General features: G+C 71.7%; 105 protein-coding genes and 2 tRNA genes (1 of these 107 running past the window's edge). 43 read left to right on the forward strand and 64 right to left on the reverse strand.

All coding sequences use genetic code 11. From position 1 onward, the window contains the following. Positions 1–811 precede the first annotated feature (811 nt). Positions 812–1,207, forward strand: coding sequence for a hypothetical protein (locus tag FH610_RS33370; protein WP_240809346.1), 396 nt, complete (start codon positions 812–814; stop codon positions 1,205–1,207). A gap of 5 nt (positions 1,208–1,212) precedes the next feature. Here the strand turns inward: FH610_RS33370 and FH610_RS33375 are convergent, their stop codons facing one another. Then, positions 1,213–2,808 (reverse strand): ABC transporter substrate-binding protein, encoded by a 1,596-nt coding sequence (locus tag FH610_RS33375; protein ID WP_139579224.1) that lies wholly within the window; start codon positions 2,806–2,808, stop codon positions 1,213–1,215. A 175-nt stretch (positions 2,809–2,983) separates the two neighbouring features. Here FH610_RS33375 and FH610_RS33380 point away from each other — a divergent pair, with 175 nt between their 5' ends. After that, positions 2,984–4,993: a sensor histidine kinase gene (locus FH610_RS33380; RefSeq protein WP_139579225.1), complete on the forward strand. Its 2,010-nt coding sequence runs from the start codon at positions 2,984–2,986 to the stop codon at positions 4,991–4,993. Then, complete coding sequence (locus FH610_RS33385; protein WP_240809347.1) at positions 4,990–5,361, forward strand: DUF742 domain-containing protein; 372 nt, start codon at positions 4,990–4,992, stop codon at positions 5,359–5,361. Before FH610_RS33380 ends, FH610_RS33385 begins: the two co-directional genes overlap by 4 nt. A 24-nt stretch (positions 5,362–5,385) precedes the next feature. On the opposite strand, the gene FH610_RS33390 is transcribed toward FH610_RS33385, so the two are convergent. The 18 genes from FH610_RS33390 to FH610_RS33475 form a co-directional block, all read right to left on the reverse strand. Next, the gene (locus FH610_RS33390; RefSeq protein ID WP_139579226.1) at positions 5,386–7,095 is read right to left on the reverse strand and encodes a hydantoinase B/oxoprolinase family protein; all 1,710 of its coding nucleotides are present in this window, start codon (positions 7,093–7,095) and stop codon (positions 5,386–5,388) included. Further along, positions 7,092–9,104: a hydantoinase/oxoprolinase family protein gene (locus FH610_RS33395; RefSeq protein ID WP_139579227.1), complete on the reverse strand. Its 2,013-nt coding sequence runs from the start codon at positions 9,102–9,104 to the stop codon at positions 7,092–7,094. Before FH610_RS33395 ends, FH610_RS33390 begins: the two co-directional genes overlap by 4 nt. Positions 9,105–9,147: 43 nt before the next feature. After that, positions 9,148–10,644, reverse strand: a complete 1,497-nt coding sequence (locus tag FH610_RS33400; RefSeq protein ID WP_139579228.1) for a helix-turn-helix domain-containing protein — start codon at positions 10,642–10,644, stop codon at positions 9,148–9,150. Further along, complete coding sequence (locus FH610_RS33405; protein WP_139579229.1) at positions 10,628–11,611, reverse strand: ABC transporter ATP-binding protein; 984 nt, start codon at positions 11,609–11,611, stop codon at positions 10,628–10,630. The genes FH610_RS33400 and FH610_RS33405 overlap by 17 nt, the downstream gene beginning before the upstream one ends. Continuing rightward, a complete protein-coding gene (locus FH610_RS33410; RefSeq protein WP_139579230.1) occupies positions 11,608–12,399 on the reverse strand; it encodes an ATP-binding cassette domain-containing protein in 792 nt (263 codons plus the stop codon). Before FH610_RS33410 ends, FH610_RS33405 begins: the two co-directional genes overlap by 4 nt. Continuing rightward, positions 12,396–13,253 carry an ABC transporter permease gene (locus FH610_RS33415; RefSeq protein WP_139579231.1) on the reverse strand — a complete coding sequence of 286 codons (858 nt, stop codon included), beginning with the start codon at positions 13,251–13,253 and terminating at the stop codon, positions 12,396–12,398. The genes FH610_RS33410 and FH610_RS33415 overlap by 4 nt, the downstream gene beginning before the upstream one ends. Further along, positions 13,250–14,266 carry an ABC transporter permease gene (locus FH610_RS33420; RefSeq protein ID WP_139579232.1) on the reverse strand — a complete coding sequence of 339 codons (1,017 nt, stop codon included), beginning with the start codon at positions 14,264–14,266 and terminating at the stop codon, positions 13,250–13,252. Before FH610_RS33420 ends, FH610_RS33415 begins: the two co-directional genes overlap by 4 nt. Before the next feature lie 2 nt (positions 14,267–14,268). Beyond that, a complete protein-coding gene (locus FH610_RS33425) occupies positions 14,269–15,903 on the reverse strand; it encodes an ABC transporter substrate-binding protein (RefSeq protein ID WP_139579233.1) in 1,635 nt (544 codons plus the stop codon). Between the two features lie 17 nt (positions 15,904–15,920). Then, complete coding sequence (locus FH610_RS33430; RefSeq protein ID WP_139579234.1) at positions 15,921–17,468, reverse strand: hydantoinase/oxoprolinase N-terminal domain-containing protein; 1,548 nt, start codon at positions 17,466–17,468, stop codon at positions 15,921–15,923. A gap of 76 nt (positions 17,469–17,544) precedes the next feature. Next, positions 17,545–18,627 carry a DUF917 domain-containing protein gene (locus tag FH610_RS33435; RefSeq protein WP_240809348.1) on the reverse strand — a complete coding sequence of 361 codons (1,083 nt, stop codon included), beginning with the start codon at positions 18,625–18,627 and terminating at the stop codon, positions 17,545–17,547. A gap of 113 nt (positions 18,628–18,740) precedes the next feature. Beyond that, a complete protein-coding gene (locus tag FH610_RS33440; protein WP_139579235.1) occupies positions 18,741–19,994 on the reverse strand; it encodes an NAD(P)/FAD-dependent oxidoreductase in 1,254 nt (417 codons plus the stop codon). A 116-nt stretch (positions 19,995–20,110) separates the two neighbouring features. Continuing rightward, positions 20,111–21,652 (reverse strand): PucR family transcriptional regulator, encoded by a 1,542-nt coding sequence (locus tag FH610_RS33445; RefSeq protein ID WP_139579236.1) that lies wholly within the window; start codon positions 21,650–21,652, stop codon positions 20,111–20,113. Positions 21,653–21,735: 83 nt separating this feature from the next. Next, positions 21,736–21,812: transfer RNA gene (locus tag FH610_RS33450), tRNA-Met, on the reverse strand. A 252-nt stretch (positions 21,813–22,064) separates the two neighbouring features. Further along, positions 22,065–22,141: transfer RNA gene (locus FH610_RS33455), tRNA-Met, on the reverse strand. 83 nt (positions 22,142–22,224) lie between these two features. Further along, positions 22,225–25,197 (reverse strand): UPF0182 family membrane protein, encoded by a 2,973-nt coding sequence (locus FH610_RS33460; RefSeq protein WP_338104609.1) that lies wholly within the window; start codon positions 25,195–25,197, stop codon positions 22,225–22,227. Positions 25,198–25,403: 206 nt separating this feature from the next. Further along, positions 25,404–26,450 carry a YlbL family protein gene (locus FH610_RS33465; RefSeq protein WP_139579238.1) on the reverse strand — a complete coding sequence of 349 codons (1,047 nt, stop codon included), beginning with the start codon at positions 26,448–26,450 and terminating at the stop codon, positions 25,404–25,406. Between the two features lie 43 nt (positions 26,451–26,493). Beyond that, on the reverse strand, positions 26,494–26,919 hold the full coding sequence (locus tag FH610_RS33470; protein WP_139579239.1) for a molybdenum cofactor biosynthesis protein MoaE: 426 nt from the start codon (positions 26,917–26,919) through the stop codon (positions 26,494–26,496). Between the two features lie 27 nt (positions 26,920–26,946). Continuing rightward, on the reverse strand, positions 26,947–28,017 hold the full coding sequence (locus FH610_RS33475) for an NAD-dependent epimerase/dehydratase family protein (protein ID WP_240809349.1): 1,071 nt from the start codon (positions 28,015–28,017) through the stop codon (positions 26,947–26,949). An 82-nt stretch (positions 28,018–28,099) separates the two neighbouring features. On the opposite strand from FH610_RS33475, the gene FH610_RS33480 reads away from it, so the two are divergent. From FH610_RS33480 to FH610_RS33490, 3 genes are all read left to right on the forward strand, one after another. Further along, positions 28,100–29,365 (forward strand): zinc-dependent metalloprotease, encoded by a 1,266-nt coding sequence (locus FH610_RS33480; RefSeq protein WP_420813756.1) that lies wholly within the window; start codon positions 28,100–28,102, stop codon positions 29,363–29,365. Between the two features lie 41 nt (positions 29,366–29,406). Continuing rightward, positions 29,407–29,949 carry an NUDIX hydrolase gene (locus tag FH610_RS33485; RefSeq protein WP_139579241.1) on the forward strand — a complete coding sequence of 181 codons (543 nt, stop codon included), beginning with the start codon at positions 29,407–29,409 and terminating at the stop codon, positions 29,947–29,949. 91 nt (positions 29,950–30,040) lie between these two features. After that, positions 30,041–31,048, forward strand: a complete 1,008-nt coding sequence (locus FH610_RS33490) for an endonuclease/exonuclease/phosphatase family protein (protein ID WP_139579242.1) — start codon at positions 30,041–30,043, stop codon at positions 31,046–31,048. Between the two features lie 17 nt (positions 31,049–31,065). Here FH610_RS33490 and FH610_RS33495 read toward each other — a convergent pair whose 3' ends face one another. Both FH610_RS33495 and FH610_RS33500 read right to left on the reverse strand, forming a co-directional pair. Next, positions 31,066–31,641 (reverse strand): glycosyltransferase family protein, encoded by a 576-nt coding sequence (locus tag FH610_RS33495; RefSeq protein WP_139579243.1) that lies wholly within the window; start codon positions 31,639–31,641, stop codon positions 31,066–31,068. After that, positions 31,638–32,153 carry a M48 metallopeptidase family protein gene (locus tag FH610_RS33500; RefSeq protein WP_139579244.1) on the reverse strand — a complete coding sequence of 172 codons (516 nt, stop codon included), beginning with the start codon at positions 32,151–32,153 and terminating at the stop codon, positions 31,638–31,640. The genes FH610_RS33495 and FH610_RS33500 overlap by 4 nt, the downstream gene beginning before the upstream one ends. A gap of 200 nt (positions 32,154–32,353) precedes the next feature. On the opposite strand from FH610_RS33500, the gene FH610_RS33505 reads away from it, so the two are divergent. Then, positions 32,354–33,442 (forward strand): ThiF family adenylyltransferase, encoded by a 1,089-nt coding sequence (locus FH610_RS33505; RefSeq protein ID WP_139579245.1) that lies wholly within the window; start codon positions 32,354–32,356, stop codon positions 33,440–33,442. Between the two features lie 414 nt (positions 33,443–33,856). Beyond that, a complete protein-coding gene (locus FH610_RS33510; protein WP_476703419.1) occupies positions 33,857–35,209 on the forward strand; it encodes an ABC1 kinase family protein in 1,353 nt (450 codons plus the stop codon). A gap of 16 nt (positions 35,210–35,225) precedes the next feature. Here FH610_RS33510 and FH610_RS33515 read toward each other — a convergent pair whose 3' ends face one another. From FH610_RS33515 to FH610_RS33540, 6 genes are all read right to left on the reverse strand, one after another. Continuing rightward, complete coding sequence (locus tag FH610_RS33515; protein WP_139579247.1) at positions 35,226–35,663, reverse strand: hypothetical protein; 438 nt, start codon at positions 35,661–35,663, stop codon at positions 35,226–35,228. A gap of 241 nt (positions 35,664–35,904) precedes the next feature. After that, on the reverse strand, positions 35,905–36,087 hold the full coding sequence (locus tag FH610_RS33520) for a hypothetical protein (RefSeq protein WP_139579248.1): 183 nt from the start codon (positions 36,085–36,087) through the stop codon (positions 35,905–35,907). A gap of 37 nt (positions 36,088–36,124) precedes the next feature. Further along, the gene (locus FH610_RS33525) at positions 36,125–36,388 is read right to left on the reverse strand and encodes a WhiB family transcriptional regulator (RefSeq protein WP_030507395.1); all 264 of its coding nucleotides are present in this window, start codon (positions 36,386–36,388) and stop codon (positions 36,125–36,127) included. A gap of 121 nt (positions 36,389–36,509) precedes the next feature. Continuing rightward, positions 36,510–36,791 (reverse strand): hypothetical protein, encoded by a 282-nt coding sequence (locus FH610_RS33530; protein WP_139579249.1) that lies wholly within the window; start codon positions 36,789–36,791, stop codon positions 36,510–36,512. A gap of 121 nt (positions 36,792–36,912) precedes the next feature. Further along, a complete protein-coding gene (locus FH610_RS33535; RefSeq protein ID WP_139579250.1) occupies positions 36,913–37,809 on the reverse strand; it encodes an acyl-CoA thioesterase in 897 nt (298 codons plus the stop codon). A gap of 24 nt (positions 37,810–37,833) precedes the next feature. Beyond that, a complete protein-coding gene (locus FH610_RS33540) occupies positions 37,834–39,888 on the reverse strand; it encodes an ATP-dependent DNA helicase UvrD2 (protein WP_240809351.1) in 2,055 nt (684 codons plus the stop codon). 117 nt (positions 39,889–40,005) lie between these two features. Between FH610_RS33540 and FH610_RS33545 the strand changes: the two genes are divergently transcribed. Further along, positions 40,006–41,019 carry an alpha/beta hydrolase gene (locus FH610_RS33545; protein ID WP_240809352.1) on the forward strand — a complete coding sequence of 338 codons (1,014 nt, stop codon included), beginning with the start codon at positions 40,006–40,008 and terminating at the stop codon, positions 41,017–41,019. Positions 41,020–41,095: 76 nt separating this feature from the next. Beyond that, positions 41,096–41,335, forward strand: a complete 240-nt coding sequence (locus tag FH610_RS33550) for a mycoredoxin (protein ID WP_139579251.1) — start codon at positions 41,096–41,098, stop codon at positions 41,333–41,335. Position 41,336: 1 nt separating this feature from the next. On the opposite strand, the gene nudC is transcribed toward FH610_RS33550, so the two are convergent. After that, positions 41,337–42,251, reverse strand: coding sequence for an NAD(+) diphosphatase (gene nudC, locus FH610_RS33555; RefSeq protein ID WP_420813757.1), 915 nt, complete (start codon positions 42,249–42,251; stop codon positions 41,337–41,339). 129 nt (positions 42,252–42,380) lie between these two features. Here nudC and FH610_RS33560 point away from each other — a divergent pair, with 129 nt between their 5' ends. From FH610_RS33560 to FH610_RS33575, 4 genes are read left to right on the forward strand one after another with little or no spacing between them, the layout of a single operon-like run. Further along, positions 42,381–43,544 carry an ATP-grasp domain-containing protein gene (locus tag FH610_RS33560; protein ID WP_139579253.1) on the forward strand — a complete coding sequence of 388 codons (1,164 nt, stop codon included), beginning with the start codon at positions 42,381–42,383 and terminating at the stop codon, positions 43,542–43,544. Next, the gene (locus FH610_RS33565) at positions 43,529–45,148 is read left to right on the forward strand and encodes an IucA/IucC family protein (protein ID WP_240809353.1); all 1,620 of its coding nucleotides are present in this window, start codon (positions 43,529–43,531) and stop codon (positions 45,146–45,148) included. The genes FH610_RS33560 and FH610_RS33565 overlap by 16 nt, the downstream gene beginning before the upstream one ends. Before the next feature lie 3 nt (positions 45,149–45,151). Beyond that, positions 45,152–46,789 carry an IucA/IucC family protein gene (locus tag FH610_RS33570; protein ID WP_139579254.1) on the forward strand — a complete coding sequence of 546 codons (1,638 nt, stop codon included), beginning with the start codon at positions 45,152–45,154 and terminating at the stop codon, positions 46,787–46,789. Next, positions 46,786–47,880, forward strand: a complete 1,095-nt coding sequence (locus tag FH610_RS33575) for a type III PLP-dependent enzyme domain-containing protein (RefSeq protein WP_139579255.1) — start codon at positions 46,786–46,788, stop codon at positions 47,878–47,880. The genes FH610_RS33570 and FH610_RS33575 overlap by 4 nt, the downstream gene beginning before the upstream one ends. 3 nt (positions 47,881–47,883) lie before the next feature. Here FH610_RS33575 and FH610_RS33580 read toward each other — a convergent pair whose 3' ends face one another. Next, a complete protein-coding gene (locus tag FH610_RS33580; protein ID WP_139579256.1) occupies positions 47,884–48,789 on the reverse strand; it encodes a hypothetical protein in 906 nt (301 codons plus the stop codon). A 267-nt stretch (positions 48,790–49,056) separates the two neighbouring features. Between FH610_RS33580 and FH610_RS33585 the strand changes: the two genes are divergently transcribed. Continuing rightward, entirely contained in the window at positions 49,057–49,785 is a 729-nt protein-coding gene (locus tag FH610_RS33585; RefSeq protein ID WP_139579257.1) for a Uma2 family endonuclease, read from the forward strand. Here the strand turns inward: FH610_RS33585 and FH610_RS33590 are convergent. The 3 genes from FH610_RS33590 to FH610_RS33600 form a co-directional block, all read right to left on the reverse strand. Beyond that, positions 49,760–53,017: an ATP-dependent helicase gene (locus tag FH610_RS33590; protein WP_139579258.1), complete on the reverse strand. Its 3,258-nt coding sequence runs from the start codon at positions 53,015–53,017 to the stop codon at positions 49,760–49,762. The genes FH610_RS33585 and FH610_RS33590 overlap by 26 nt on opposite strands. Then, positions 53,011–56,256 (reverse strand): ATP-dependent helicase, encoded by a 3,246-nt coding sequence (locus FH610_RS33595; protein ID WP_139579259.1) that lies wholly within the window; start codon positions 56,254–56,256, stop codon positions 53,011–53,013. Before FH610_RS33595 ends, FH610_RS33590 begins: the two co-directional genes overlap by 7 nt. Positions 56,257–56,327: 71 nt before the next feature. Further along, positions 56,328–57,179, reverse strand: a complete 852-nt coding sequence (locus tag FH610_RS33600; RefSeq protein ID WP_139579260.1) for a helix-turn-helix transcriptional regulator — start codon at positions 57,177–57,179, stop codon at positions 56,328–56,330. A 38-nt stretch (positions 57,180–57,217) separates the two neighbouring features. Here FH610_RS33600 and FH610_RS33605 point away from each other — a divergent pair, with 38 nt between their 5' ends. Next, the gene (locus FH610_RS33605) at positions 57,218–58,048 is read left to right on the forward strand and encodes an SDR family oxidoreductase (RefSeq protein ID WP_205826257.1); all 831 of its coding nucleotides are present in this window, start codon (positions 57,218–57,220) and stop codon (positions 58,046–58,048) included. A gap of 25 nt (positions 58,049–58,073) precedes the next feature. Here FH610_RS33605 and FH610_RS33610 read toward each other — a convergent pair whose 3' ends face one another. The 10 genes from FH610_RS33610 to FH610_RS33655 all read right to left on the reverse strand — a co-directional run bounded on the left by FH610_RS33610 (position 58,074) and on the right by FH610_RS33655 (position 68,094). Further along, positions 58,074–58,679, reverse strand: a complete 606-nt coding sequence (locus tag FH610_RS33610) for a Uma2 family endonuclease (RefSeq protein WP_161628141.1) — start codon at positions 58,677–58,679, stop codon at positions 58,074–58,076. Positions 58,680–58,881: 202 nt separating this feature from the next. After that, entirely contained in the window at positions 58,882–59,292 is a 411-nt protein-coding gene (locus FH610_RS33615; protein ID WP_205826258.1) for a DUF6010 family protein, read from the reverse strand. 258 nt (positions 59,293–59,550) lie between these two features. Continuing rightward, positions 59,551–60,045 (reverse strand): signal peptidase II, encoded by a 495-nt coding sequence (locus tag FH610_RS33620; protein ID WP_139579263.1) that lies wholly within the window; start codon positions 60,043–60,045, stop codon positions 59,551–59,553. A 73-nt stretch (positions 60,046–60,118) separates the two neighbouring features. Continuing rightward, a complete protein-coding gene (locus FH610_RS33625) occupies positions 60,119–63,016 on the reverse strand; it encodes a CDP-glycerol glycerophosphotransferase family protein (RefSeq protein WP_139579264.1) in 2,898 nt (965 codons plus the stop codon). A 228-nt stretch (positions 63,017–63,244) separates the two neighbouring features. Next, positions 63,245–63,568, reverse strand: coding sequence for an MGMT family protein (locus tag FH610_RS33630; protein ID WP_139579265.1), 324 nt, complete (start codon positions 63,566–63,568; stop codon positions 63,245–63,247). Continuing rightward, entirely contained in the window at positions 63,565–63,933 is a 369-nt protein-coding gene (locus tag FH610_RS33635) for a hypothetical protein (protein WP_139579266.1), read from the reverse strand. Before FH610_RS33635 ends, FH610_RS33630 begins: the two co-directional genes overlap by 4 nt. Positions 63,934–64,034: 101 nt before the next feature. Further along, entirely contained in the window at positions 64,035–65,207 is a 1,173-nt protein-coding gene (locus FH610_RS33640) for a S8 family serine peptidase (RefSeq protein WP_139579267.1), read from the reverse strand. Then, positions 65,201–66,106 carry a hypothetical protein gene (locus FH610_RS33645; protein WP_240809355.1) on the reverse strand — a complete coding sequence of 302 codons (906 nt, stop codon included), beginning with the start codon at positions 66,104–66,106 and terminating at the stop codon, positions 65,201–65,203. The genes FH610_RS33640 and FH610_RS33645 overlap by 7 nt, the downstream gene beginning before the upstream one ends. A 9-nt stretch (positions 66,107–66,115) precedes the next feature. Further along, positions 66,116–67,381 (reverse strand): S8 family peptidase, encoded by a 1,266-nt coding sequence (locus tag FH610_RS33650; protein WP_139579268.1) that lies wholly within the window; start codon positions 67,379–67,381, stop codon positions 66,116–66,118. Beyond that, the gene (locus FH610_RS33655; RefSeq protein WP_240809356.1) at positions 67,375–68,094 is read right to left on the reverse strand and encodes a hypothetical protein; all 720 of its coding nucleotides are present in this window, start codon (positions 68,092–68,094) and stop codon (positions 67,375–67,377) included. Before FH610_RS33655 ends, FH610_RS33650 begins: the two co-directional genes overlap by 7 nt. Positions 68,095–68,244: 150 nt before the next feature. Between FH610_RS33655 and FH610_RS33660 the strand changes: the two genes are divergently transcribed. Further along, positions 68,245–68,712: a hypothetical protein gene (locus FH610_RS33660; RefSeq protein ID WP_139579269.1), complete on the forward strand. Its 468-nt coding sequence runs from the start codon at positions 68,245–68,247 to the stop codon at positions 68,710–68,712. Beyond that, the gene (locus FH610_RS33665; RefSeq protein WP_139579270.1) at positions 68,712–69,023 is read left to right on the forward strand and encodes a winged helix-turn-helix domain-containing protein; all 312 of its coding nucleotides are present in this window, start codon (positions 68,712–68,714) and stop codon (positions 69,021–69,023) included. The genes FH610_RS33660 and FH610_RS33665 overlap by 1 nt, the downstream gene beginning before the upstream one ends. Before the next feature lie 63 nt (positions 69,024–69,086). Here the strand turns inward: FH610_RS33665 and moeZ are convergent, their stop codons facing one another. Both moeZ and FH610_RS33675 read right to left on the reverse strand, forming a co-directional pair. Beyond that, complete coding sequence (gene moeZ, locus FH610_RS33670) at positions 69,087–70,265, reverse strand: adenylyltransferase/sulfurtransferase MoeZ (RefSeq protein ID WP_139579271.1); 1,179 nt, start codon at positions 70,263–70,265, stop codon at positions 69,087–69,089. Positions 70,266–70,378: 113 nt separating this feature from the next. Then, positions 70,379–71,293 (reverse strand): alpha/beta fold hydrolase, encoded by a 915-nt coding sequence (locus FH610_RS33675; RefSeq protein ID WP_139579272.1) that lies wholly within the window; start codon positions 71,291–71,293, stop codon positions 70,379–70,381. 393 nt (positions 71,294–71,686) lie between these two features. On the opposite strand from FH610_RS33675, the gene FH610_RS33680 reads away from it, so the two are divergent. From FH610_RS33680 to FH610_RS33705, 6 genes are all read left to right on the forward strand, one after another. Continuing rightward, the gene (locus FH610_RS33680; protein ID WP_139579273.1) at positions 71,687–72,271 is read left to right on the forward strand and encodes a hypothetical protein; all 585 of its coding nucleotides are present in this window, start codon (positions 71,687–71,689) and stop codon (positions 72,269–72,271) included. Positions 72,272–72,672: 401 nt separating this feature from the next. Next, positions 72,673–73,272 carry a hypothetical protein gene (locus FH610_RS33685; protein ID WP_139579274.1) on the forward strand — a complete coding sequence of 200 codons (600 nt, stop codon included), beginning with the start codon at positions 72,673–72,675 and terminating at the stop codon, positions 73,270–73,272. 728 nt (positions 73,273–74,000) lie between these two features. Continuing rightward, a complete protein-coding gene (locus FH610_RS33690) occupies positions 74,001–74,474 on the forward strand; it encodes a hypothetical protein (protein WP_139579275.1) in 474 nt (157 codons plus the stop codon). 697 nt (positions 74,475–75,171) lie between these two features. After that, positions 75,172–75,705 carry a hypothetical protein gene (locus FH610_RS33695; protein WP_139579276.1) on the forward strand — a complete coding sequence of 178 codons (534 nt, stop codon included), beginning with the start codon at positions 75,172–75,174 and terminating at the stop codon, positions 75,703–75,705. A gap of 691 nt (positions 75,706–76,396) precedes the next feature. Continuing rightward, a complete protein-coding gene (locus FH610_RS33700; RefSeq protein ID WP_139579277.1) occupies positions 76,397–76,945 on the forward strand; it encodes a hypothetical protein in 549 nt (182 codons plus the stop codon). A gap of 600 nt (positions 76,946–77,545) precedes the next feature. Beyond that, entirely contained in the window at positions 77,546–77,848 is a 303-nt protein-coding gene (locus FH610_RS33705) for a hypothetical protein (RefSeq protein WP_139579278.1), read from the forward strand. 207 nt (positions 77,849–78,055) lie between these two features. On the opposite strand, the gene ku is transcribed toward FH610_RS33705, so the two are convergent. Next, on the reverse strand, positions 78,056–78,976 hold the full coding sequence (gene ku, locus FH610_RS33710) for a non-homologous end joining protein Ku (protein ID WP_139579279.1): 921 nt from the start codon (positions 78,974–78,976) through the stop codon (positions 78,056–78,058). A 104-nt stretch (positions 78,977–79,080) separates the two neighbouring features. Between ku and ligD (FH610_RS33715) the strand changes: the two genes are divergently transcribed. From ligD (FH610_RS33715) to FH610_RS33735, 5 genes are all read left to right on the forward strand, one after another. Further along, a complete protein-coding gene (gene ligD, locus FH610_RS33715; RefSeq protein WP_240809357.1) occupies positions 79,081–80,025 on the forward strand; it encodes a non-homologous end-joining DNA ligase in 945 nt (314 codons plus the stop codon). Next, positions 80,022–80,903 (forward strand): non-homologous end-joining DNA ligase, encoded by an 882-nt coding sequence (ligD, locus tag FH610_RS33720; RefSeq protein ID WP_139579281.1) that lies wholly within the window; start codon positions 80,022–80,024, stop codon positions 80,901–80,903. The genes ligD (FH610_RS33715) and ligD (FH610_RS33720) overlap by 4 nt, the downstream gene beginning before the upstream one ends. Positions 80,904–80,925: 22 nt before the next feature. Then, the gene (locus FH610_RS33725) at positions 80,926–81,171 is read left to right on the forward strand and encodes a hypothetical protein (protein WP_240809358.1); all 246 of its coding nucleotides are present in this window, start codon (positions 80,926–80,928) and stop codon (positions 81,169–81,171) included. A 72-nt stretch (positions 81,172–81,243) separates the two neighbouring features. Next, complete coding sequence (locus FH610_RS33730) at positions 81,244–81,864, forward strand: TetR/AcrR family transcriptional regulator (protein WP_030507436.1); 621 nt, start codon at positions 81,244–81,246, stop codon at positions 81,862–81,864. A gap of 94 nt (positions 81,865–81,958) precedes the next feature. Continuing rightward, positions 81,959–82,189, forward strand: a complete 231-nt coding sequence (locus FH610_RS33735) for a DUF3107 domain-containing protein (protein ID WP_139579282.1) — start codon at positions 81,959–81,961, stop codon at positions 82,187–82,189. Between the two features lie 436 nt (positions 82,190–82,625). On the opposite strand, the gene FH610_RS33740 is transcribed toward FH610_RS33735, so the two are convergent. Beyond that, positions 82,626–83,285 (reverse strand): ferritin-like fold-containing protein, encoded by a 660-nt coding sequence (locus FH610_RS33740; RefSeq protein ID WP_139579283.1) that lies wholly within the window; start codon positions 83,283–83,285, stop codon positions 82,626–82,628. Positions 83,286–83,741: 456 nt separating this feature from the next. Between FH610_RS33740 and FH610_RS33745 the strand changes: the two genes are divergently transcribed. The 3 genes from FH610_RS33745 (at position 83,742) to FH610_RS33755 (ending at position 87,769) form a co-directional block, all read left to right on the forward strand. Then, on the forward strand, positions 83,742–85,661 hold the full coding sequence (locus FH610_RS33745) for a DEAD/DEAH box helicase (RefSeq protein ID WP_205826259.1): 1,920 nt from the start codon (positions 83,742–83,744) through the stop codon (positions 85,659–85,661). Between the two features lie 304 nt (positions 85,662–85,965). Further along, on the forward strand, positions 85,966–86,847 hold the full coding sequence (locus tag FH610_RS33750) for an alpha/beta fold hydrolase (protein WP_139579285.1): 882 nt from the start codon (positions 85,966–85,968) through the stop codon (positions 86,845–86,847). A 10-nt stretch (positions 86,848–86,857) separates the two neighbouring features. Then, on the forward strand, positions 86,858–87,769 hold the full coding sequence (locus tag FH610_RS33755; RefSeq protein WP_139579286.1) for an oxygenase MpaB family protein: 912 nt from the start codon (positions 86,858–86,860) through the stop codon (positions 87,767–87,769). Here the strand turns inward: FH610_RS33755 and FH610_RS33760 are convergent. The 3 genes from FH610_RS33760 to FH610_RS33770 are packed head-to-tail and all read right to left on the reverse strand — an operon-like array spanning position 87,720 to position 90,087. Next, positions 87,720–88,685 (reverse strand): RecB family exonuclease, encoded by a 966-nt coding sequence (locus FH610_RS33760; protein WP_139579287.1) that lies wholly within the window; start codon positions 88,683–88,685, stop codon positions 87,720–87,722. The genes FH610_RS33755 and FH610_RS33760 overlap by 50 nt on opposite strands. Before the next feature lie 4 nt (positions 88,686–88,689). Beyond that, positions 88,690–89,400 (reverse strand): MBL fold metallo-hydrolase, encoded by a 711-nt coding sequence (locus tag FH610_RS33765; RefSeq protein ID WP_139579288.1) that lies wholly within the window; start codon positions 89,398–89,400, stop codon positions 88,690–88,692. A 42-nt stretch (positions 89,401–89,442) separates the two neighbouring features. After that, a complete protein-coding gene (locus tag FH610_RS33770) occupies positions 89,443–90,087 on the reverse strand; it encodes a DUF6758 family protein (RefSeq protein ID WP_139579289.1) in 645 nt (214 codons plus the stop codon). 72 nt (positions 90,088–90,159) lie between these two features. Between FH610_RS33770 and FH610_RS33775 the strand changes: the two genes are divergently transcribed. Next, positions 90,160–90,567 carry an NUDIX hydrolase gene (locus tag FH610_RS33775; RefSeq protein ID WP_139579290.1) on the forward strand — a complete coding sequence of 136 codons (408 nt, stop codon included), beginning with the start codon at positions 90,160–90,162 and terminating at the stop codon, positions 90,565–90,567. Here FH610_RS33775 and FH610_RS33780 read toward each other — a convergent pair. The 3 genes from FH610_RS33780 to FH610_RS33790 all read right to left on the reverse strand — a co-directional run bounded on the left by FH610_RS33780 (position 90,554) and on the right by FH610_RS33790 (position 96,074). After that, positions 90,554–93,871, reverse strand: coding sequence for a hypothetical protein (locus FH610_RS33780; RefSeq protein WP_139579291.1), 3,318 nt, complete (start codon positions 93,869–93,871; stop codon positions 90,554–90,556). The genes FH610_RS33775 and FH610_RS33780 overlap by 14 nt on opposite strands. A gap of 135 nt (positions 93,872–94,006) precedes the next feature. Next, on the reverse strand, positions 94,007–95,107 hold the full coding sequence (locus tag FH610_RS33785) for a CPBP family intramembrane glutamic endopeptidase (RefSeq protein WP_139579292.1): 1,101 nt from the start codon (positions 95,105–95,107) through the stop codon (positions 94,007–94,009). Positions 95,108–95,135: 28 nt separating this feature from the next. Then, positions 95,136–96,074, reverse strand: a complete 939-nt coding sequence (locus FH610_RS33790) for an HpcH/HpaI aldolase/citrate lyase family protein (RefSeq protein WP_139579293.1) — start codon at positions 96,072–96,074, stop codon at positions 95,136–95,138. Positions 96,075–96,109: 35 nt separating this feature from the next. Here FH610_RS33790 and FH610_RS33795 point away from each other — a divergent pair, with 35 nt between their 5' ends. Then, positions 96,110–96,487, forward strand: coding sequence for a hypothetical protein (locus FH610_RS33795; protein ID WP_139579294.1), 378 nt, complete (start codon positions 96,110–96,112; stop codon positions 96,485–96,487). A 3-nt stretch (positions 96,488–96,490) separates the two neighbouring features. Here FH610_RS33795 and FH610_RS33800 read toward each other — a convergent pair whose 3' ends face one another. After that, positions 96,491–97,435: an EamA family transporter gene (locus FH610_RS33800; RefSeq protein ID WP_139579295.1), complete on the reverse strand. Its 945-nt coding sequence runs from the start codon at positions 97,433–97,435 to the stop codon at positions 96,491–96,493. A gap of 85 nt (positions 97,436–97,520) precedes the next feature. Between FH610_RS33800 and FH610_RS33805 the strand changes: the two genes are divergently transcribed. The 3 genes from FH610_RS33805 to FH610_RS33815 are packed head-to-tail and all read left to right on the forward strand — an operon-like array spanning position 97,521 to position 100,374. Beyond that, positions 97,521–98,726, forward strand: a complete 1,206-nt coding sequence (locus tag FH610_RS33805; RefSeq protein WP_139579296.1) for a magnesium transporter MgtE N-terminal domain-containing protein — start codon at positions 97,521–97,523, stop codon at positions 98,724–98,726. After that, a complete protein-coding gene (locus FH610_RS33810; protein ID WP_139579297.1) occupies positions 98,723–99,217 on the forward strand; it encodes a DUF1003 domain-containing protein in 495 nt (164 codons plus the stop codon). The genes FH610_RS33805 and FH610_RS33810 overlap by 4 nt, the downstream gene beginning before the upstream one ends. Positions 99,218–99,234: 17 nt before the next feature. Then, positions 99,235–100,374, forward strand: a complete 1,140-nt coding sequence (locus FH610_RS33815) for an Mrp/NBP35 family ATP-binding protein (protein WP_167538812.1) — start codon at positions 99,235–99,237, stop codon at positions 100,372–100,374. 7 nt (positions 100,375–100,381) lie between these two features. Here the strand turns inward: FH610_RS33815 and FH610_RS33820 are convergent, their stop codons facing one another. From FH610_RS33820 to sigE, 4 genes are all read right to left on the reverse strand, one after another. Next, the gene (locus FH610_RS33820; RefSeq protein WP_139579298.1) at positions 100,382–100,729 is read right to left on the reverse strand and encodes a sec-independent translocase; all 348 of its coding nucleotides are present in this window, start codon (positions 100,727–100,729) and stop codon (positions 100,382–100,384) included. Between the two features lie 79 nt (positions 100,730–100,808). Next, positions 100,809–102,098: a S1C family serine protease gene (locus FH610_RS33825; RefSeq protein WP_139579299.1), complete on the reverse strand. Its 1,290-nt coding sequence runs from the start codon at positions 102,096–102,098 to the stop codon at positions 100,809–100,811. A 106-nt stretch (positions 102,099–102,204) separates the two neighbouring features. After that, entirely contained in the window at positions 102,205–102,768 is a 564-nt protein-coding gene (locus FH610_RS33830) for an anti-sigma factor family protein (protein ID WP_139579300.1), read from the reverse strand. Beyond that, on the reverse strand, positions 102,765–103,373 hold the full coding sequence (gene sigE / locus FH610_RS33835; RefSeq protein ID WP_139579345.1) for an RNA polymerase sigma factor SigE: 609 nt from the start codon (positions 103,371–103,373) through the stop codon (positions 102,765–102,767). Before sigE ends, FH610_RS33830 begins: the two co-directional genes overlap by 4 nt. Positions 103,374–103,558: 185 nt before the next feature. Between sigE and FH610_RS33840 the strand changes: the two genes are divergently transcribed. After that, entirely contained in the window at positions 103,559–104,188 is a 630-nt protein-coding gene (locus FH610_RS33840; RefSeq protein WP_139579301.1) for an O-methyltransferase, read from the forward strand. Between the two features lie 37 nt (positions 104,189–104,225). Here the strand turns inward: FH610_RS33840 and FH610_RS33845 are convergent, their stop codons facing one another. From FH610_RS33845 to FH610_RS33855, 3 genes are all read right to left on the reverse strand, one after another. Further along, a complete protein-coding gene (locus tag FH610_RS33845) occupies positions 104,226–104,645 on the reverse strand; it encodes a hypothetical protein (RefSeq protein WP_139579302.1) in 420 nt (139 codons plus the stop codon). Positions 104,646–104,750: 105 nt separating this feature from the next. Further along, a complete protein-coding gene (locus FH610_RS33850) occupies positions 104,751–106,199 on the reverse strand; it encodes a leucyl aminopeptidase (protein ID WP_240809359.1) in 1,449 nt (482 codons plus the stop codon). Positions 106,200–106,276: 77 nt separating this feature from the next. Next, entirely contained in the window at positions 106,277–106,444 is a 168-nt protein-coding gene (locus FH610_RS33855) for a DUF3117 domain-containing protein (protein ID WP_076433904.1), read from the reverse strand. 126 nt (positions 106,445–106,570) lie between these two features. On the opposite strand from FH610_RS33855, the gene FH610_RS33860 reads away from it, so the two are divergent. Both FH610_RS33860 and FH610_RS33865 read left to right on the forward strand, forming a co-directional pair. Then, positions 106,571–107,395, forward strand: a complete 825-nt coding sequence (locus FH610_RS33860) for a PaaX family transcriptional regulator (RefSeq protein WP_240809360.1) — start codon at positions 106,571–106,573, stop codon at positions 107,393–107,395. Between the two features lie 26 nt (positions 107,396–107,421). Continuing rightward, entirely contained in the window at positions 107,422–108,201 is a 780-nt protein-coding gene (locus tag FH610_RS33865) for an enoyl-CoA hydratase-related protein (protein WP_240809361.1), read from the forward strand. Here the strand turns inward: FH610_RS33865 and FH610_RS33870 are convergent. Then, positions 108,182–108,754: a DNA-3-methyladenine glycosylase I gene (locus FH610_RS33870; protein WP_139579347.1), complete on the reverse strand. Its 573-nt coding sequence runs from the start codon at positions 108,752–108,754 to the stop codon at positions 108,182–108,184. The two genes, FH610_RS33865 and FH610_RS33870, sit on opposite strands and share 20 nt — an antisense overlap. Before the next feature lie 21 nt (positions 108,755–108,775). After that, a complete protein-coding gene (locus FH610_RS33875; protein WP_139579305.1) occupies positions 108,776–109,207 on the reverse strand; it encodes a hypothetical protein in 432 nt (143 codons plus the stop codon). A 43-nt stretch (positions 109,208–109,250) separates the two neighbouring features. Here FH610_RS33875 and FH610_RS43980 point away from each other — a divergent pair, with 43 nt between their 5' ends. Continuing rightward, positions 109,251–109,523, forward strand: coding sequence for a hypothetical protein (locus FH610_RS43980; protein ID WP_205826260.1), 273 nt, complete (start codon positions 109,251–109,253; stop codon positions 109,521–109,523). An 8-nt stretch (positions 109,524–109,531) separates the two neighbouring features. Here the strand turns inward: FH610_RS43980 and FH610_RS33885 are convergent, their stop codons facing one another. Both FH610_RS33885 and FH610_RS33890 read right to left on the reverse strand, forming a co-directional pair. Then, entirely contained in the window at positions 109,532–110,110 is a 579-nt protein-coding gene (locus FH610_RS33885) for an LOG family protein (RefSeq protein ID WP_139579306.1), read from the reverse strand. A gap of 9 nt (positions 110,111–110,119) precedes the next feature. Beyond that, on the reverse strand, positions 110,120–110,866 hold the full coding sequence (locus FH610_RS33890) for an LOG family protein (RefSeq protein WP_139579307.1): 747 nt from the start codon (positions 110,864–110,866) through the stop codon (positions 110,120–110,122). Between the two features lie 122 nt (positions 110,867–110,988). On the opposite strand from FH610_RS33890, the gene FH610_RS33895 reads away from it, so the two are divergent. Both FH610_RS33895 and FH610_RS33900 read left to right on the forward strand, forming a co-directional pair. Continuing rightward, a complete protein-coding gene (locus FH610_RS33895; protein WP_139579308.1) occupies positions 110,989–111,531 on the forward strand; it encodes a hypothetical protein in 543 nt (180 codons plus the stop codon). Between the two features lie 19 nt (positions 111,532–111,550). Further along, positions 111,551–113,417: the 5' portion of a bifunctional polysaccharide deacetylase/glycosyltransferase family 2 protein gene (locus FH610_RS33900; RefSeq protein ID WP_139579309.1), read on the forward strand. 332 nt of this gene lie beyond the right edge of the window; 1,867 of the gene's 2,199 nt are visible here — the first part of the coding sequence; the start codon lies at positions 111,551–111,553; the stop codon falls past the right edge of the window.

The following is a 113,417-nucleotide window of genomic DNA, read 5'->3' on the forward strand; positions in this document are numbered from 1 at the left end:
GCGACCACCATCACCCGAAACCCTTTGAAGAAGGTCCCGCACTCCGGGGCGTTTCACCGTTTGTTTTTCTTTTGTCTTGCTGGTCTTAATTCTTCCCGACCGGCTCTTCCGTGTCAAATCCGCCCCATCGGGACTTATTTGACCCGAAACCCGCCGACCGACAGGAATTCGACCACCCCGTTTCCGGGGCAACCCCTCTAACTTACCCGAACCCCCAGCCCGACGCAAAACCACCGGATCCAGAAGATCGAAAAGTGCGAGGAGTCGCCGACAATCAGCCCGCGCACACACAAGACAACCACCGAAGTGATCGAAGAGGAGTGCGCCGAACCGCGCCGACACCACAAGATTACCAGGGTCCGGCACCGCCATGACCCGGTTCGAGAACAACGCCCCCACGGCGCGGGCTATTCCCCGCCGGGGCCGGCCCGGCCCGGGCGTCCGGTCGTCCAACACACCAGCCCACGGCGGCTGTTCCCGCAGGTCGGGGCCGGGAGCGTGCCCCGGCTCCCGTACGCGGCAAAACGGGCGAGCAAGCGGGGACAACCAGATCCGTCTCTCAGGCATCTACTTAGCGCCGCGGCGATCAGCCGGCACGGCACGGACGATCGGGGAGGCACGACGTGAGGGACGACAGCCGCGCATGGCCGTCGGCCTCGCGTTCCGCGACGGCTCCAAGTGGCCGTCGTCGTCCCACGCAACCGAACGTCAAGCCGCTCGCAATCGCCCCGCGCTACGAAGACGATGCGGAAGTCCCCGTACGGCGCCAACCCGGCCGCCCGGACTTTCGTCGCTGGAGGTGGCCATCATCATGCGGTCGGAGTTCGATGACATCCGTGCCCACATCACCGCCGAGCCGCCGCGGCCGAGCGAGTTGCTCGAGCTCGCGCACTCACTGCTCGACGACCTGGAGCAGTTGCGAACGCGCGAGGCGATCCTGCGCTCGCACTACCTCGCTCTGCTGACCGCCGCTCGCGCCACCGTGGCGGCTGACGGCGCCGGGCACCCGGTGCCGCTCACCTTCCTCCAGCACGAACTGGCCGAGCACGGGCAGCTTCCCGACGGTGAGCAGGCGCAGCGGATCTTGTCGGACGCCGTGGCCGCGCAGTCCATGCTCGCTCACCTCGACGAGCCCGCGGGACCCCGGCGGTCCCGCGCCGCCCGCAGTCCCCTCTGCGGCGGAGTCAGCCGCAGCCTCCGGGGCTGAGCGGCTCAGCCGCCGGGGATGAGCTCGTGCACGAAGACGACGTTGGGGTAGGCCGGGTTGTCGGTGTACCCCTGGACGTTGCCCAGGTAGGCCCGCTGGTAGTTGGACACCCACGGCACCGCCACCACGGCCTCCTCCTCGATGAGCTTCCTCTGGAGTTCGGCGTACGCCCTCTCCGCGGCGGGACGGTCGTTCGTCAGCAGTGACGGCAGACGGTCGATCTTCGCGTCGACGTCCCTGTCCTTGAGGTAGGTGAGGTTGAAGGACACCGGCTCCGCACTGTGGAAGACGTTGAGGAACCACGAGTACGCGTCGGCGTAGTCGGGCCACCAGTACATGACGAGGATGTCCTGGCGCTTGGCCGGGTCGGCGGACTTGCCCTGGTCCCACTGCTGGGTCCACTGCATCGCCTTCGCATCGAGTTGGACGTTCAGCTCGGCGAGCGCGCTCCTGAGCTTGCGCACGAGCAGTTCCTCGTCGTCGTCCCCCTGCGCGTACGTCAGTGTCAGGCGCAGGGGCCTGCCGCCCGGGCCGTACCCCGCCTCGTTCAGCAGCGCGGCGGCCCCGGCCGGGTCCTGCTTCTGGGTGAGGCCGGGCGTGTGCCCGAGCAGGCCCTCGGGGACGAGACCGGAGGCGGGCGCCCCCGCCCCCTTGAGCGCGGCGATCAGGCCGTCGTAGTCGACGGCCTTCTGCACCGCCTTGCGCAGCCGTACGTCCGCCAGCGGGCCCGAGGCGGTGTTGAACAGCACGAGCATGTTCTGGAACGACGGCACCTGCAGCGTGCGCACCCCGGCGGTGGTGCGAGCCTTCTGGTACAGGGTCCGGTTCAACCGCCGTACGTAGCTCGCCTCGCCGCGCAGCAGCAGCCGGTAGGCCCTGTCGAGGTCGGGCGTCACGCGGAACTCGGCGTTCCGGTAGTGCGGGCCCTCCCAGCCGCCCCAGTAGCCGTCGAAGGCGCGCAGCAGCAGTTCCTTCTCCCGGCCCTTCTTCCAGCTCGCCACCGTGTAGGGCCCCGAGCCCGCGTCGCGGCCGGCCTGAAACCACTTCTTGAGGTCACCCGTGCCCGCCGCCTGGGTGTCGTAGATGTACGCGGCGTAGTCGGACGAGGCGATCAGGTCGAGCGGGGCGGCGTACTTGAGCCGGAACTCCACGGTGAGCGGGTCCTTGACCGTGATCTGCTGGACGGAGTCCCAGATATAGGCCGCGCCGGCCCCTATCCGCTTGGTGCGCTCGATGGACGCCTTGACCGCGGATCCGTCCACCGGCCGCCCGGTGTGGAAGGTCATGCCGGAACGCAGGGTGAACGTCCAGACCTTGCCGTCGGACGAGGCCTGCCAGCGCTCGGCCAGGCGTGGCGCGGCCCTGCGCGTGCGGGGGTTGTACGTCGTCAGCGAGTCGTAGATGTTCTGCATCGCCATGATCTCGTTGGAGTACGAGCTGGCGGGGTCCCAGTCGGTGACGATGTCGAGATTGGACAGGTAGACGAAGGTCGAGTCCTTCGTCGACGGAAGGTTCGCGGCCGAGATCTCCGGGACCTGACCTCCGCCGCATCCCGCGAGGGCCAGCACGGCCATCACTCCCAGCACGAGTAAACGGCGCATGCGTGCGGGTCCTTTCCGTGTCTACCATGATCGACGCTACTGCAAGATCACGATCAGACACGATATTTCCGGCTAATCGATCACAGGCCCCTCATCCGACCCACCCCGCTGCTAGTCTCTATCCCTGTCGCAAAAAGGTTTTATGTGAGGCTTGTCCCTCACTGGGCGAGGTGCCATGAGTCCGCGCAGGCGTGACCGGCCGATCAGGTCCCGGCTCATCGGCCTGCTGCTCGTACCGCTCTTCTCGCTGATCGTCCTGTGGGCGATCACCGCAGGCGTCACGATCGGCGAGAGCCTGAGTCTGCGCACATACAACACGCTGTGGTCCACGCTCCGGCGGCCCGCCGACTCCCTCATCGTCGACCTGCAGGCCGAACGCCTGACCACGGCCCGATACCTCGGTTCGCACCGGACGGCCGGCCGCGACGCCATGGTCCTGCAGCGCCAGCGGACGGACAGCGCCAGGGACAAGCTCCGCACGCTGGCCCTGTCCGACTCCTCCCGCTCGGCCACTACTCCGGCCATGCGTACGCAGGTCGACGAGATGCTTGCGGGACTCAGCCGGGTCGACGAGATCCGGGCGGAGGTCGACGAGGGGGTCTCCGAGCGGCTGCGTGCCATCGAGACCTACAACCTGGTCAGCGACTCCATCTACCGCATGCACTACAGCCTGGCGCTGATCGACGACATCCCGATCTACCAGCAGTCGCGCGTGGTGATCTCGCTCGGGTACGCCAAGGAGCTGCTGACCCGGGAGCAGGCGCTCGAGGCGGCCGCCGGCGCGTCCGGCCTCACCGACGAGGAACGCAAGCTGTTCACCCAGCTCGTGGGCAACCGCCGGTTCCTCATCGACCAGGCGCTGCCCGAGCTGGACGCCGGCCTGCGGCAGCTCCACGTCAACCTGATCACCACTCCGCTCTACCAGCGGCTGCGGCTGCAGGAAGAGCAGATCATCGAGGCCCCCAGGCTTTCGACGCGTACGCAGCGGGTGTGGCAGTCGACCTCCGACGACCTGGCCGAGTCCTTCCAGAAGGCGCAGACCGAGGCGGCGGCCCTGCTCGCCGAGCGCGCCGCGCCGATCGCCGACTCGATCCTGCGGCGGGCCGTGCTGGCCGGAGGCTTCGGCCTCCTCGCGGTCATCGCCTCGATCCTGATCTCGCTGCGGGTCGGCGGACGCCTCGCCCGTGAGCTGGCCGACCTGCGGCAGGCCGCGCTCGACCTCGCGAACAAGCGGCTGCCGGGCGTGCTGGTCAAGCTCAAGCGCGGCGACGACGTCGACCTGGCCACCGAGGCGCCCCCGCTGCAGACCGCGGGCGGGACCGCCGAGATCCAGGACGTGGGCCGGGCCTTCTCGACCGTGCAGGAGACCGCGGTGGAGGCCGCCATCGGGCAGGCCCGCCTGCAGCGGGGTGTCAGCCAGGTCTTCCTCAACCTGGCGCGACGCAGCCAGACGCTGCTGCACCGGCAGCGGACCCAGCTGCACGGCATGCAGCGCCACACGACCGACCCGGACATGCTGGAGGAGCTGTTCCGGCTCGACCACCTGACGACCCGCATGCGCCGTCACGCCGAGGGCCTGATCATCCTGTCGGGCAACGCCCCCGGCCGTGCCTGGCGCAAGCCCGTCCCGATGTACGACGTCGTACGCGGGGCCGCGGCCGAGGTGGAGGACTACGCCCGGGTGAACGTGCCGCCGATGGAGGACCACGGGCTCGACGGCGCCGCGGTGGCCGACGTCATCCACCTCATCGCCGAACTGATCGAGAACGCCACGATCTTCTCGCCGCCGCACACCACCGTGTCGGTGCGCGGCGAACTCGTCGGCATGGGCTTCGCGGTCGAGATCGAGGACCGCGGGCTCGGCATGACCAAGGAGCGGCTCGCCGAGCTGAACGAGCGTCTGGCCAACCCGCCGGAGTTCGACATCGCGGACACCGACCGCATGGGACTGTTCGTCGTCGCGCGCCTGGCCGCACGGCGGGACATCCGCGTGACCCTGCGGCCCTCGCCCTACGGAGGAACGACCGCCATCGTGCTGATCCCATCCGTGCTCATGGTCGGCCCCAACGATCCCGATCTCGCCCGTCTCGCCGCGGGAGAGGTCACCCCGGAGGACATCATCCTCACCTCGCTGCCACGGGGGCCGCAGGAAAACGAGAACACCGGCGAGGAGGACCGAAAGTGACGGAACGCATGCAGGACCAGTGGCTGGACGAGGAGGCCGGGCCGATCGTGCCGGCCTACGCCCTGACCCGCGGACGCGTGCGGCCCTCCAGCCAGGAGATCGACCTCGTCGCCATCGTCACCGCGACCGGCGGGCCCACGCCGGTGAGCCTCGGTCCCGAGCAGTGGATGATCCTCAGCCTGTGCGCCCGCGCGGCGTCGCTGGCGGACATCGCCGCGGCGATCGACCTGCCGCTCGGCGTCGTACGGGTGCTGGTGGGCGACCTCCACGAGCAGGGTCTCGTGCAGGTGCGCCCACCCGCCAACGTCGCGCGCTTCCCCACCCCCGGCATCCTGACCGAGGTGATCAGCGGCCTTCGCGCGCTGTGACCCTTCTCGGTCAGGAGCGCCGGATCAGAACGCGTGCGGGTAGTGCCGTGCGGCGTGCTCAGGGGTGATGTAGCCCTCCCGCAGGTCGGCGCGCACGGCCTCGGGGTCGCGCTCGGCGGGTGGGCCGTACCCGCCTCCCGAGCCGGTGCGCAGGTGCACGACAGCGCCCTTGGGCAGGAAGATCCGCGTCTTCAGCGAGAAGTCCTCGGCGTGCCCGTCGGGATACTCCACCGTGAGCCGGTTGGGCCGGCCGGGCAGGCCGCCCTCCAGCCCCCAGGGCGCCAGCGCGGTCCTGGCCAGGCCCGCGGTGAGGTACTGGTCCTCCAGGATGCGGAAGGACAGGTCGAGCCCCAGGCCGCCGCGGTGGCGACCGGGTCCGCCGGAGTCCTCGGCCAGGGCGAGCCGCTCGATCCGCCAGGGGTTGCGCGCCTCCCACACCTCGGCGGGGGTGAAGCGGGTGGCCGACTCCGAGATGTACATGAGCGCGCTCGCGCCGTCGGCCGACGGTGAGGCGCCCTGGCCCACCGGATGGGGCGCGCCGTCGGCCCACGGCTCGCCGGTCGCCTCGCGGTTGCCCCACCACACCAGGGCGTTGATGTCCCCGCCGCTGGCGGCCGGCACCGATTCGGGCACGGCCTCGGCCAGCGCCCTGATGATCAGCTCGATGGCGTGGTCGGAGGGGATGCCGTACATGAAGCAGGGCGCCGGCCGCACGGGGTGGAACAGCGAGCCGAGCCGGGTGACCAGCTCCAGCGGGCGGAAGTGGCCCTCGTTGGGCTGCTCGCCGGCCCCGGCGAGGAAGGCCACCGCGATCCGGACGGCCGCCACCGTGGACGGCAGCGGGCAGTTGACCGGCCCGCCGGCCTGGTCGGGGCAGTCGGTCAGGTCGACGGTCACCGACGAGCCGTCCACGACGACCCGGACGCCGAACGGGATCGGCGTGCCGTTCACGCCGTCGGAGTCGATGACGCTGGACGCCTGGTAGACGCCGTCGGGCAGGCGCTCGAACCAGCCGCGCACCAGCGCCTCGCCGTGGGCGTACATGCGGGCCACGCAGCGGCGGAAGGTGTCCAGCCCGTGCCGCCGCACCAGCGCGCCGAGGGCCTCCGCCCCGGTCCGCGCCCCGGCCACCATCGCGTTGATGTCCCCGATGACCATCTCCGGCATCCGGCTGTTGGCCAGGATCATCCGGTAGACGTCGCTGACCAGCCGCCCGGCGTCGTACAGCTTGACACCCGGGAAGATCGTGCCCTCCTGGTGGACGTCTACCGTGTCCGTGCAGTAGGGGTCCTTGCCGCCGATGTCGAGCCAGTGAGCCTTGATGACCGAGTACGCGACCAGCGTGTCGTCGTGGAAGATCGGCACCACCATCGCCGCGTCCTGAGGGTGGGAGCCGGTGCCGTACGGGTCGTTGTAGAGGATCACGTCGCCCGGGCTGAGCGCGGCGGGACCGCCCACTCCCTCGACGGCCTCCCGCACGCAGAAGCCGAGGGTGCCCATGAACGCCGGCAGCGTCGGGGCCTGCGCCAGCATGCACATGTCGGCGTCGTAGAAGGCGACGGCGAAGTCCAGCGCCTCGTAGATGATCGGCGAGAACGCGGTGCGGATCAGCGACTGCTTCATCTGGTCGGCGGCCGCGTTGAGGCCCTGCCGGATGATCTCGGTGGTGACGGGGTCGGCGCCGTCGCCCAGCCCGGGGTGGACCTCCGCGTACCGGGTGCGGACGATGGTCATGGGCGGTCCTTCCGTGTGATCATGAGACAGCCGCTCTCGTGCGCCTCCACCGCGAATCCGGCGTCCACGTAGGTCGTCGCGGTCGGCTCCACCACCAGCAGCGGGCCCTCGGCCACGCCGCCCAGGTCCTCCCGCCGTACGACCGGGGCCTCGGCCCAGGCACCCCGGCGGAACGACCACAGCCGCGTCGTCCCCCGCCCGCCCTCGCCGGACGGCGGGGCCGGCACCATCGGGCGGTCCGCGTCGAGGACCACCCTGCCGGTGGCCCGTACGGTGACGATCTCCAGCGGGTCGGGCAGGGTGTGGCCGAAGGACCGGTGATACGCCTCGGAGAAACGGGCGGACACCGCCGCCAGATCGTCCTCCCCGAGCCGTACCGGGATCGTCAGCGTGTGCTCCTGTCCCCGGTGGCGCAGGTCGAGGTCCACCTCGCGTACGGCTCCGGGCTGCGCGAGACGCTCGAACAGCGTCTCCGTCACCCGCTCGACCAGCGGCAGCGCCTCGTCGTCCAAAGGACGCACCATCGTGCGGGCGGCCGACCGCACGATGTCGGCCTGCACCAGGCCGACGGCGGAGAAGTTGCCCGCGTTGGGCGGCACGACCACGGTGTCCACGTCGAGCTCGTCGGCGAGCAGGCAGCCGAACACCGGCCCGGCGCCGCCGAAGGCGACGACGGCCGCGCCGCGCGGGTCCACGCCCCGCTCCACCGTCACGCCGCGCACGGCCTGGGCCATGTGCGCGGCGGCGATCCTGACCACGCCCACCGCGACCGCGTCCACGCCGTCGATGCCGGTCGGGCCCGCGAGCGGCGCCAGCGCGCGGGCCGCCGCGTCCTCGGACAGTTCGATGCCGCCGGAGATGTGCCCGCGGGGGATCATGCCGAGGTGCAGGGCGGCGTCGGTCACCGTGGGCTCGGTCCCGCCGCGCTGGTAGCAGGCGGGCCCGGGGTCGGCGCCCGCGCTGCGCGGGCCGACGCGCAGCAGGCCGCCCGCGTCGGCGTACGCCACGGAGCCGCCGCCGGCGCCCACCGACCGCACGTCCACCCAGGGGCTCTGCAGCGGCAGGCCGACGACCTCGCCCTGGTAGAGCAGCGGGAGCCGCCCGTCCTCGATGAGCGCGGTGTCGAAGCTGGTGCCGCCCACGTCGGCGGCGACGGCCGTGCCGATGCCGAGGGAGGGGCCGAGCGAGGCGGCCAGGCGGGCGGTGGCGGCGGCCCCGGCCACCGGGCCGGACAGGATCGTCTCGAACGGCCGGGCCGCGGCCTCGGCCAGCGCCAGTGCGCCGCCGCCGGACCGGGTCACGAGCAGCTCGCCCGCGAAACCCCTCGCCCGCAGCTCGCGGTCGAGGTTGTGCAGGTAGGGGCCCATGCGGTGGCGGACGAAGGCGTCCACGACCGTGGTGCAGGTGCGCTCGTACTCCCGGTATTCCCCCGAGACCTCGTGCGACAGCGAGACCGGCCCGGCGAACCCGGCCTGCCTGAGCAGCTCGGCCGCCCGCGCCTCGTGCGCGGGGTTGGCGTAGGAGTTGACGAGCACGATCGCGACGGCGTCCACGCCCTCGGCCGCGAACGCCTCGGCGGCCCGCCACACGTCCTCCGGCTCCAGGTCGCGTACGACCGAGCCGTCGGCGGCCACCCGCTCGGTCACCTCCAGGCGCAGCCGCCGCGGCACGAGCGGCGGCGGCGGAGTCCAGAACAGGTCGTAGGGATCGTCGCGGTCGCCCCTGCGGATCTCCAGCACGTCGCGGAACCCGGCCGTGGTGATGAGGCCGACGGTCGCGCCCCGCCTTTCGAGCAGCGCGTTCAGGCCCACGGTGGTGCCGTGCACGAAGTGGCGGCAGCGCGCGAGCAGGTCCGCCGGCACCGCCGCGTCGACCGCGGCGAGGACCCCGCGTTCCGGCGCGGACGGCGTGGTGGGCTGTTTGGCGACCCTGATCTCGCCGGTCGCGGCGTCGTGCAGGACGAGGTCGGTGAAGGTGCCGCCGACGTCCACTCCGATGACCGTTGTCATGCCTGGCAACGTAGATGCGGCCGCGCGCCGCGTCGATGTGTCCTCACGACGACGAGATCGGCGTTGTTGTCCCCGGGAGACAGTCGTGGTCGAGCACCACGTGGCAGGCGAGTTGGAGCGCGAAGCGGGTCTGCGGGTCGGACAGGTCGGCGTCGAGCGCCTCGGCGATGCGCCTGATCCGGTGGGCCACCGCGTTGGGATGCAGGCTGAGCAGCTCGGCTGCCCTGGTGCGGGAGCCCCAGCTGTCCAGGTATGCCTTGAGCGTGGGCACCGCGTGGGCGCTGAGCGCCCCGAGGCGTTCCAGCGGGGCGAGCATGTCGCGGGCGGCCACCAGCGCGCTCTCGCTGCCGCTCAACTCCGCGAGCAGCGCGTGGACCCCGAGCCGGTCGAACCTGACGACCTCCCCGGCCGCGGCGCGTGCGGCGGCCGCCCGCGCCTGCGACGCCGTACGGCGCAGCCCGTCCGGTCCCGGCTGGCAGGTGCCGACCCCTGCCCCCAAACCCCCTGCCCCCACGACCGGCGGGTGCGGCAGGCCGGCGCCGAGAGTCGTCCGCTCGTCGGCGGTGAGGAGCACGAGCACGCCGTCCTGCCACCGGGTGACCAGCGGCGGCGCGGACAGCTCGGCCGTCCCGCCGAGGCCCACATCGCCGCGGCTCCCATCGCGAAGCCCCCCGTCGCCGAGTCCCAGTGCGCCGGGCAGCGCGGCGGCGGTCCCGCGCGCCTCGCGGAGCACCGGATCCGCCGCCCCTGGGGCCGCCTCGCCGCCGGGGTCGCGCAGGAAGACCGCCACGTGCCAGCCGTCCACCGGCACGCCCTCGTGCCGGGCACGGCGGACGGCGGTCCGGGTGTCCTTGGCGCCGAGCAGGGCCAGCAGCGCCCGCTCGCGAGCCGCCTCCGCCTCCCGCGCGGCCGCCCGCACCCGGCCGAGCGTGGTCGCGACGACCTGCGCCACGATCGCCGCCGCCGGGTCCTCGCCCTCCCAGCACACGTAGCCGTCCGGCCGGCCGCCGACCCGGATGACGGTCGCGTTGGCCGCCGGGTCGGCCAGGTCGGCGACCATGTACGCGACCCCGACAGAGGCGGACGCCGCGCGCAGGATGTCGTCCTCGCCCGCGCCCTCCATCGCGCCGATGCCGTCGATCGCCTCGCGCGTACGGCGCAGCAGCAGCCCGGGGTCGGCGCGTACGGCCGCGCTGAGGCCGAGCACGGTGTCCGACAGCGAGTGGTCGGAGGCGCCGGCGAGCAGCGCGACCCGCTCCCGCCTGGCCAGCTCCACCGTCTCCGGTGTGGTGCCCGAGGGGCCGGGCAGCACGATCCCGGCCAGGCCGCCGCGTCCGGCCAGGCGCAGCGCGTCGAGCACGTCGCACGACCGCATGGCGTGACGGGACAGGATCGCCAGCGCGCCGGGGGCCGCCGCGGCCAGTTCGCGCATCTCGTCGACGAGGACGACGCTGCCGACCTCCCGGGCGTCCCAGGGCCCGGCGACGAGCGTCAGCCTGCGGCCCGCGGGCGTCCTGAGCAGGTCACTGACGCGGCGCATCGGGGGTCTCACCTCCGTGGGGGACGCGCGGAGCCGGGGAGCCCGGGGTGGTCAGCACCTCCTCCGCGCGGTGACATGCCACCTTACGCCCCTCGACCTCACGCGCCTGCGGCGTCTCCTCCCGGCAGCGGTCCACCGCGAGAGGGCAGCGCAGCCGGAACGGGCACCCCGTCGCCGCCGCGGCCGCCTCTGTCCGCCCGGCGGCGCGCGGCGGCTCGCCGCCCAGGCGCGGCACCGCGTCGCGCAGCGCCCGGGTGTACGGGTGGGCCGGCCGGGTGAGCAGTTCCCCGGTCGGGCCGGACTCGACGACCCGCCCGGCGAACAGCACCGACGACGTACGGCACAGCCGCCCCACGACGCCGAGGTTGTGCGTGATGAGCAGGTAGCCCAGCCCGTGTTCGGCGGCCAGCCTCTCCAGCAGGTCGAGGATCCTGGCCTGCACGGTGACGTCGAGCGCGCTGGTGGGCTCGTCGAGCACCAGCAGCCGCGGCTCCACGGCCAGGGCGCGGGCGATGGCCACCCGCTGCCGCTGGCCTCCGGACATCTCGTGCGGCCTGCGGGCGGCGAGCGCGGGGTCGAGCCCCACGTCGGCGAGGAGCGCGGCGACCCGGTCCCGCCGCTCGGCCCCGGACATGCGGTGGTGGGTGGTCAGGGCCTCGGTGATCGACGCCCCCGCCGTCATGCGGGGGTCGAGCGCCTCGCTGCCGTCCTGGAAGACCGGCTGCACGGCCCGGCGGAACTCGGCCCGGCCTGCCCTGCCGAGCCCGGCCAGGTCGCCGGTGCCGTACCGGACGACGCCTGAGCGGGGGCGCATGAGGCCGAGCAGGGCGCGGGCGAGCGTGGTCTTGCCCGAGCCGCTCTCCCCGATCAGGCCCACCCCGCCCTCGTCCACGGCGAGGCTCACGTCGTGGACCACCGCCGTCGCGCCGTACGCGAGGGTGACCCCCTCGGCGGCGAGCAGGGTCATGGGCCCTCCCCCTCGTCGAAGTCAGCGGGTTCTGGTAACGCGGGCACCGCGGCGATCAGCTCACGGGTGTAGGGGTCGCCCGGCCGGGCGAACACCTCGGCGGCGGACCCGCTCTCCACCACGGCGCCGTCACGCATCACCACGACCCGGTCGGCGATCGTGGAGACCAGCGCGAGGTCGTGGGAGACCAGCAGCACGGCGAGGCCGCGCTCGTCACGCAGCCGGCGCAGCACCGCGACCACCTCGGCCTGCACGGTCACGTCCAGCGCGCTGGTCGGCTCGTCGGCCAGCACGACCTGCGCGCCGAGCGCGAGGGCCAGCGCGATGGCGAACCGCTGGGCCTGGCCGCCGGACACCTGGTGGGGGTAGCGGCGCAGGATCTCCGGGTCGAGCAGCACCGCGCGGACGCCCTCCTCGGCCCGCTCCCGCGCGTCCGCGCCCTTGACGCCGTGCCGGGCGAGCGCGCGGCGCATGAGCGTGCCCAGGCGCATGGTGGGGTTGAGCGCGGCCTGCGGGCTCTGCATCACCAGGGCGGCCCGCGAGCCGCGGATCTCCCGCAGCCGCGCCGGGCTCGCCGTGAGCACGTCCACGTCGCCGACCGTGATCCGGCCGGAGACGTCCGCGCCGTGGACGAGGCCGAGCATGCTGAGCAGAGTGGTCGTCTTGCCCGATCCGCTCTCGCCGACGATCGCCACGCACTCCCCCGCGGCCACGTCGAGCTCGGGCACCGACGCGATCACCCGGTCGCCGATCCGCACGACGAGGTCCTGCACGCTGATCAAAGTCATCGCGACAGCCTCGCCCTCAGTCCCTCGCCGAGCACGTTGAACGAGAACGCGGTGACCAGGATGGCGAGGCCGGGGAAGGTCACCACCCACCAGTCGGTGGTGAACAGCGACTGGCCCTGCTGGACCATCAGCCCCCACTCCGAGGTCGGCTCGTGGGCGCCCAGCCCGAGGTACGACAGCGCGGCGGCGGTGAGGATGACCCCGCCGCCGTCCAGCGACAGCTGCACCAGCACCGGCGTGAGCGAGTTCGGCAGCACGTGCCGCAGCACGATGAGCGGGGCGGGCACGCCCAGGCAGCGCGCGGAGTCGACGAACCCCCGGGTGGCCACGGACGCGGCGACCGACGCCGTGAGCCGGGCGTACCACGGCCACCAGGTGACCGCGATCGCCACGATCACGGTGGTCACGCTCGGCTGGAGCACCACGGCGAGCGCCAGCGACAGCAGCAGCGCGGGGAAGGCGAGGAAGACGTCGGTCACCCGCATGATCACGTCGCGGGCCCAGCCGCCGGCGTACCCGGCGACCACTCCCAGGACGACGCCGGCGACGCCGCTGACGGCCAGCACCGCGACGGCGATCAGCAACGAGGTGCGGGCGCCGAACAGGACCCGGCTGAGCACGTCGCGGCCGACCTGGTCGGTGCCGAACCAGTGGGCGCCGCTCGGCGGCAGCAGCGCCTCCAGGGGATGCGTGGCCGAGCCGCCGTCCTCCGGGTAGGGGGCGATCCACGGCGCGAGCAGCGCCGCCAGCACGACGACGCCCAGCAGCACGGCCCCCGCCACCGCGAGGCGGTCCACCCCCGCCAGGCGCCGCAGCGGCGTACGGCGCAACGTGGTCAGGGCCGGAGCCGTCATCGCGCCCTCACCCTCGGGTCGACCACGCCCTGGAGGAGGTCCACGGCGAGGTTGGCGACGACGTACAGCACGGCGACCAGCAGCGTGACCCCGGCGATGGCGGGGGTGTCGAGCGAGCGGATCGAGTCGGCGGCGTACCGTCCGAGGCCCGGCCAGTTGAACACGGCCTCCACGAGGAAGCCGTTCACGATCGAGTACGCGAAGACGAGCGCGATCAGCGACAGCACCGGGTTCAGCGCGGGCCGCAGGGCGAACCGGGTGAGCACCGCGGTCTCGCCGAAGCCGAGCGCGCGCTCCAGCCGGGCGTGGTCGCGCGACGACTCCTCGATGAGGGCGGCCCTGGTCATCTGGGCCACCACCCCGGCCGGATACGCCGCGATCACCAGGGCGGGCAGCACCAGGTGCGACAGCGTGCTCGTGAGGATCGGCCAGTTGCCGGTGATCAGCGCGTCCACGGCGGTGATGTTGGTGTAGAGGTGCAGAGGGCTGGTCCGGTCGAGCGACGCGTCGTACTCCCCCGCGACGGGGAACCAGCCGAGCCCGCTGGCGAAGACCGTCTGCAGGGCCAGCGCCAGCCAGAACACCGGCACCGACACGGCCAGCATCGACGACAGCCGCACCGACAGGTCGGGCAGGCGGCCCTTGTAGCGGGCGGCGGCGATCCCCAGCGGGATTCCCACGACCAGCGCGATGATCAGCGCCGCGCCCACGAGTTCCAGGGAGGCGGGAAACGCCTGGAAGAGGTCGTCGCGCACGGGCTGCCGGGTGTGCAGGCTGGTCCCCCAGTCACCGCCCAGCAGGTCGCGCACGTAGTTCCACAACTGCACCGGCAGCGGGTCGTCCAGGCCGAACCGCCGCCGGGCCTCGGCGAGCTCGGCCGCCGTCGCCTTCGGCCCGGCGTACGCCACGGCCGGGTCGCCGGGCACCAGGCGCATGACGGCGAACGTGAGGACGATCACGCCGGCCACGACCAGGACGGCCTGGCCGAGCCGGCGGATCAGATACCTCGGCATGATTAGGCGCCGGGCTTCAGGTCGTAGACGAACACCACGTTGGGGTAGGCCGGGTTGTCAACGTACCCCTGGACCGACTTGGCGAAGGCCCGCTGGTAGTTCTGCACGTACGGCACGGCCACCGCCGCCTGCTCGCCGATGATCTTGTTCTGGAGGTCGGCGTACGCCTTCTCCGCGGCGGCCTTGTCGGTCGCGGTGAGGGCGGGCAGCTCGTCGATCTCCTTGTCGATCGCCGCGTCCTTCAGGTAGGAGAGGTTGAACTGCACGTCCTTCTCACCGTGGAAGACGTTGACGAACCACGAGTAGGCGTCGGCGTAGTCGGGGAACCAGTACATGACGAAGATGTCCTGGCGCTTCGACGGGTCCTTCGCCTTGCCCTGGTCCCACTGCGTGGTCCACTGCAGCGGCTTGGCCGACAGCTTCACGTTCAGCTTGTCGAGCGCCGAGGAGAGCAGCGTGACCAGCAGCTCCTGGTCGGCGTCGCCCTGGGCGTAGGTCAGCGTCAGGTCGAGCTGCTTGCCGCCGGGACCGTAGCCGGCCTCCTTGAGCAGCGCCTCGGCGCCCGCGAGGTCCTGCTTGGGCGTCATGCCGGGGACGTTGCCGAGCAGGCCATCGGGGACCAGGCCGCTGGCGGCCACGCCCGAGCCCTTCATCGCCGCCACGAGGCCGTCGTAGTCGATCGCCTTCTGCAGGGCCTGGCGGAGCTTCACGTCCTTGAGCGGGCCGTCGGCCGTGTTGAACAGCACGAGCAGGTTCTGGAACGACGGCGTCTGCGAGGTCTGCACCGTGTCCGTGCTCCCCGCCTGGGCGAACAGCTGCGAGTTGAGCCGCTGGACGAACGACACCTCGCCGCGCTGCAACAGCTGCCAGGCGGTGGTCAGCTCGGGCGTGACCCGGTAGGCGATCTTCTTGTAGTGCTGGCCGTCCCAGCCGCCCCAGTAGCCGTCGAACGCCTTGAGCGTGAGCTCGGTCTCCTTGCCCTTCTGCCAGCTCTCGATCGTGTACGGCCCGGAGCCCGCGTCGTGGCCCTCGCCGAACCACTTCTTCAGGTCGCCGGAGGCGGCCGCGGTGTCGTAGACGTACGACGCGTAGCCGGCCGAGGCGACCAGGTCGAGCGGCGTGGGGTACTTGAGCGTGAACTCGAGCGTCGTGGCGTCCTTGGCCTCGATCTTCTTGACCGCGCCCCAGATGTAGGCCGCGCCCTGCCCCTCCTTCATCGTGCGCTCGATCGCGGCCTTGGCCGCGGCGGCGTCCACCGGCTTGCCGGTGTGGAACTTCACGCCCTCACGCAGCGTGAACGTCCACTTCTTGCCGTCGGGCGAGGAGGTCCACGAGGCGGCCAGCCGCGGCTCGGCCTTCTTCGTCTGCGGGTTGTAGCGGGTCAGCGACTCGTAGATGTTCTCCATGGCGATGTTCTCGTTTGAATACGAGCTCGCGGGGTCCCAGTCGGTGACGACGTCCAGGTTGGGGACGTACACGAACGTGCTGTCGGCCGTGCCTCCGGCCGAGCCCGCCGAGGAGCCGGGCTGCGGGGTGGAGTCGGCGGCGCCGCGAACCTGCCCGCCCGAGCAGGCCGCGGCGGTGACGGTCACGGCGGCCACGGCCCCCGCGGCGAGAAGACGCTTGTGCCAGCGCATGTGAGGGAGTTCCTTTCCTATCCGGCCTGCCGGGCGAGGGGGCCGGCGGCCTTGACGTGCAGGCGCACCGCGGGCTCAGGAAGGTAGCTGAGAGGAATCTCGCTGAGCTCGACGATCTGAACGGTTGCGGGGTCGGCCCCGGCGGCGACGGCCCGCGCGGCCGCCTCCTCCTTGGCGTTGTCGATCAATCTAGCCCTGGAGCTCCCGCCTCCAGAAGCGGGCACGATCGTTTCGAGCCTGCCGCTGGCGAGGGCGATGGCCGCGCCCACGGCGTTGGCCACCTCCGCGTGTGCGGGGCGGATCACCTCGCGGGCCCCGGGTATCCGATCGGCCAGCAGGAACGCGCCGCCGCCGACCGCGACGAGCGGCCGGTCGGCGCGCCCGAGCGCCACCCGGTCCACCGCGTCCGCGACGGCCTCGTCGGCCGTCCGTACGGCCCGGGCCAGCCGCTCGCGCCACTCCTCGGGGACGGGACGGGTGCCCACCGTTCCCCGCCCGGCCGCCACCGCGGCGTCGGTCATGGTGGGGGTGGAGCCGCCGAAGACGAGCGCCTCCGTGCCGATCCGGTAGCCCACAGAACGCGGCTCCGCCCCGACGATCGTGCCGCCGCCGAGCGCGATGGACAGGATGTCGGGCATCCGGAAGTTGGTCGTGACCCCGCCGATCTCGACCGCCGCGGCCGACTCCCGGGGGAAGCCGCCCACGAGCACGCCGAGGTCGGTCGAGGTGCCGCCGACGTCGGCCACGATCGCGTCCGTCACGCCCGACAGGTAGGCCGCGCCGCGCAGCGAGTTGGCCGGGCCCGAGCCGATGGTCAGCACCGGGTAGCGGGCCGCGTAGTCGACGGCCATCAGCGTGCCGTCGTTCTGCGCGAAGTACGTCTCGACCTCCAGGCCCCTCGCGTCCAGGGCCTCGCGCAGCGCGGCGGTGACGTCGCGGGCCACGCCGTACAGGGCGGCGTTGAGCACGGTCGCGTTCTCGCGCTCCAGCAGGCCGAGCGAGCCGATCTCGTGGCTGAGGCTCACCGGCACGTCGCCGATCTCGGCGCGGATGATCTCGGCGACCCGGTTCTCCTGGTCGGCGCTCGCCGGGCTGAACACGCCGGCGACGGCGACCGCGTCGGCGGGCGTGGTGGCCACGAACTTCCTGACCGCGTCCACGTCGAGAGGCGCGATCTCGCGCCCGTCGACGAAGTGCCCGCCCCGCACGATCGCGGTTCCCGCCGCGACGGTGTCGCGCAGGTCGTCGGGCCACTCGCTGAGCGGCGGCACGGAGGTGGTCGCCGGGGCGCCGAGACGCAGCACGGCCACCCTGCCGAGCGCGCGCCGCTCGAGGATCGCGTTGGTCGCGTGGGTGGTGCCGAGCATCACCCGCTTCACACGCTTTTCCAGGCCCGGATCGGGCAGCTCGGCGAGGACCGCGTCGAGCGCGGCGCGCAGGCCCTCGGTCACGTCGGGGCTGGTGGGCCGCTTGGCGGTGGCGAGGACCCGGTCGTCGTCGTCCAGCACCACCGCGTCGGTGTTGGTGCCGCCCACGTCGATGCCGACCCGCAGCGTCGTACTCATGCCACCTCCTCGCCTTGCGGCTCGGAGTCGCATGAGCACAACACCCTGTGTCTACTGATTCGCTCGCTTCGCTCGCTCATGCGATCTTCTCCACCGGCAGGTAGTCCATGTCGTAGCCGAACGCCCGCGGCCCCGCCGTCTCCAGGCCCTTCTGCGTACGCCACAGGGGGTCGCAGGGCCAGGCGAGCACGGTCACCCGCTGGCCGTACCGCAGCCCCTCGGTCTGGATCGCCGTCGCCGTCTGGCTGTCGACCACCGTGATCAGGTCGGGCACCATGGCCCTGACCCGGCCGTCCTCGACGGCGACGAGGTTCTCGTTCTGGATCTCCAGGGTCAGCGTCCTGCCCCGGTCGTCGCCGGTGCCCTCGATCGTCGCCGTGCCCCGGGCGAACCCGCCGGTGGTCCTGCGCTCCAGGTCGCCCAGCTTGCCGGTGATCAGCCGTACGGCGCCGAGCTCCGCGGTCAGTGCGGCCAGCGGGTCTGCGGCGCCCTCGGTCGCCCGGCCGACCGCGATCGCCCGGCTCACCGTGCCCTCGATCACCGCGCCCGCGCACTCGCGCGCGGTCAGCACGTAGTCGGCCATCAGGGCGCTCGACCCCGCCGCCACGCAGACGGCCCGCGCGATCTGCTCCGACCACAGGCCGTCGACCGGCCGGATCGTCACGACGTTGCCGACGACGTCGGTCATGACCACGAGGTTGGCCGGGATCCCGGCCACGTACATCGAGACCATCTGGACCTCGGGGAAGGCCCGGCCCATCGCGTCGGCGTCGAGCAGCGGCAGCCCGAGCCTGGCCGCCCAGGCCACCGGGGCGACGCCGTTGCCGCCGCCGATCTCCGAGGACATGACCGCGGCGGGCGGACGGCCGAAGATCCGCTCGATCTCCTCGGCGATCCTGACCGGCTCGTCCGTGCCGTGGACCATCTCGTTGCTGACGGTCGGGGCGCCGATTCCCGACAGCGGCAGCACGAGGGCGTCATCGGGCAACTCGTCCAGGGTGACGAGCGGCACCTCGCCGTGCTCGCGTATCGCGCGCCGTGCGGCGATGGCGCCGGGGCGGACGTCCCCGCCGCCGCCGGTGCCGAGCACGGCGCAGCCGCGGGCCAGCGCGGCGACGTCCTCCAGTGTGATGCGGGCCTGCATGCGGGGAGCCTTCACCACCGGACGGTCCCGCCTCAATGTCACTGTGCGACACATATCGGGCGATTGTTGTCGCCCCGCGACAAGGCCCGCAAGGCGGCGCCCAACTGAACGGGCTCAGCTGAACGGGCTCAGCGCAGCGGGTCGAACTCCCGCAGGGCGGCGGGCTGCTTGCCGGTGCTGATCTGCTCGGCGAGGAGCCGTCCGGTGGCCGGACCGTGGGCCAGGCCCCACATGCCGTGCCCGCCTGCCACGTAGACGCCCGGGGCGTCGGTCGCGCCGATCAGGGGTCGCCCGTCCGGCGTGACCGGCCGGGGGCCGACCCAGACGTCGGTGCGTTCCTCCCAGCGCACGCCCCGCAGCAGGGGGCGGGCCGAGGCGATGATCGCCCGCAGCCGGGCCTCGACGGCCGGAGCGTCCGGGTCGCGGAACTCCATCGTGCCCGCGACGCGCAGCCCGCCCTGGTAGGGCGTGCACGCCACCCGCACATCGGGCAGGTAGATCGGGCCGGGGACGGGGTGGTCCACCGGCACGGTGAACGAGTAGCCGCGGCCGGCCCGCACGGGAACGCGTACGCCCCAGCGGCCCGCCAGCCGGGACAGCCAGGCACCGGTGGCCAGCACCACAGCGTCGGCGGACAGAACGGCGCCGTCCCGGGCCACCACGACGACCTTCCTTGCGTCGTTGCGCACGTCGGCGACCTCGTGCTTCTCGATCGTCGCGCCCCGCTCGACGACGGCCTCGCCCAGCGCGTGGACGAAGCGGCCGGGGTCGATGTAGCGCTGCCCGTCGATCCGCACGCCCGCGGTCAAGGCCTCCGAGGCGAGCGGCAGGGCCTCGGCCAGTCGCCGTGCGTCCAGCGCGGTGTGATCGACCGGCTGCCCGGCCTCGGCCATCCTGCGCAGCTCGTGAAGCAGGCCCTGGGCCTGGCGCGGCGTCCGGAAGCCGGCGGTGATCGGCGCGTCCTCGACAGGGGCGGCCACGCCGTTGGCGGCGAGCACCTCGTACGCCTCGATGCACTCGTCGTTGAGCGGCAGGTTGGCGCGCACGGCCCGGGTCCACGACGGCCATCGGCAGTTGGCGGCGAAACGGGTGAGGAACGCCCACAGTCCGGGATCGACGGTCGCCGGGACGTGCAGCGGCGCGGCCGGATTGAGCAGCGAGCGCAGGCCATACCGCAGCACGGAGGGCTCGTTCAGCGGGATGGCCAGGCCGGGCGCGATCCAGCCCGCGTTGCCCCAGGACGCGCCGGCGGCCACGCCCCGGCGGTCGACCACGGTGACCTCCACACCGCGTTCCTGCAGGAACCACGCGGTGGACAGGCCCACGATCCCCGCGCCCACCACGATGACCGACCGCGGCCAGTCGTCAACGCGCTCGGACATGCCCCACCTCCACACCAGGCGACTGCTTGCCCGGCCAGCATCGCCCGCGCGGCGCCGCCCACGGTTGTAGCGGCCCCACAATCGCAGCGCCCTTGTTGTGGGTTTCGGACAACCTCCTATTCGTCCTCGGCCGCCAGAGTGATGACCATGGCGAGGCGCTTGCGCGGGTCGTCCAGATTGAGCGGGGTCACCTCGCTCATCCTGCGCAGGCGGTTGCGGACCGTGTTGGCGTGCACGCCGAGCCGTTCGGCGGCGACCGTGAGATCGCCCTGGGCCTCCAGCCACGCCCGTAACGTCGCCACATAGTGGGTGTCGTGGAGCGCGTCGTGCCGGCGCAGCGCGCTCACCGGTCCACGTGCGGGCACGCGGCCCGCCCGCGCCGCGGCGCGCAACCGGTGCAGCAGGATGTCGTCCCAGGACTCGTCGTACGCGGGCGGCCCGCCGGCGGGCACGGCGTGGGAGGTGTCCCTCTCGTGCAGCGCCAGGCACTCCTCCGCCTCCCGTCGGCTCGCCGGCAGCTCCGCCGCCTGGGCCGCCGCGCCGATGCCGGCCGCGACGCGCACCCGCGGCGGCAGCCCCGCCCCCAGCGCGGCCACCCATTCCCGTGCCGCCGCCGCCCCCGCGTCCGGCAGGATCGTGTAGAGCGTGTCGCCGAGCAGCGTGCTCCTCCCGGGCCTGGACCAGCCGAAACCGGTGGTGGCCCGCTCGAAGGCCAGCAGGAGCATGGCGTGCGGCTCCTCGGAGGTGTGCGTGCGGACCGCGACGACCCGCGTCTCCCGCGCGGCCAGTCCCAGGCGGCTGACCACGGTCGCGGCGTCGGCGGTGCCCTCCAGCAGCCGGACGACCAGGTCGGACTCCACCTGCCGTTCCAGGTCGGCGCTCGCCCGGGAGCGCAGCAGGTGCAACGCCACGGCGCGCGCGCCGTTCGCCAGCGCGGTGTGCCGCGTCCCGGTCAGGGGACTGCCGCATGTCACCCACACCGACCCGAGCAGCTCCCGCCCGGCCCGCACCGCCACCACCATCCGCCCGGTCATGCCGTGCGACGGGTCCGGCTCGACGAAGATCGGCTCGTCCGTCGCCGCCAGGCGGGCGAACACCCCCCGGGCCCGGAACATCTCGCGCAGCCGCTCCGGAACCTGCCGCACCAGGATCGTCTCCAGGCGGGCCGGATCGCCCGCCTGCTGGGAGCGGGAGTACGCGAGCACCCGCGAGAGCGGGTCCTCGATGGTCACGGCGCCGCCGACGGCGTCCGCCAGGCTGTCGGCCAGCGCGAACAGGTCCGTGGGCCCCCGCCCCGACTCGGTCTCCCGCCCTTCCAGCACCAGTCCGTAGACCACTCCGACAAGGTGACTCCACGAGACGGCGGGGTCGACGAGCATCACGGCCACGTCGTTGCTCTCGCCGGCCACGGCCGCCTCGCGCGCGGTCTCGGCGCCCGCCCGCACCAGGACCACCGTGGCCTGGGCCGCGACCGCCCACCGCACCGCCTCGGTCACCGACCCGGCTCCCACAGCCACGAGCACGTCACCGGTGACCCGGCCGTCGGTGGCGTCCGGCATCGCCACGCTGCGCAGCCGCGCCGAGCGCCTCTCGGGCCGCCCGCACAGCCGTACGCCGTACGCGCCCAGCACGTTGACCAGGCGATCCAACGTGATCACGCGTTACTCCGCACCGGACTGGATCAGACCCGTGGAAGGCCGAAGGCCCGGTCTCCGTTTCCGGAGGCCGGGCCTTCGACTCTTGGTAGCGGGGACAGGATTTGAACCTGCGACCTCTGGGTTATGAGCCCAGCGAGCTACCGAACTGCTCCACCCCGCGTCGTTGTGTGTTTGAAGCTTACCGGGCGCCGGGGGCGAGTGCCAAATCATTTGTGGTGTCAGGCGAGTTCGTACCTCCAGCCGGAGGCGAGGGAGGAGGAGACCGCGACCTCGCCGCCGGAGCGGGTGACGGTGAACGTCGCGGGGGGTGCCATCCGCCGTCCGCGCCCGTGATCGTATTCGTCGACGACGGGGGGACCGGTGAACGACCAGAGGCCCGGCCTCCGTTTCCGGAGACCGGGCCTCTGACACTTGGTAGCGGGGACAGGATTTGAACCTGCGACCTCTGGGTTATGAGCCCAGCGAGCTACCGAGCTGCTCCACCCCGCGTCGGCTCTTCGAGACTATCCCGGTATCGCGCGGGAGGCAAACCGGAGCCCCGCGCCCGTGGGGACGCGGGGCTCCGGAAGGGCTCAGCCGCTCGGTGTGGGGCTGGGAGTCGCACCGGCCGGTGGACTCCCGCTCGGGCTCCCGCTCGGACTCGGGCTCCCGCTCGGGACCGGAGCCTGGGACGCCGCCGGGACGGGGGTCCCGCCCTTGAGCTTGGCCAGGTCGTCCAGCGCCTTCTTCAGCGCGGTCTGCGCGTCGCCGTACGCCTTCCAGTCGGGCGGGTTCGACGACAGCGCCTTCTGCGAATCGTCGTACGCCCGCTGGGCCCGGCCGAGCGCCGACGTCAGCGCCGAGGAGTTCTCCGGCGGAGTGACCTGACCGGGTGGCTGGTTCGCCGTCTGGTCGGGTGTCTGCTCCGGCGGCGTGGCCACGGTGCCGCCGAACACCTGCTCCAGCGCGTTGCCGAGCGTGGGGCCGAAGCCGACCTTCTCGCCGTACAGCACGAGCACCCGGCGGAGGGTCGGATACTTGCCCGAGGTCTCCGCGCGCGGCTGGATGTAGACCGGCTCGACGTACAGCAGGCCGCCGCCGAAGGGCAGCGTGAGCAGGTTGCCGTACAGCACGTCGGTGCCGCCGCCGCGCAGCAGGTTGAGCTCGGTCGACACCGTGGTGTTCGACTCGAACAGGTTCTGCGCCTGTGGCGGACCCTGGATCGCGGTCGTGCTCGGCAACTGGAGGATCTCCAATGGCGGGTTCGGCGCGGCGGCCGTCGCGTCGACCGCCATGAACGCCGCCATGTTCTGCCGCTGGTTGGGCACGAACGTGGTCGTGAGCGAGAAGCGCTCGGTGTCGCTGCCCGGCATCTTCATCGTCACGTAGTAGGGCGGCTGCTTGCTCTTGCCGGTCGCCGGGTCCTCGGGGACCTTCCAGAAGTCCTGGCCGCTGAAGAACGCGTTGGCGTCGGTGACGTGGTAGGAGGTGAGGATCTCCCGCTGCGCCTTGAACAGGTCGGCCGGGTAGCGCAGGTGGGCGCGCAACGCCTGGCTGATCTGCGAGGCCGGCTTGACGACCCCGCCGAAGGCCTTCTCCCAGGTCTTGAGCACCGGGTCGGACTCGTCCCAGGCGTACAGGGTCACCGTGCCGTCGTAGGCGTCCACGGTCGCCTTGACCGAGTTGCGGATGTAGTTGACCTCGTCCCTGGGCACCTGCGGCACGCCGAGACGGCTCGACTGCACGTCGGTGGTCAGCGACTCCAGGCTCTTGCGCTCGGAGTAGGGGTAGGAGTCGGAGGTCGTGTACGCGTCCACGATCCACACGATGCGCCCGTTCACCACCGCGGGGTACGGGTCGCGGTCCAGCGTGAGGAACGGCGCGACCTGCTGGATGCGCTCCACCGGCTCGCGGTTGTAGAGGATGCGGGACTCGGCGTTGATGTTCGAGTTCAGCAGCAGGTTGGTCTCGCCGTACTTCACCGCGTAGAGCAGGCGGCGGAAGAAGTTCCCGATCGAGACGCCGCCCTTGCCCTCATAGGTGTTGTTCACCTGGCCGGTGGTGTTCTGCTGGTCGGCGCCCGCCTGTCCCTGCTGGGGGTAGTCCAGCTCATTGGGCCTGGCCGACTGCGGCCCGCCGACGATGGAGTAGTCTGGCGAGTTCTCGCCGAAGTAGACGCGGGGCTCGTAGTCGCCGAGATCGCCGACCGGCGGGATGTCGCGCTCGCTGAACTCCGGCAGGCCGCTGCTGTCCACCTTGTTGCCGGGCGCGGCGACGAAGCCGAAGCCGTGCGTGTAGACCAGGTGGTCGTTGATCCAGTTGCGCTGCCCGTCCGGCGGGCGGCCGATCTCGCGGACCGCCACCACCGTGTCGCGCGGCTTGCCGTCGACGGGATACCTGTCGATGTCGAGCTGCTCGGGGAACTGGTAGTAGCCGCGGATCTGCTGCTTCTGCTGGAACGTCGGCGACAGCAGGCTCGGGTCGAGCAGGCGCATGCCGGGGATGGCCGACGCCTCGGTCTGCAGCACGGAGGCGTCGGTGTCGGTCTTGGCGCTGTACTCCGTGACCTTCGCCGTGTCGACTCCGTAGGCTTTTCGAGTCGCGTCGATGTTGCGCTGGATGTACGCCTGCTCCTTGCTCTGCTGGTTCGGCTTGACCTGGAACTGCTCGACCAGCGAGGGATACACGGTGCCGATCAGGACGGCCGACAGCACGAGCAGCCCGAACGCCACGCCCGGGAACATCCCGCCCGGCCTGATGACGCCGGCGAAGAAGATCAGCGCGCAGATGAGGGAGATGACCGCGAGGATCCCCTTGGCCGGCAGCACCGCGTGCACGTCGGTGTACGACGCGCCGAAGACCTTGCCGCGGTCGGAGAAGACCAGGCTGTACCTGTCGAGCCAGTAGGCCGCGGCCTTGAGCAGGACGAACACGCCGAGCAGCACCGACAGGTGCGCCCGGGCGGCCCGGGTGGCGTGCACCCCGCCGGGCGAGGAGATGCGGAACCCGCCGTACAGGTAGTGCACGACCGTGGCCGCGATGATCGACAGCACCACGGCCGTGAACAGGAAGTTCAGCAGCATCCGCAGGAACGGAATCGTGAACACGAAGAACGACAGGTCGAGGCCGAACTGCGCGTCCTTCTCGTTGAAGGGCGTGCGGTTCACGAACTGCAGCCAGGTCCGCCACAGCCCCGCCGTGGACGAGCCCGTGAACAGGGCGAGGACGCCCATGCCGACCAGGAAGACCAGCCGCCGGTGCGGGTCGAGCGCGACGCGGTAGCGGTCGGCGCCCTGCGGCGCCCCGAACATCCCCGGCCCGAACATCGGGCGGGTGCGGTGCGCGAGCACCATGTTGCCGCCCACGATGGCGATCATCAGGGCGGCGCCCACGATGAACAGCACCACCTGGGTGAGCAGCATCGTGGAGAACACCGAGGAGAAGTTCACCGAGTCGTACCAGAGGTAGTCGGTGTAGATCCCCGAGAAGACCAGCAGTAATACGACGATCGCCACGACGGCGATCAGCACGGGTATCAGAAGGCGCGGCCGTCGGGGCAAGCGCACCGCCCGTCCGGCTCCGGGGCTCCGGAAGCTCAACGCTCAACCCCTTGTCTCAGATTGGCAGGGCCATGATTGTCAGAGGGCAACGGTCCGTGCTTGGAAACCTACACTGCGACCGGCGTGGTCGTGGTAACAGATCTGATCGTTCTCATGACGCCTCCCGGCCTCGAAGACGGGCAGGTCACGGCCCCCGTGCCCCCGGCGTACGCTCAGCCGGCCGGGCAGGCGGGGACCTCGCCCGAGTGATCGCGCAGGGCGTCGATCGCCTTGATCGCGCCGTCCAGCGTCTCGACCCGCACCAGGCGCAGCCCGGCGGGCACGGCCTTGACGGCGTCGGCGCAGTTGCCTGCGGGCGTGAGGAAGACCGTCGCGCCCGCCCGGCGAGCGCCGACCATCTTCTGCTCGATGCCGCCGATCGGGCCGACCTGTCCGGCCGGGTCGATCGTCCCGGTGCCCGCGACCGACATGCCTCCGGTGAGCGCCCCCGGCGTCAGCTTGTCGTAGATGCCCAGCGAGAACATCAGGCCCGCGCTCGGCCCGCCGACCTCGCCGACGCTGATGTCGACCGTGAACGGGAACCGGTAGCCCGAACGCATCTGGACGCCGACCTTGGCCTTGCCGTCCTTGCCCGCCACGGTGCCGACCTGCACCTGCGTCGATGTGCCGGCGCGCCTGACCGTGAACGTCACCTGCTCGCCGGGCTTGCGGCTCTGCACGGACGCCGCGACGGACGCGAGCTCGCCCACCGTCGTGCCGTCCACCGCCGTGATCTCGTCGCCCGGCTTGAGCTTCCCGTCGGCCGGCGCCCCCTTGTCGGTCTCGGCGACCGTGACCACCTTCTCGATGGGGACCTTGAGGGCGTTCAGCGCGGCGGCGGTGGCCGACTGCTGCGAGTCGGTCATCTCCTGCGTGTTCTGCTCCTCGACCTGCTGGGCCGAGGTGGACTTCGGGAACAGCGTCTCCTCCGGCACCACGGCGACCGTCGGATCGAGCCAGCCGCGCAGCGCGGTGAGCAGGTCGAGACGGTTGTCGGGCCCGCCCTGATAGGCGACGGTGACCAGGCTCAGCCTGCCCTGTGTGGGATAGGTCTGATGGCCCGAGATCGTGATGACCGGTTTGCCCTTGACGTCCCCGATCGTGTTCTCGGTGGGGCCGGGGCTCAGCACGACGTACGGCACCGGCAGCATGGCGCCGATCACGGCCAACGCGAGCGCGAGGAAACCCGCGACCAGCAGGGTCAGAGCGCGTCGGGACATGGACGAACTCTATGCGTTCCGGGCTCCGGGCATTTCGCGGGCGCTAGTCGCAGGCGCCGACCCATTCGGCGTCTCCGTCGGCGAACACCTGGTGCTTCCAGATGGGCACCTCGTGCTTGAGGTCGTCGATGAGCCTGCGACAGGCCTCGAACGCCTCGCCGCGGTGGGGGCAGGCGGCCGCCACGACGACGGCGATCTCCCCCAGGCGCAGGTCGCCCACCCTGTGGACGGCCGCCAGCGCCGTCACCTGGTGGTCGGCCGCCACCTTCTCCGCGACCCTGCGCAGGTGCTCCTCGGCGGACGGGTGCGCCGAGTACGACAGGAGCGTCACCGGCCTGCCGCCGTCCTGCTCGCGTACGGTGCCGACGAAGACCGCCGTGCCGCCGGCGGCATGGTCCTCCACCGCGCCCAGCACCTCGTCCACGGACAACGGGGTGTCGCGGATGCCCAGCAATCGGATGACGTCCACGTCCCCGAGGTTAACGCCTGAGCCCGATCAGGTGCGGCGCTTGCGGCGGGCGGCGCGGACGATCGCGGCCGTGCCGATGACCGCGACGGTCGCGCCCGCGGCGGTGATCGTGGCCTCCTTGCCCGACAGGCGGCGGCCGACGACCGCGTGCCTGCCCTCGCACAGTTCGAGCAGTTCCCGCAGCGCGGCCTCGTTGGTCCAGGCCGGCTTCCAGCCCGCCTCCCGCAGCGCCACGCCGTCGACCACCCAGGGATAGACCACGTAGTGCAGGTCGGTCGCGGCGGTCGGCGTGATGCCGAGCCGGTGCAGCCGCTGCGCCGTGCCGAACGTCACGCCGGCCGGCAGCTCGAACCGCTTCAGGCCGGAGATCTCCTCCACCTGCTCCATCTCCAGCCAGCCCTCGGAGCCGACCGCCACGACTCCGCCGACCTTGCCCAGGGCGGCGGCCTCCAGCGCGGACACCAGGTCGTCGACGTGGCAGAACTGCCAGCGCGGCAGGCAGCCCTTCACCACCAGCAGCCGCGGCGCCTCGAAGTGGCGGGTGATGACGGTGTCGACGCCCGGACCGACCAGGGCGGCGGGCCGCAGCACGGTCACCTCCAGGCCGGGATGCGCCCGCAGCGACCGCCGCACCAGGGCCTCGATCTCCAGGTGATCGCCCACCAGGCCGGTGTCGGGCTCGGCCGCGACCGGGGCGTCCTCGGGCAGGGGCACCGGATTGTCGGCGGCGGCGCCGTACACCATCGCGCTCGTCACCAGCACGACCCGCCGCACCCGGGCCGCGGCGCAGGCCGTGAGCACGGTCTGGGCGGCGCGCAGGTTGTAGCGGCGGCGCTCGGCGTGATCGGTGTCGAGCGACTCGTCCGTGCCGAGATGCACCAGGACGTCCACATCGGAGATCCGGTTCGCCAAGAGCGGATCACGAATGTCGAGGACCCGCCAGGTGACGTCGGGGACGTCGCCGCGCTGCTCGTCGATGGCCACCACGCGGCGGAAATCCGCAGACGAGGCCACCTTCGCGAGGAACGCCCGGCCGAGACCGGAGGCGGCGCCGGTGACGGCGACGACGGGGGGACGCAGGCGTTTCGAGGTAGGCACGAGGTCCTCACTTTGCACTGATCCGCCCCACGGCGGATAACGTGGCGGATGTGGACTCCTCCATCCTGCACGAGGTGGCGCGGTGACTGACCTGCCAGGTCGCGAAAACGACCCCAACGACAATCCGTTCGCCATGTTCGGCAGCCCGGAGCAGATCGCCGCGGCCATGCGGCAGTTCGCCGACATGCTGTCCGCCTCACCGGAGGCCGGGCCCGTCAACTGGGACATGGCGAAGAACATCGCACGGCACGCCGTGGTCGCCGAGGGCGATCCGAGCGTCATGGAGGGCGAGCGACGTCAGATCGTCGAGGCCCTCAACCTGGCCGACCTGTGGCTCAACGAGGTGACCACGCTGCCGAGCGGCGTGACCACCCCGCAGGCCTGGAGCCGGTCGGAGTGGATCGAGAAGACGATCCCGGTCTGGAAGCAGCTGTGCGATCCCGTCGCCGCCCAGATGGTGGAGACGATGGGCGGCACGCTCGGCGGGGCGGGTCTGCCCCCCGAGGCGCAGGCCATGGCCGGGCCGCTCATGGGCATGCTCAGGCAGATGGGCAGCATGATGGTCGGCCAGCAGATCGGCCAGGCACTCGGCTCGCTCGCCCGTGAGGTGGTCGGCTCCTCCGACATCGGCCTGCCCCTGTCGGACACCGCCGCCCTGCTGCCCGGAGGCGTCGCCGCCTTCAGCAGCGGCCTGGAGACGCCCTCGGACGAGATCCGTCTCTACCTCGGGCTGCGCGAGGCGGCGCACCACCGGCTTTTCCAGCACGTGCCGTGGCTGCGGGCGCACCTGCTCGGCGCGGTCGAGGAGTACGCCCAGGGCATCACGGTGGACGTGTCCGCCCTGCAGGACAAGCTCCAGGGGCTCGACCTCAGCGACCCCGAGCGGATCCAGGAGGTCCTGGGCGGCGGCGAGCTGCTCAAGCCCGAGGAGACCGAGCGGCAGAAGGCCGCGCTCACCCGGCTGGAGACCGCGCTCGCGCTGGTCGAGGGCTGGGTGGCCACGGTGGTCGACGCGGCCGCCGAGGGCAAGCTCCCGTCCGCCGCGGCGCTGGCCGAGACCGTGCGGCGCCGCCGCGCCACGGGCGGCCCGGCCGAGCGGACCTTCGCCACGCTGGTGGGCCTTGAGCTGCGCCCGAGACGGCTGCGTGAGGCGGCCGCCCTGTGGAAGGTTCTGGGCGACGAGCGCGGGGTCGAGGGCAGGGACGCCGTCTGGGGTCACCCCGACCTGATGCCCACCGCGGACGACCTGGACAACCCCGAGTCGTTCGTGAAGGGCGAGGCCGAGTTCGACCTGTCGGCGCTGGAAGAGCCCAAGGAGCCCGGCTCCGACGGGGAGACCGGCGAGTAGCACCGGCCGCGAGGCTCGCCGGCTGTCGGTAGGCTGCGCCGGTGAGCCTGCATCGTGACGCGCAAGCCGTGCTGGGCGGATGGGTCGCGCCCACCCCCGAGGAGGAGCGGCTCCGCGAGGAGTTCCTGACGCACCTGCGCGGCCACGAGGACGCGATGTGGCGCGAGTGCGCTCCCGGTCACCTCACGGCGACGACGGCCGTCCTGTCGCACGACGGCGAACGGGTGCTGCTGACCCTGCACCCCAAGGCCGGGATGTGGCTGCCCATGGGCGGGCACTGCGAGGTGTCCGACACCACGCTCGCGCAGGTCGCCCTGCGCGAGGCCACCGAGGAGTCGGGCATCCCCGGGCTGACCCTGCTGGACGGGCCGCTCGCCCTCGACCGGCACAAGGTCTGGTGCCACCCGCCGCACAGCTGGCATCTCGACGTCGAGTACGGCGCGGTCGCGCCACCGGGGGCCGAGGCGGTGATCAGCGACGAGTCCCTCGACCTGCGCTGGTTCCCGGTGGAGGAGATCCCGGAGTTGAGCGACGAGGCCACGCGGCGGCTCGCCCGCCGCGCCCGGTCGCTGTGCCGCGCCTGACTTCTGCACGGTACTTCTGCATGGTACTTCTGCACGGTTCTCGCACGTCTCCCTTACAACGCGCTTCACATCCGGTGGTTAGTGTCGCCACATGACCAAGGTTGACGTGGGCGGTGAGATCGTCTCTCCCCCGCGCCGCAGGCTCCGGGTCTCCCCGCTCCTGGCGTGGATCGCGGTGGCGCCGTTCACGGTCTGGGCGGCGGCCCGGCTCGCCGGAGTCGACGGCGTCGCTCGCCTCTGGGGAGTAGGCGTCGCGCTGATGACGGGCACACCGTATGTCGCGGCCGCGTCGCTCCTGGCGGTGCTGATCGCACTGGCCGCCCGCCGCGCGGCCGTGATCACGGTGGCGGTGGCCGCGTCGGCCCTCCTGGCGGCCGTGGTGCTGCCCCGCGCGGCCGGCTCGGCCCCCACGGCCACCGGGCCGTCGCTGCGGATCCTGACGGTCAACCTCTTCTTCGGCGCGGGCGACGCCGCTACCGTGGTGGACCTCGTACGCAGGCTCGAACCGGACGTGCTCAACACCCAGGAACTCACCCCCGAGGCCGTCGAGGCGCTGGACGCGGCGGGCGTGGCGAGGCTGCTGCCGTACCGGCACCTGGAGGACGGGCCCGGGCCCTCGGGCAGCGGGATCTACGCCCGCCACCCCCTGACCGAGGCGCCCGACTTCGCGCCCGAGGGCGGCCACAACATGCCGAGGGCCCGGCTCGCCCTGCCGTCCGGACCGCCCGTGGAGATCGTCGACGTGCACACCCTCGCCCCGCTGAACGGTCATGACGTGGCCCAGTGGACCGCTGAGCTGGCGGCGCTCCCGGCCGCGTCCCCCGGTGTCGTACGCGTCCTGGCCGGCGACTTCAACGCGAGCCTCGATCACGCGGCCCTGCGCGCGGTGCTCGGGCGGGGCTACGCGGACGCGGCCGACGCGACCGGCGACGGCCTGACCACCACCTGGCCGGCCGACAGGCGGTACCCGCCGTTGATCACCATCGACCACGTGCTGTACGACCAGCGGGCGTCGGCGGTGGACACAAGCGTTCACCGGGTCCCGGGCAGCGACCACCGCGCGTTCTTCGCCGAGCTTCGCCTGCCCGGAAGCCTGTGACCCCCTACGACCAGGACTCAGGTCAGCAGAGCCCGGGTGTTGTCCCAGCCCTCGAGGCCGGGGTCGAGGCGGGCCACGTCCTGCGGTTTCCTGAGCCGGTGCCAGCCCGGACCGGTGGCGACCATGCGGGGACCCGGCGCCCGGCGGCGCATCGCCGCGACGACGTCGGGTTCGTCGAAATCGGGCGCGGCCCACTCGGGGACCGGCAGGCGCGCCGCCACGGCGACGGCGCCGCCGCCCTCGGCAGGGCAGACCGCGAGGTGCGCCCGTCCGAGCTCCCGGAAGAGCTTTCCGATCAGCAGCGGCGGCAGGTCGGGGGCGTCGGCGCTGACGATCACGCCCTCCTCCTCCTGAGGCAGCGCGGCGAAGGCGTCGGCGGGTGAGGCGATCGGCAGGACGGGCGTGCCCGGCCAGGCGATGTCCTCGAGCCCCGGCACACCGGCCGAAAGGATCACCGGGCGCACCAGTTCGAGCCCGGCGACCATCTCGTAGGTGTCCTCGGCCATCGCCGTCAGGAACTCGGCCGGGTCCACGCCGGGCGGAGCCGCCTCCGCCATGCCCGGCGTGACCAGCACCGCGGCGACCCGGGTCAACACTCCTCCGGGGAGCCGTTGGCGGCCATCGAGAAGCCCTCCAGGAAGCCCCTGGCACGTTCCGCCCGTGGGTAGCGCTCCACGAGGGCCCAGAAACGCGGGCCGTGACTCGGAACGAGCAGGTGGACGAGCTCGTGCATGATGACGTAGTCGACGACCCAGGCCGGCATGCCCCGCAGCCGGGCCGACAGCCTGATCGTGCCGTGGTCGGGGGTGCACGAGCCCCACCTGTGGAGCTGGTTCTCCACCCAGCGCACACTGGTCGGCAGGGCCTTTCCGTCCAGGTAGCGCGCCGACAGCTCCGCCGCCCTTTCGAGCAGGTCGTCGTCGCTCGGGCGTCTTCGCTGCTCCTTCGCCGCAAGGCGGTCGAGCATGCGGCGTACCCACTGCTCCTCGTCGGTCGTGCTCAGACCAGCCGGAAGCAACACGATGGTCTTGTCTCCATCGCGGTACGCGGAAACGGTTCGCCGCCGTCGTGCGCTCCGACGAACCTCGACTGTCTCGGGGGGCACATATGAAAGGTAGCCGACACGCGCCGAATTCCACAGGGGGTGGTACACGTTCTCCCTGGTCAATCGGGCGAACGTGACCTTGCGGGCGTGAAAACTACGGGGTTGCGGACATTCACCAACCACGATCACCCCGGTAATTATCCACAGCCCCGCTGGTTCCGACGCCGGGGCTTTCCGACGTATGGCAAGGTCTGGCGATTATGAGACCTCGCCTCAAGCCCGTGCTGCGCCGGGTCGAAAGAGACGGCCGCACGCTGCAGTTCGGTGTCCATCCGCTGCGGGCCGTCGTGCTGACCGGCGTCGAGCCGCCCGTACGCCGCCTGATCGACGGCCTGGACGGCACCCGCACCCTCCGGCAGGCGGTGGCCGGCAGCGGCCTCGACGAGGCGTCCGCCCAGGAGGTGGTCGCCCGGCTCGCCGCGCACGGCCTGATCGAGGACGCCGCGACCCGGCCGGAACCCCTCGCCGACCTGCCGCCGGCCGAGCGCGACCGCCTCCGCCCCGAGCTGGACAGGCTGTCGCTGACCTCCACCGACGGCGGCATGGGCGCCCTGTCGGCGCGGAGGGCGGCCCGGGTCCGCGTGTACGGCGCCGGCCGGGTCGGCGCCCGGATCGTCACCCTGCTCGCCGCGGCCGGAGTGGGCCACATCTGCGTGGTCGATCCCGGCACGGCCACCGCGGGCGACGTGGTCCCCGGCGGGCTCGGCCGCGCGGAGACCGGGATGACCCGCGAGGAGGCCGCCGTGCTCGCGGCCCAGCGGAGCTCCCCCGCCGTCAACGCCTGGCCCGGACGGGCCGCCTCCCGCCTGTCCGACGGCGGGGTGCGCCCCGACCTCGTGATCCTCGCGCCCGCCGATCCGCTCGACGCCACGCTGGTCCACGAGATCGTCGCCGAAGGCGTGGCGCACCTGCTGGTCTGCGCCTTCGAGGGACACGGCTCGGTGGGGCCCTTCGTCGTCCCGGGGCTCACCCCCTGCCTGCGCTGCCTCGATCTCACCCGCCGCGACCGGGACCCCTCCTGGCCGCTCGTGGGCGCCCGGCTCGGGGGTTACCCCGCGGGCGAGATCGCCTGCGACGTGGTCCTGTCCTGCCTGGTCGCCGCGCAGGCGGCCGGTCAGGCTCTGGCCTATCTCGACGAGGGACGCGTGCCCGACGGCCTGCTGGAAGTGTCGCCCGGATGGCGCTGGCGGCACCGCGCCTGCGAGCCGCATCCCGACTGCGGCTGCGTCCGCAGCGACCTGGCCGGCGCCGCCGTGATCGCGCCCCGAGCTCCCGGCCAGGCCGCGTGAACCGGCCTCTCAAACCGGCACGGATGTCCCGGACCACCTCCAGGAAGTTGCGGATCACGGCGGTGCGACGCGCTCCGCTCCAGACGACGCCGATCCGCCAGACCGCGACCGGGTGGTCGAGAGGCTTCGGGGACGAGCGGGACCCCCGAACCGCCCGGTTCGCCGTGGAGCCCGTGCCGGTCACGCGCACCTCCGGACGTACGGACCGGCCCGGGTCCGCCTGACCCGGCTCGCGTGGCGGGCACGGCCGCCGTACGGCCCGTCAAACCTTTCACCGGCGGATACTCCCGTAACGACAGCGATGGTGTGACCAATGTCATAGACGGCGTATTTCCCCGAAAGGCTCGCGACCGCCGGAGCCGGGGCGGCCGCCCGATCGGAAATTGTGGTCGATAGCACCCTTCATCGCCGACAATGGGTCGTGTGAGTGACCTTCCCCACCGCGCCGTGACCCGCTCGGCAAAGCTCGCGACACTCCCCCTCGGGTTCGCCGGCCGCACCGCGCTCGGACTGGGCAGGCGGCTCGGTGGCGCCTCCGCGGAGATCGTCGCCCAGGAGATCCAGCAGCGCACGGCCGACCAGATCTTCAAGGTGCTCGGCGAGCTCAAGGGCGGGGCCATGAAACTCGGCCAGGCCCTGTCGATCTTCGAGGCCGCGCTGCCGCCCGAGATCGCCGGGCCGTACCGGGCGACGCTGACCCGCCTGCAGGACGCCGCGCCGCCGCTTCCGGCCGCCACCGTCCACCGGGTCCTGACCGAGCAGCTGGGCGACGACTGGCGCGAGAACTTCCTGGAGTTCGACGACCGGCCGAGCGCCGCGGCGTCGATCGGGCAGGTGCACCGCGCCGTGTGGCACGACGGCCGCCCGGTCGCCGTGAAGATCCAGTATCCGGGGGCGGGCAAGGCCCTGATCTCCGACTTCAACCAGCTCGCGCGGCTCGGCAAGCTCTTCGGCGCGCTGCTGCCCGGACTGGACATCAAGCCGGTGCTGGCCGAGCTGAAGGAGCGGGTGTCCGAGGAGCTCGACTACCTCAAGGAGGCCGAGGCCCAGCACGCGTTCGCCGAGGAGTTCCGCGACGACCCGGACTTCCACGTGCCCGCCGTGATCGCGGCCAACGAGCAGATCCTCGTCTCCGAGTGGATGACGGGCACCCCGCTCTCCAGGATCATCGCCGACGGCACGCAGGAGGAGCGCAACCACGCCGGCCTGCTGTTCGTCCGCTTCCTGTTCTGCTCTCCGGCCCGGGTCGGGATGCTGCACGCCGACCCCCACCCCGGCAACTTCTGGCTGACGGAGGATGGGCGGCTCGGCGTGCTGGACTTCGGGGCGGTCAACCGCATGCCCGACGGCTACCCCGTCGCCTTCGGCAGGCTCACGCGCATCTTCAACCAGGGCGACATGGACGCGGTCGTGCACGGGCTGCGCGCGGAGGGGTTCATCCGCCCGCACATCGAGGTCGACGTCGACGCCCTGCGGGCCTTCCTCGCGCCGTACGTCGAGCCGACCCGGGTCGAGGAGTTCGCCTTCAGCAGGGAGTGGCTGCGGGAGCAGGCGGCGACCGTGGCCGACCTGCGGCCGAACAACGTGGTCCGCCAGCTCAACCTGCCCGCGTCGTACGTGCTGATCCACCGCGTGCACGCGGCCGGCGTCGGCGTGCTGTGCCAGCTCGGCGCCACCGCCCGCTTCCGTGACGAGGTGGTGCGCTGGGTTCCCGGCTTCGCCGACGAGACGGGCGAGTCCGAGGACAGCGCACTCGCCCTGACCTGAGCCGGCACACTCCGGGCTATCGGCCGCCCCTGCTCTCGACCGTCCGGAGATTCTGGTTGATGACGCAGCGGTTGATCCCTCTCTTGCAGTTGCCGTTGAGGGTGTTGGTGAAGACGCTGACGCTCGACACCTGCTGGATGCCCGCGAACGTGACGGCGCTGTTGGCCGCGGGGGCGTTCACGTTGCGCCGGCCCCCCGATATCTGCTTGGGCGGGCTCTTGATCGTGGGCGAGTTCGCGGTGTTGGTGCCCCCGGTGACCTGGGTCGCTCCGTCGCCGTGACCGTCGCCGTGACCGTGGCCGCTGCCATGGCGGGCCACCCGGAACGCTCCGGGAATCGGCGCCGCCTCGGCCCCCGGCATGACCGAACCCCACAGTCCGATGACGAGCGCGGCGACGGCGAGCCGTCGCGCACCCGCCACGAGATCAAGCGCGCCTGACGTCCGGTCGCCCATCGAAGTCCCACCCACCGCTCGTGCATCGCTTCGCCTGCCGCCCGTGACCATCAGGTGCCGGGGGCGCTCCGGCTCATACCCCGTGATCCTCGCCGGCTCCCACGACAGGCGATCTTCTGTGCGTTCGGTGATCTCTTCTTTACGAGCACGGCGGTTACGAGCACGGCCGAAGGCCCGGGCCGTTCACCGGGCCCGGGCCTTCGTCATCGGATTGCACCGTCGGTGGCGCGTCAGGCTCGCGTCACATACGCGCCAGCGCGGAACTCAGCCGCCGGGACGCGCGCTCGGCCTGCCGGCGTGCCCTCTGCACGCTCCTGATCCGGCCGGCCAGCCGCTCCTCAGCCGCCTCGCGGTGGAGGGTTCGTATTCGCTCATGCGCCAGTTCTTGATGCAGATACAGGGCGGTGATCGGGGAGATGCTCATCTGGATCGGTTCCTTCCGGAATTGCTGTGGTTGCTGGTCAGGCGGCGACAGGAGACTTGCGCGGGCGCCCACGGGGACGCTTGCGGGGCACGACGACCCCCCGCAGGATGAGCTCCCCGCCCCAGACGCCCCACGGCTCCTCGCGCTCCAGCGCGCGGGCCAGGCAGGCCTTCTGGATCGGGCAGCCGCCGCAGAGCGCCTTGGCGAACTCCACGTCCTCGGGAGACTCGGCGAACCACAGGTCGGGCTCCGTACGACAGGGGATTTCGGCTTCGATCAGGTCCATGACCGGGGCCGCCATCTGCGTCACCTCTTCGAATGGTTTGGTCTGGGTGTCCTCGTTCTGGGGTGTGGATTCGTGGCCGACAAACAAGAAGGCCGCGGATCCTGGTGCGGATCCGCGGCCCGGAGGTGGAGACCGGTCAGGGTATGACTGGTCCTCTCCAGGCATAGTGCGGACCCTGCGCACCGCCGCGAGCGGCGGCGCGGATCTGCTCATCGCTCATCGGCCGGTTGACATAAACCGGGCGGTGGGCGGGGTTGCCATGGGTGGCCGGGCGGGCGAACACGCCGAGGGCGGCCGAGCCCGCGACTCCGGTGACCGGAGCCTGGGCAGGAGCGGCCTCGCCACGCCGCAGTTTCGCCGGCATGACAATGGCGGCCGGGCATGCGGAGACGAGCCACAGCGCGCGGGACGTCGTCATGTTCCTCACTGGACTCACCTCCATTTCAGTGCGATCTCGCCGGACCTGAGCGTCCGGCTGACTTGTCCAAGACCCTAAACCGCCGCGGCAGGGTGGGCAACCTATTTTCTACCTGCGATTTTCACGACTTCGTGACATCGGGATGCAGCGCGGGCGACACCCGGATGAGGCATTCCTGAACCACGGATACGGCGAGTTCCCCCGCCGCGGTGAACATCTGCCCGCGGGCGAGCCCGCGCGCCTCCCCCGACCAGGGCGACTCCTGGGCGTACAGCAGCCAATCGTCGGCCCGGAAGGGCCGGTGGAACCACATCGCGTGGTCCAGGGACGCGCCGGACACCGCCGAGGACCCCCAGGCGAGGCCGTGGGCCAGCAGCACGGTGTCCACCAGTGTGAAGTCGCTGGCGTAGGCCGCGAGCACGACGTGCAGCAGCGGGTCGTCGGGCAGGTCGGCGTCGTACCGGAACCAGACGTTGTTCTCCGGGGTGACCAGGGCGGGGTCGTGGGCGGCCTCCCACGTCAGCGCGTTCACATACCGCGCGTCCACCGGGCGCGGCTTGGCCAGCAGCTCGCGCCAGCCCGGCTCGTCGCCCACGACGTCGAGCATCCGCTCCTGGAAGGTCGGCAGGGTCTCGGGGTCCGGCACCTGCGGCATGCGCGCGGCCTGGTGGCTCACGCCCGGCTCCTGGATGTGGAACGACGCCGACATCGAGAAGATCGCCTTGCCGTGCTGGATGGCCGTGATGCGCCGGGTGGTGAACGACCGCCCGTCGCGCACCCGCTCGACGTTGTAGACGATCGGGACGGCCGGGTCCCCCGGCCGGATGAAGTAGGCGTGCAGCGAGTGGACCATCCGGTCGGACGGCACCGTACGGCCGGCCGCCACGAGCGCCTGCGCCGCCACCTGGCCGCCGAAGACCCGCTGGATGCGCTCCTCCGGGCTGCGCCCCCGGAAGATGTCGAGCTCGATCGGTTCGAGGTCGAGCAGGTCCAGCAGCTCCTTCAGGGCCGAGTTCACAGGGGCCTCCAGCGCACGCGGGTATTACTCGTCGGTAACACTATCGGCGCCGCGGCAGAGCTCGAGGACCGCGTCGCCGTACCGCTCAAGTTTGACGCGTCCGATTCCGGCGATCGCGAGCAGGTCCTCCTCAGAGGTGGGCACCCGCTCTGCGATGGCCTGGAGGGTGACGTCCGTGAAGACGACGTACGCCGGCACCTTGGCCTCCTTCGCCGCCGCCGTGCGCCACGCCTTGAGGCGTTCGAGCAGGGCCTCGTCGTAGTCCGCCGGGCAGGTCGCGCAGCGGCCCAGCTTCTGCTCGGCCGCGGCCGAGAGCGTCTTGCCGCAGATCCGGCAGTGCAGCGGCGCCGCCGACCGCTTCGCCCGCCCGCCCGCGCCTCCCGGCCGCTCGGCCCTGGCCGGGCTCGCCGTACGCGGGGACAGCCCGTCGAGGAAGCGCGACGGCCTGCGGGCGCGGCGGCCTCCCGGCGAGCGGGCGAGCGCCCACGACATGTGCAGGTGCTCGCGGGCCCGGGTGATCCCGACGTACAGCAGCCGCCGCTCCTCCTCGATCTGGTCCGGCGTCTCCGCGTAGACGATCGGGACCATGCCGTCGGTGAGGCCGACGAGGAAGACGGCGTCCCACTCCAGGCCCTTGGCGGCGTGCAGGGAGGCGAGCGTCACGCCCTCGACCGGCGGCGCGTGCTGCTCCATCGCCCTGCGCTCCAGCTCGCCGACGAACCTCGGCAGGTCGGCGCCCTCGGTCGCCATGTCCTCGGCCAGATCGGCGAGCGCCTTGAGCGACTCCCACTTCTCCCTGGCCTTGCCGCCTCCGGGCGGCTCGGCGGTCAGCCCGATGCCCGAGAGGATCGCGCGCACGGCGGGCGCGAGCGGCTCGTCGGCCGACGACCGGGCCGCGCCGCGCAGCAGCACCACGGCCTGGCGCACCTCGGGGCGCTCGAAGAACCGCTCCGCCCCGCGCAGCAGGTAGGGCACGCCGGCGTCGGTGAACGCCTGCTCGTACGCCTCCGACTGGGCGTTGACGCGGAACAGCACCGCGATCTCGCGGGTGGGCACGCCGTCCGCCATCAGCTTCTTGACCGTGAGAGCGACGCCGAGCGCCTCGGCCTGCTCGTCGTCGTACTCGGTGAAGACCGGCTCGGGTCCTTCGGGCCGCTGGGCGACCAGTTCCAGCCGGTGGGGCGAGCGCGCCATGACGCGGTTGGCCAGCGTGACCACCTGCGGGGTCGAGCGGTAGTCGCGCACCAGCCTGATCACGGCCGCCGAGGGATGCTCGACGGCGAAGTTGGTCAGATAGTGGGGCGTCGCGCCGGTGAACGAGTAGATGGTCTGGTTGGGGTCGCCCACCACGCACACGTCGTCGCGCCCGCCGAGCCAGGTGTCGAGCAGCAGCTTCTGCAGCGGGTTGACGTCCTGGAACTCGTCGACCACGAAGTAGCGGTACTGCTGGCGGATCTGCGCCGCGACCTCCCGGTGCTCGGTCATCACGGCCGCCGTGAGCTCCAGGATCGTCTCGAAGTCGATCAGGTTGCGCTGGCGGCGCAGGCTCTCGTACCCCTCGTACAGCCGCGCCACCTCCTCGGGCGCGATCGGCGGGGTGCGGCGGGCCTTGGCCGCGGCGGCCGGGTAGTCCTCCGGACCGATCTGGGTGACCTTCGCCCACTCGATCTCGCTCGCGACGTCGCGCAGCTCACCGCGGTCGGGGTTCCTGCGCAGGCGCCTGGCCGCCTCCACGAGCAGCGGCAGCTTCGACTCGACCACCTGCGGCGGATCGCCGCCGATCACTCGCGGCCAGAAGTAGCTGAGCTGACGCAGGGCCGCCGCGTGGAACGTGCGGGCCTGCACGCCGGGCGCCCCGAGACCGCGCAGCCGCTGCTTCAGCTCGGCCGCCGCACGGGTCGTGAAGGTCACGGCGAGCACACCCTGCGGCTCGACCACCCCGGTCTGCACGGCGTACGCGATGCGGTGCGTGATGGCGCGGGTCTTGCCGGTCCCCGCCCCGGCGAGCACGCACACCGGTCCGCGCACCGCCTGGGCGACCTCGCGCTGCTCGGGATCCAGACCGTCGAGGACGTCCAAGGAACGGCTCCCAACATGCGTTGCGGACGTTGTTACTGGCATCATCCTTCCAGCAGCCGACCGAGCGTGTCCCGGGGACCGGTCGGCGCACGACGCGACATCGGGGAGGAAGACGCCGTGGCCACCGCGGTCCGAACTGCTTTAGGCATGGGCGCCGCCGCCCTCGCCGCCCTCATGCTCGCCCCGCCGGACGCCCAGGCGGCCGCCTCGGCGGGAGCTCCCGTCCATCGCCCCTCCGCTTCCCCGGCCCCGTCCGCGACACCGTCCGCCGCGCCCTCGGCCTCGCCCTCCGCGAGCCCGTCGCCCTCGCCGTCCCCGTCGGCCTCGCCCTCGCCGGCCCTCACGCCGTCCGATGTGCGGATCCACACCTACGCGTACGGCTCGCACGCGCGCCAGATCATGGACGTGTGGTGGCACACCGTCGGACCGCGGCGCCCGGCCGTCTTCGTCATCCACGGCGGCTGGTGGTCCGGGGGCGACAAGAAGTACATGACGTCGATCAGCCGCAGCTACTCCCAGCTCGGCTACACCGTCGTGAACCTCGACTACCGGCTGTCGGGCGACGCGGCCTGGCCGGCGCAGCGCACCGACGTGCTGACCGCCGTCAACGCCGTGCGCAGGCACGCGGCGTTCTTCAACACCGACCCCAGCCGCTACGTCCTGATCGGGTTCTCCGCCGGCGGCCACCTCGCCGCCGCCGTCGGCGCGTACGGCGACGGGCGGCCGGGGCTGCGCGGCGTCGTCGGGATCTCCCCGCCCGTCTCGCCGCTGTCGGCGTTCACGGACGGCAGCGCGTTCGGCAGCAAGGAGCAGCAGAAACTGCGCAAGGCGGCCATCAAGCTGGCCGGCGGCTGCACGCCCGCCCAGTGCCCGCGCGTCTGGTCGAGCATGGAGGTGCCGTTCCACGCCTCGGCCGGCGACCCGCCGATGCTCGCCTTCCACTCCTCCGAGGAGTTCGTCCCGCCCTACCAGAGCGAGATGCTCGAGGAGTCGCTGGCGAGCGTCGGGGTCCGGATGACCGTCAAGACGATGGCCGGCACCCAGCACAGCGCCCCGCTGTACCGGGAGCCGGGGGTCGCCGAGACCGTCCAGGCCTGGATCATCGCCCGGCTGGGGCGCGTCGCCGGGTAGCCGGGAACACGTGGCGCGCTCGCGATGTTGCCATGACTGCTCTCGGCAACAGTGATGCGCACGGAAGGGACGACAGATGGCGCTGACGGTTTACACCACAAGCTGGTGCGGCCCCTGCAAGCGGCTGAAGGGCCAGCTCACCCGGGAGGGCATCGTCTTCAGCGAGGTCGACATCGAGCGCCACCCGGACGCCGCCGACTTCGTCGCGAGCGTGAACAACGGCAACCAGGTCGTCCCCACCGTGGTCGCGGACTGTCACACCATGACCAACCCCTCGGTCGCCGAGGTGAAGCGGCACCTCGAAGGCGCCTGCTGATTCACCAGTCGGTGTCGGGGATCGGCGCTCCGTACCAGGTCTCGATCAGCCGCCGGGCGATCGAGACCTGGCCGGGCAGCACCAGGTCACCAGAACGCACCTGGGCCTCCAGCTCCTCCCGGGACAGCCAGCGGGCCTCGGCGATCTCCTCCAGGTCGGGGCGCAGGTCGGTGGTGACGGCGCGGGCGAAGAAGCCGAGCATCAGACTGCGCGGGAACGGCCAGGGTTGACTGCCGAGATACCGCGGCGCGGTGACGGCGACGCCCACCTCTTCCAGGACCTCGCGGACCACCGCGTGCTCCAGCGACTCCCCCGGCTCGACGAACCCGGCGAGCACCGACATCCGGCCCCGGGGCCACTGCGGGCCGCGCGCGAGCAGGATGCGGCCCTCGTCGTCGTGCACCAGCATGATCACCGCAGGGTCGACGCGCGGGAAGTGCTGGCTGCCGTCGCGCGGGCACACCCGCATGTGGCCCGACGCGGTCACGTCAGTGAGGCCGCCACACCTCGGGCAGTACTCATGACTCGCGTGCCACGCCTCCAGGGCCACCGCGTAGACGAGGAGCCCGGCGTCGCGGTCGTCCAGCAGCACCGCGGCCTCCCGCAGGCCCACCGCGTCCCCGGTGCTTCGGAGGGGCTCGGGCAGCGGGGCGTTGACCGCGAAGTAGGGCACGCCGTCCTCGTCCACGCCCAGCAGGTAACGCGTGCCCTCCGGCGCCTCGGCCGGCGAGGTGAGCACCAGGGCCGCGCCGTCGGTGAAGCGGCGCACCAGCGTGCGGCCGTCGTGGATGAGGAAAACTCTCGTCTTCTCCGCCTCCCACGCGCGCCGCAGCCATTCCTCGTCGCCGCGCAGGGCCGCCGATCTGTCGATGGCGCTCCTCGCCAGGAGCAGGGGGCCGAGCAGTCCGTCCGCGATTTCCACGCCGTCATCCTTCCACTGCCGCCGCTCCGGCAATCTTCCTGCCCATGCCCGTTCCCCGGTCAAAAGGTCGACGTCCCCGGCTAAGATGCAGTCGCTTAGGTTAGCCTTACCTATGGAGGGCCGGTGCGGCTGTACCTCACCACGCTCAACCCGACCGACTCGGTGACCGGCGGGTTCCTCCCCGCCGCGGCCGCGCTGGGCTGGGACGTGACGATACTCACCGACCAGCCTGATCGGTATCCGGGGTACGACGTCGTGGCGGCGGACGTCCGCGACCCCCGGGCGGTGATCGACGCGGTGGCCGCCCACCACCGGCCCGATGTGATCTTCTCCAACTCCGACCACCTCCAGGCCGCCACCGCGCTCGCCGCCGGGTATTTCGGCCTGCCGGGCAAGGACTGGCGGGCCTGCGTGACCGCCAAGAACAAGGCGCTCACCCGCCGCGCCCTCGCCGCCGTCGAACCCGTCAGGTCCGTACGGCTGCCGCCCGGCGGAGGGGTGCCGGAGGGCCTGCCGTACCCGGTCGTGGTCAAGCCCGCGCTGGGCGTGGCCAGCGAGGACGTGGTGCTGGTGGACGGCCCGGACGCGCTGGCCGCCGCCGTCACGGCGATCAGGGAGCGGCGGCCGGAGGAGGTCCTGGTCGCGGAGGAGTTCCTCGACGGGCCGGTCCGCACGCTGGAGACGCTCGGCGACGGCACCACCCGGGAAGTCGTCGGCGGGTTCGCCACCACGCTCGGCCCGCTGCCGCACTTCGTTGAGGAGCGCCTGGACTGGCGGCCCCCCGACGCCGGCCACCTGGCCCACCTGGGCGCGGCGCTCGACGCGGCGGGGGTCGGCTTCGGGGTGTGCCACACCGAGTATGCCGTCACCCCGGACGGTCCCCGCGTCATCGAGATCAACTATCGGCTGATCGGCGACAACTGCGACTTCCTGCTGGCGGACCTGCTCGGTGTGCCCCTGCACCAGTGGATCCTGCGCGTCCACGCGGGCGAGCCGGTGTCCTCGTTCGACCTGGACGGCCTTCGCGCGGCGTACGGATCCGTGGTGAGCCTCGTGGCCGAGCGCTCCGGCACGGTCACCGCCGCGCCGCCGGACATCTCCGTGCGTCGTACGGGCGACGGCGTGCGGCTGTGGCACCGGGCACTGCGCCGGATCGGCGATCATGTCGAGGTGACGGGCACGAACCGCGACTACCTCGGCCTGCTCCGCGCCGTCGGCCCGGACGCCGCCGGCGTCGACGCCGCGATCGACACCTTCAGGAAGGAGCACCCTTGGGTGCTCGCATGATCCCGGCGGCGCGCGACCACCGGGGGGCGACGGGTGGAGAGCACTACCTGGCCGCGCGGGTGCTGAACGCCCTGCTGCGAGAGGACTACGCCGGGATCTCCGCCAGGGTCACCCACGACAAGGACGGGGTCGCGATCGTCCTCGCCTCGGGACGACGGGTCGGGCTCGCCGCGGGCAACCCGTTCCAGGACTTCGCCACGGCCCCGTACGAGCGCCTGCGCCTGGCGGAGGTGCTGGAGACGCTGGAGGCCGTCGCCCACCCCGCAGACGCCGAGGGGGTCGCCGCCTTCGAGCGGGAGTGCCACGAGACGCTCGCGGCCCTGGAGGCCCACCACCGGATGCGCGGCGAGGTGGCGCGGCGGCTGCGGAGGCGTCACGGCCTCATCCGCTACGAGTCTCTGGCGGCCGCGGTGGACCATCCGCTCTATCCGACGGCCAGGTGCCGTCTCGGGGTCTCCCCCGCCGACCTGGCGGCCTACGCCCCGGAGTTCGCCCCCGAGTTCCGCATGAGGTGGACCGCGGCGCCGCGCGAGCGGGTGACGCTCTCCCCGCCGGATCTCCCGGGGTGGTGGCCCGCGCCCGGCGACGTGGGGCTGCCGCCCGGCCTGGCCCGCACGCACGTGCTCCTCCCCGTCCATCCGCTGACGGAGCCGCTGGTGGCCGGGCTTCCCGGGCTGGTCGCGGGTCCGCAGCCGTATGTGACCGTGCGGCCGACCCTGTCGACCCGGACGGTGGAGGTCTCCGAGCGCGTCCATCTCAAGGTGCCGCTCCCGGCGAGCACGCTGGGCCTGCGCAACCGCCGGTCGATCAAACCGGGCACCTTGCGGGACGGAGCGCTGGCCGAGTCGCTGCTGCGCGAGATCCTGGCGCGTGAGCCCGGCCTGCGCGTCTGCCTCGCGGGCGAGCAGACCTACGGGCACGCGGAGCACGAATACCTGGGCTGGCTCGTCCGCGATCTGCCCGTAGGGGAGATCGTGCCGGTCGCCGCCCTGCTCGCGCCGCTCGGCGACTCCGGCGGGCGGCTCGTCCTGCACGAGGTGGCCGAGCGCCACCACGGCGGCGACACGGAGGCGTTGCTGCGCGACTACCTCACGGCGCTGCTCGCGTGGAACGTCACGCTGTTCGTCCGGTACGGCGTCGCGTTGGAGGCCCACCAGCAGAATCTCGCGCTGGTGTTCGGCGACGGACCCATGCGGCTGCTGGTCAAGGACAACGACGGACTGCTGGCCTCGCCCCGGCGGCTGCACGCGGCGGGGATCGAGGCGCCCGGCTTCGGCGACGAGCGCATGCTGACCGACGACCCCTACGCTCTCGCCGACGTCTTCGTGACGATCACCCTGCACCTGGCCGCCATGGCCGTGGCCCACGGCGCGCTGCCCGGCTCCGCCGCCACGCTCGTCGGACGGGCTCTGACGGCCGCGCTGGAGCCGTACGGGGACGACCCGATGGCCCGGCTGCTGCGGGCCCGCACGCTGGAGGCCGCCCGTCTCACCGGCAAGTCGATGGTCGTCGCCGGGACGCTCGTGGCCAAGGACCGCACCGGGGCCAGGGACGTCAACAAGTTCTACGGCACGACCGGCCCCAACTACCTGAGGGGTGCCTGAGCCATGGACCGCCTGCTCCTCGACGCACACGCCCTGGACCCGCACACCCGTGACCCGCACGAGGCCCCGGCCGAGGAGGCGGCGCTCGGCGCGCTGCTGCGCTGCTGGCTGCGCGAGGTCGGCGGCCCCCGTGGGCACGTGCACGCCGCCGGGCCTCACCTGACGCTCCGCGTGGCCGGGACGCCGGTGCGCGTCCGCGTCAGCGGCGGCATCGCGCTGCGCTTCGACGGCCCGCCCGAGCATCTGGCGGAGGGGCGCTGGCGGCCCCTCGACCTGCCCTCGCTCGTCGCGCTGGTGGAACGGGAGCTGGACGGCGGCAACGAGGAGTTCGCCGCCCAGGTGCGGGCCGGGCGAGAGGCGGTCGCGGCGATCCTGGCCGCCCGCGCGCGGGCCGTCCCGCCCGCCGATCCGTGGCTCGCCTCCGAGCAGGCCCTCGTGGCCGGGCACCCGTTCCACCCCGCCCCCAAGGCGCGCTCGGGGGACGGCTGGCTGGACTACGCGCCGGAGACGCACGCGCGGTTCGCGCCGCGCCTGCTCGGGGTGCGCGCCGACCTGGTGGCCCAGGAGGGCGACACGACGGCGCTCGACGCGTTCGGGGACGCGCCGGCGGGATACGTCCCGCTGCCCGCCCATCCCTGGCAGCTCGACCTGCTGGCCGCCGAGCTGCGCGGGCCGCTCGCGGACGGTCGGCTGGTCGACCTCGGGACCGGCCCCCGCGCGATCGTGCCCACCTCGTCGGTCAGGACCGTGTACGACCCCGGCACCGGCATGTGCCTGAAGTTCAGCCTGGACGTGCGGATCACCAACTGCGTGCGCAAGAACGCGTGGTATGAGCTGTCCGGCGCGGTCGAGCTGACCCGGCGGCTCACCCCCGTCTTCGAACGGCTGGCGCGGAGTTTCCCCGGCACGCGGTGGCTGCCCGAGCCCGGCTACCGCTCGGCCGCCCTCGGCACCCGGCTGCTCGAAGGGCTCGGGGTGATCGTCCGTAGCGGCCCGTGGGCGGTGTGCGGGCCGGGGACCACGCCGGTCCTCGCCGGCGCCCTGGCGGCCGGTGCGGACGGGGTTCCCGAGGCCGTCCTGGCCCGCCGGGCGGCCGACCCGGTCGGGTGGTGGGAGGCGTACGTCGAGCGCGTGGCGTTCCCGGTGCTCGACGCCTTCTTCGGGCACGGGGTCGTGCTCGAAGCGCACGTGCAGAACGTGCTCGTCGGATTCGACGCCGCCGGGTGGCCGGTCGAGGCGGTCTTCCGCGACCTGGAGGGCACCAAGCTGGTCTCCGGCCGCCACGACCTGACCGGCGTGCCGGGGGAGGTGGCGGGTCCCCTGTCGTTCGACGCCGCGCGAGGCTGGAACCGGGTCGCCTACTGCCTGTTCGTCAACCACCTGGCGGAGGTGGCCGCGACGGTGGCCGGCACGGCCGACGGCGTCCTGCGCGCGTTGTGGGCGGTCGCCCGGGAGTCCCTGGAGCGTTACGTCACGGACCACACCACCGATTCGGTCGCGCCGCTGACGCGGCTGCTGGCCGGGGCGCCGCTGCCGGCCAAGGCCAACCTCGGCGTGCGCTGGGCGAGGGCGGCCGACCGGGCCGCCGGATATGTGCCCGTTCCGAGCCCGTTCTGCGAGGCGGAAGGAGAGCGCCGATGAGCATCGAGATCCCGGCGGGTGTGCGGAAGGTCGCCGGGTCGCTTGACGACGTCCCCGCCTACGTCTACGACCTGGCCGGACTCGCCCGCCACGCCGCCGACGTGCGGACCGCCCTGGCGGGGACGGAGATCTGCTACGCCGTCAAGGCCAATCCCGACCCGGCGGTGCTGCGGGCGCTCGCGCCGCACATGGACGGTTTCGAGGTCTCCTCCGGCGGCGAGTTCGCACATGTCAGGGCGGTGCTGCCGGAGGTCCCGTTGAGCTTCGGCGGGCCGGGGAAGACCGGCGCGGAGCTGGCCCTCGCCCCCTCGGCGTACCGCTGGCACGTCGAGAGCCCGGCCGAGTTGCGGCGTATGCGCGAACCCGCGGACGTGCTGCTGCGGGTCAACCTCGACGTGAACGTCAGCGGCGCGGCCCTCGCGATGGGCGGCGGCGCCACGCCGTTCGGCATGGACCCCGGCGGGGTCGCCGAGTGCCTGGCCCTGCTCGGGTCCTCGCCGGTGCGGCTGCGCGGCCTCCACGCCCACCTCGCGAGCGGCCTGGCCGCCCCTGACCTGCTCACGCTCGCCGAGGCCGTCCTGGCGTACGGCAGGAGCCTCGGCCTGCGCGAGTTCAACCTGGGCGGCGGCATGGCCGTCTCCTACACGCGCCCGGAGGAGCGGTTCGACTGGGCGGCGTACGGCGCGGGGCTGCGGGCGCTGGCCCGGCCGGGCGAGACGCTGCGCGTGGAGCCGGGGCGCGCCCTGACGGCCTACTGCGGCTGGTATCTCACGACGGTGCTCGACGTGAAGCGCGTCCACGGGGAGCGCTTCGCCGTGCTCTCCGGCGGCACCCACCATCTGCGGACGCCGGTGACGAAGGGACACGACCAGCCGTTCGCCGTCCTCGCGAGGAGCGAGGAGCGCGAGGACGGGCCGGTGACCCTGGTCGGGCGGCTCTGCACGCCCAAGGACGTCTTCGCCCGCCGGGTGACCGCCGCACTCGCCGTCGGCGACGTGGTGGCCTTCGCCATGGCCGGGGCGTACGCCTGGAACATCTCCCACCACGACTTCCTCATGCACCCGAAGCCCGCGTTCCACTACCTGAAGTGAACCTCACCAGGACAGCGTCAGCGTGCCGTCGAGGACCTTGGCGGAGTTGGCGAGGCGGGCCTGGTGGAGCGACCTGACGACGTCGAGCCGGGCGCGGTTCCGGCCGATGACCCGGTTCTGGGCCTCCACATGGACCGTGCGGCGTACGGCGAGGTAGCCGGTCTCGGCCCGGCATCGCGCGTCCGCGACCGCGGTGTCGATCTCGGCCTGCGTGTCGCGCGGCTTGGGGCTCAGGTCGTCGTTGACGGTCGCCGTCCAGCGCGGGTCACCGGAGGCCTGGCCGGTGTTCAGGTAGTCGAAGCCCTCCGACCGCATGCAGTCGCTCCACTCGCGCTCGGCCGCCGCGACCCGCGGGTCCTTGGAGGCGAGCTCGGCCGCGCTGTCGACGTAACGCGGGACCTCGTCGTCGTCGAACCTCTTGCCGGCATCGGCCGGGGCCACGCCCCGCGCTCCCCGGTTCAGCAGGGCGTCCGCCTTGGCCATGCAGCCTCCGGGCGGCACCGTCCGCCCGTGGAATCGCCGGACCTTCCCGTACAGCACGTAGAACTCGTCGTCCGTGGTGGAGTACGACGGAATGCCGGTCATCTCATCCGGATTTCGCCCCTCCCGCAGATATCCGGATTTCCTGGCCTGTCGGGCATCGAGCCACCCGAGGAGGTCGACATTGCGCAGGTCGGTCACCGGTTCGACGGCGGGAAACCGAAAATCGAGCCCCACATGGCGCATGCATTCCTCCATCAGCATGAACCGGGCTCGTATCACCTGGGCGCGATCCTTCGCACCGAGACTGTAGGCGTCGAGAGGGAGCGTGAGATCCGGCGGTTCCGGGGAATTCAGCCCCGCCAGCACCGAACACCCGGTCGCCGCCGCGACGCAGGCCGCGGCCATCGCCATTCTCAAAACCGACATAGGCCATTCATAGCCGATCATGAATATTCGGCGTCGGCGGAATAGCGAATCACTCTCGCGGATAATCCCGATCCCGGCGCGGGACGTTTGTGGCAGGTGCGTCGCCTATGACCGATTCACAGAGCCGGTTTTCCTTCACCCAGTAGGGCTTTCCTTCACCGCGTCGCCCCTTCCGAGGAATTTCCCTCCCATCATCCAGCTGTTACTTTCCGTGGCGTTCCGGAAACCTTCCGTACCATCAATGGAGGAGCAGGAGAGGACGGCGACATGGCCCTCACGAAGCCGACCAAGCGCGGCAGGCACGACCACCCGGTCCCACAGAAGCAGGACGCCCCCGTCCCCGACGATCTCGTCTCGGACGAGCACGAGCCCCCAGAGGCCGGCAAGCCCGAAAGTCTCGAGGACCAGCTGCTGCGCTTGTGCCTGGCGCTCAACGAGGCCGGTTACCGGGCGGAGATCCACAACGGACAGGTCGTCGTGAGTCCTGCGGCGAACATGCAGCACGCAGTCATTCTTGACCAGCTCTCCAACCTGCTGTACCCCCTCAAGCTGCCCAACCGCTGGCGCTTCTTCTACAACTGGGGAGTTCATATTCCACCCCAGCCCGACCTTCGACTGCCGGACCTCATGGTCCTGCCGGAGCAGGCCGAAGCGTTCGACGAAATGCGTGCGCACGGGCGCGGTCTCCTGCTCGTGGTTGAGGTGTGCTCGCCCGGGACGTACAAGGTCGACTGGCAGGAGAAGCCGCTCGACTACGCGCGGGCGGGCGTGCCGCTCTTCCTGATCGTGGACCCCGTGACGTCTCCGCGCAGGGTGACGCTGATGAGCGATCCCCTCCCCGATCTGGAGCCCCTCGACTACCACCGGCAGGCGTACCGGCAGATCGTCACAGTGGAGGAGGGCGAGGTCCTGGAACTGCCCGAACCGTTCGGAATCAAGATCGAGACGAGCGCGCTCTTCGACCAGGCGGTCAGTCCTGAGGAACCCGCTGAATGAACGCGGTGAGGCCGTCCGCGTCGAGGAGGTCGACGGGACGAACGGTCTCGTTCGAGCGGACGTAGTGGAAGGCCGCCCCGACCTTCTCCAGCGGCACCCCGGCCAGCGCGGCCCAGGCCACCCGGTAGGCGGCGAGCTGCACCGACGCGGTCTCGGCGGCCCTGCCCTGCGGCCGTTCACCGGTCTTCCAGTCGATCACCACGTAGCCGTCGCCCTCCCGGAAGACCGCGTCCATCCGCCCGCGCAGCAGGCGGTCGCCGATCATCGTCTCGAACGGGATCTCCAGATCGACCGGCTCGCGCGCGGCCCACTCGCTCTCCTCGAACCGCTCCTGCAGCTCGGCGAGCTGGACGTCGGTCTCCGACATCTCGTCGGCGGCGCCCGGCAGCTCCAGGTCGTCGATCAGGCGCTGCTGGCCCCAGCGCGACTCCAGCCACCGGTGGAAGGTGGTGCCCCTGCGCGCCAGCGGGGCGGGCCTGCGCGGCACCGGCCTGCGCACCTGCCGGGCGAACGCCGCCGGATCCTGGGCCAGCGTGACCAGTGACGACACCGACAGCCGCGATGGCAGCTCCACGACCGCCCCGGCCCGCTGGCGGTTCGTCTCCCGCTCGCGCAGCAGCAGGTCGGTGTCGCGTGCCCAGGCCCGCATCCGCTCCCGGTCCCGGTCCCTGAGGAGCACGTGACCGTCGGCCGCCGCGGGCGGGGCGTCGCCCATCATCGCCTCCTCGACGAGGCGGGCGCCGTCGAGGATCGCGTCGCGCACCGTGACGGACGGCCACTCGGCCACCGGCGGCTCGGCCAGCAGCGGATTGTCCGGACTCTCCGGATCCTCGGCCCAGCGGACGGCCCGGGCGCCCGCCTCGCGGATCTCGCGCAGGAAGTCCGACGGCTCCAGCGGCCGGGACGAGGTGCCCCAGCGGTAGCCGGAGGCGATCAGCAGGTAGTGCGCCCTCGTGACGGCGACGTACGCCAGCCGCCGCTCCTCCATCAGGTCGCGGTCGCGGCAGCGCTCGTCGAAGGCGCCCAGTGCCTCCCGGTCCAGCCCGGCCAGCTCGGGCAGGTCCGCGCTGTCCCCCCGGAGCGGGTACGGCAGCTTGCGCGGGTTCTCCGTCCACCGGGAGTTGGTGACCGGGGTCGCGGGGAACATGCTGCCCTTGATCAGCCCGCCCTTCTGGGAGGTGAGCTGCGACAGGCCCGGCACCACCACGACCGGCCACTCCAGTCCCTTGGACGCGTGGACGGTCATCAGCTTGACGGTGTTGCTGTCGCCGACCCGCCCGGCCTCCAGCCCGAACTCCTCGCTCTCCGCCGCCTTCAGGTACGCCAGGAACGCGCCGAGCGTCGGGTCCTCCGAGTCTCCGGCGAACCGGGAGGCGGCGTCGAGGAAGGCGTCGAGGTCGGCGCGGGCGGCCAGCGGGCTGCCTCCCCTGGCGGCGACCTCGACGTCGAGCCCGAGCCGGCGTTCGATCTCGCTGATCAGGTCGGGCAGCGGCTGCCCGGCGTGGGCGCGCAACTGGCGCAGCTCGCGGGCGACGGCGGGCAGCCGCATCCGCGCGAGCGGGGAGAACCTCTCCAGCCAGTCGGGCCGGTCGGGCAGCTCGTCGAGCGCGTCGATCAGGCTGCCGCGTTCCTCGGCGAGGTCGGCGACGACCTGGTCGAGCGGGTCCTCCGGGCGCGGCCCTCCCCTGGCCGCCCTGATCTCCTTGTTGAGCTCGCGGGCCAGGTCGCCGAGCACCTTCAGGTCGGCCGGGCCGATCCGCCGGCGCGGCCCGGCGAGCAGCCGGACCAGCGCGTCTCCTGCGGTCGGGTCGTACAGGGCGCGCAGGGTCGCCACGATGTCGGCCACCTCGGGCACGGTGAGCAGCCCGCCGAGGCCCACGACCTCCACGGGGATCCCTCGGGCCTCCAGGGCCCGGCGCAGGGCCGGGAACTGCGACCGCTTGCGGGCGAGGATCGCGACGTCCTGCGGCTGCAGGGCGGGGCCGCGCTTGACCCGCTCGCCCTCGCCCCACGGCAGGCCGTCCGGGGCGCCCTCGCCGTGCAGCATCCCGGCCAGGCCCTCGGCGATCCACTCCGCCTCGTCCTCGGCCGTCTCGTGGAAGGCGCACAGCACCCGCCCCCGGCCCGCCCGGTTGTCCCCCGGCACCAGCACCGGCACCTCACGGGCCTCCCGGCGCAGGGGCACCTGGATCCGGGCCGCGACGCCGAGCACGTGCTCGCCGTTGCGGAAGCTGACCGACAGCCGCCGCACCTCCGCGGGGTCTCCGGACGCCGCCGGGAAGTCCCCGGGGAACCGGGACAGATTGCCCGCCGACGCGCCGCGCCAGCCGTAGATCGACTGGCAGGGGTCGCCGACCGCCGTGACCGGGTGGCCCCCGCCGTACAGCGAACGCAGCAGCACGAGCTGGGCGTGGCTGGTGTCCTGGTACTCGTCGAGCAGCACGACCGAGAACCGGGACCGCTCGGACGCGCCGACCTCCGGATGCCGCGAGGCGATCCGCGCGGCCAGCGCCATCTGGTCGCCGTAGTCGATGACCTCCCGGCCGCGCTTGAGCCGTTCGTACGCCTCGACCATCGGCAGCAGTTGCTCACGGATGGCCTGGGTCTCCACCGGCTTGCGCTGGTCCTTGACGATGCGCCCGGTGAGCGAGGCCAGGCGCTCGCGCAGCCAGTCGCCGACCTCGCGGACGTCCGCCGGTTCGCGCAGGTGCTCGGCCAGCTCCCCGGCCAGTTCGAGCACGGCGGCGGTGACGCTGGGCGGGGACAGGTCCACCCGGTCCATCGGCCCGTCGTACTGGCCGACCACCCGGGCCGCCATCTGCCAGGCGACGGCGGGTGTGACGAGCCGCATGGTGGGCTCCAGCCCCTCCCGCAGCGCGTGGTCGGTCACCAGCCGCGCGGCGTACGCGTGGTAGGTGGAGACCGTCGGCTCGGAGTCGAGCAGCTCCGGCTCGACCAGCCCGGCCGCCGCCAGCCCGGCCAGCCGCTGGCGCACCCGCTCGGCCAGCTCGGCGGCGGCCTTACGGGTGAAGGTGAGGCCGAGGATCTGCTCGGGCCTGGCCAGGCCGTTGGCGACCAGCCAGACCACCCGCCCGGCCATGGTCTCGCTCTTGCCGGACCCGGCCCCCGCAACCACCACCATCGGCTCCAGGGGCGCCTCGATGACGGCCGCCTGCTCGGGGGTGGGCGGGAGGATCCCGAGCCGGCCGGCCAGCTCACCGGGCGTCAGCACACCTGTCCTCCGTTGTCGTTCACCGGGCAGGCGATTTTAGCGGCACAGGTGCGGCAGCCGTCGTTGACCGTGGCGACGAACACGTTGGCGGACATGCCGGTCGCCACCGTCTTGACCAGGTTCTCCGCCCAGTCGGGCTCGGAGTCGTCGGCGAGCGCCCGCTGCGCCTGCTCCCTGGCGTCGGCCGACTGGCCCGCCGCCTTGCCCAGGTGCAGCAGGGACGCGCCGCCCGGCTGGATGAGGCCGTGCCGCTCGAACGCCCCGAGGGTCGTGGCGAGCTGGTACACCCCGAGCTGCGGATGCCGGTCGATCTCGGTGTCCTTGGGCCTGCCGCTGCCGGTCTTGATGTCGATGATCACGGCCCGGCCGGCCTCGTCCCGCTCGACCCGGTCCACCCGGCCGGTGATCTGGATGTCGTGGCCCGGCACCCGTACGGTGAACGCCTCCTCCACCGCGACCAGGTCACGTGGTTTGTCCTTCTGCCACCGGACGAACCTGTCGACCATCTGCTCGGCGACGCGGCGCTGCTTGCGGTTGAACCACAGCCCGCCGAAGTCGAACTGGTCCCAGATGTCGTCGAGCCGCTTGACGTAGTCGGTGCCGTCCTCGGTGGACATCGCGGCGATCGCGTGGACGACCGTGCCGAGGCTCTGGGTGACGTTCGACGACCCGGCCCCGACCGCGGTCTCCAGCATCCAGCGCAGCCCGCACTTGGTGAAGCTCTCCACCGACGACGGCGAGATCTGGACGACGTCGTCGGGCCAGCCGAGCGGCCGGTCGTCGGAGATCGGGGTCAGCGCGTACCACTCGCCGGGATTGGCGCCGGGCACCCCGGCCTGGGCCAGCCTGGCGAGGTGCGCGGCTGCCTCGCGGCGCAGCGCCTCGGACTTGCTCGTGTCGCACACGGCCGCGCGCAGGTCCGCGACCAGCGCGGACATGCTGAGCCACCGGGCCCGGTCGTCCACGGTCGCCGCCTCTACGCCGCCGGGCAGCAGCTCGGTGAGGAACCGGGAGGGCCGTTCGTCGGTGTCCTCGCCGCCGACGGCGGTGACGACGAGCTTCCTGCGGGCGCGGGTGGCCGCGACGTAGAACAGCCGCCGCTCCTCGGCGAGCAGCTTGGACGCCAGCGCGGCCGTCGCGGCCTGCGTGGTGTCCAGCGCCGAGCCGCCCGCGAACTCCATCAGCGCCTCGGTGCCGAGGAGCGAGCCGCGCAGGCGCAGGTCGGGCCACAGGCCCTCCTGGACGCCGGCGACCACCACCACGTCCCATTCCAGGCCCTTGGACCGGTGCGCGGTCAGGATCCGTACGGCGTCGCCCTCGGGGGCTGACTCGGCCAGCGAATCGCCGGCGATCTCCTGGGAGGTCAGGTCGTCGAGGAACACCGCGACCCCGGCCTTGGGCAGCCGGTCGGTGAAGCGGGCCACGTGGTCGAACAGGGCGACGACGGCGTCGAGGTCGCGGTCGGCCTGGGCGCCCCGGGCCCCGCCCGCGAGGCTGGCCTCCGTCCAGCGCTCCGCGAGCCCGCTGGCCTGCCAGATCTCCCACAGCGTCTCCTCGGCGCCCCGGCCGTGCCGTACGGCCTCGCGGGCGGTCGCGACGAGCCGCGCGAGGCGTTCCGCCGGCGCCGCGACATGCGGCTCGACGCCGCCCAGCTCCCGGGCGTCGCGCAGCGCCGCGACCAGCAGCTCGTCCGACGAGCGCGGGGTGAAGGGCAGCGCCGGCCGGCCTGCCTCCTCCGCGGCGGCGGCCTCCGCGGCGACCGCCTCGTGCTCGGCGATCCGCAGGGCGCGGCGCAGCCGGCGTACGCCGATCATGTCGGTGCCGCCGAGCGGACCGGTCAGCAGCTCCTCGGCGGTCGCCACGTCGAGCGTGGCCGGCGAGGCGGCGATCCGCAGCAGCGTGATCAGCGGCCGGACGCCGGGCTCCTGCACCAGCGGGAGCTCGTCGCCCGCGACCACGACGGGCACCCCCGCGGTGACCAGCGCCCGCCGCAGCAGCGGCACGTGCCGTACGGCGCTGCGCACCAGCACCGCCATCCGCGACCACGGCACCCCGTCGAGCAGGTGCGCCCGGCGCAGCGTGTCGGCCACCACCGCGGCCTCCTGGCTGGCGCTGTCGGCCAGCAGCACCTTCACCTCGCCCGGATCGGCCTCCGCGACCGGGATCAGGTCGCGGTGGCCGCCGGCCCTGTTCTCGTGCCTGTACTCGTGCCTGTTCACCGGGCCGGGTACGGCCGGCAGCCGGTAGGCGACGCGCCGGGAGGTCTCGAGCAGGGCCGGGCCGCTGCGGCGGCACACCCGTAGCGCGACCACCGGGGCGTCCCGCCCGTCCCGGGTCGGGAACCGCTCGGGGAACCGCAGGATGCCCTGCACGTCGGCGCCGCGGAAGCCGTAGATGGACTGGTCGGGGTCGCCCACGGCGATCAGGTCGCGGCCGTCTCCCGCGAGCTGACTGAGCAGGAACTCCTGCGCCGGGTCGGTGTCCTGGTATTCGTCGACGAGCACCAGGTCGTACGCGTCCCGCTCGCGCCGCCGCACCTCGCCGTCGGCCAGCAGGCCGGCCGCCTCGCGGATCAGCTCCGAGTAGTCCAGCGCGGGCACCGGGTCGAGGTCGAAGCGGTCCTGGTAGCGGTAGGAGAACAGCCCGGCGGCCTCCCAGTCGGGCCTGCCGTGCTCACGGCCCAGCCGCACCAGCGCGTCGCCGTACAGGCCGCGCTCGGCCGCTCGGGACAGGAAGTCGCGCAGCTCCTCGGCGAACCCCCGGGTCTTGAGCAGTTCGCGCATGTCCGGAGGCCAGTGCCGCGCGCCGTCCTCCAGTTCGCCGTGCAGCAGCCGCCGGATCTCCAGCAACTGCTCGGGACCGGTGAGCAGGCGCGGCGGCGGCTCACCGGCCAGCACCGCCTCGCGGCGCAGCAGCGCGTACGCGTAGCTGTGGAAGGTGAGGGCCAGCGGGGTCCTGGTGGTCCTGCGCATCCGGGCGGTGATCCGCTCGCGCAGTTCACCGGCCGCCTTGCGGCTGAAGGTGAGGACGAGCACACGCTCGGGGTCCACGCCGCGGCGCTCGACCCGGTCGACGACGGTCTCCACGATCGTGGTGGTCTTGCCGGTGCCCGGCCCGGCGAGCACGAGCAGGGGCCCGCTCTCGTGCTCGACGACGGCGCGCTGATGTTCGTCCAGCACGGGAGCCGCGCGACGTCCCACGCCCCCGCGACGCACCAGCCGGTAGTTCTGACCACTCACAGCACAGCATTCCACCAGATCACGGAGACAGATCGTGCCCGAATGCCCACTCCGTGTCCTAGAAGGGCGGATCAGCCGGCGGTCGTCACCCGTACGTCCGGCTTGTCCAGGCCGCCGCGCTGGGCCTGCCGGAGCCTGTCCAGCGTGCGGCCGGTCGGGGAGGCCGGATCGGCGGTGTACACGACGACCAGCAGGTCGGGATCCCCGGGCAGGGCCAGGGTCTCGTACGCGAAGTCCAGGTCGCCGAGCTCCGGGTGTCGCAGCAGCTTGACCCCGAAGGTCTTCTCGGCGACCCGGTGCTCCTCCCACAGGTGGGCGAAGCCGGTGTCGGCGGACAGGTCGGCGACGAGCGGGCCCAGCAGTGGGTCGTCGGGGTGCCTCCCGGCGTACAGGCGCAGGTGGGCGATGGTCTCGGCGGCCACGGCCGCCCAGTCGCGGTAGAACGAGCGCGCCCGCGGAGTCAGGAACGTCTGGCGGGCCATGTTGCGCTCGCCCGCGGGCATGGCCGAGAACCCGTTGATCCGGTCGGAGAGGGCGTTCCAGGCGAGCACGTCCATCCGCGGCCCCAGGACGAACGCCGGCACGGAGTCGGCCGCGTCCAGAAGCATCCGCACTCCGGGCCGGATGCCGGCGCTGGGAGCCTGCCGGTCGTCGGGCGGGCGGAGGAGGCGGCGCAGGTGCGCCCGCTCGGTGCCGTCCATGCGCAGCACTCGGGCGACCGCGTCGAGCACCTCGTCGGAGACGTTGCGTACGCGCTGCTGCTCCAGGCGGATGTAGTAGTCGACGCTCACGCCCGCGAGCAGCGCGACCTCTTCGCGCCGCAACCCGCTGACTCGCCGCCGCCCGTGCGCCGGGAGCCCGGCGTCCTCGGGCCGGATCCGGGCCCGGCGAGAACGCAGGAACCGTCCCAGATCACCATCCATGGGGCTCAAGCCTAGTACTGGCTTTACCAGGAAGAGGCGTGCGCTGGGTAGAGCCGGCCCGTCCCGCCAGAGTGGCTCTCGTCAACCTCGAACTCGAAGGAGTCACGATGAGCTACGAGAACCTGGCCGGACGCGTCGCCGTTGTCACCGGGGCCGCCAGCGGCATGGGAGAGGCGACGGCGCGGCTGCTGGCCGCCTCCGGCGCGAAGGTCGCGCTGCTCGCCCGCCGCGCCGACCGGCTGGAGGACCTGGTCCGGAAGATCGCCGCGGACGGCGGCACGGCGCTGGCCGTGACCGCCGACGTCACCCGGGACGACAGCGTGGCCGCCGCCGTGGACCGTGTCCACGCCGAGCTCGGGCCTGTGGACCTGGTGGTCAACGCCGCGGGGGTGATGCTGCCCAACCCGATCGACGACGGCCGAATCGACGAGTGGACGCGGATGCTCGACACGAACATCGCGGGCGCCCTGCGGATCACGCGGGCCTTCACGGCCGACCTGCTCGCGGCGGCGGAGGAGGGCCGGACGGCCGACCTCGTCAACATCTCGTCGATCGGCTCCCACCTCGTCTTCCCCGGCTATGCCGTCTACGGGGCGACCAAGGCCGCCCTCACCCACCTGTCCGCGAACCTGCGCGCGGAGTTCGGCCCGCGCGGGGTTCGGGTGACCAACATCGAGCCGGGCCTGACGGCGACGGAGCTGGGCGACCACGTCGACAGCCCAGCGCTCGGGGCGCAACTGGCCGGCATGTTCCAGGTCATCACGCCCATGACCGCCGAGGAGATCGCCGACCTGATCGCGTACGCGGTCAGCCGGGCCAAGCACGTCAACCTCCGTCAGGTCGTCGTGCTGCCGACGAACCAGGCCTGAGGTCACCGTGCGCCGGGCTTCTCGCTCAAGCGAGCAGCTCACCGGTGGCCAGATCGATGTCGAACGGCGTCGGCAGCCGGAGCGACTCCCCGGCATGGACTGTCTCGACCCGCTCGTACGGCTCGCGGAGGTCGTCCATTGCGAGATCCTTGCACGGCAGGCTCATCAGCGTCACGGTCGCGGGGTCGGTCACCGGGTCGACGATCAGGAGAAGCGGCACCCCCGCACGGGCATACTCCAGTGGCTTCTCGTCCCAGTCGATCGACCGCGTTCCCCTGGAGCACACTTCGACCACGAGCAGCGCACTGTGTCCGAGGATGTGCATGTCGTCGTACTGCTCGGCGTCCTGGGGCGCGATCATGAGACTGGGAAGCCGCATGTCGGGGAACGGCGGAATGTGCACTCCCCAGTTGGAATGGATGACCCACCGATTCTCCCGGACCGAGTCGAAAAGCTGATTCATCAGCCGGAAGGTGACGTTCGACTGTTCACGGCTGACCTTCGGGCTCACGACGACCCGGCCATAGGTGATCTCGGCCGGGTAGCCGGCATCGTTGAGTTCCTGGCATAGGCGCCGGATGTCGTCCTCGCCGTCGATCGGCTCCGGCTCGGGCACTTCGCCGGGCGCCAAGGCCGCAGATCTGAAGACATGCCGCCGTCTGCCCTGCCTCGTCGGCTTTGTGAGCGCCATCCCCTCGCCATCCTCTCCGTCTCCCTACACCTCGATGGTACGCACGGTCATTCGAGAGACACGGAAAGTAACAGATTCGAAAGGAGGTGACGACAAGAGACGGTGAGTGTGCGCACCGCTGTAGTGGAAGAAAGCACACCCGCTAGGAGGAAACCGCGTCCGGTGTGTGCGGCCGGGTGACGCGAGCCCGGACGAGGCCGATGAGCGAGGGACCGCCCCAGAAGCACCACAGGGCGATGACGGGATCGCAGATGGCGCAGCCGAAGGACGAGTCGTGGGCGAAGGGAATGATCGGGCTGCCCTTGAGGTGATGGAGGATGTCCCATCCGGTGTGCAGCAGCCAGGCGATCCCGATGAACGACCACGACTCCAGGCCGCGGTAGGCGCAGTACGCGACGAGGGCGGTGAAGGGAAACTCCCAGCCGCCGAGGCCCCCGCCACTGAGGTAGGCGGCCCCCGCTCCGCCCACCATGATCGCGTTGAAGCGACGGCGGTGCGGTTCAGGGATCAACGACATCAGCACGGCGTAGGCGAGGCCGATCAGGATCGGCATGACAAGACTCATGATCGTGCGGCTCTCTCGGATGGCTGTCGTGATGACGCGAGCAGACGGCCGGCACCGCGGATGGCGACGGCGAACCCGCGTCAGAAAGCCAACCAGCCGGCCGCGTGCCTTCCCAGGGGCATTGGCGACACATGCCGACGGGATCCCGCCAGGCGCTAGGGAGAAATGCCGCGCCCGGGCCGCGTGGAGACGGGCCCGGGCGCAGAGGTCATACCGGTCAGGAGGAGAACCGGCGGGGCGGTCCGCCTACGCGGACGGACGTCCCTGATCGGGCACGCCCCCGAGAGGGACATCGCGCAGGCTCAGCAGCAGGAGGAGGGCACAGCCCCCCACGAGCGCGATGTCGGCGACGTTGCCGACGAACAGGCCGCCGTAGTCGATGAAGTCCACGACATGGCCCTGGGCGAAGGCGGGCGGGCGGAAGAGGCGGTCGAGCAGATGGGATGTGGCGCCCCCGAGCAACGCACCCAGCACGAGGGTCCAGGCCGGCGACCGCAACCGCCGCCCGACGTAAAGGATGCCGGCGACCGCGGCGGCCGCCGTCAGGGTGAACACCCACGTCACCCCCGTGCCGGTCGAGAAGGCAGCGCCGGCGTTGAGCAACAACCGGAACCGGATCAGCCGCGGGATCACCGTGATGCTCTCACCGTCGGAAAGCGCGGAGGTCGCCCAGAACTTGGAGGCCTGGTCCACGAGAAGAACCGTCGCGGCCAGCACGAGCATCCGCCCATATGGCCGCATGCCTAATCTCGTCCCCTGCGAACCTCGTCCGTCCGACACTCCTACCTCGCAATCCGCAACGTTCTCGTGCCGGTCAGGACGTGAAGACGCGATCGATGACCCGCGCGGTGGCCTTGCCGTTGTCGTGCGGCGCGTAGGTCCGCGTGAAGGCCGCGTAACGGTCGGTCAGCTTGGCGGTCACGGCGTTGATGTTCCGCAGGACCTCCACGACCTCGGGCGAGGTCTCCAGGCGCGGTCCCGGGCGCTGGGACTCCAGGTCGAGGTACAGCCCGCGGGACGAGCGATACTTGGCCAGGTCCGGCGTGAACAGCACGACCGGCCGCCCGGTCGCCACGAAGTCGAACATGACCGACGAGTAGTCGGTGACGAGCACATCGGCGATCAGCAGCAGATCGGCGGTGTCGGGGTAGGTCGTCACGTCGATCGCGAAGCCGTCGTGTGCGTGCACGTGCGGGAAGGCCTGCATCATGTGGCCGCGGACCAGCACGACGTGGTCGGCGCCGAGTGCCCGTTTCGCGTCCGCCAGGTCGAGCTTGACCGAGGCGTTCCTGCGGTCGTAGTCGCGGTAGGTCGGCGCGTACAGCACGACCCGCTTGCCCTCGGGGATGCCGATCCGGCGCCGGATCTCCGCCGCCAGCGCGTCACGCTCGCCGGAGACGAGGACGTCGTTGCGCGGGTAGCCCGACTCCAGGATCTCGCCCTCGTAACCGAAGGCCTTGCGCAGGACGGACGACGCCCACGGGCTCTGCGACAGCAGCAGGTCCCAGCCGCGGACCTCCACGGCCTGGCGGTGCCACACCGGGGGCCGGGGCTCGCGCTTCATGTGGGCCTGGTCGCGGCCGATGTGCTTGACCGGCGTGCCGTGCCAGGTTTGCACGCAGACCTGGTCCTCACGGGTGCGGAACCACTGCGGCATGAAGCCGTTGGACACGATGTAGCGGGCGCGGGCCAGCGCCTCGTAGTGCTCCCGGCTGCCCTCGCGGACGACCGTGGGCACCACGCCGTCGCCGAGCCCCAGCTCTCGCGAGCCCGGCGGGACGAACGCGCCGTCCCTGACGACCCAGATGTGCTCGCCCTCGTCGCCGCGCCGCATCCGCTCCTCGTAGATGGCACGCGGGTTGTCGGAGTAGGCACGGCCGTCGAAGGAGACGTAGACGGTGGCCTCGCGCAGCGGCCGGGCGCGCTCGGCCGGGTAGAAGGTGCGGCTGAGCGCCCACACGCCCGCCGCGCTCCGCTCGTCGCCGGGCCGGTCCTCGGCCGCCACCAGCACCGGCACGTCGTAGCGGGTGGCGACGAACCGGTAGACCCGGCCGCCGATGAGCCGCGGGCTCTCGTCCAGCGCGTCGAGGCCGGCGTGGTCGAACCGGGCGGGCACCATGGCGGGGCCATACCTGCCGGGCGGGGCCACCGAGACGTTCCAGGTGCCCTCGGCCAGCGGCACGGCCGACCCGAAGCGCGGCATCGCGCCGGGCGACAGCCGTACGGTGAAGCGCTCGCCGTCGCGCTCGAGCGGCACGCGGATGGTGAGCCCGCCCCGGTGCCGCAGCACGAGGTCGCGCGGGCCCTGGTCGGGGTCGGGGTAGCGGCCGGTGAGCGTGATCGACTCGTCGTGCCACTCGGCCGTGGTGATCACGGGCAGGATCTTGTGACCGGAGATGACGACCCGGTCGCGCCGGTCGCCCTGCACCGTGACCTCGCGCTCGCCGAGCAGGAGGCGGGTCTCCTCCGCGCCCTCCAGCATGACGGCCGCGGCCGGGTCTCCCTTGGGCTCGACCCACAGCCGCCGGGACTCCGCGTTGAGCAGGGTGCCGACCGCGAGCGACAGCGAGAAGCGGCTGCCGCCCTCGACCGGGGCGAAGTCGGCCGACATGCGGTGGCCGCCGACACGGGCCTTGCCCTTGGTGACGGGCCGGCCCGGCAGGAAGCCGGTGAGCTCGATGTTGTCGCCGTTCAGCCGCACACCGGCGAGCTGGGCGCGGGTCGGCTGGTAGACCACCTGCAGCGCCTTGTCGGAGGTCCACACGGGCCGCACCCACCAGCGCGGGCGCACCTGCAGCCCGGCGGGGCGCTCGGTGCGGCCGATCACCGGACCGCGCAGCATGCCCTTGGCGCGGGCGGCGCGGCTCCAGATCACGATCTCGGCCCGCCAGGTGGTGGTGTCCTGGACGGTGTGGCGGCGGCGCAGCACCCGCTTCGTGCCGCGCACCAGGGCCCGCACCCCGGCGCGCCAGCGCAGGGCGAACGGATGCAGCTCGGCCGTGAAGCCCGCCCAGTCGTAGTTGCATCCGGGTTCGCGGGCGGCGTGGGTGGCCTCGGGCCGGTAGGTCCTGCGGGTCCTCATCGTGACCCGGGGCAGCCAGCGGGGGCCGTGCAGCACGACGGTGGCGCGGTTGAACCGCCCGCTGCGGACCGACAGGCCCGCGATGTAGGCGTGCCCGGTCACCCTCAGGCGGTTGCCCGCCCAGGTGATGTCGTCGATCTGCGTGACCGGCACGAGGTCGGCTGCCCGCAGGCGCAGCAGCGAGGGGTCGTCGACCTCGACCGGCAGGTCGGCATACCACCGCAGGCCCCGCCGCACCCGGCGGGAGGGCTCGGCCGCGGCGGCGGCCAGCCTGGCCAGCGCGTCGCCCTCGGCGAGCTCGCCCGGGTCCTGCGTCTCGATCAGGTGACAGGCGACCCGGCGCCCGACCGGCAGCTCCCGCTTGACCTTCGGGTCGACCTCCGCGAGGTAGGGCCGGAGCGCGTCGATGGTCTGGCGGCGGCGGGCGGGCCCGCGCTTGGCTGCGGCGTCGAGGCGCAGACCCAGGGGACCGACGATCGCCTCACGGTCGACCTCCCGGCGCTGCGCGGGGCTGAGCCCCTCCGCGCGCACGAGCGCGACCAGCGCGTCGATCGGCTCGCCTCGGTCGTAAAGCTCCTGGACAGCCCGCAGTCGTTCAGCGACGGCGTCGCTCGTGGGTGCGGGTGTCATTCGGGAGGCACCACCCTTCGCCAGACCTGTGTTCAGAAAATGGTAATGCCCTCAGAACACTGCCAGACCTGACTCGCGGAAGCCTGTGGATTTCCTGTGAATCAGCGGGTGACACCCCTGTGGCACCGGGTGACGAGCGGCACTACGCCGGGGGAAGTGCGCAGATCCGACCGCCCGGGGCGCGGCCTGTCAGCCCCCAAGTCAGCGCCGGGGAACGGGCTACGATGATCACCGCGACCGTCGGTCCCGGCCGTCCCAGCGGGCCGCGCGCATGTCGGCCCGCGCGCCGCGGACCGGGGTGCCCTCCTCGCGCCACCGGGCCAGGCATTCGGCCTCGAGACCGGGCGCGGGGGTGCCGTCGGCGCGGATCACCCGCCACCACGGCACGGCTCCGCCCCACAGTGACATCACGCGGCCGACCTGCCGCGGACCGCCCTCGCCGAGATACTCGGCGACGTCTCCGTACGACATCACCTTGCCGCGCGGGATCCGCTCGACCAGGTCGAGCACCCGCTCCGCGTACGGCGGCGGCTGGCCGCGGCCGTCCCTCAAGCGCTCCACTCGGTCGGCCCGGCCGCGATGATCTCTTCGAGCTTGCCGAACTCGTAGGTGGACGATCCGTTGATCTGCTCGACCACGCCGTTCCTGATGCCGTACGCCTCGCCGTCCTCACCCACGAGCCTGGCCCCCATGAGGTCGGTGAGAAGTGCCAGCTGGGCGACCTGCCAGTCGGACCCGGGCCGGCCGAAGAGCCGTCCCGACCAGGTCGCGATCGGGTGCACGGAATCGCCGTGGCGCGCGACGACCTCGCCCGCCTCGTGCGACCCGCGCAGCTCGAATCCGGCTCGCGCCGAGACGCTCGCGAGTTCGGCGTAGGCGAGCGGTGCATCCCGCTCTACGCGCAGCTCGTACCCCATGAGCCGCGACCCTAGCGAAATTTGACCTGGCCTTGTCACCGGAAACACGAACATCGGGAAGACCGCGTCCGAAATGCTGCAGAACGGCGGCCAACATGTGATCACCGGCGGCGGAGCGCCACGGCCGCGGCGCAGAAACCGCCGATTCCGAGGGCCACGGCGATGCCGTAGATCCAGAGCCTAACCGGATCCGGCCCCGGGCGCGCGGGCCCCTGCGAGACCGGGCCCTTGCCGAAATGCGCGTCGTCCTGCAGCGAGGACGCGTGACCATATCCGGTCAGCTCCGCGGCCTTCCGCAGGGCCGCGGCCGCGTCCACAACGCCGAATCCGATTTTGTCGTCATAACCCGCGGACGGATGAGGACGGGATGTCGCCGTCAAAGCACGCGACACCAATTCCGGCGGCAAATCCGGATATCTCGCCTTTATTAGTGCGATAGCGCCCGCGACGAGCGCGCTGGCCACGCCGGTCCCCGACACGGCGCCCCGTCGGCCCCCTGCGAGGGTGACAGGCACGCGGTCCCCCGGCGCGGCGACCAGGACCGAGAGGTTGTCACTGCTGCCCGGCGTCTTGGCGCCCTTGCGGTCGACGGCGGCGACGCCCACCACTCCCGGGTAGCCCGCGGGGAACGCCCAGTAGGAGGTGCCGTTCTGCCGGGCGTACGGCGACCGGCCGGCGTCCCCCACGGCCGCGACGACCACCACGCCCCTCGCCAGCGCGAAGGAGATGGCGTCCCGCTCCACACGGTCCACCGCGTACGCGGGGACGGGCAGGCAGATGACCTTGGCGCCCCGGCCGGTCGCGTAGCGGATGCCGCGCGCGAGCGGACTGTCCTGCGTCTCTCCCGCCGGGCTCTCGGGCTCGACCGAGCCGCCCTCGGGGTGGCTCCTGACCACGGGGAGGGACAGCACCCGCGCCTCCGGCGCGATCCCGGACGTCCCCCCGCCGCGCCCGCTCCCGGCGATCGCCGAGGCCAGCGCGGTCACGTCGTCGCCCGGCCGCACCGTGTCGTCGCCGAACATCGCACCCGTCATGTCAGGCCCGCGCTCGACCCGGCCGCTCAACTCGGGCACGCCGGCGTCGGGCTGCCCACTGCCGAGCAGGGCGACGGTCACGCCCGCGCCCCTGCTGACCTTCCAGGCGGCGGCGGCGTTGACGGCGTCGAGCGCCCACCGCGAGTCCTCGCCGCCGGGTGCCGGCGCCGCCGCGACCGCCGGTCCGGTCCCCAGGAGGACGGCCGTGAGCGCCGCGCAGAGGAAGGCCGGCCTCAGCACACGTTCCCCTGGGTGCAGCGGGGGACGTCGGGGGGCTCTCCGAGGGCGCGCGCGATGCGCCCGGCCACGGTCTCGGCCACGGGCCACATCTCGCTGTTCACCTGTTCCTCCAGGGGGACGGAGGCACGCGTCCTCCCGTCGGTGTACCCCACAGCGGAGAAGACGATGTACGGCCCGGCGCCCACCCATCCGGTGCGCTGGCGCTGGGCCGCGCCGAAGGTGTCGGTGACCGTGCCGGGGAAGGCCACGGGCCGTACGCCCACCCGGTCGTCCACGGGCAGTTCGCCCGCCGCGTCGGCGCGGGCCTGCTCGCCCGGCAGCACGGCGACGCCCACGGTGACGGCGAACGTCGAGGTCTGGTCGACGTAGGTGGCGCGCAGCACGGCCTGGCAGCCGTGCTTGCGCAGCACCGACGCCACCGGCGAGTCGACCGCCGCGGCGCACGCCGCCTCGGGGGCGATGCCCACCCTGCGCGCGTACTGCTGGGCGCGGCCGAGCGCCGTGTACGGAAGCTCCTCAGGGAAGACCATGCCCGCGGGCCACGCGCGCCACCGCCGGGCCACGTCCTCGGCCACGTAGCGGGCGCGCTCGGCGTCGGTGAGCGGCCTGGACCTGTTCTCCTGGATCAGCCCGACCGACCCCAGCAGCACGTTCACCGCGGCGACGGCGAGGACGACGCCCATGATCGTCAGATAGAGCGAGCGGAAGCGGATGCCGCGCTCGAGTTCGGCCCGCTCCCTGGCCGCCTGGGCCGCGGCGGCCCGTCCCCTCGACGCCGTCCAGGGCCGCGCGCGGGCGCGGCGGGCGGACGCGCCGAGCGGCAGTGCCCGCGGGCCCGCCCGCCGGACACCGGACGGCGTCCGCGCCGTCTGCGGGCTGCGGGACTGCTCGGGCGGCATACCTCGATGCTACGTCGGCAGGCCCGTCGGCCAAGGAGCCGGCGGCAGCGCGTCGTCTTCCTCCCGCTGTCGTCTGCGCGCCCGCCGGGTGAGCACGAGCAGGACGGCCACACCCGCGCCGGAGCCGGCGAAGGCGCCGAGCGCGATGGCTCCGCAGAGGAGGATCCCCCCCGTGTCGCGCCGTACGACCACGATGGGGTCCTGGTCGTTCGCGGCCGAGCGGACGGCACGTGCGGGGCTCTGCACGCCCGCTCCCGACGCCGTGGCGCGGTGGCGGGCGAGGGTGGCCGCGACGCTCAGCGCCCGGTACGCGTTGACCACACCGAACCCGGTGCCGGTGTTGTACGGCCCCTTCCTGGCCGGCGACGACGTGAGCGCCTGCGCGACGAGGGCGGGCGACATGCGGGGATAACGCGACTTGATCAGCGCGGCGACGCCGGAGACGAGCGCGGTCGCCTGGGAGGTTCCCCGGCCGACCCAGTACTCGTCGCCGGGACCGGCCCCGAGGACGTCGACGCCCGGCGCGGCCACCATCACCGAGGAGTTGCGGTTGGAGAACGAGGCCCGCCGCAGCGTGGACGTGACGGCGGCCACCGAGATCACGCCGGGGATCGCCGCCGGGTAGGAGTACGGCGCGGTCCGCTTGCCCGCGCCGTCGTTGCCCGCCGCGGCGACGAGGACGACGCCCTTGGAGATCGCGTACCTGATCGCCGTACGCTCGTCCTTCGTCGGCATGTCCTTCGACAGCGAGAGGTTGATGACCTCGGCGCCGTGGTCCACGGCGTAGCGGATGCCCTTGGCGACCACGGCCTCATACCGTGCGTCGGAGTTGAACGTGCGGAATCCGGGCTCCTCGTCCTCGAGGATCACCCGCACGGACAGCACCCTGGCCTCCGGCGCGATGCCGATGATGCCGTCGGCGCCGCCGGGACCGTGCCCGTGCCCGGCGATGAGCGAGGCCATGTACGTGCCGTGCAGGCGCACCGGCTGCACCCCGCGCGGGTTGGCCCCGGCCGTGAAGTCCCTCCCGGTGACGACCGATCCGGCGAGGTCGCGATGATCGGGATCGACACCCGAGTCGAGGACCGCGACGGTCACGCCCCTGCCTCTCGTCAGCCGCCAGGCGTCGTCGGCGTCGAGCGTGCGCAGCACGTCCTGCTGGCTGAGCCGTACGTCGTCGGCCCGGGCCGGGCCGGGAACGAGGAACGCGCCGCCCGACAGGGCGAGCGCGGCGGCGGACGCCGCGAGGACCGCGCGGCGCAGCGCGGTCAGCACCGCCACTCCTTGGCGGTGCAGTCCGGGGACGCCGGCGCGGTGAGGATCGCGCCGACCTCCTCGGCCAGGTCCGCCGTGAACGAGAACATGGTCTCCCGCTGCTCCCCGAGCGCACGGGCCGGGCGCCCGTCGACCTGCCCCGCCGTCGTCATCACGAGGTACGGCCCGGCCGTACGCAGGGTCAGCGACTGGCGCCCGCTCGCGGTGAAGCGGTCGGTCACGGTGCCGGGAAACGGGAGGGCGCGCAGCCCGGGGGCGGCCGACCCACCGCCGGGGAAGACGGGGATGGCCGAGCGCGCCCTGAGCTCGTCGGGGAAGGCCGCCACGCCGATCGTCACCACGACGCCCTGCAGGGCGTCGAGATAGGTGGCCCGCAGGATCGCGCGACAGCCGGCCGCCGTCATCTGGCCCGCGATGGCCGTGTCGACGGCGCCGCGGCAGTCGGTGCGCGAGGAGATGCCCACCCGCCGCGCCAGCTCACGCCCGCCCTGCTCGCTCGTGTAGGCCAGGGTGGCGGGGAAGATCCGGCCGGCCGGCCAGCGCTCCCACCGCAGCGCCGTCTCGGCCGCCTGCGCCTCGCGCAGCTCCGCGGCGCTCGGTCCTCTCGTCAGCTCGGCGACGGCGGCGCTGGCCGCGATCCCGCCGACGATCGCGCAGACAAGGGTGATCGCGGAGGCCACGGCCACGGCCGGCCAGGTCCGCGTCTCGCCCACTGCGCCTCCGTTCCCTTCGCGGCCTCCCTCCTCCAGTGACCTTAACGCGACCTACCGCCCGCCATCCCCACAAATGCCCTCGGAAAGTACTTGACGCTTCGGAAAGTGAAAAGTACTTTCCAAGTTGGAAAGAGCATTGGGAGGAGCTCCATGAACCCTGAGGAAGCGGCGCGCAGCCTGGCGACGATCCGGCAGACGCAGATGAAGGCGGTCAGGTCCCGGCCCTGGTTCCCGACCTGGTACGTCGTCGCCGTCGGGCTGTTCGTGACCGGTGTGCAGTTCGTCACCGAGCCGGGCACCCCCGTTCCGGTGATGGCGATCACGGGTGTGCTGCTGTTCGCCGGCATGGGCGCACTGGTCGCCGTCTTCGTCCGGACGCGTGCGATGACGACTCACCGCAGCCTGATTCGCCTGGACGCCATGGCGCTCTTCGCACTCTGGCTCCTCCTGAGCATCGTGATCTGCCTGGCCGTCGCCTTCCGCCTGGACGCGGCCGAGGTGGCCTACGCCCGGACGTACGGCGGCCTCGCCATGACGGCGTTCCAGCTCGTGACCGGGCCCTTCGTCGGGCGCCGGATCTCCGCGTTGCTCGCCCGGGGGATCGAGAGCAGCTCGTGATGGAGCTCGATCCGGTCATCCACGCGCCGACCCGGCTGCAGATCGTCTCGCTGCTCGCGGCGGCCGAAGAGGCGGAGTTCGGGTTCGTCCGCGACACCGTCGGCGTCAGCGACTCCGTCCTGTCCAAGCACGGCAGCGCGCTGGAGAGCGCCGGATACGTCGCCGTACGCAAGGGATACGTGGGCAAGCGGCCCAAGACGTGGTTCAAGCTCACGGACCGGGGACGGGTGGCGTTCGCCGCGTACGTCGAGAACCTGCAGCGCATCGTCGCGCCCAGCGGTCTCAGCGTGGTGCCGGACGAACGCGTTTAGCGCGTGAACGGCGACGGCCGCCGCCTCGTCCGGAGGCGGCGGCCGTCGTCGTGTCGTCGCGGATCAGTAGGTCGGGAGGCTGGGGTCGACCGTCTTGATCCAGCTCAGCACGCCGCCGCCCACGTGGACGGCGTCGGAGAAGCCGGCGTTCTTGAGGACCGCGAGCACCTCGGCCGAGCGGGCGCCCGACTTGCAGTGCAGCACGATCTTCTTGTCCTGCGGGAGCTTCTCCAGGGCCGAGCCGTTGAGGAACTCGCCCTTGGGGATCAGCACGGCGCCGGGGATGTTGACGATCTCGTACTCGTTCGGCTCGCGGACATCGATGATCATGATGTCCTCGCCCCGCTCGCGCATCGCCTCGAGCTCACCCGCGGTGATCGTGCTGCCCGCGGCGGCCTGCTGCGCCTCGTCCGAGAGCGTGCCGCAGAACGCCTCATAGTCGATCAGCTCGGTGATCGAGGGGTTCTTGCCGCACAGCGGGCACTCGGGGTCCTTGCGGACCTTGACGTCGCGATACTTCATCTCGAGCGCGTCGTAGATCATCAGGCGGCCGACGAGCGGCTCGCCGATGCCGGTGATGACCTTGATGGCCTCGTTCACCTGGACGGAGCCGATGGACGCGCACAGCACGCCGAGTACGCCACCCTCGGCGCAGCTCGGGACCATGCCCGGCGGCGGGGGCTCGGGGTAGAGGCAGCGGTAGCACGGGCCGTGCTCGGCCCAGAAGACGCTCGCCTGGCCGTCGAACCGGTAGATGGACCCCCACACGTACGGCTTGCCGAGCAGCACCGCCGCGTCGTTGACCATGTAGCGGGTGGCGAAGTTGTCCGTGCCGTCCACAATGAGGTCGTAGCCGGAGAAGATGTCCATCACGTTGTCGGTCGTGAGAGCGACGTTGTGGATGATGACGTTGACCAGCGGGTTGATCTCGCGCACGCTCGCGGCGGCCGACTCGGCCTTGAGGCGGCCCACGTCCGACTGCCCGTGGATCACCTGGCGCTGCAGGTTCGACTCGTCCACGACGTCGAAGTCGACGATGCCGAGCGTCCCGACACCGGCCGCGGCCAGGTACAGCAGCGCGGGAGAGCCCAGGCCGCCCGCGCCCACACACAGCACCTTGGCGTTCTTGAGGCGCTTCTGACCCGCCATGCCGACGTCGGGGATGATCAGATGGCGCGAGTAGCGGCGCACCTCGTCAACCGTCAGCTCTGCTGCCGGCTCTACCAGCGGTGGCAACGACACAGTCCCACTCCTGCTTTCCGTGTCCCGTTTTCGTGCCAATGGTCGCGCTCGGCTCCATGGGCCCAACACAAGCTCTTCTCACAACTTAACCGGGGTGGCCCCGCATTCCCCAATCACGCTGTTCGGCGCAGGGGCGTCCTCGTGTAGGCCAGCAGGCGGCGCGCCTCCCGGGCCACCAGCTCGGGATACTCCATCTGCGCCACGTGACCGGCGCGCGGAAGTGTGACCAGGCGCACGTCGCGGAAGACCCGTCCGGCCCGGTGCGCCATACGGGCGTGGACCAGCCGGTCGCGCAGGCCGTACACGACGAGGGTGGGCGCGGAGACCCGCTCGGCCTGCCGCCAGAGGTTGTCGGGGCCCACGCGGAAGTACTCGCGCACGATCGCGCGGGCGCAGCCGACCATGGCCGCCCCCGCGTGCGGCAGGCCGTCGCGGCGGCGCAGTTCCTCTATCGCCTCGTGCAACCGCTCCGGGTGGACCCGCCCGGCGTCGGCGTAACACATGCTGAGCGTCGCCTGGACGCGCCGCTCCGGCGGCAGCGCGCTGAGCCAGCGGACGGCCAGCTCACCGAGGCGCGGGGCGGCCGACATGGCGATCCTGGCGGGGCCGTACCTCGGCCGCAGGTCGGGCAGCGCCGGCGAGACCAGCGTCAGCGACCTGACGAGGTCGGGCCGCGTGGCCGCGACCCGCACCGAGACCGCGCCGCCCATGGAATTGCCGAAAAGGTGGACCGGCCCCTCTCCCAGAGCCTCGACGAGCCGGACCAGCGCCCTGGCATGGGCGGGGACCGAATAGTCGCCGTTCACGGGCTCCGGGGAGTGCCCGGCCCCCGGCAGGTCGACGGCGACCCCCCGCACCTCGTCGGAGAGCTCGCCCATCAGGTCGGTCCAGTTGGTCGCCGAGCCCGCCAGGCCGTGCACGTATAGAGCGGTCTCGGGCGGCCCCTTCGGGGTCGTCCGCACATGGATGCGGGCGTCCCCCACGTCGATGAGCCGGCCGGGCCACGGTGGAATCGGCTCGACACCCACGCGTCCTCCCCTGTTCGCCTCGTGCTTCTCGACCATAACCCTGCCCGTACGCCACCTCGGGCGGCACTCCCGCTACCCGGGGGACGGAGGATCGATCATCCGGGTTCGCCCCGATCAGCGAGAGCGACATAGGGGCAATATCACCCTCATTCGGACATTTCGAAATGCGGATACGAATCGCAATTCGGACCAAAGCGATCCTATCGGTGCCAACGATGCCAATAAAGCGATAAGTGAATGGCAAAAGCCGCCGACCGCCGTTTGTCGCTCCTACGGTGAGGAAAACAAGACAATGCAGGGATGATCCACCAAGGGTCATCAGTAAGGGCATTTTCCGAACGACTTGGAAAACGCCGGAGTGTCGGGGCAACAATCCTTCAAGGAGGACATGAAATGCCCAAGTTCAACAACCTGGTCGGGATCCTCGCGATCAGCGCCGCGCTCACCGGTGGTGCCGTCACCCTGGGTACCGCTGTCGCCGCCACCAGTGCGAACGCCGCGACCGTCATGGGCGGCTACGTGGGCGGCGGTGGCTACTACCCCTACGCGAACTACAACCGCAATTCGCAGCGGCAGAAGCACAAGGCGCTGAACGGCAACAAGAACAAGAACAAGAACAAGACGAAGCAGTGGCAGCACGAGCGGCAGAACCAGGGCCAGAACCAGTTCCTGCTGCGTGACTTCACGCTCGTCCTCACGCCGTTCCAGAAGACGGACACCGACGCGCGGGCGCTTCCGTACAACTGGCAGTACGGAAACACGCAGTCGTACCCGTACACCCGTACGAACAGCTTCAGCGACCAGTTCAACAACCCGCGTCAGGGCCAGGACTCCCTGGCTCAGCCGAAGACGAACACGGCCACCGAGGTCGACCCGCGTGTGAAGAAGAAGGACATCGACGCGGACATCGACGTGAACATGGAGAAGGAGAAGAAGAGGGACTACGACCGCGACGACCGGCCGGTGATCGTGCCCTGACCGGATCCGCACGAGCGGCCTCGGTGAACGTCCCGGCCACGGCGGGTGACGCGGCAGCCGACGGCCACCCCGTACTCGTGACCCGCGGCCTCACCTGAGCCGCGGCCAGCGAGCGACGGAAGACACACGCGGTATGGAGCGGCGGACACCGCCCGGCGGGACGGGCGGCGACCGGATGACCGTGAGAGACGGCACCGGCGCCACCCGTCCGCCGCTCCGTCCGCGGTCGAACGAGCAGTTGAGAGAGCAGCGCACCGGCGGCATGTCCGAGGAGAGGACCGCCGGTGCCAGGCGAACGCATCGCGCCGCGTCACACACGACGGCGCCGAACCCACTATCACCCGCCCTGGTCCCTCACCGGACCGGGCCGGGGTCGCGATATTCAGAGGAGAAACACCCAAATGTCCGCGTTGAAGAACATCGCCGGGCTTCTCGCCCTCGGCACCGCGCTGAGCGGCGCGGCCATCGCGCTCGGTGGCGCCACCGCCGGCACGGCCAGCGCAGCGACCGTCATGGGCGGGTACATTCCCGCTCCGTCCGGCGGTGTCCGTTACGTCCGGCCGAGCTACAACTACAACAGCAACCGGCAGCGCCAGGGGCACAAGGCGCTGAACCGCAACAAGAACAAGAACAAGAACAAGAACCACGAGTGGCAGCACGCTCGTCAGTCGGAGAACCAGAGCCAGTTCCTGCTGCGTGACTTCACGCTCGTTCTCACGCCGTTCCAGAAGTCGTCGAACGGCTCCGCCGCGGTTCCGTGGAACGCCCAGTGGTCGCAGAACTCCACGATCCCGACGACGAACACCAGCGACTGGAACCAGATGCACAACCGGCCTTGGCAGGACCAGTCCTCGCAGGCCGACCCGCGCACGAACACGGCCACCCAGGTCAACCCGCAGGCCAAGACCAAGGACGTCGATGTCGACGTCGACGCCGACATCCGCAAGGAAGACATGAAGAGGAAGGAGCGCGGGCCGAGGGACGAGGACATCACGCCCTGATTCGGGACCTACCGCGTCGCCGGATGACCGGCTGTGATGAGACCCGGGCCGCGGGCCCGGGGATCGGCTGAAGGGCGCCCGTGCTCACGGTGCCCGTGGACCGCGTCCACGGGCCTCCGGGGAGCACGGGCGCTCCTCGCTGTCCGCGATCCCCCGTCTCCCACCGCTCGCCCCGGTCCGGCCGCGTGACATCCGCGGGCGCGGACCTCAGGCGGTTCCCCAACGGACCCGAGGCCCGGCCGCGTCGCGACTCCCTCCGACCGGCACGGCGCTCGCCCGAATCGGCCCGCCCCTGCCCGCCTTCCCCCGGCCCCGCCTTTCCCCTGCCTGCCGCGCGGCCTCACGCCGTCGTACGCACGCCGGCATGGCGTGCTCCACGGGCCGCACCCGGCCGTTTCGCCGTTTCCCCGTATCCGCGTTTCCGCTGCGAACGCCTCACGCGTCCGGCGTTCACCTTGCCCCGGCACGCCGTCCGCCTGCGCCACCGCCGACCCGGGATGGAAATCGGACATTCTAGGACAAGTCGCCCTTTATTATTCTAAGTCCCGCCATAAAGCTCTAATAGCTGATCAAAGGCTACAGAGGTGCGTTTGTCGGGCTCGCGCGTCGGACATCAACGTATCGCAGGAACCCGGCCCACGGGGGCCATAGAGATATTTCTCTCGAATCTCCAGTGAGAGAAATATCGGAGGATGCGGGGAATTCCAATCCTTTCAAGGGGGACAGCAATGCCTAAGTTCAAGAACGTTCTCGCCGGCCTCGCACTCGGCACCGCGATCGCGGGGGGCGCGATCGCCATGGGCGCCACAGCCGCGAGCGCCAGCTGTGGAGACGGCTTCTTCGGTCTCGGCGGCATGCCCTGCAACAACAACAATTTCGTTCCCTTCAATTGTAACAACAACAACAACTGCCAGCCGTTCAACAACAACAACTGCAACAACAACAACTGGTGCAACAACAACCAGAACAACAGCTTCTGGAACAACCAGAACTTCTGGAACCAGAGCGCTTTCTGCGACAACCTCGACAGCGACTCCAACTTCGCCATCGTCGGCCCCTGCGCCACGATCGCCTTCAGCGACAAGACCAACCGCGAGAGCAACTGGTTCAACAACGGCCAGTTCAACAACAACTCGTGGTGGAACAACAACAACTGCAACAACTGGAACAACTGCAACAACGACAACAACTTCTGCAACTGACCAAGGCGGGGCCGGCAACGGCCCGCGAGACGACCGCGCCGCTCGAAATCCTGCCAGGTGAAGGGATGACGAAAACGGCCGGCCACACCGTCCTCCACCGCCTTGACAGGAGAACGGCGCCCTGAGGCGCAGTCACGTTCCCGCGGCGTCGCAAGCTCCGTGAGCACTCCAACGCTCCGGGAACGGCCGTTCGATCCAGCAGAGACAAGGGCTCCGGCGAGACTCTCGCCGGAGCCCTGACTTTTTCCCCGTACGGCGGGCTCAGGCACGGAGCCCGAAGCGACGGATTCGCGTGCAGGCCTCGGGCAGCACGGGGGCCCTCCAGGAGGCCACTCCCGGCCCGACCGGACAGGCCACAGCCATTCGGCAGCGGCACTCATGCGGACGACGCCCACAACGCCGCAGGCGCTCAGGCCGTCGCCTCCGTTTCCGTCGCACGGCCGAGCTCCGACGCGTGAACACTCCCGCCCGAAACCGGTCAATCGAGACATTTCTCTCTTAATACCTCTAAGTCAGTTCATAAGACTCTAACTAGTGATCAAAAGGCTTAGATGGCCGTTTGTCAGGCCAGTGCGCTGGAAATCATGACAGCACAGGAAGTTAGGGCCCAATTGGGGGCCCGAAGGACATTTCTCACAACAAAAAGAAATGCCCTAAACAAATTCAGGGATACTGAATCCTGTCAAGGGGGACACGCATGTCCAAGCTCCACAAGATCATCGCCGGTGTCGCGCTCAGCACCGCCGCTGTCGGCGGCGCGCTCGCCCTGGGCGCCGGTGCCGCCGGCGCCGCGACCAGGACCGGCGACGTCGACCGTCCCATCGTCCGGGACGGCCTGGCCAACGGCGTCGACGACAGCACGGGCGGCATCGCCCAGGGCAACAGGGGTATCGGCGAGCGCGGTGATCGGGAGAACGTCTTCCCCGTCGTCTTCAACCCGAACAACAACAACAACAACTTCGATCGCAACGACCGCAACCAGAACCAGAACCAGAACGACAACAACAACTGGTGGAACAACCAGAGCTTCTGGAACCAGGGGGCGTTCGCCGACCGGCGGGACGACTTCTCCGGTTTCGGCCTCGTCGCCAAGGACGTCGCGATCGGCTTCCAGGACAAGACGAACAAGGACAACACCTGGTTCAACAACAACTGGTGGAACAACAACAACTGGTGGAACTGCAACGACAACAACTGGTGGAACAACAACAACAACGACCGCGTGAACTGAGAAGGCAGATCCAGCGGCTCCTGCGAGACGATCGCGCCGCTCCGAGAACGTGACGGATCCGGAGAACCTCCCACGAGGTCTCCGACCCCGGCACACGGACTGGCGCCGTTGAGTGCAGAGACACGTTCCTCGACCGGCCGGCCGCTCGCTCACCGAGCGACGGCAGCCTGAACGGGGACGGCCGTCAATCCTCCTACAGTGACAACCAAGGGCTCCGGCGGGAAGGTTCCGCCGGAGCCCTGCTCTTTTCCCTGACCGCGGTCATCGCCACCACCCACTTCCCTCCGCGGCCTTCCCCCGCCCACGATCTCAGCCGCTCCCCGGCCTCGTCGACGCGAGCGGGATGAGTGCGGGCGACGACACGCTCCCCGCACCAACCCCACCGCATCGCAATGCGGGTAAGTCGGCACCCCCGCTCGCCGAGCGTCAGAACGCGGCCACACCAGGGGGGCAAATCGTACCTATCACTACATAAGGCGCATTATCCATCGAATCAAGCCTATACGCAGCTAATCATTAATCAAAAGCAGCAGACATCAGTTTGTCGGGCCGCCCGGCAGGAAATCACCCTAGCGTCGGAAGCAAGGCTCAATAAGAGCCAGTAAGGAATTCCCGTCCGCGGCATGCGGACGAGAAATGCCGACAGACAACAGGGCAATTCGAAATTGAATCCTGTCAGGGAGGAACCATAATGCCCAACCTCAAGAAGATCTTCGCAGGGCTCGCGCTCAGCACCGCGGTCGTCGGCGGGGCCGTCGCCATGGGTGCCACGGCCGCCAGCGCCGACGACAACCCCTTCTTCACGAAGAACGTTGACCGCCCCATCGCCAAGGACGGCGCGGCCAACGGCGTCGACGACAGCACGGGCGGCATCGCCCAGGACAACAAGAAGGGGGATGACTTCACCCCGCGCGCGTTCTTCCCGAACAACAACAACCGGGAGCGCAACGACCGCAACCACAACATCAACGACCGCAACCAGAACAACATGTGGGACACCAACAACTGGTGGGGCCAGAACCTCTACAAGGATGACAAGGCTGAGCACGACGCCTTCGGTCTCGTCGCCAAGGACGTCGCCTTCGGCTTCCAGGAGAAGGACGACCGCGCCTTCAACTGGCTCAACAACAACTGGTGGGCCGACCAGAACTGGTGGGACAACAACAACAACGACTGGTGGAACCGCAACGACCGCGAGCACACCAACAACACCAAGAACAACAACAACGACAACGTCTGATCCGCGAGGAGTGACACCTCGCGCGACACCGCGCCGCCCGGTCGGGTGACGGGAGTCGGTGGGCGGGACCGCCCCCCAGTTCCTCTCCGCCACCGGCCGGGGACGACGGCGCCGGTGAGTGCAGCCAGGTGTTTCCGGCGCATCCGCGCAGCGAGCGACGGGAAGCCTGGAAACACCTTCCACCGGATGGCATGAGACAAGGGCTCCGGCGAGATCCTCGCCGGAGCCCTGACCTTTTCCGGCGCCCGATCCCGCCCCGCCACCACCTCACGCACCGTCCTCAGTGAGCCGGCTGCCGGGGGCCGAATCGAACGAGAACATGGGATTGAGCCACACCGCGGCGGGGAAGCAAAGCGCGCCCTACCCCGGATCCCGCACGGACACGTCAGACATGAACGTCGATCAGGTCAGCGGTCGCCTAACCCGGGGCATCGCGCCACAACGCGAGCCCAAATTCCCTCCGGCCCAGTTTGCAGGCAGGCCGCATCGGCAATTAAGACGCCACGGGCGATGACCGGACATACAGGACATCACCCGGACATTTCCGACAGTCACTGGGAATGTCGCACTCGGGCACTCCATCCTTCGAGGAGGACCTCAATGCCCAAATTCCGGAACGTCATCACCGGTCTGGCGGTCAGCACGGTAATGGCCGGCGGCGCGCTCGCCCTGAGCGCCACCACGGCTCACGCAGCCACCCCTGGCACCCCGACGATCAGCAGCAACTGGGGCCACGGCACGGGTAACTGCGGACGTCGTGGACGCGGCTGCCGTAACGCGGCCGTCAACCGCAACGACTTCCGCTTCTTCAAGTTCAAGAAGGAGAAGAAGGTCAATCGGAACAACGCGGCCTTCGCATCCGGTGACGCCGTCGTCGAGATCGACGGCGACGACGACGACTGACACTGACGGGTGACACCCAGTCGTACGGGGCCGTCGGCGCGAAGCCGCGGTGTCCGGGCCCGCCCTGATCACGCCTCCGCCACCTCCGTGGCGATCGGGCGGCGGTGAACGGGCGGCCGAGAGCCTACGGCCCTGTACGGATCGCCCACTTCCATACCGTGAAGAAAGCCCCGGCGGCAATTGCCGCCGGGGCTCCTCCGAAAAGCTTCAGGCGGAGCGGCGGGTCTTCCGCTTCTTCTGCGCCTTCTCCTCCTGGTCCGCGCCGTCCGACGCGGCCTTCCTGGCGGCGGCACCGGAGGCGGCGGCCTTGGCCTTGGCGGCTCCGCCGGGCGACTTGGCCGCGGCGGGACCCTGGCGCTCCCGCTTGGCCGCCTCGACACTGGCCCGCAGCGCGGCCATGAGGTCGACGGCCGGCCCGGCCTCGGCGGGGGCCTCGGGGGCGACGACCTCCTTGCCCGCCACCTTGGCCTCGATGACCTCCTGCAGCGCCTCCCGATAGGCGTCCTTGTACTCCGCGGGATCGAAGTCCGCCACCATCGTGTCGATCAGGGACTCGGCCATCTTCAGTTCCTGGGGCCGTACGTCGACGTCCTCCTCCAGGAACCCGAAGTCGGCCTCGCGGATCTCGTCCGGCCAGAGCATGGTCTCCAGCACGAAGACGCCGTCGCGGACCCGGAGCGCGGCCAGCGACTCGCGCTGCCGCAGGGCGACCTTCACGACCGCCACCTGTCCCGACCGCTCCAGGGCGTCCCGCAACAGCACGTACGGCTTGGCGCCCTGCCCGTCCGGCTCCAGGTAGTAGGACTTGGCGAAGTAGATGGGGTCGATCTGGTCCGCGGGGGTGAACTGCAGCACGTCGATCCTGCGGGAGGAGGTCAGCGGCAGGTCGGCGAAGTCCTCGTCGGTCAGCACGACCATCTCGCCGGTCGCGAGCTCGTACCCCTTGGCGATGTCGGCGTAGGGCACCTCTTCGCCGTCGACCGAGCAGACCCTCTTGTATTTGATCCTTCCGCCGTCCTCCCGGTGCACCTGGTGGAACGCGACGTCCTTCTGTTCGGTCGCCGAGTAGAGCTTCACCGGGATGGTGACAAGACCGAACGAGATCGCGCCTTTCCAGATGCTGCGCATAGCCACATTCTCGTCTCTGTGTTCGAACAACGCCATGGTGGGATTCAAGGGAGTTACCTCATGGGCAGGTACCCACTATGGCGGTGCCGTATCCGATCGAGCCGATGCTTGCCATTCCGGGAGAAATCCCCTCCGACCCCGGGGCGTACGCGCTGGAGGTGAAGTGGGACGGCATCCGCGCGCTCGCGTACGTCGACGGCGGCGTGCGGGTCACCGGACGGCACGGCGCCGACTTCACCTCCCGCTATCCCGAGATCTCCGCCGCCATGGCCCCACTGGCCGGGCGCAGGGCGGTCGTCGACGGCGAGGTGGTGGCCTTCGACCCCGAGGGCCGGCCCAGCTTCGCCCGGCTGCAAAGACGCATGCACATCACCGATCCCGCCGGGGCCCACCTGCTCGGCCGGCTGCCGGTCTCCTATCTGCCCTTCGACCTGCTTCATCTCGACGGGCACACGCTGCTCGACCTGCCGTACCTGGACCGGCGGGCGCTGCTCGACTCGCTCGGCCTGGGCGCGCCGCCATACCTCCCCTGCGAACCGGCGGTGCTGGAGGCGACCAGGCGGCAGGGACTGGAGGGCGTGGTCGCCAAGCGCCTCGACTCGCCGTACCGGCCGGGCCGCAGGGCCGAATGGTGGATCAAGGTCAAGAATCTGCGCACCGCCGAGGTGGTCGTCGGCGGCTGGCGGCCGGGCAGGGGCCGCCGCGCGGGCGGCGTCGGCTCGCTCCTGCTCGGCATGTACGCCGGGGTCTCCCCGGCCGGGTTCCTCTTCGTCGGCCATGTGGGCACCGGGTTCACCGACGCGATGCTCGGCGACATCCTCCGCCTGATTGAGCCGCTCGAGATCGGGCAGAGCCCCTTCTCTGACGGGCTTCCGAGGGAGATCTCCCGGAACGCCCGGTGGGTCAGGCCCGAGGTGGTCGGCGAGGTGGCCTTCACGATGTGGACTCGGGACGGCGGTAAGCGCGACGGGCGGCTGCGCACACCCGTGTGGCGGGGCGTGCGCGCCGACAAGATCCCCGCGGAGGTGCGGCGGGAGGAGCAAGGATGACGGATAAGGTGCGGGTGAAGGTGGAGGGCCGCCTGCTTGTCCTGACCAATCTGGACAAGGTTCTCTACCCCGACGCCGCGTTCACCAAGGCCGAGGTGATCGACTATTACACCCGGATCGCACCGGTCCTGCTGCCGCACCTGAAGGGGCGCCCGCTCACGGTCAAGCGTTATCCGAACGGCGTCGACGGCCAGTTCTTCTTCGAGAAGAACGTCCCCGAGCACACGCCCGACTGGGTCCGTACGGTGACACTGCCCGCGCCGGGCAGCACCAAGAACCGCGAGGAGATCGACTTCGCGGTCGTCGAGGACCTGCCGACCCTGGTCTACTACGCCAACCTGGCCGCCCTGGAGATCCACGTGCCCATGTGGCGGGTGGCCAAGGACGGCGAGCCGCAGCCGCCCGACACCCTCGTCTTCGACCTCGATCCCGGCGCCCCCGCCACCATCGTCGACTGCTGCCGGGTCGCCGTCCTGCTGCGCCGGGCTCTGGCCGACGACGGCCTGGACAGCCACGCCAAGACCAGCGGCCAGAAGGGCATGCAGCTCTACGTTCCCTGGGACCGGGGCCCGGGCACCTCCGACTACGCCAAGGCGCTCGCCCGCCGGATGCAGGCCGAGCATCCGTTCGTGACGAGCGTGATGGCGAAGAAGGAGCGGCCGGGCAAGGTCTTCATCGACTGGAGCCAGAACAACCCGGCCAAGACGACGGTCGCGCCCTACTCACTGCGCGCGGCCGGGCGGCCGACCGCGTCCACTCCCCTGCTGTGGGAGGAGGTCGAGGCGTGCGACAGCCCGGACCAGCTGGTGTTCACCGCTCCTGACGTGCTGCAGCGCGTGGCGCAACACGGCGACCTGTTCGTACCCCTCACCGCTTAGCCCGGCCGCCACCCTGGCCGTAGTGTTGGAGCTGTCGCAGCCGACCTTCGAACGGAAGGACAAGCAGATGCCCGAGATGGACCCCCTCGACGAGGTGGTCGAGGAGATCTCGATCGAGGCGCCGGAGGCCGACGCGGTCGAGCAGCACCAGCTCGTCAAGGTCGCCGACGACAGGCGCTGGCCCGAGCGTGTTCCGTTCGACGCCGACCCGGCCGACGTGGCCGAGCAGGAGCGTACGGTCGACCTCGACGACGACGACTATCGCTGATCCGGATTACCGACACGTAGGATGAGGCCTCGGGGCGGGAGCCCCCGATGCGCATCTTGCAAGGAGACTGCCGTGACCGCTACCCCGGACGCCAAGCCCCGGGGCACCCGGCTACCCCGGATGGCCCGCCGCCGCCAGTTGCTGAGCGCGGCACAGGAAGTGTTCGTGGAGAACGGCTACCACGCGGCGGCGATGGACGAGATCGCCGAGCGGGCCGGCGTGAGCAAGCCGGTGCTCTACCAGCACTTCCCGGGCAAGCTGGAGCTGTACCTCGCGCTGCTCGATCTGCACGTCGACGACATGGTGACCCGATGCCGCCAGGCGCTCGAGTCCACCACCGACAACAAGCAGCGGGTGCAGGCCGCCATCGGCGCCTTCTTCGACTTCGTCTCCAGCCAGGGCGAGGCGTTCCGGCTCGTCTTCGAGTCCGACCTGCGCAACGTCGCGCCCGTACGGCAGCGGATGGAGCGTTCGCTGCACGAGAGCGCCGAGGCGATCAGCCGGGTGATCCAGGAGGACACCGGCTGCTCCAGCGACGAGGCGCACCTGCTCGGCGTGGGCCTGGTCGGCATGGCCGAGGTGAGCGCGCGCTACTGGCTGAGCAGCCACGGCTCGATCCCCAAGGAGGCGGCGACCCAGCTCATGGCGCGTCTGGCCTGGCGCGGCATCAGCGGTTTCCCGCGCACCGGCTGACCGGAATCATGTTCGCTTCACGCGATCACGGGGCTGACCGCTCCCCGAGGCGACGACGATGGGTAGGGAACAGCCCTCGCGAAAGGGGAGCCCGATGGAAATAAAGATCGGTGTGCAGTCGGTGCACCGTGAGCTCGTCGTGGAGACCGACCTGTCGGCCGAGGAGATCGAGGAGGAACTCCGCAAGGCGCTCGCCTCCGACAAGGGTGTCTTCTCACTCACCGACACCAAGGGCCGCCGAGTGGTCGTCCCCGTGGACTCGCTCGGCTTCGTCGAGATCGGCGAGGACCAGTCGCGCCCCGTCGGCTTCGGCGGGACGCTCTAAAGCGCCTCCGCCATCACAACCGACCGGCCCACGGCGCGCGCCCACCACGCGCGCCGTCCCGGCGGCTGGCCGTGATCGGCGCGGGTCAGGAGCGTCCGTAACCGCATCCGCGGGGGCGGCGGGTCAGATCCGCGTGATGGGGATCCCGCCTCCCGCTGATCGTCGGACAACCCGCGCTTCCTCTCCGCAACACCGCACGCGGAATCCAGGTGTTCGGCCCACATCTCGTCAAGGAAGTGCCGTAGCGGCGCGAGGCCCTCATGCTCGCACCGTACATCCGTTTGGCACGTGCGCGACCCATGAACGCCGGACCGGCCGGGGCCCCGGGCGGGGCCTCCGGCCCTCCCGATGACCGCCGTTTCAGCATTCTGGCCAGGTCAGCGGGGATCGAGGGCGCGGAGCGCCGCATCGACGGCCCCACGCCAAGCCATGAAGATCACGGGCCGGGAGTGAGGCCGAGGGCGGCCATCCGCTTGCCGTGCTCCTCGGTCAGCCTGGCGAACATCCGCCCGACCTCCGCCAGGTTCTCGCCCTCCTCACCCACCAGCAGGGCGGCGAGCTGCGGCCGGACGGCGGCGAGCCGCTGCCCCTGGCTCAGCGCCTCGCCGACCATGCGGCGCGCCCACAGCGCGAGACGGCCGCACAGTCGCGGGTCGGCGTCCAGCGCGGCGCGCACCCGCTCCACCGCGAACTCCCCACGGCTCTCGTCGGTCAGCACCTCGTCCACCAGGGCGCTGACCGAGGGAGTGGTGTGGCGCGCCGCCTCGCGGTAGAAGTCGCCCGCGATCCCCACGCCCACGTACGCCTTGATGAGCGCCTCGTACCAGTCCTTCGGCCTGGTCTGGGCGTGCCAGGCGTCGATCGCCTCCGTGAAGGGAGCCATGGCCTCCTCCGGATCGACGCCGAGCGAGGCCAGCCGGTCCCGCAGCACCCGGAAGTGCCCGTACTCGGTCGCGGCCACGTCCCCGAGGGCGGCCCTGTCGTTCAGCGTCGGAGCCAGCAGTGCGGCGTCCTCGGCCAGCCGGAGGAAGGCGGTGAGCTCGGCGTACGCGAGGACACCGAGCAGGTCCACAGTCCCGGGAGAGGAATCACTCATGGGTGCAGCGTACGGCTCCCGGGCTCCCCCGCCGGCGCCCCGCCCGTCACCCGCTTTCCGGCGGCTTCCCGTCCGGCACAGCAAGAGCTTTTAGAGAGAAGACGCAGAAATCGGTTCCGTGTTGTGGTATCGAGTAGACTGCTTCGTGGAAGTGCGACCGCACTGTGTGGATCAGTACGGTGTCGATCATCGTGTCGATCCCTGTGTCGATCCGGGGCCATCCCCGGACCCCCAGGAACCACTGGATGCCGCGGTCGCTGATTCACGACGAGGGCGCGACTGTCCGCGAGGACCCGGACCGGGGAGGCTCTGCCGGCCGGCTGTCCCGGAGGGCCGCCTTCGCACTGATTGAGGCAGGCCACGCTGACAACGACGTTCCGAGACCTGGGAGTCATCCCGGAGATCGCTGATGCGCTCGAGACCGAGGGCATCACTTCACCATTCCCGATTCAGGAGATGGCGCTCCCGCTGGCGCTGGCCGGCCAGGACGTCATCGGACAGGCGCGCACCGGCACCGGCAAGACCTATGCCTTCGGCGTCGCCATGCTGCAGCTCGTCGGCAAACCGAGGAAGAACCGCAAGAAGCCCCGCGGCCTGGTCCTCGTGCCGACCCGCGAGCTGGCCCTTCAGGTGACCGAGGACCTGGTCCTCGCCGCCGGGAAGCTGGGGTCGCGCATCCTCACCGTGTACGGCGGGCGCGCGTACGAGCCGCAGATCGAGGCGCTCAAGAACGGCGTCGACGTGATCGTCGGAACGCCCGGGCGGCTGCTCGACCTGGTCAAGCAGAAGCACCTCGACCTCAGCCAGATCACCATGCTCGTCCTCGACGAGGCCGACCGCATGCTGGATCTCGGCTTCCTTCCGGACATCGAGCGGATCATCAAGCTGGTGCCCGAGAAGCGGCAGACCATGCTGTTCTCGGCGACCATGCCCGGTGAGATCGTGAACCTGGCCCGCCGTTACCTCACCCAGCCGACCCGGGTCCGGGCGGAGAGCGGCACGGCCGAGGCCGAGACGACCACGCTGACGACGCAGCACGTCTACCGCACGCACCGCATGGACAAGATCGAGATCCTGGCCCGCCTGCTGCAGAGCAGGGGCGCCGGGCTCACGATGGTCTTCTGCGAGACCAAGCGGGCCTGCGACATGGTCGCCGAGCAGCTCAAGGACAAGGGCTTCGCCGTGGCGGCCGTCCACGGCGACCTCGGCCAGGGCCAGCGCGAGCAGGCGCTGCGGGCGTTCCGCAGCGGCAAGATCAACGTGCTGGTGGCCACCGACGTCGCGGCGCGCGGCATCGACATCGACGACGTCACCCACGTCGTCAACTACGACTGCCCGCAGGACGAGAAGGCCTACGTCCACCGGATCGGCCGTACGGGCCGGGCGGGCCGCACGGGCGTCGCGGTGACCTTCGTCGAGTGGACCGAGCTGGCCCGCTGGAAGGTCATCAACAACGCGCTCTCGCTCGACTTCAGCGAGCCCGTCGAGACCTATTCGAGCTCCCCGCATCTGTACGGCGACCTCGACATCCCCGAGGGGACCAAGGGCGTGCTGCCGCGCGCCCAGCGCTCCCGGGCGGGCCTGGAGGCCGAGGAGATCGAGGACCTCGGAGAGACCGGGCGCACCCGCTCCCGCGGCAAGTCCGGTCGCGGCGATCGGGAGGAGCGCCGCGAGCGCCCCGCCCGCACCCGCGAGCGGCGGCGGACCCGTGGGGGCCGCTTCCAGGACGCCGAGGCGCCCTCGGCGGAGACCGAGGCGCCGGCTCCGCAGGAGGCTCCCGTGGAGACTCCTGCCGAGGCCACTGTGAATGCCACTGTGAATGCCGATGTGGAGACCGCTGTGGAGACCGCAGCCGAGGCCGCGCCGGGGCGCCGTGGGCGCAGGGGCGCGAACACGGCGGCCCTGACCGGCGCGCTGGCCGACGTCGGGGCCGTACGGCCCGGCGAGGACGGCCCTCTGGACGGTGCGGCGGAGCACGCCGAGGCCGGTGACGGGCCGGAGCCGGAGGCGGCGTCCACCCGCAGGACCACCCGCCGCAGGACCCGCGCCGCCGACCCGGCGCCCGCGGTCGAGGAGCAGGTGGAGGAGCGCCCGGCCCGGCGCCGCAGGACCCGTGCGGCCGACACCGCCGAACAGGCACTCCCGGTGGAGGAGCCGGCCGTGGAAGCGCCCGCGAGCGAGGTCGCCGACGAGCCCGCCGAGCGGCCGGCCCCGCAGCCGGAGCCGGAGCGGATCATCCCGGCCAGTCCGTTCATGATCGTTTTCAGGTCTCCCGACCTCGCGACCGATGACGACGATCCCGCACCGTCCGCCGCAAGCGAGCGCGTCCAGCAGCGGCGCCGCCCGCCCCGGCCGCGTCCCCGTCGTACGGGGTGAGCGGCCGGCACAGGCCCGCTCGGCGATGAGCACGACCGCAGGGGCAGGGAGGGCACCGGACAACCGGCGCTCTCCCTGCCCCCGTTCTTTGAGGGCCGCTTCGCCCCGCAGTGGGTATGACCTGGACAGGAGGCATGCGCAATGACCGTCCGAAACCCTCGTAGTCCCTTCGGCAGTGTCGCCGGGATCTTCTCTGGGTATCGTGATGCCACGTGAGTGAGCGAGCCTTCAGCAGACGGTCCAGGACGTGGGGCCGGTCCGGCCCATCGGTTCCCGGGATCCGGGGTGAGGTGGAGGAGGCCTCGTGAGCACGCCACGGTTCCTGACCCTTCCTCCGGGTGTCAGCAGTGAGCAGATCGAGACGCCGCTGGGCTCGTTCGCGGCTCTCGAAGCGCTTCCGTCCAGCGGTGTCCCCGAACGCTGGCCCGCACTTCTCGTCCCCGGTTTCACGGGGTCGAAGGAGGACTTCATCGCCGTGCTGCAGACACTCGCGCAGGCCGGCCGCAGGGTGATCGCGGTCGACATGCGCGGGCAGTACGAGACGCCGGGCCCGGACGATCCGTCGGCGTACTCGTGCGCGGCACTCGGCGCGGACGTCGACGCGATCGCCGCGGTGGTCGGTCAGGGCGAGCCCGTCCACCTGCTGGGACACTCCTTCGGCGGGCTGGTCGCCCGGGAGACGGCGCTGCACGGCGCCAAACTCGCCTCGCTCACGCTCATGAGCTCGGGGCCCGCGGGCATCGTCGGGCCGCGGGAGCGGATGGGCCGGATGATGCTGGCCGAGCTTCCGGAGTACGGCCTCGACTACATGTGGTCGAACAGGATGGAGCCCGAGGCGCTGGCGGCGGGCGTCCCCGACGACATCGTCGCGTTCCTGCGCAAGCGGCTGCTCGCCAACCATCCCACCGGTCTCGTGGCGATGGCGCACGAGGTCCTGGGCGCTCCCGACCGCTGCGCGGAGCTGGCCGGGTGCGGGCTCGACCTCCTGGTCCTGTACGGCGAGCACGACGACGGCTGGCCGCCGCTGCTGCAGGCCGAGATGGCCCGCAGGCTCGACGCGGAGTGCGTCGTGGTGCCTGGGGCGCTCCACTCGCCGGCCGTCGAGGCCCCCGAGACCACCGCGGCGGCCCTGACCCGATTCTGGAACGCGGCGGAGAGCCGGCTGCTCCAGCACCAGCACGGATGACCCGGTCGCCATGCCCGCGAAGAGCGGCCTGACCGCCCAGCCTCCGGAGTCCGCGACGTGGCTGGTCCACGTCGACCGGAGCATGTGGGTGGGCGGCGTTCGCGGCCTGATGCTGCAGGCCCTGCATCCGCTGGCGATGCGGGGTGTGTGGCAGAACTCCAACTTCCGGGACGACCCCTTCGGCCGGCTGCGCCGTACGGCGGACTTCGTGGGCCGCGTGACGTACGGCAGCCCCGAGGAGGCCGAGGAGATCGGCAGGCGGGTGCGCGCGATCCACCGGACCCTGCGCATCCGCGACCCCGACACGGGCAGGACCCACCGGGTGGACGAGCCCGAGCTGCTGCTGTGGGTCCACTGCGCGGAGGTGATGTCCTACCTGGAGGTCGTCCGCCGCGCGGGCGTCCCGATCAGCGACCGGCAGGCCGACCAGTACCTCGCGGAGCAGCGGCGCAGCGCCATGTACGTCGGTCTCCACGCGGACGACGTGCCCGGCTCGGTCGGCGAGATGACCGACTACTTCGCCCGGATGCGGCCGGTCCTGCGGGTCATCCCCGAGTCGGCCGCCGCCGTGCGGTTCCTGCTCTGGCCGCGCCTGCCGGAGAGCATGCGCTTCCTGTCTCCGGCCAAGCCGGTCTACTTCCCGTTCGGCGCGCTGTGCTACTACACGCTGCCCGACTGGGCCCGCCGCCTGTACGGCGCGCTTCCCGAGGTGCCCCAGATCGCGGTCACGGCGGCGTTGCGGGCCTTCCGGCTGACCATGAACGCGATCCCCGACTTCGTGCACCAGCAGGTGCTGGACGAGGGCACCAGAGCGATGCTGCGGGCCTCGCGCGAACGCCTGGGCGCCGCCGGATACGACGTCGGCAAGGGCCTCAGGGCGCTGGTCGATCCTCGCCGCCATCCCGGCCCTGCGCCGGGCTGAGGCCGGAGGAGCCGGGCGTCTCGGCCAGGCCGTCCCAGGGGAGCCGGTCGGGCGAGGCGGCCCGCCCCTCGGGGCAGTGGCGGCGGAAGTCGCACCAGGAGCAGATGGGGCCCGGTTCCGGCGGGAACAGCCGGTCGATCTCGGGCGGCACCGCGAGCGCGCCCGCGCCTTCCTCCCGTCTCGGTGCGGGAACGGCGCGCTTCGTGGGTCCGGCCCATTCGCGGTAGGCGTCGTCGGCGTCGGCCGCCTCCGTCGCGATGTCCTCGGCCCGGCGCAGGTGCCGGGCGAGCGACTCGTCGGTGTGCTCCCACTCCGCGACCGTCCCGGTGGGCAGGTGGTGCAGCTCCACCCGGCGGCAGGCCCGGCGCATCATGCGGGACGAGGCGATCGCGTAGACGGCCAGCGCGATCGACGAACGGGCGTCGTCGGAGGTCGGCGGGCGGCGGCCGGTCTTGTAGTCGACCACGACCAGTTCGTCCCCGCGCCGGTCGAGCCGGTCCACGCGCCCGGACACGGCGATGACCGACGTACGCGTGGCGACCGTGCGCTCGACGCCCACCGGCTCGTCACCGGGGTCGAGCGTGGCGACGTAGGAGGAGACCATCTCGCGGGCCCGGTCCCGCCACGCGGCCGACTGCTCCTCGTCCCTGAACCCCTCGCGGATCCAGCCGTTGGTCAGCAGCACGGCCGCCATCACCGGCGTACGCCGGTCGTACGGCTCCCGCCACCACGCGGCCAGCGCGTTGTGGACGGAGGCCCCCACGCTGTTGTGCGCCCACGGGGGCCCCTTCTGCGGAGCGGGCCGGTCGAGGTAGGTGAAGCGGTAGCGGCGCCTGCAGTCGAGCCAGGTGTTCAGGCGCGACGGCGTGCAGGTGTAGAGCCGCCTCGGCATGCCGTCGAGGCCGAGCTGCTCCACGGCCCTACTCGTCGAGGTTCAGCTTGATGCCGGACGCCCCGGTGCCGTCCACGAGGGGCGGCGCCGCGTCGGCCTCCTGGGCGCCGGTCAGCGACCCCGACAGCCAGCGGTCGAACTCCGGCTCCAGGTCGCCGATCCTGCCCTCCTCGCCGTGCGCGGGCAGCACCCTCGTCTCGTGCGGCAGCGTGAACAGCCTCTCGCCGATCGAGGTGAGCTGGTCGGCGAGCGCGGGGTACTCCCCGCCGAGCTTGCCGGGGCCGTCCATGAGCAGGGTCTTGCCGGTGAAGACCGCGCCGAGACCCTCGCAGTAGAGCGAGACGCCCCCCGGCGTGACGCCCGGCGTGGAGAGCACCTCCAGCTCGACGTCGGCCACGGAGAACAACCCCTCGTCCTCCATGTCGATGTCGGGCCAGGTCTCCTCCCAGGTCTGCCGCCACAGGCGCTTGTCCTTGGGGTGGACGGCGATCACGGCCTCGTCCCTGGCCGCCACCTCGATCGCGGCGCCCACGTGGTCGGGCAGGCCGTGGGTGCAGATGACGGCGAGGACCTCGCGGTCGCCGACCTTCTCCAGGATCTTGTCGGCGTCCCGCGCCGGGTCGATGACGATCACCTCGTCGTCGTCGCCCACGATCCAGGTGTTGTTCTCGACCTTGTGCTCGTCGCCTTCGATGTCCACGAGGCCCGAGGTCACCACTCGTTCGATACGCGCTGTCACGGCTCAGAACCTTACTATCCCTCGCGCTTCGGACCCGCCGTACTAGAGATCCCCGTCGAGGCGCGGCGAGAAGGCGCCGAAGGGCAGGTCGAGCGCCTGGTCCTGGTCCCGCAGGTCACGCAGCGACAGGTTGGCCAGCGCGACGAAGCAGCCGGCCTCGACGGGCCAGGTGACCGTCCACAGCCAGTTGCCGAGGGCCTCGCCCACGTAGACGGCCCGGTCTTCCGGCACCCCCCGCCCCGCGCACCACAGCGCCGTCGGATGGCCGCGTGCGTCGATCTTGGCGTGCGGGGGGCCGGCGTCGAAGCCCGCCCCGGGGTCCGGGCCCGGCAGCCCGGCGTACGCGGCGCCGAGACCGATACCGGGTTCCTCTGCGATGAGCAGCATGTCGGCGGGACCGTGGGTGACCGACGGGCCGGAGAGGGCGACGACGCTCGCCCTCGTGCCTGAGCGCTCGTCACCCACCTCGCCGAAGCCCGTCACCAGCCATCCGGAGGGTAGCGGCCACGGGAGCCAGACGGGCACCCTGGCCGCCTCGCACAAGGCCTCCAGAGCGGCCTGAGAGGGCCGCCGGGGCGGCTGGAAGGGCAGGACGTCCCCGTGGGCGGCGCATCGCCAGGAACTCGACCAGACGTTCGGTTCGTGTAGCGGCCCGAAGCACCGCGGACATGTTGGCGCGGTTCTCACAAATATTCACGGTGCTTCCGTGACGTCCGTACGTCAAGAGTCTGCCCGTTATCTAGTCGTAATCTTGGTGATGTGCGGTGCATCCGATGTGTGGGCGCGATCGTCTCCGACGCCGAGGGGCGTCTGCTGCTGGTGCGGCGGGGCCGCCCTCCCGGAGAGGGGCTGTGGTCGCTGCCCGGCGGCAGGGTCGAGCCCGGCGAGACCGACGAGCAGGCGCTGCGCCGCGAGCTGCGCGAGGAGACCGGCCTCGACGTCACCGTCGTGCGGCTCGCCGGGACCGTGCTGCGGCCCGCCCCCGGCGGCGCGACCTTCGAGATCCACGACTACGTGGCGACCGCCTCGGGCGTGCCGGTCGCCGGGGACGACGCCGCCGACGCGCGCTGGTGCGCGCCGTCCGACCTCCTACGGCTCCCGCTGACCGACGGCCTCGCCGACGCCCTCGCCGAATGGGGGGTCATCTCCGGGATCACCGCTCCGTGACCGTGCTGCGCCAGATCGTCAAGTGGTCGTCGGCGTAGCCGGCCGACCTGCCGATGGCCACGACGCGGTCGCCGGAGACCGCCACCGCCCCGAGCCACTGCGCCCCCTGGCCGCCGAGGCCGTCCTGGGTGAGCGTCTGGCGCGACCAGTCCACACCGTCCTCGGACACCCAGGCGGCGCTGTCGGCCTCGCCGCCCTCCGCCGGCGACCGGTGCGACCCGACCGCGACCAGTCCCCGCCCGGTCGCGGTCAGGTCGAGGACCGAGGCGGCGGCGTCGGCGGGCAGCGTGCCGTACTCCCAGCTCGCGCCGTCGTCGGTGGACAGCGCGGAGAACGGGCGGGGACCGTCCTCGGTCATCGCGGTGCCGACGACCACCACGCCGGCCTCGGTCGCGACCACGTGGCGCAGCCCGGCCGAGGTGGTGTCCGGCGGCAGGACCCGGCCGCGTGCGTTCCAGTTGAGCCCGTCGGTGGAGACCCAGACCACCCCGGTCTCACGGTCGGCGGTGCCCGACCCGCCGACCGCCATGAACCCGTCGGGCGTCGCCGTGACGTCGTAGAGGCGCACCCCCGCCCCTCCGGCCGGCATGCTGCCCGGCGCGGAACGGGTGAACCGCTTGAGGTCGGGGCTGAACCACAGGGCGGGCAGCGTCCCTGTGGCGGACCTGTCCTCCCCCGCCAGGACATAGCCCTTCGGCCCGGCGGCCACCATGCCGGGCGCGAGCAGGAAGTGGCCCGCGGGCACCTCGATCGCGGGACCGGGCCGCCAGCTCTTCCCGTCGGCCGAGGTGACCAGCAGCGGCCGGGTCACCGCCGGATCGGTCGTCGTGCTGCCGGCGGCGAGCCATCCCCTGGGGCCGTGCGCCACGCCGCTGAGCGCCTGGCGCCCCGGTCCGCCCAGCAGGTCGGGGAACGCCGCGTCCTTCCAGTTGGCTCCGTTGTTGCCGCTCGTCCAGATCGCGGCGTCGCCGTTGGCCGCGCCCACGGCCACGAACGTGCCGCCGGAGGCGGCGACGTCGGCGGTGTCCCTGGCGAGCCGGTTGAGCCCGGCGATCTCCTTGAGCGGCACGGTGTGCGCCGCCTCGCCCTTCCCCGCGGTGATCAGCACAGGAAGGTTCTCCACGTCGCCGGGCCCGCGCTTGTCGCCGCCCGCCACGAGCACCCCGGCGTCGGTGATGGCCAGCCCGCGCAGCGTTCCGGGGATCCCGCCGAGGTCGGCGCTCCTGGTCCACTTCCGCCCGTCCTGGCTGGTGTAGACGGCGTACCGTTCCCAGGCCGACTCGGCCACCGCCGCGACGCCCGCCGCCGACGCGGCCAGCCCGCGCACGCCCGTCCCCTCGGCACCGAGCGGCCCTATCGTGCCGCACTGGGTCCAGTCGGCGCCTTCGGGCGAGCAGTAGACGCGGACCTCGCCGCCGTCCGACTTCTGCCGGGTGGGCACGAGCACGAAGCCCTTCTTGGTCACGGCCAGCGCGCCGGGCTCGGGCCGTACGTCCGCCAGGGCCGCGGCCGTGCGCAACCAGGTGCGGCCGCCGTCGTCGGAGCGCAGGACGACCGAGATGGAGTCGCCGGAGCCCGGATCGGCGAGCGCCACCACCCGGTCGCCCCGGGCGGCCACCGCCCGCATCGCCCTGACCTTGTCGGGGGTGCCGATCTGGTCGGTGTCCACCCTCGTCCAGCCGACGCCGTCGGGTGACACCCAGGCGACCGGGCCCGCCGTGCCGTCACGCAGGGTCGTGGCGCCCACCGCGAGGAAGCCGGTCGCGGTCCGCGCCACGTCGGTGATCCTGTCCTGGCTCCAGAACGCGGTCAGCCGGGCGGGGTCCACCGCGGTCCAGGACCGGCCGTCGGAGGAGACCCACATGCCGCGCGCGGCCGGGCCGGCGGAGCCGGGCGCGTCGGTTCCGACGGCGAGCCAGCGGCCGTCGCCTCCCGCGACCCTGCCGACCGCCCCGGGCGCGGACTCGTACCCCGGGGCGTCGGCGACCCGGCCCGTCTGCCAGTGCGCGCCGCCGTCGGCGGACACCAGGAACAGCGGCCGGGCGAGCGGGCTCGTCGTGTCGCTGCCCGCCGCCACCACCGTCGCGCCGGCCGCGGCGAACGCGGTGAGCACCTGGCTGGAGCCGTTGCCCGGCAGCCCGGGCGCCGAGAACGCCGCGTCGCCCGACTGTCCGTCGCCGGCGGCGAGGCGCAGCCCGGCCGTGGACGGGCCGCCGGCCCACCTGACGACGGCCACGCCCAGCACGGCGGCCGCGACGAGGACCACGGCGATCACCGCCGGAGCGACCATCCGGGGGAGGCGCGGAGGGAACCGCCGGACCGGCAGCACCCGCCTGTGGCGGCGTCCGCCGCTCCCCCGGGGCGGGCCGACGGCCACGAGCATGTCGGGCCGGGCCGGGCGGCCCCCCGGCGGACGCCCGATGCGCTCGACCGGCTCGACCGGCTCGACCCGCGGGTCGTCGTGCTCGGGCTCGACCGGGATCTCGGGGCTCATGCGGATGCCGGAGGGCTCTGCCAGGCCGTGACGGGAGGCGGGCTCGGGCGGCGTGTGCGCCCACACGTGCTCCCCCCGCTCACCGGGATCGTGCTCGCCGGGGTCGTGCTCGCGCAGCGGTCCCGATGCGGAGGTGTCGATCTCGGGGGCGCCGGGCCCGTCCGGGTTCTCGCGGGGGATCTGGGCGCGCCGCCGCCGGGGCGGGCCCGAGGCGACCAGCTTGTCCGGCCGGTTCACGATCCGGCGGCGCCGGCCCTCCTCCTGCGCCGTGGATTCCTGGGCTGTGGACTCCTGGGCCGTCTCCCCCGCCGACCTGGCACCCTCGCCATGCCAGGTCGTGGGGGCGTCCGCGCGGCCGGGCGGGCCGGTCGCGCCGGCGTCGCCGGGCTCGCCGGGGTCCTCGGGACTTCGTCCGCCGGGGCGGCTGTGACGCGGTTCACCCGTCCCGGACGGCCCCGTTCCGTACGGTGCCGCGTACGGCCTGCGGCCGGTCCTGGGCCCGCGGTCGCGCCGTGCTTCCGGTTCCGGCCCGTCGCCTGCTTCCGATCCCGGGCGCGGGGCCCAGATGCCGCCGCGTAAGTCCGGGTCGCGTAAGCCCGGGTCGCCGATCTTGCGGTACGGCCGGGTGTCCTCGTCGTCCCCCGGCTCGCCCGCGTCATCCTGGGCCGCGTCCTCGGGAATCGGGGCCGCGAACGGAGGCAGCGCCCACGGGGACGGGCCGGGCGGCCGGTGATGCAACTCCGGCGGGGGCACGGAGGAGGGTTCGCCGGCATCGCGCCGGCGGTCACGCTCGTGGGGGCCTGAGGCCACGCTCAGTACCTCCTCCCCGGAGAGGTCAATCCGGACCGTTCCACCTGTCGTACGGCAAAGCGATCACAGTGATACCCCATCACGAATCCAGAGCAACACGGGAAGAGCGTGGGGGCCATACCTCTCTAGTGAGATTTATCGGGAGAGAGTCTGAATTGCCCATTTTCGGGCGATTATCAGCACGCCGATGCCGAAAACCGCGAACTGGACGGCCGATCCGATCAGCGCCTCCCAGGGCACCTCGCCCTGCTCCATCGCGCTTCCCATGTCCCCCGAGGCCGCGACGACTCCGAACGCCACGATGTTGTTGGTCGCGTGCAGGGCGATCGGCGCCTCCAGTCCGCCGGTGCGGACCGCCAGCCACCCCATGAGCATGCCGAACGCGAAGACGTAGACGATTCCCCAGCCCGTGTAGCCGTGCGAGGCGGCGAAGGCCGCCGCGCCCACCAGGATCGCCGGCCACGGATTGCGCAGGTACGCCCCGAACCCCTGGATGATCCACCCGCGGTAGGCGTACTCCTCGGCCGCCGACTGGAACGGCACCAGCAGCAGGATCACGATGATGGCCGGGAGGAACTCCTCCCAGCCCGCCCAGCGGAATCCGGGATCCACCCCTGCGGACATCAGCGTCCCCGCCTCGACCGCCTGACCGAGCACGACCGCCACCAGCGCGACCAGCAGGCAGGCCCCCAGCCAACGCCACCGCAGCCGCAGGGCCACCGACGACAGCGACCCCGGCGGCCTTCGCTGGAACAGCCACGCCGCGCCGAGCACCAGCGGCAGCAACAGCGCGATGACCCCCAGCTGGAACCCGAGGTCGAGGACGGGATCGGCGAACAGCCGGGCCCCCGTCCGCACCATGGGCACGCCGGTGACCAGCGAGACCACGAAGGCCACCAGGCCGACGGCGATCGAGAGCGCCAGGAAGGCCGCGATGATCGCCGCCGTGCCGAGGATCGGCCGCCACCAGCGGTGCAACGGCGTACGGGCCAGGCGGTCGTAACGCGTGCCGGGTGGAGCCGGGACGTCCCAGCGGGTACGCGCGGGCGGCCCCCACGCATACGGCCCCGGATGGGACCACTGCGGCTGGGCCGCAGGGTGTGGCGGCGGCGGCAGCGGCTGCGGCGGACCGGCCGGCCAGGCGGTCCCGCCCGCGTACGGCCCGGGCGCCAGGTAGGGACCGGGCAGCTGGTTCGGGCCGGCGGCCTGATCCGGGCCCGGCTGTGGTTCGTTCATATGTCCATTCTTCGCGTGCCGCGGGTGATCAGCTGGGCGGGGTGAAGGAGCTGGACCGGGGAAGGCCGGCGGCGCGGCCCTTGGCCGCCACCACCAGGGCCATCTTCCGCGACGCCTCGTCGATCATCTCGTCGCCCAGCATGACCGCGCCCCGCTTCTCGACCGTCGTGTAGTACTCGTACGCGTCGAGGATGAGCTCGGCGTGGTCGTAGTCCTCCTGCGACGGCGAGAACACCTCGTTGGCCGCCTCCACCTGCGACGGGTGGAGCACCCATTTGCCGTCGAACCCGAGGGCGGCCGACCGCATGGCCACCCGGCGGAAGCCGTCCAGGTCGCGGATCTGCAGGTATGGCCCGTCGATCGCCTGGAGGCCGTGCGCGCGGGCGGCCATCAGGATGCGCATGAGGATGTAGTGGTAGGCGTCCCCCTCGCCGTACCCGGGGGGCTGCTCGCCCACGACGAGCGTCCGCATGCCGATCGAGGCCATGAAGTCCGCGGGGCCGAAGACCAGCGTCTCCAGCCGGGGCGAGGAGGCGGCGATGTCGTCCACGTTGACGAGGCCCCGGGCGTCCTCGATCTGCGCCTCGATGCCGATGCCGCCCTCGGGCAGGCCGGTGGCCCGCTCGATCTGGCCGAGAAGGGTGTCGAGCCAGGCCACGTGGGAGGCGTCCCCGACCTTCGGCAGCATGAGGCAGTCGAGCCGGTCGCCGGCGCCTTCGACGACCTCGATGACGTCCCGGTAGGTCCAGCGGGTGGTGAGGTCGTTGACCCGGACGACGACCGTCTTCCCCGTCCAGTCGCCCTCCCTGAGCGCGGCGACGACGTTGCGGCGCGCCTCGTCCTTCGCGCCGGGGGCGACGGAGTCCTCCAGGTCGAGGAAGACCTCGTCGGCGGCCAGGCCCTGCGCCTTGTCCAGGAAACGCGGGTTGCTGCCCGGCACCGCCAGGCACGAACGTCGAGCGCGCATGGGCACACCGTAGCGCGGTCAATAGGCTGGGAGGCATGAACCTCCCGGTGATCGAAGAGGGCGCGAAGAAGTCCAACGTGCTCTGGCTCGGCCTGCCGTCCGGGGCCCGGCTGGCCTGGCACGTGTGGCACGACGGGGCGGTCTACGTGGTGGCCGGCGGGGAGGAGCAGTCCCTGCCCGGGCTGGCCGAGGTCGCGGCCGGGCGGGGCGAGATCGAGGTCGTGCTGCGCAGCAAGGACAACGGCGCCGAACTCGTCCGTTTCCCGGCCGTCGCCGAGGTGGTGGACCAGGTGGCCGCCCCCGAGGCCGTGGCCGCGCTGGCCAAGGAGCGTCTGAACGCCCGCGACGCCGCCGGTCTGACCGCCCGCTGGGCCGAGAGGTCCACCGTCGTACGGCTCACGCCTCGCACCTGAACCTCACACACGTACGGTCTCGGTCACCTCGACGGTGTGGTGCTCTGAGCCGAGCCGTACGGTCGCGGTCTGGGCCAGCAGGGCCCCGCCGAGCACGATCACGCCTCCGGCGATCTGGGCGGCTCCCAGCCGCTCGCCGAGCAGCACCCAGGCGACCACCGCCCCCGCGATGACCTCCACCGAGGCGACCGTCGCCCCGACCGCGGCCGACAGCCGCCGCACGGCCGTGACCCCGGTCGCGTACGCGACCACGGTGGCCACCACGACCAGCACGACGCCGGCCGCGGCGACCGGCACCGTGTGACCGGAGACCTCGACGGCACGGCTGAACGCCGGCCAGTCGATGTTCCAGGGCCGGGAGAGGGGCAGCAGGACCACCGCCGAGCCGAGCATGCCCCAGCCGATCAGGCCCAGCGTGTCCACGTCGTCCCCGAACGAATCGCTCATCAGGAAATATCCGGCGCAGCAGGCGGCGGCGACCAGGGCGAGCAGCAGCCCGAGCGCGTCGAGGCGCAGCCCCTCCCAGACCTGCACGACGATCGCCAGCCCGACGACCGCGATCAGCGCCCCCAGGTAGGCCGAGCGCGGCAGCCGCAGCCGCCGGACGAACCGCACCCACAGGACCACCATCACGGGAGAGGTGTACTCGATCAGCAGCGCCACACCGACCGGCAGCCGGGTGATGGCGACGAAGTACAGGGCCTGCACGGCGGCCACGGCGATAACGGCGTACGCCGCGAAGAACAGCAGGCGGTCGCGGGGGATGCGCAGCGCGCGCGGCCTGACGGCGGCCAGGACCGCCAGCAGGAGCACGCCGGCCCCCGCCATGCGGACCCACACGGCCTCCAGCGGCGTGAGCCCCGCCATGCCGAGGATCTTCGCCATCGGTCCGGAGAACCCGAAGCAGAAGGCCGAGACGCCCGCGATCGCCAGGCTGACAGCCCTCATCGTCACCTGCCCATGTAATTACCAATAAACGGCTTTGATCCTGTCATAACCCGGAGCGGTCCGCATCCTTGCGTAACCTGACAGAGTGGATCGGATCTTCGTGGCCCGCCTGGCGGGGCTGGCGGTCTTCGACCCGGCCGGCGACCAGATCGGCCGGATCCGGGACGTCGTCGTCTCGCTGCGGGGACCGCTGCTCCCCCGGGTCCACGGCTTCGTCGTCGAGGTCCAGCCACGCCGCCGGGTCTTCCTGCCGATCACCAGGATCACCAGCATCGAGGCCCGCGCCCTCATCTTCACCGGCAAGCTCAACATGCGCAGGTTCGAGTGCCGGGACGCCGAGACCCTGGCCATCGGGGAGATGCTCGACCGCACCGTCGAGTACAAGGGCGACCGGGTGACCGTGCAGGACCTGGCCATGGAGCAGCCGCGGCCGTCCGACTGGCTCATCACGAAGGTCGCGGTGCGCCGCGGGACGCGGCGCAGGGGCGAGACGCTGATCGTCGACTGGGACGAGGTCACCGGCTTCGCGGGCATCCAGAAGGATCAGGGCGCGGCCAACCTGCTCGCCGTCTTCGAGGCGCTGCGCCCGGCCGACCTGGCGAACATGCTGCACGAGCTGCCCACCAAGCGGATGGCCGAGGTCGCCGCCGCCCTGGACGACGACCGGCTCGCCGACGTGCTGGAGGAGCTGCCCGAGCGCGACCAGGTGCTCGTGCTGAGCCGGCTGCACCGGGAGCGTGCCGCCGACGTGCTGGAGGAGATGAGCCCGGACGACGCCGCCGACCTGCTGCAGGAGCTGCCCGCAGAGCAGGCCGAGGGGCTGCTGCGGCTCATGGTGCCGGAGGAGGCCGCGCCGGTCCGGCGGCTGCTGACCTACGGTGAGTTCACCGCCGGCGGCATGATGACGAGCGAGCCGGTCATCCTCCCGCCGACCTCGACCGTGGCCGAGGCCCTCGCGCACATCCGTCAGGAGGAGCGGTCCCCCGCCATCGCCGCCCAGGTGTACGTGACCCGCCCGCCGAGCGAGACGCCGACCGGACGCTTCCTGGGGGTGGCGCACTTCCAGCGACTGCTCAGGGAGCCGCCGTCGACGCTGCTCGGCAGCGTGATAGACATCACGGTGGACCCGATCAGGCCCGAGTTCACGGTGCACGAGGTGGCGTCGTACCTCGCGACGTACAACCTGGTCGCGGTCCCCGTCGTGGACGAGCTGAGCCGGTTGCTCGGCGCGGTGACCGTCGACGACGTGCTCGACCACATGCTGCCGGAGGACTGGCGGGAACGCCCATGACAGAACGCCTCGACCAGCCGCGCGAACTGACCTACCGCCTGCGGCTCTACTACGACCCCGAGGCGTTCGGCGAGTTCTCGGAACGGTTCGCGCGGTTCCTCGGCACGGCGCGGTTCATCGTCTACATGACCGTGTTCGTCGGGGTGTGGCTGCTGTGGAACGTGTTCGCGCCGTACAAGTTCGATCCCTATCCGTTCATCTTCCTGACCCTGATGCTCTCGCTTCAGGCGTCGTACGCCGCGCCACTGATCCTGCTGGCGCAGAACCGGCAGGCCGACCGCGACCGCATCCAGTACGAGCAGGACAGGATGACGGCCGATCGCAACCAGGCCGAGATCGAGTACCTCACCCGGGAGATCGCCGGCCTGCGCATGGCGCTCGGCGAGGTGGCCACGCGCGACTACATCCGCTCCGAGCTCCAGCGTCTGCAGGAGGAGCTGAGCGAGTCCGGGACTAGATCACGTGGGGCGGGTTCGGAGGATTCCCGCTGAGTCCATAGCATGGATTCATGGCACCATCCCCTGAACTGGTCATGGCCGCGCTGGCGACGGTGAACGACCCGGAGATCCGCCGGCCGATCACCGAGCTCGGCATGGTCAAGAACGTCGACATCTCCCCCGACGGGGTGGTGCGCGTTGGCGTGCTCCTGACCGTCGCCGGCTGCCCGCTGAAGGACACCATCACCCGCGACGTCACCGGAGCCGTGTCCCGGATCGACGGCGTGTCCCGCGTCCACGTGGACATGGACGTCATGAGCGCCGAGCAGCGCAAGGAACTGCAGACGAAGCTGCGCGGCGACCGCGGGCCCGAGAAGGAGATCCCCTTCGCCAAGCCCGGCTCGCTGACCCGTGTGTTCGCCGTCGCGAGCGGCAAGGGCGGCGTCGGCAAGTCGTCTGTCACGGTGAACCTCGCCGCCGCGATGGCCTCCCAGGGCCTGAAGGTCGGCGTCGTGGACGCCGACATCTACGGCCACTCCGTGCCGCGCATGCTCGGCGTGAGCGAGCGGCCCACCAAGGTCGAGGACATGATCATGCCGCCGGTGGCGCATGACATCAAGGTCATCTCGGTCGGCATGTTCAAGCCCGAGGGCAACACGCCGGTGGTGTGGCGCGGCCCGATGCTCGACCGCGCGCTGTATCAGTTCCTCACCGACGTCTACTGGGGCGACCTCGACGTCCTGCTGATGGACCTGCCCCCGGGCACCGGCGACATCGCGATCTCGGTCGCCCAGCGCATGCCCACGGCCGAGATCCTGGTCGTGACGACCCCGCAGCAGGCCGCCGCCGAGGTGGCCGAGCGCGCCGGGTCGATCGCCGCCCAGACCCACCAGCAGATCGCGGGCGTCATCGAGAACATGGCGTGGCTGCCCTGCCCGCACTGCGACGAGCGCATCTCGGTGTTCGGCGAGGGCGGCGGCCAGACCGTGGCCGACGCGCTGACCCGCACACTGGGCGCGCGCGTGCCGCTGCTCGGCCAGGTGCCGATCGACATGCGGCTGCGTGAGGGCGGCGACGAGGGCAAGCCGCTCGTGCTGACCGACCCCGACGCCCCGGCGGCCGCCGAGCTGCGCCGGATCGCGGCCGGGCTCGGCAAGAAGTCGACCAGCCTCAAGGGCCTGAAGCTCGACATCTCACCGGTCAAGCACTAGACCCCGGTCAGGTCGCCTCGTTGTCGTACGGCGGGATCTCCCCCACGCCCAGTTCCGGCGTGGGGGCGGCGACCGGCTCGGCCGTTGTGTCCGGGGTGCTGTTCCAGTCGTTCTCGAGGTCGTCGAGCAGGTGCTTGCGCACGAAGTTCTTGGGGTTGAGGTCGGCCGGGTCGAAGTTGGCGAACTCAGGCCCCATGTTGGCCTGCAGGTCCGCCTTCGCGTTGTTGGCCATCTGCCGGAGCTGCCGCAGCGTACGGCCCGCCTGCGAGGCGGCCTGTGGCAGCTTCTCCGGTCCGAAGACGAGTAGGGCGATCACCACAAGCGCCAGGGCCTCCCCCCAGCCGAGTCCGAACATGGCGATCTCCTCCTGCACGTGCGACGCTGAAATCAGACTAATGCCCGCGCCCCAAGCTGTGGACAGGGGACGCCCTGCTTCATGAGGGCCGCGCGCTGGGGGCGGGAGCCGCGCCGACCGTGACCGTCGCCGTCCGCACCTCGCCGTCGTGCCGGAACCTGATCCGCACCTGGTCGCCGGGGGCCTTGCTGCGGATGGTCACGATCAGCTCCCGGCTGTCGCTCACGGGCTGGCCGTCGACCTCCAGGATGACGTCCCCCGCGTGCAGGCCCGCCTTCGCGGCCGGACCTCCCGGCGTGACCGGCACGGCGCCGCTCTCGGTCTGGGTGGCGATCCGCACCCCCTGGCCCTGGTAGCTCTGGTCGATCGTGATGCCGATCCTGGAGGTGCGGGCCGTTCCGGTGGTGATGAGCTCCTTGGCGATCCGGCGCGCCTGGTTCACCGGGATCGCGAAGCCGAGGCCGATGCTGCCGGACTGCTGGCCGAGCAGGGACCCGCCGACTGTGGCGATCGCCGAGTTCACCCCGATCACCTCGCCCGCGGCGTTGACCAGGGGGCCGCCCGAGTTGCCGGGGTTGATGGCGGCGTCCGTCTGGATCGCGTTGATGAGCGCGTAGTCGGACCCGGTGCTGCCGCCCGCCTCGACGGGCCGGTTGAGCGAGCTGACGATGCCGGTGGTCACCGTGCCGGACAGTCCGAGGGGCGAGCCGACCGCGATGACCGGGTCGCCGACGACCACGCCGTCGGAGTTGCCGAGGGGCAGCTCCGGCGCCCTGACGGTCCCGTCGGGCTTGACGACCGCGATGTCGGAGTTGGGGTCGCGGCCAACGACGCGCGCCCCCGAGGAGGTGCGGTCGTTGTAGCGGATGCGGATCTCCCCGGCCTGTCCCGCGACGGCCACGACGTGGTTGTTCGTGACGATGTAACCGCCCTTGATGACGAAGCCCGACCCGGTGCCGGACTCGCTGTTGCCCTTGACCTCCAGCGAGACCACGCTGGGCAGGACCTTGGCGGCCACCCCGGCCACCGACTCGGGCGGCCGGGCCGTGGGCTGCTTCGACGGCGTGCTCAGCGCGTATCCGGGGTCGATGCCGGAGGACGGACGCGTCAGCAGGAACGTGCCCCAGCTCGCCATCCCGCCCGCCACGAGCGCGATGACCACGGCCAGGGCGGCGTACAGCGCGATGTTGGGGCCGCGCGGCTCCCGCTGCGGCACGACGGGATACAGCGGCGGCGGAGCCCATCCGGGCCCCATGCCGTACGCGCCGGTGGAGGGCGGAGGGCCGCCCGGAGAGCCCTGCGGCTCCTCGCCCGCGGGAAGGAACTCGGGCCGGTCCGACGCGCCGTACGGACGCGTGTTGTCGGTCATCGCGGCAGTCACTCCTCGCACACGGCGTCATCCGCTGGGCAGCCGCGGTAACGAGGGAAGCGGCACACGTCGGCTGCGGTGTCCGATCGTATGCCGATTCCTCGAATCAGCGCGAAAGCCCCCTGGTGACGCTGGGTGACGGGGTGGGCGACACGCTCACCACGGGCGCCCTGTTCTGGGCGGGATGCTGTACGAACATCTGGCCGGGCGTCGGGTTCGGGGTGGCCGTGGATCCCCCGGCCATGAGCATGGTGCCGAGGGCGACGGCGGCGCCGGCCATTCCCACGGCGACGTATCCCGCGCGTCTGGCCCTTCCGGGCCGCCCCGGGCCCGATCGTCCGTCGTCCCGGCCCCTGGGCCGGTTGTCCATGGGCCCGGCGGCGTGCATGCCGGGTAGCCGCCCGGTGCCGAAGGCCGGATGGTCGGGAAAGGGCCGCATCCGCGGCGGCAACGGCCCTCCCGGCTCCGCCATGCGCAGCAGCGACATGGTGAGGTCCGCCGGCATGGCGGGCGGATCCATGGACCGCAGGCGGGTCTTCAGCGCCCGCATCGCGTCGACCTCCGCGCGGCAGTCCGCGCAGAACGTCAGGTGCGCGAGCGCGCGTTCCCGCTCGTTGTGACTGAGTTCGCCGTCGATGAGCGCGGAGACGCGCTCGCCAAGATGACTCACAGTCCCTCCCTGCTGATTGAAGGGGGGGTTTGATCGCCGTTCCGGTTCGCAGAGGGCGCCCGGTGGTCGAGTGCCTCCCGCAGTTGGGCGCGGCCGCGGTGAATGCGGCTGCGCACCGTGCCGAGTTTCACGCCGAGCGTCGCGGCGATCTCCTCGTAGGACAGTCCCTCGATGTCGCACAGCACCACGGCCGCCCGGAACTCCGGCGCCAGGGCGTCGAGCGCGGCCTGGATGTCGGGCTCCAGGTGCGCGTCGTCGTACGCCTGCGCCGGGGACGGCTCGCGGCCGTGCAGCCGCTCGGCGGCGTCGTCCGCCAGCCCCTCGAAGCGGATGCGCTGCCTGCGCCGCGCCATGTCGAGGAAGAGGTTCGTCGTGATCCGGTGCAGCCACCCCTCGAACGTGCCCGGGGTGTAGCTCGACAGGGACCGGAAGACCCGGACGAAGACTTCCTGAGTGAGGTCCTCGGCGTCGTGGATGTTGCCCGTCAGCCGATAGGCCAGCCGGTAGACCCGAGCGGAATGAGTTCGGACGACCTCCTCCCAGGTGGGAGGCGTCCAGTCGGACACCGAAGTCTCCGCCTGGTGGTCGTGCTCGTCCACCGGCATTCCTCTCTGCAGGATCGTCGCTACAGCCATAGTGCCTGGTTTCGCCCCTTCCTGCGCACCGCGAGCTGAGCGGTCTCGAACAAAGACCGTTCAAAGCGTGCAACGTCCCCGTTGTGGCGTGAGTTCCCGTTCCGGTCCGACTCCCCTAGGCTGCGTCCAAGATGAAGCAGGGGAGGGAGAGGCCGATGGCGACACCGGCCAGCCTGGAGTACGCGGAGGAGTTCGTCCCGGAGGACGACCTCCTGCGGACCGCGCGCCGGCGGGGCATCGAGGTCGGGGCGCGCCCGATCCTGCCCGGGTGCGGAGCGGCGCTCTGCTTCCTCGCCACCGTGGTGAACGCACGCTCGGTGGTGGAGGTCGGCACCGGGTGCGGGGTCTCCGGCCTGTGGCTGCTGCGCGGCATGCGCCCGGACGGCACGCTCACGAGCGTGGACGTGGAGCCGGAGCATCAGCGTATGGCTCGGCAGACGTTCGCGGAGGCGGGGTTCTCCGGCAGCCGCATCCGCCTGATCGGCGGCCGCGCCCTCGACGTCCTTCCCCGCCTCGCCGACGGCGGCTACGACATGGTCTTCTGCGACGCGGCCAAGCAGGAGTACATCGACTACCTCACCGAGTCGGTACGGCTCCTGCGCCGGGGCGGGGTCGTGGTCTTCGGCGACGCCTTCTGCGACGACCAGGTTGCCGACCCCACCCAACGCGACCCGGACACGGTCGCGATCCGGGAGCTGGGCAAGCTCGTCAGGAACGACGAGCGGCTGCGCCCCCTGATGCTGCCGCTCGGCTCCGGGCTGCTGGCCGCCGTCAGGCTCGACTGACCGGCGCCCGCTGAGCGCTCCGCCGGACCGCTCCGCCTCACGTCATCTTGTACGCCCTCACCAGGGTCTGCTTCACCCCGCAGCGGGCGAACCGCAGCTTGTACGGCGTGCTCACGCAGGCCCAGAACTCGATCCTTCCGCTGTTCATCTTCCTGGTCTTCTGCTCGACGCAGTCCACGTCCTTGTAGAAGTTCATGTAGCGGTAGGTGTGACCGCCGTAGCGGATCTTGGCCATGGCGTAGCGGTGGTCGGTGCTGCGGTCGCAGATGATGATCGTGTCGCGGTCGGTCAGCGTGGCCTCCGCCAGCGCGTTGCCGTGACCGTCGCCGATCCGCGCCGTGGCGAGCGGCGAGGCCGCGGCGGAGACGGAGGCGGAGGCCGAGGCGGAGGCCGAGGCGGCGCCCACGGTGGCGAAGGCCAGACCGGCGACGGCCGTGGCGAGCAGCAGCTTCCTCATCGCTGTTCCTTTCCGTTTTGTGCGGCTTCCAGCGTTTTCTTCCAGGGGGTTGGAGAGCGGAAGCCGTCGGAAAGTTCGCAGCGGCGGGCTTTGCGATCGAGCCCGTCAGACGCCGTTCGCGGGAACAGCGGTGAGGTAGCGCAGGAGCAGGCGGACGCCGAAGCCGGTGCCGCCCTTGGTGGTCTCGCCCTCGTCGGAGGTGGCGCGCGCGGGCCCGGCGATGTCCAGGTGCGCCCAGGGCCGACCGCCGGTGAACTCCCGCAGGAACAGCGCGGCCGCGATCGACCCCGCCGCGCCCGACATCGTCCTGTCGACGTTGGCCAGGTCGGCCACGTCGGAGTCGAGCATCGCGCGATAGTCCTCGACGAGCGGCATCCGCCACAGCCGCTCCCCGCCGGCCTCCCCGGCGGTGATCAGGTCCGCGGCCAGCGACTCGTCGGTGGCGTAGAGCGCGCCCAGGTTCACGCCGAGCGCGACCTTGGCCGCGCCGGTGAGCGTGGCGACGTCGATCACGACGTCCGGGTCGAGTTCGGCGTGCGCGTACGCCAGCGCGTCGGCCAGCACGAGACGGCCCTCCGCGTCGGTGTTCAGCACCTCGACCGTGCGCCCGCCGTACTGGGTGATGACGTCTCCGGGCCGCTGGGCCGTGCCGGAGATGGAGTTCTCCGCGCACGCCACGAGGCCGGTGACCCGCACCGGGGCCTCGAAGGCCGCCAGCGCGCTCATCGCGGCGATGACGGCGGCCCCGCCCGCCATGTCGGTCTTCATCGCCTTCATGCCCTCGGTGGGCTTCAGGGACAGGCCGCCGGTGTCGAACGTGATGCCCTTGCCGGCGAGCACCACATGGGCGCGCGGGTTCTCCGGCGTGTAGGAGAGCCGGACCAGGCGCGGCGGGCTGATCGACCCCTGCCCGACCGCCCGGATGCCGCCGAACTCGCCGAGCTCGGACTCCTCCCACACGCGTACGTCGAGCCCGGACTCGGCGGCGACCGCCTTCGCCTGCTCGGCGAGCCAGGCGGGCGTCTTCACCGAGGAGGGGGTGTTGACGAGGTCACGGGCGAGCGCGGTGGCCCGGGCGACCGCCTCGCCGCGCTTCAGGTCCCGCTCGTCCCCGCCGACGAAGACGATCTCCCCGACCGGCTTCGTGCGGCCGTTGCCGATGGTGAACGTGTACGCCGCGAGCAGCGCGCCCTCGACCAGGGCGGCCGCGTCCCCGTCGGACGGGACGACGACCGACAGCGACGCCCGGCCCTTCGCCCGCCTCGCGACGGCCGCCCCGGCCTTGCGCAGCGCGGCGGCCGAGCCGTCGCCGGTGCCGTACAGCAGGACGCGCCGCACGCCGCCGTCCCGGACGGTGGGCACCTCCACGACCTCGCCGGGCTCTCCCTTGGCCTCGTAGTGCGCCAGCAGCGCGTCCATCGGCACGGGAGACTCCAGCCAGGGCGCCGGGGCAGGGGCCGGTCCGGGACCGAAAGGCACGGCCACCAGGTCGGCGTCCGGCGCGGGCCCGGCGCCGTGAGAACCGGTGAGGACCGGCGTGGTCTCGATGGGCACGTCCACCTCCAACAGGGCGGCCCCGGGGCGGGATCACCCGCCGCCAGGGCCGTGAATCGAACAGGTCGGCTGACGAATCAGCCGACCACCTTCTTAAGCGCGTCACCGAGGGCGCTGGCCTCGTCCGCGGACAGCTCCACGACGAGTCGGCCGCCACCTTCGAGAGGGACCCGCATGACGATGCCCCGTCCTTCCTTGGTGACCTCCAGCGGACCGTCACCGGTCCGCGGCTTCATCGCCGCCATGCGTGTATCCCTTCCCGCGTTGTCGGCCGCCCCGGAGGGTAACCGGCGTATTCACGTTTCTGTGATGTTCTATTATCCCGCCTCCGAGCTCAAAAAGGTAACGGCCCGGCTCCGGTCAGTGGATCAATGCGACGGGGCACGCGTTGTGGGCGGACCGGACGTGACCCCACACTGGGTGGGGTGAACGCCCGAGCCGCGCTTTTCGATCTCTATGGGGACCACCTTCGCACCCGTGGCGGCCGTGCCTCCGTGGCCGCGCTCGTGAGGCTGCTCTCGCCGCTCGACATCGCGGCGCCGGCCGTCAGGACCGCGATATCCCGGATGGTCCGGCAGGGCTGGCTCGACCCCGTACGGCTGCCGCAGGGACCGGGGTACGCGGTCACGCCGAAATGCGAGCGCAGGCTCGACGAGACGGCGGCCCGCGTCTACCGGCGGGGCGACGCGCCGTGGGCCGGCCGCTGGCACGTCCTGGTGCTCGAACCGGTCAGGGACCGGGCACGGCGCGAGCGGCTGCGCGCCGACCTCGCCTTCCTCGGGTACGCCCCGCTGTCGGAGACGACCTGGATCGGCCCGCGGCCCTCGCCCGAGCTCGACGCGCTGCGGGTCCCCGGCCACCGGTTCGACGCCGCGTACGAGGGCGACCCGCGCGACCTGCTCGCGCGCGCGTGGGACCTGGACGGCATCGGCAGCGCGTACGAGGATTGGCTGGCCAGCGCGGCGGACCTGGTGGGCTCGCTGCCGGAGGACGCTCCGGACGACAGGGTCTTCGCGGTCCGCAGCAGACTGGTGCACGGCTGGCGCAACTTCCTGTTCCGCGACCCCGGGCTGCCCGCCGACCTGCTGCCGCCGGGCTGGCCGGGCGAGAAGGCCCGCACCTTCTTCGAGCAGGAGGCCGCCCGGCTGCTGCCCGCCGCCGCCGCGTTCGTCGAGCGCAATCTGATGACGACCTGATGACGACCTGAATGGAGCCGCCCGAGATGACCGTGACGTATGACGTCGACGAAGCCGTCGCCACGATCACGCTGAACCGCCCCGACGCGATGAACTCGCTGACCGTCGAGATGAAGACCGCCCTGCTCGCGGCCGTGCGGCGCGCCGCCGACGACGCGTCGGTGCGGGCCGTGCTCCTGACCGGCGCGGGCCGGGCCTTCTGCGCGGGGCAGGACCTGCGCGAGCACGCCGACAACCTCGAGCGGGGCCTCGGCCTGGCGAACACCGTGCGCGAGCACTACAACCCGGTCGTGCTGGCCGTCGCCACGATGGGCAAGCCCGTCGTGGCCGCCGTCAACGGGGTGGCCGCGGGGGCGGGGGCCTCGCTGGCGTTCGCGTGCGACTTCCGCGTGGCGGCCGAGACCGCGAAGTTCTCCATGGCGTTCACCGGGATCGGGCTCGCGCCGGACTCCGGCGCGTCCTGGACCCTCCAGCGGCTCGTCGGTCCCGCGCGCGCCCGGGAGATGCTGCTGCTCGGCGACGTCGTGAACGCGACCACGGCGCTGGAGCTCGGCCTGGTCGGGCAGGTGGTCCCGGCCGACCGGATGGCGTCCGCCGCCCGCGACCTCGCCGTACGGCTCGCGCAGGGGCCCACCCGGGCGTACGCCGCGACCAAGGCGGCGCTGGACCACGCGGCGTCGTCCTCCCTCGCCGAGGCGCTGGAGCGGGAGGCTGAGCTTCAGGACGAGTGCGCGGCCACCGCCGACCACGCGGCGGCGACCAAGGCGTTCCTCAACAAGGAACGCCCTACCTTCGAAGGCCGGTGACGGCCGCACGGACGTGGCAGTCGGCCACGTGGTCGTTGACCAGGCCGATGGCCTGCATCAGGGCGTACGCCGTGGTGGGGCCGACGAAGCGGAAGCCGTTCTTCTTGAGCTCCTTGGCCAGTGCCGTGGAACCGGCGGTGCGGGCCGGGACGTCGGCGAGAGTGGCCGGGACCCTGCCGGGTTCCTCGGCGTACTTCCACACCAGCGCCGACAGCCCGTCCGGCACCTCAAGGGCGGCGCGGGCGTTGGCGACGGCCGCCTCGATCTTGGCGCGGTTGCGCACGATGCCCGCGTCGCCGAGCAGCCGCTCCACGTCGCCCTCGTCGAAGGCCGCCACCGCCGGGATCGAGAACCCGGCGAACGCCTTGCGGAAGTTGTCACGCTTGCGCAGGATCGTCAGCCACGACAGGCCGGATTGGAACGCCTCCAGGGTGATCCGTTCGAAGACGAGGTCGTCCCCGTGGAGCGGACGGCCCCACTCCTCGTCGTGGTAGGCGACGTAGTCGGGCGTCGTGCCCGCCCATCCGCAGCGGACCAGCCCGTCGTGCACCATCACCACGCTGTCACCACGCTGTCACCATGCCTCTTCCGCGTCGGCGCGGTCGCCGTCCCAGCCCTCGCGGGCCGTCGCCGAGGACACTTCCGGCTCACGCTCGGAGTCCTCGGCCTGCTTCGTTTCGGCCTGCTTCGTCTCCTCGCGTGCCTGCAGCCGCGCGTACGATAACTCGGTCACGCGCTGCTCCAGCACCGCGATGCGAGTGTCGCGCTCCCCGAGCGCGACCGAGACGCGATGCAGCGTCTCGTCCACCGCCTGGGTGCTGTAGCCCACGAGACCGATCGGAAGCTGAAGCGCGATCAGGTCGGCGGGAGTCATCTGGCCGGCCGCGGGCAGTTCGAGCGGCGGCACGTCAGGGGGAAACTCCGCCATCTCGCCGCCGTGTCCAAGCGAGACCATGACCACACAGGCGATCACGGCGAGTCCGGCGATGACGAGTACGACCAGCACATACGAATCGTGCCACAACTCTTCTCCATGCGAGCATGGAAGCATGACGCGCGTGATCGGGCCCGGCGACGAGATCGAGTCCGGCTGGGTCGAGGCCGCCTCGCTGCCGGAGGTGTCCGCGCTGGCCCGGGCGGGACACACCGTCGTGGTGACGCTCCCCGGCGACGAGACCGAGGCGATCGCGGCCGCCGCTGCCTACGCCTGGGCGGGCGCGAGCGTCTTCCGGACGTCCCACGACGTGCGGCAGGCCCTCGACATGACCGAGGCCCTGCTGGGCCTCCGGCCCCCCGCCCTGACCCGCCGCGGCCTCGCCTAGTAGCCCTCTTAGCTCTCGCCGAGTTCCTCGCCCGTGGGGCTGAGGTGGAGGGCGGGCTGCTCCAGCATGTCGAGCGCCTCCTCCACCGTGGTCGCCCACGAGATCGCGTCGAACACGTTCGGCCGTGTGAAGCCCTGCTCGTACATGCCGTCGACCAGGTCGCGCAGCGGCCCGTACAGGCCCCACGGGTCGAGCACGACCAGCGGCCGCTCGTGCATGCCGAGCACCCGGGTGGTCCAGATCTCGAACAGCTCCTCCAAGGTGCCGATGCCGCCCGGAAGCACGAGGAACGCGTCGGACCTGGCGTCCATGACCCCCTTGCGCTCGCGCATGTCGGCGGTGACGATCAGCTCGTCGGAGTCGGTGTCGGCGATCTCGACGTCGACGAGGGCCTGGGGGATGACCCCGACCGTGTGGCCGCCGCCGTCGCGGACGGCCCGGGCGACCTCGCCCATACAGGAGACGATGGCGCCCCCGCTCACGAGGCCGTGGCCGCGGCGGGCCAGTTCGGCGCCCACCTCCCGGGCGAGGTCGACGTACTTGCGGTCGATCTTCTGGCTGGACGAGCAGTACACGCAGACGAACACGTCGCAACCCTACTGAGTTGCGGAGCGCCGGTCGGCCTCCACGATGAGGCGTACGGCCTCGTCGGGGTCGTCGGTGACCGAGACCAGCTCGACGTCCTGCGGCGAGATCTTCCCGCTGACCAGCAGCGTGTCGCGGATCCAGTCGATCAGCGGCGACCAGAACGAGACGCCCATCATGATCACCGGGAACGACGTGACCTTCCGCGTCTGCACCAGGGTCAGCGCCTCGAACAGCTCGTCGAGCGTTCCGAATCCGCCGGGCAGGGCCACGAACCCGCTGGCGTACTTGACGAACATCGTCTTGCGCACGAAGAAGTAGCGGAACTCGATGCCGAGGTCCACATAGTCGTTGAGGCGCTGTTCGTGCGGCAGCTCGATGCCGAGGCCGACCGAGACGCCGCCGGCCTCCAGCGCGCCCCTGTTGGCCGCCTCCATCACCCCGGGGCCGCCGCCGGTGATCACCGCGTAGCCCGCCTTGGCGAGCGCCGCGCCGACCTTCACCCCGAGTTCGTACTCGGGGGTGTCGGGACCGGTGCGGGCCGAGCCGAAGACGGTCACCGCCGGAGGAAGGTCGGCGAGGGCGCCGAAGCCCTCGACGAACTCCGACTGGATGCGCAGGACCCGCCAGGGATCCTCGTGCAGCCAGCCGGTGGGGCCGCGACGGTCGAGCAGGCGCTGGTCGTGAGTGGATTCGGGGACGAGGCCGCCGCGGACCAGCGACGGACCCTGCCGGCGTTCGGGTCGGGTGTGGTTCATGACGGTCACGCTAACGCTCGGGATCGGGAAGGGTGCAAGACGCGCGAATTACCCGATTAGTTATGCCCCAAACGTCGTATTGCGTCCCAAACATCAGCCCAGCCTCAATAACATCGGAACCCGTGAGAGAGCCACACCCCACGAGCACAGCCGTCTTCGTCGACCACAGCGGTCGCAGAAGCAAGGTGCTGACCGTCACCGCGATCGTCACCGGAGTGCTGGTCACGGCTCTCACGGTGACTCTGCTGGTCGGCGTGCTCGGCGGCATGGTCGGCGGCTCCGGCCTCCCCGCGCTGAACTGGCCGGGGCAGGGTGGTCGACCGGACGCGGCGCATCCGCAGTCGCGCTCGCCGAGCCCCTCCCCCTCGCCGGAGATGAGCACCTCCGCCCAGCCTCCGGGGCCGACGCCCGGCGCCCGCCCCACGCGGACGGCCACCTCGCCCGCCGCTCGGCCGTCCTCCTCCCGGCCGCCCCGCCCGTCCGCGTCCCCGTCCTCCGTCCCGTCCCGCGTCCCCTCCTCGGCGCCGACCCGGCGGCCCTCGCCGTCCGAGACGGCGGGACCGTCCGCGGAACCGTCGCCCGAGGTCACGGAAGCGCCGACGGCGAACCCCGGCCACGGCGGCACACCGCCGGGTCAGGTCAGCCGGACGCGCGGACCCAAGTGAAGAGGGTGAGCACACGGTGATGACAGGACGACGCGGCAAGCGGGCCGACCCCCGCGGCCACTGGTTCCTCGTGGCGATCGCGGCCCTGCTGACGGCCGGCGCGCTGCTGCTCAACGGCTTCGCGCACAACGTCGTCGGCGAGACGCACGCGCCCCCTCCCGCGGGCGAGGAGCACTCCGCCGAGCTCGACCGGGTGCGCTCGGGCGGGCCGGTCGTGAACGCCTCGGGCCCGCGCCCTCGCACCGTGCGTACGGCCGCCCGGACGATCGCGCTGACCTTCGACGACGGCCCCGACCCGAAGTGGACCCCTCGGATCCTCGACGTGCTGCGCAGGCACGGCGCAAAGGCGACCTTCTTCGTAGTGGGCGCCCACGCGGCCGAGCACCCCGAGCTGGTCCGCAGGATCCTCGCGGAGGGTCACGAGCTCGGCAACCACACCTACACCCACGCCGACCTGACGACCACCCCGCTCTGGCGCACCCGGCTGGAGATGTCCCTCACGCAGAAGGTCCTCGCGGGCACGACGGGGGTGCACACGCGCCTGGCGCGCCTGCCGTACTCCTCCTCGCCGTCGGCGGTCGGCGGCGCCCAGCTCGCGGCCATGCACGTACTCGGGGACGAGGGATACCTGGTGGCACTCACCGACCTCGACTCGCGGGACTGGAGCCGTCCCGCCGTCGACCGGATGGTGAGGGACACACTCCCGACCCGGGGCCGGGGCGCGGTGGTCATGTTCCACGACGCCGGAGGCGACCGGAGCCGGACTGTGGCCGCCGTCGACGCCTTGCTGGACGCACTGAAGAAGAGGGGCTACTCGGCCACCACGCTCACGAAGGCCGCCGGGCTGCCTTCGGCCCACACACCCGCCGGGACCGCCGAGCGCTTCCTCGGGAGCGTTCTCGCCATCGCCCAGCGGGTCTCGGCCGCCTTCACCGGCTCGCTGGGCTGGATCCTCTCCGTCGCAGGCGTGCTCACTCTCGCCCGCCTGGCGTTCTTCGTCTCGCTGGCCTGGGTCCACGCCCGCAGGACCCGCCGCAGGCGCCCGGAGAACACCCCCAGGCGCAGGCGCGACCGCGTTCCCTTGTGGCCGGCCCCTCCGGCCGTGTCCGTGATCGTCCCCGCGTACAACGAGGAGGCGGGGATCGAGGCGACGGTCCGCTCGCTCGTGACGACGGACTACCCGGGGCAGGTCGAGGTGCTGGTCGTGGACGACGGCTCCAGCGACCGCACGGCGGAGATCGCCGCCTCGCTGAATCTGCCCGGCGTACGCGTCATCCGTCAGCCCAACGGCGGCAAGCCCGCCGCGCTCAACACCGGCATCGCCCACGCCTCACACGACATCCTGATCATGGTGGACGGCGACACCGTCTTCGAGCCGTCGACCATCGGGAACCTCATCCAACCGCTCGCCGACCCCTCCGTGGGCGCGGTCAGCGGCAACACGAAGGTCGGCAACCGCCGCGGCATGATCGGCCGATGGCAGCACATCGAGTACGTCATCGGGTTCAACCTCGACCGGCGCGCCTTCGACCTGCTCGGCTGCATGGCGACGGTGCCCGGCGCGATCGGCGCCTTCCGCCGGCAGGCGCTGCTGTCGGTCGGCGGCGTCAGCCTCGACACCCTCGCCGAGGACACCGACCTCACGATGGCGATCTGCCGGGCGGGCTGGCGGGTCGTCTACGAGGAACGGGCCCGGGCGTGGACCGAGGCGCCCACCTCGCTGCGGCAACTGTGGCGCCAGCGCTACCGCTGGTGCTACGGCACTCTGCAGGCGATGTGGAAGCACCGCGGGGCGGTGCTGGAGCGAGGACCGTTCGGCCGCCGGTGCCTCGGGTATCTCACGCTTTTCCAGGTGATCCTCCCGCTGCTGGCCCCGGTCGTCGACA

The sequence above is a fragment of the Microbispora catharanthi genome (assembly GCF_006334915.2).
GTDB lineage: Bacteria > Actinomycetota > Actinomycetes > Streptosporangiales > Streptosporangiaceae > Microbispora > Microbispora catharanthi.

What these genes read in the sequence shown, in the direction of transcription:
- FH610_RS33370 (WP_240809346.1), top strand. Translation starts at nt 812, where the DNA reads ATGCGGTCGGAGTTCGATGACATCCGTGCCCACATCACCGCCGAGCCG.
- FH610_RS33375 (WP_139579224.1), bottom strand. Translation starts at nt 2,808, where the DNA reads ATGCGCCGTTTACTCGTGCTGGGAGTGATGGCCGTGCTGGCCCTCGCG.
- FH610_RS33380 (WP_139579225.1), top strand. Translation starts at nt 2,984, where the DNA reads ATGAGTCCGCGCAGGCGTGACCGGCCGATCAGGTCCCGGCTCATCGGC.
- FH610_RS33390 (WP_139579226.1), bottom strand. Translation starts at nt 7,095, where the DNA reads ATGACCATCGTCCGCACCCGGTACGCGGAGGTCCACCCCGGGCTGGGC.
- FH610_RS33395 (WP_139579227.1), bottom strand. Translation starts at nt 9,104, where the DNA reads ATGACAACGGTCATCGGAGTGGACGTCGGCGGCACCTTCACCGACCTC.
- FH610_RS33400 (WP_139579228.1), bottom strand. Translation starts at nt 10,644, where the DNA reads ATGCGCCGCGTCAGTGACCTGCTCAGGACGCCCGCGGGCCGCAGGCTG.
- FH610_RS33405 (WP_139579229.1), bottom strand. Translation starts at nt 11,611, where the DNA reads ATGACCCTGCTCGCCGCCGAGGGGGTCACCCTCGCGTACGGCGCGACG.
- FH610_RS33410 (WP_139579230.1), bottom strand. Translation starts at nt 12,399, where the DNA reads ATGACTTTGATCAGCGTGCAGGACCTCGTCGTGCGGATCGGCGACCGG.
- FH610_RS33415 (WP_139579231.1), bottom strand. Translation starts at nt 13,253, where the DNA reads ATGACGGCTCCGGCCCTGACCACGTTGCGCCGTACGCCGCTGCGGCGC.
- FH610_RS33420 (WP_139579232.1), bottom strand. Translation starts at nt 14,266, where the DNA reads ATGCCGAGGTATCTGATCCGCCGGCTCGGCCAGGCCGTCCTGGTCGTG.
- FH610_RS33425 (WP_139579233.1), bottom strand. Translation starts at nt 15,903, where the DNA reads ATGCGCTGGCACAAGCGTCTTCTCGCCGCGGGGGCCGTGGCCGCCGTG.
- FH610_RS33430 (WP_139579234.1), bottom strand. Translation starts at nt 17,468, where the DNA reads ATGAGTACGACGCTGCGGGTCGGCATCGACGTGGGCGGCACCAACACC.
- FH610_RS33440 (WP_139579235.1), bottom strand. Translation starts at nt 19,994, where the DNA reads ATGTCCGAGCGCGTTGACGACTGGCCGCGGTCGGTCATCGTGGTGGGC.
- FH610_RS33465 (WP_139579238.1), bottom strand. Translation starts at nt 26,450, where the DNA reads ATGTCCCGACGCGCTCTGACCCTGCTGGTCGCGGGTTTCCTCGCGCTC.
- FH610_RS33490 (WP_139579242.1), top strand. Translation starts at nt 30,041, where the DNA reads ATGACCAAGGTTGACGTGGGCGGTGAGATCGTCTCTCCCCCGCGCCGC.
- FH610_RS33505 (WP_139579245.1), top strand. Translation starts at nt 32,354, where the DNA reads ATGAGACCTCGCCTCAAGCCCGTGCTGCGCCGGGTCGAAAGAGACGGC.
- FH610_RS33510 (WP_476703419.1), top strand. Translation starts at nt 33,857, where the DNA reads ATGGGTCGTGTGAGTGACCTTCCCCACCGCGCCGTGACCCGCTCGGCA.
- FH610_RS33515 (WP_139579247.1), bottom strand. Translation starts at nt 35,663, where the DNA reads ATGGGCGACCGGACGTCAGGCGCGCTTGATCTCGTGGCGGGTGCGCGA.
- FH610_RS33520 (WP_139579248.1), bottom strand. Translation starts at nt 36,087, where the DNA reads ATGAGCATCTCCCCGATCACCGCCCTGTATCTGCATCAAGAACTGGCG.
- FH610_RS33525 (WP_030507395.1), bottom strand. Translation starts at nt 36,388, where the DNA reads ATGGCGGCCCCGGTCATGGACCTGATCGAAGCCGAAATCCCCTGTCGT.
- FH610_RS33530 (WP_139579249.1), bottom strand. Translation starts at nt 36,791, where the DNA reads ATGACGACGTCCCGCGCGCTGTGGCTCGTCTCCGCATGCCCGGCCGCC.
- FH610_RS33550 (WP_139579251.1), top strand. Translation starts at nt 41,096, where the DNA reads ATGGCGCTGACGGTTTACACCACAAGCTGGTGCGGCCCCTGCAAGCGG.
- FH610_RS33570 (WP_139579254.1), top strand. Translation starts at nt 45,152, where the DNA reads ATGGACCGCCTGCTCCTCGACGCACACGCCCTGGACCCGCACACCCGT.
- FH610_RS33575 (WP_139579255.1), top strand. Translation starts at nt 46,786, where the DNA reads ATGAGCATCGAGATCCCGGCGGGTGTGCGGAAGGTCGCCGGGTCGCTT.
- FH610_RS33580 (WP_139579256.1), bottom strand. Translation starts at nt 48,789, where the DNA reads ATGTCGGTTTTGAGAATGGCGATGGCCGCGGCCTGCGTCGCGGCGGCG.
- FH610_RS33585 (WP_139579257.1), top strand. Translation starts at nt 49,057, where the DNA reads ATGGCCCTCACGAAGCCGACCAAGCGCGGCAGGCACGACCACCCGGTC.
- FH610_RS33600 (WP_139579260.1), bottom strand. Translation starts at nt 57,179, where the DNA reads ATGGATGGTGATCTGGGACGGTTCCTGCGTTCTCGCCGGGCCCGGATC.
- FH610_RS33615 (WP_205826258.1), bottom strand. Translation starts at nt 59,292, where the DNA reads ATGCCGATCCTGATCGGCCTCGCCTACGCCGTGCTGATGTCGTTGATC.
- FH610_RS33620 (WP_139579263.1), bottom strand. Translation starts at nt 60,045, where the DNA reads ATGCGGCCATATGGGCGGATGCTCGTGCTGGCCGCGACGGTTCTTCTC.
- FH610_RS33625 (WP_139579264.1), bottom strand. Translation starts at nt 63,016, where the DNA reads ATGACACCCGCACCCACGAGCGACGCCGTCGCTGAACGACTGCGGGCT.
- FH610_RS33635 (WP_139579266.1), bottom strand. Translation starts at nt 63,933, where the DNA reads ATGGGGTACGAGCTGCGCGTAGAGCGGGATGCACCGCTCGCCTACGCC.
- FH610_RS33645 (WP_240809355.1), bottom strand. Translation starts at nt 66,106, where the DNA reads ATGCCGCCCGAGCAGTCCCGCAGCCCGCAGACGGCGCGGACGCCGTCC.
- FH610_RS33660 (WP_139579269.1), top strand. Translation starts at nt 68,245, where the DNA reads ATGAACCCTGAGGAAGCGGCGCGCAGCCTGGCGACGATCCGGCAGACG.
- FH610_RS33665 (WP_139579270.1), top strand. Translation starts at nt 68,712, where the DNA reads ATGGAGCTCGATCCGGTCATCCACGCGCCGACCCGGCTGCAGATCGTC.
- FH610_RS33680 (WP_139579273.1), top strand. Translation starts at nt 71,687, where the DNA reads ATGCCCAAGTTCAACAACCTGGTCGGGATCCTCGCGATCAGCGCCGCG.
- FH610_RS33685 (WP_139579274.1), top strand. Translation starts at nt 72,673, where the DNA reads ATGTCCGCGTTGAAGAACATCGCCGGGCTTCTCGCCCTCGGCACCGCG.
- FH610_RS33690 (WP_139579275.1), top strand. Translation starts at nt 74,001, where the DNA reads ATGCCTAAGTTCAAGAACGTTCTCGCCGGCCTCGCACTCGGCACCGCG.
- FH610_RS33695 (WP_139579276.1), top strand. Translation starts at nt 75,172, where the DNA reads ATGTCCAAGCTCCACAAGATCATCGCCGGTGTCGCGCTCAGCACCGCC.
- FH610_RS33700 (WP_139579277.1), top strand. Translation starts at nt 76,397, where the DNA reads ATGCCCAACCTCAAGAAGATCTTCGCAGGGCTCGCGCTCAGCACCGCG.
- FH610_RS33705 (WP_139579278.1), top strand. Translation starts at nt 77,546, where the DNA reads ATGCCCAAATTCCGGAACGTCATCACCGGTCTGGCGGTCAGCACGGTA.
- ku (WP_139579279.1), bottom strand. Translation starts at nt 78,976, where the DNA reads ATGCGCAGCATCTGGAAAGGCGCGATCTCGTTCGGTCTTGTCACCATC.
- ligD (WP_240809357.1), top strand. Translation starts at nt 79,081, where the DNA reads ATGCTTGCCATTCCGGGAGAAATCCCCTCCGACCCCGGGGCGTACGCG.
- ligD (WP_139579281.1), top strand. Translation starts at nt 80,022, where the DNA reads ATGACGGATAAGGTGCGGGTGAAGGTGGAGGGCCGCCTGCTTGTCCTG.
- FH610_RS33735 (WP_139579282.1), top strand. Translation starts at nt 81,959, where the DNA reads ATGGAAATAAAGATCGGTGTGCAGTCGGTGCACCGTGAGCTCGTCGTG.
- FH610_RS33740 (WP_139579283.1), bottom strand. Translation starts at nt 83,285, where the DNA reads ATGAGTGATTCCTCTCCCGGGACTGTGGACCTGCTCGGTGTCCTCGCG.
- FH610_RS33745 (WP_205826259.1), top strand. Translation starts at nt 83,742, where the DNA reads ATGGCGCTCCCGCTGGCGCTGGCCGGCCAGGACGTCATCGGACAGGCG.
- FH610_RS33755 (WP_139579286.1), top strand. Translation starts at nt 86,858, where the DNA reads ATGCCCGCGAAGAGCGGCCTGACCGCCCAGCCTCCGGAGTCCGCGACG.
- FH610_RS33785 (WP_139579292.1), bottom strand. Translation starts at nt 95,107, where the DNA reads ATGAACGAACCACAGCCGGGCCCGGATCAGGCCGCCGGCCCGAACCAG.
- FH610_RS33790 (WP_139579293.1), bottom strand. Translation starts at nt 96,074, where the DNA reads ATGCGCGCTCGACGTTCGTGCCTGGCGGTGCCGGGCAGCAACCCGCGT.
- FH610_RS33795 (WP_139579294.1), top strand. Translation starts at nt 96,110, where the DNA reads ATGAACCTCCCGGTGATCGAAGAGGGCGCGAAGAAGTCCAACGTGCTC.
- FH610_RS33800 (WP_139579295.1), bottom strand. Translation starts at nt 97,435, where the DNA reads ATGAGGGCTGTCAGCCTGGCGATCGCGGGCGTCTCGGCCTTCTGCTTC.
- FH610_RS33810 (WP_139579297.1), top strand. Translation starts at nt 98,723, where the DNA reads ATGACAGAACGCCTCGACCAGCCGCGCGAACTGACCTACCGCCTGCGG.
- FH610_RS33815 (WP_167538812.1), top strand. Translation starts at nt 99,235, where the DNA reads ATGGCACCATCCCCTGAACTGGTCATGGCCGCGCTGGCGACGGTGAAC.
- FH610_RS33820 (WP_139579298.1), bottom strand. Translation starts at nt 100,729, where the DNA reads ATGTTCGGACTCGGCTGGGGGGAGGCCCTGGCGCTTGTGGTGATCGCC.
- FH610_RS33825 (WP_139579299.1), bottom strand. Translation starts at nt 102,098, where the DNA reads ATGACCGACAACACGCGTCCGTACGGCGCGTCGGACCGGCCCGAGTTC.
- sigE (WP_139579345.1), bottom strand. Translation starts at nt 103,373, where the DNA reads ATGCCGGTGGACGAGCACGACCACCAGGCGGAGACTTCGGTGTCCGAC.
- FH610_RS33840 (WP_139579301.1), top strand. Translation starts at nt 103,559, where the DNA reads ATGGCGACACCGGCCAGCCTGGAGTACGCGGAGGAGTTCGTCCCGGAG.
- FH610_RS33845 (WP_139579302.1), bottom strand. Translation starts at nt 104,645, where the DNA reads ATGAGGAAGCTGCTGCTCGCCACGGCCGTCGCCGGTCTGGCCTTCGCC.
- FH610_RS33855 (WP_076433904.1), bottom strand. Translation starts at nt 106,444, where the DNA reads ATGGCGGCGATGAAGCCGCGGACCGGTGACGGTCCGCTGGAGGTCACC.
- FH610_RS33860 (WP_240809360.1), top strand. Translation starts at nt 106,571, where the DNA reads ATGCGACGGGGCACGCGTTGTGGGCGGACCGGACGTGACCCCACACTG.
- FH610_RS33865 (WP_240809361.1), top strand. Translation starts at nt 107,422, where the DNA reads ATGACCGTGACGTATGACGTCGACGAAGCCGTCGCCACGATCACGCTG.
- FH610_RS33870 (WP_139579347.1), bottom strand. Translation starts at nt 108,754, where the DNA reads ATGGTGCACGACGGGCTGGTCCGCTGCGGATGGGCGGGCACGACGCCC.
- FH610_RS43980 (WP_205826260.1), top strand. Translation starts at nt 109,251, where the DNA reads ATGACGCGCGTGATCGGGCCCGGCGACGAGATCGAGTCCGGCTGGGTC.
- FH610_RS33890 (WP_139579307.1), bottom strand. Translation starts at nt 110,866, where the DNA reads ATGAACCACACCCGACCCGAACGCCGGCAGGGTCCGTCGCTGGTCCGC.